Annotated in this window: 108 protein-coding genes, 1 tRNA gene and 4 pseudogenes (1 of these 113 only partly in view); 47 read left to right on the top strand and 66 right to left on the bottom strand. The window is 60.6% G+C overall.

Annotation, left to right across the window (positions count from 1 at the left end; genetic code table 11):
• Window positions 1-44 carry the final stretch of a molybdenum ABC transporter ATP-binding protein gene (gene modC, locus JNB71_RS17345; protein WP_220373067.1) on the top strand. Its footprint begins 1024 nt before the window's first position, so 44 of the gene's 1068 nt are visible here — the last part of the coding sequence; its start codon lies off the left edge, out of view; it ends in the stop codon at window positions 42-44.
• On the opposite strand, the gene JNB71_RS17340 is transcribed toward modC, so the two are convergent.
• The 8 genes from JNB71_RS17340 to JNB71_RS17305 form a co-directional block, all read right to left on the bottom strand.
• Window positions 19-423 (bottom strand): winged helix-turn-helix domain-containing protein, encoded by a 405-nt coding sequence (locus JNB71_RS17340; protein ID WP_220373066.1) that lies wholly within the window; start codon window positions 421-423, stop codon window positions 19-21. The two genes, modC and JNB71_RS17340, sit on opposite strands and share 26 nt — an antisense overlap.
• Before the next feature lie 89 nt (window positions 424-512).
• Window positions 513-1250 (bottom strand): SDR family oxidoreductase, encoded by a 738-nt coding sequence (locus tag JNB71_RS17335; protein WP_220373065.1) that lies wholly within the window; start codon window positions 1248-1250, stop codon window positions 513-515.
• Window positions 1251-1378: 128 nt separating this feature from the next.
• Window positions 1379-2446: an ABC transporter ATP-binding protein gene (locus JNB71_RS17330; protein ID WP_220373064.1), complete on the bottom strand. Its 1068-nt coding sequence runs from the start codon at window positions 2444-2446 to the stop codon at window positions 1379-1381.
• Window positions 2443-3270 carry a carbohydrate ABC transporter permease gene (locus tag JNB71_RS17325; RefSeq protein WP_220373063.1) on the bottom strand — a complete coding sequence of 276 codons (828 nt, stop codon included), beginning with the start codon at window positions 3268-3270 and terminating at the stop codon, window positions 2443-2445. Before JNB71_RS17325 ends, JNB71_RS17330 begins: the two co-directional genes overlap by 4 nt.
• The gene (locus JNB71_RS17320; RefSeq protein ID WP_220373368.1) at window positions 3267-4169 is read right to left on the bottom strand and encodes a carbohydrate ABC transporter permease; all 903 of its coding nucleotides are present in this window, start codon (window positions 4167-4169) and stop codon (window positions 3267-3269) included. Before JNB71_RS17320 ends, JNB71_RS17325 begins: the two co-directional genes overlap by 4 nt.
• Window positions 4170-4453: 284 nt before the next feature.
• Window positions 4454-5686, bottom strand: coding sequence for an ABC transporter substrate-binding protein (locus tag JNB71_RS17315; protein WP_220373062.1), 1233 nt, complete (start codon window positions 5684-5686; stop codon window positions 4454-4456).
• 97 nt (window positions 5687-5783) lie between these two features.
• Window positions 5784-6686: a sugar phosphate isomerase/epimerase family protein gene (locus JNB71_RS17310; RefSeq protein ID WP_220373061.1), complete on the bottom strand. Its 903-nt coding sequence runs from the start codon at window positions 6684-6686 to the stop codon at window positions 5784-5786.
• 13 nt (window positions 6687-6699) lie between these two features.
• A complete protein-coding gene (locus JNB71_RS17305) occupies window positions 6700-7692 on the bottom strand; it encodes a Gfo/Idh/MocA family protein (protein WP_220373060.1) in 993 nt (330 codons plus the stop codon).
• Between the two features lie 171 nt (window positions 7693-7863).
• Between JNB71_RS17305 and JNB71_RS17300 the strand changes: the two genes are divergently transcribed.
• A complete protein-coding gene (locus tag JNB71_RS17300) occupies window positions 7864-8901 on the top strand; it encodes a LacI family DNA-binding transcriptional regulator (protein WP_220373059.1) in 1038 nt (345 codons plus the stop codon).
• Between the two features lie 104 nt (window positions 8902-9005).
• Window positions 9006-10337, top strand: a complete 1332-nt coding sequence (locus JNB71_RS17295; protein WP_220373058.1) for an NAD(P)/FAD-dependent oxidoreductase — start codon at window positions 9006-9008, stop codon at window positions 10335-10337.
• A 157-nt stretch (window positions 10338-10494) separates the two neighbouring features.
• Here JNB71_RS17295 and purU read toward each other — a convergent pair whose 3' ends face one another.
• The 7 genes from purU to JNB71_RS17260 all read right to left on the bottom strand — a co-directional run bounded on the left by purU (window position 10495) and on the right by JNB71_RS17260 (window position 17704).
• Window positions 10495-11379, bottom strand: coding sequence for a formyltetrahydrofolate deformylase (purU, locus tag JNB71_RS17290; RefSeq protein WP_220373057.1), 885 nt, complete (start codon window positions 11377-11379; stop codon window positions 10495-10497).
• A gap of 160 nt (window positions 11380-11539) precedes the next feature.
• Entirely contained in the window at window positions 11540-12847 is a 1308-nt protein-coding gene (gene glnT, locus JNB71_RS17285; protein ID WP_220373056.1) for a type III glutamate--ammonia ligase, read from the bottom strand.
• A 92-nt stretch (window positions 12848-12939) separates the two neighbouring features.
• Window positions 12940-14268, bottom strand: coding sequence for an FMN-binding glutamate synthase family protein (locus JNB71_RS17280; RefSeq protein ID WP_220373055.1), 1329 nt, complete (start codon window positions 14266-14268; stop codon window positions 12940-12942).
• Window positions 14269-14283: 15 nt separating this feature from the next.
• Window positions 14284-14970 carry a GXGXG domain-containing protein gene (locus tag JNB71_RS17275; RefSeq protein ID WP_220373367.1) on the bottom strand — a complete coding sequence of 229 codons (687 nt, stop codon included), beginning with the start codon at window positions 14968-14970 and terminating at the stop codon, window positions 14284-14286.
• Between the two features lie 38 nt (window positions 14971-15008).
• Window positions 15009-15914, bottom strand: a complete 906-nt coding sequence (locus JNB71_RS17270; RefSeq protein WP_220373054.1) for a class II glutamine amidotransferase — start codon at window positions 15912-15914, stop codon at window positions 15009-15011.
• Between the two features lie 109 nt (window positions 15915-16023).
• Complete coding sequence (locus JNB71_RS17265) at window positions 16024-16722, bottom strand: helix-turn-helix domain-containing protein (RefSeq protein WP_223215905.1); 699 nt, start codon at window positions 16720-16722, stop codon at window positions 16024-16026.
• Between the two features lie 67 nt (window positions 16723-16789).
• Window positions 16790-17704, bottom strand: coding sequence for a GlxA family transcriptional regulator (locus tag JNB71_RS17260; protein WP_222857339.1), 915 nt, complete (start codon window positions 17702-17704; stop codon window positions 16790-16792).
• A gap of 155 nt (window positions 17705-17859) precedes the next feature.
• Here JNB71_RS17260 and JNB71_RS17255 point away from each other — a divergent pair, with 155 nt between their 5' ends.
• The 5 genes from JNB71_RS17255 to JNB71_RS17235 all read left to right on the top strand — a co-directional run bounded on the left by JNB71_RS17255 (window position 17860) and on the right by JNB71_RS17235 (window position 23206).
• Window positions 17860-19110 carry a sarcosine oxidase subunit beta family protein gene (locus tag JNB71_RS17255; protein WP_220373052.1) on the top strand — a complete coding sequence of 417 codons (1251 nt, stop codon included), beginning with the start codon at window positions 17860-17862 and terminating at the stop codon, window positions 19108-19110.
• A gap of 9 nt (window positions 19111-19119) precedes the next feature.
• Complete coding sequence (locus JNB71_RS17250) at window positions 19120-19392, top strand: sarcosine oxidase subunit delta (protein WP_220373051.1); 273 nt, start codon at window positions 19120-19122, stop codon at window positions 19390-19392.
• Window positions 19389-22346, top strand: a complete 2958-nt coding sequence (locus JNB71_RS17245; protein ID WP_220373050.1) for a sarcosine oxidase subunit alpha family protein — start codon at window positions 19389-19391, stop codon at window positions 22344-22346. Before JNB71_RS17250 ends, JNB71_RS17245 begins: the two co-directional genes overlap by 4 nt.
• Window positions 22339-22911: a sarcosine oxidase subunit gamma family protein gene (locus JNB71_RS17240; protein WP_220373049.1), complete on the top strand. Its 573-nt coding sequence runs from the start codon at window positions 22339-22341 to the stop codon at window positions 22909-22911. The genes JNB71_RS17245 and JNB71_RS17240 overlap by 8 nt, the downstream gene beginning before the upstream one ends.
• Before the next feature lie 154 nt (window positions 22912-23065).
• Window positions 23066-23206 (top strand): hypothetical protein, encoded by a 141-nt coding sequence (locus tag JNB71_RS17235; RefSeq protein ID WP_220373048.1) that lies wholly within the window; start codon window positions 23066-23068, stop codon window positions 23204-23206.
• 14 nt (window positions 23207-23220) lie between these two features.
• Here JNB71_RS17235 and hutC (JNB71_RS17230) read toward each other — a convergent pair whose 3' ends face one another.
• Together hutC (JNB71_RS17230) and JNB71_RS17225 are read right to left on the bottom strand one after the other, a co-directional pair.
• The gene (hutC, locus tag JNB71_RS17230) at window positions 23221-23928 is read right to left on the bottom strand and encodes a histidine utilization repressor (RefSeq protein ID WP_220373365.1); all 708 of its coding nucleotides are present in this window, start codon (window positions 23926-23928) and stop codon (window positions 23221-23223) included.
• Window positions 23929-24081: 153 nt separating this feature from the next.
• On the bottom strand, window positions 24082-25434 hold the full coding sequence (locus tag JNB71_RS17225) for a formimidoylglutamate deiminase (RefSeq protein WP_220373047.1): 1353 nt from the start codon (window positions 25432-25434) through the stop codon (window positions 24082-24084).
• Between the two features lie 193 nt (window positions 25435-25627).
• Between JNB71_RS17225 and hutI the strand changes: the two genes are divergently transcribed.
• The 4 genes from hutI (at window position 25628) to hutU (ending at window position 31031) form a co-directional block, all read left to right on the top strand.
• Window positions 25628-26785, top strand: coding sequence for an imidazolonepropionase (hutI, locus tag JNB71_RS17220; protein ID WP_431029164.1), 1158 nt, complete (start codon window positions 25628-25630; stop codon window positions 26783-26785).
• Between the two features lie 49 nt (window positions 26786-26834).
• Window positions 26835-28370 (top strand): histidine ammonia-lyase, encoded by a 1536-nt coding sequence (hutH, locus tag JNB71_RS17215; RefSeq protein WP_220373045.1) that lies wholly within the window; start codon window positions 26835-26837, stop codon window positions 28368-28370.
• A gap of 172 nt (window positions 28371-28542) precedes the next feature.
• Complete coding sequence (gene hutG / locus JNB71_RS17210; RefSeq protein WP_220373044.1) at window positions 28543-29361, top strand: N-formylglutamate deformylase; 819 nt, start codon at window positions 28543-28545, stop codon at window positions 29359-29361.
• Window positions 29358-31031 (top strand): urocanate hydratase, encoded by a 1674-nt coding sequence (hutU, locus tag JNB71_RS17205; RefSeq protein WP_220373043.1) that lies wholly within the window; start codon window positions 29358-29360, stop codon window positions 31029-31031. The genes hutG and hutU overlap by 4 nt, the downstream gene beginning before the upstream one ends.
• 381 nt (window positions 31032-31412) lie before the next feature.
• Here hutU and JNB71_RS17200 read toward each other — a convergent pair whose 3' ends face one another.
• The gene (locus JNB71_RS17200) at window positions 31413-31670 is read right to left on the bottom strand and encodes a type II toxin-antitoxin system Phd/YefM family antitoxin (RefSeq protein WP_220373042.1); all 258 of its coding nucleotides are present in this window, start codon (window positions 31668-31670) and stop codon (window positions 31413-31415) included.
• Between the two features lie 58 nt (window positions 31671-31728).
• Between JNB71_RS17200 and JNB71_RS17195 the strand changes: the two genes are divergently transcribed.
• Window positions 31729-32328 (top strand): HutD/Ves family protein, encoded by a 600-nt coding sequence (locus JNB71_RS17195; RefSeq protein WP_223215904.1) that lies wholly within the window; start codon window positions 31729-31731, stop codon window positions 32326-32328.
• 38 nt (window positions 32329-32366) lie between these two features.
• On the opposite strand, the gene solA is transcribed toward JNB71_RS17195, so the two are convergent.
• The 6 genes from solA to JNB71_RS17165 form a co-directional block, all read right to left on the bottom strand.
• A complete protein-coding gene (solA, locus tag JNB71_RS17190) occupies window positions 32367-33518 on the bottom strand; it encodes an N-methyl-L-tryptophan oxidase (RefSeq protein ID WP_220373041.1) in 1152 nt (383 codons plus the stop codon).
• Window positions 33519-33538: 20 nt separating this feature from the next.
• Entirely contained in the window at window positions 33539-35032 is a 1494-nt protein-coding gene (locus JNB71_RS17185; protein WP_220373040.1) for an HAL/PAL/TAL family ammonia-lyase, read from the bottom strand.
• A 2-nt stretch (window positions 35033-35034) separates the two neighbouring features.
• The gene (locus JNB71_RS17180; protein WP_220373363.1) at window positions 35035-35805 is read right to left on the bottom strand and encodes an ABC transporter ATP-binding protein; all 771 of its coding nucleotides are present in this window, start codon (window positions 35803-35805) and stop codon (window positions 35035-35037) included.
• Between the two features lie 32 nt (window positions 35806-35837).
• On the bottom strand, window positions 35838-36548 hold the full coding sequence (locus JNB71_RS17175; RefSeq protein ID WP_220373039.1) for an ABC transporter permease: 711 nt from the start codon (window positions 36546-36548) through the stop codon (window positions 35838-35840).
• Between the two features lie 18 nt (window positions 36549-36566).
• The gene (locus tag JNB71_RS17170; protein ID WP_220373038.1) at window positions 36567-37289 is read right to left on the bottom strand and encodes an ABC transporter permease; all 723 of its coding nucleotides are present in this window, start codon (window positions 37287-37289) and stop codon (window positions 36567-36569) included.
• Between the two features lie 157 nt (window positions 37290-37446).
• On the bottom strand, window positions 37447-38286 hold the full coding sequence (locus tag JNB71_RS17165) for a transporter substrate-binding domain-containing protein (RefSeq protein WP_220373037.1): 840 nt from the start codon (window positions 38284-38286) through the stop codon (window positions 37447-37449).
• Window positions 38287-38481: 195 nt separating this feature from the next.
• Between JNB71_RS17165 and hutC (JNB71_RS17160) the strand changes: the two genes are divergently transcribed.
• Window positions 38482-39249 carry a histidine utilization repressor gene (gene hutC / locus JNB71_RS17160; RefSeq protein WP_220373036.1) on the top strand — a complete coding sequence of 256 codons (768 nt, stop codon included), beginning with the start codon at window positions 38482-38484 and terminating at the stop codon, window positions 39247-39249.
• A 54-nt stretch (window positions 39250-39303) separates the two neighbouring features.
• On the opposite strand, the gene JNB71_RS17155 is transcribed toward hutC (JNB71_RS17160), so the two are convergent.
• Entirely contained in the window at window positions 39304-39903 is a 600-nt protein-coding gene (locus tag JNB71_RS17155) for a TetR/AcrR family transcriptional regulator (RefSeq protein WP_220373035.1), read from the bottom strand.
• 185 nt (window positions 39904-40088) lie between these two features.
• Between JNB71_RS17155 and JNB71_RS17150 the strand changes: the two genes are divergently transcribed.
• Both JNB71_RS17150 and JNB71_RS17145 read left to right on the top strand, forming a co-directional pair.
• Window positions 40089-41309, top strand: coding sequence for an efflux RND transporter periplasmic adaptor subunit (locus JNB71_RS17150; RefSeq protein WP_220373034.1), 1221 nt, complete (start codon window positions 40089-40091; stop codon window positions 41307-41309).
• 37 nt (window positions 41310-41346) lie between these two features.
• Window positions 41347-44577, top strand: a complete 3231-nt coding sequence (locus JNB71_RS17145) for an efflux RND transporter permease subunit (protein WP_220373033.1) — start codon at window positions 41347-41349, stop codon at window positions 44575-44577.
• A gap of 226 nt (window positions 44578-44803) precedes the next feature.
• Here the strand turns inward: JNB71_RS17145 and JNB71_RS17140 are convergent, their stop codons facing one another.
• From JNB71_RS17140 to JNB71_RS17120, 5 genes are all read right to left on the bottom strand, one after another.
• The gene (locus JNB71_RS17140) at window positions 44804-45280 is read right to left on the bottom strand and encodes a GNAT family N-acetyltransferase (RefSeq protein ID WP_220373032.1); all 477 of its coding nucleotides are present in this window, start codon (window positions 45278-45280) and stop codon (window positions 44804-44806) included.
• Window positions 45281-45513: 233 nt separating this feature from the next.
• Window positions 45514-46269, bottom strand: coding sequence for an ABC transporter ATP-binding protein (locus tag JNB71_RS17135; protein ID WP_220373031.1), 756 nt, complete (start codon window positions 46267-46269; stop codon window positions 45514-45516).
• Window positions 46263-47330 carry a FecCD family ABC transporter permease gene (locus JNB71_RS17130; RefSeq protein ID WP_220373030.1) on the bottom strand — a complete coding sequence of 356 codons (1068 nt, stop codon included), beginning with the start codon at window positions 47328-47330 and terminating at the stop codon, window positions 46263-46265. The genes JNB71_RS17135 and JNB71_RS17130 overlap by 7 nt, the downstream gene beginning before the upstream one ends.
• On the bottom strand, window positions 47330-48472 hold the full coding sequence (locus JNB71_RS17125; protein WP_220373029.1) for an ABC transporter substrate-binding protein: 1143 nt from the start codon (window positions 48470-48472) through the stop codon (window positions 47330-47332). Before JNB71_RS17125 ends, JNB71_RS17130 begins: the two co-directional genes overlap by 1 nt.
• Before the next feature lie 76 nt (window positions 48473-48548).
• Complete coding sequence (locus JNB71_RS17120) at window positions 48549-49685, bottom strand: ABC transporter substrate-binding protein (RefSeq protein ID WP_220373028.1); 1137 nt, start codon at window positions 49683-49685, stop codon at window positions 48549-48551.
• 123 nt (window positions 49686-49808) lie between these two features.
• On the opposite strand from JNB71_RS17120, the gene JNB71_RS17115 reads away from it, so the two are divergent.
• Window positions 49809-50615: a class I SAM-dependent methyltransferase gene (locus JNB71_RS17115; protein ID WP_220373027.1), complete on the top strand. Its 807-nt coding sequence runs from the start codon at window positions 49809-49811 to the stop codon at window positions 50613-50615.
• Between the two features lie 568 nt (window positions 50616-51183).
• Window positions 51184-51711, top strand: coding sequence for a tetratricopeptide repeat protein (locus JNB71_RS17110; protein WP_431029153.1), 528 nt, complete (start codon window positions 51184-51186; stop codon window positions 51709-51711).
• 142 nt (window positions 51712-51853) lie between these two features.
• On the opposite strand, the gene JNB71_RS17105 is transcribed toward JNB71_RS17110, so the two are convergent.
• The 14 genes from JNB71_RS17105 to JNB71_RS17040 all read right to left on the bottom strand — a co-directional run bounded on the left by JNB71_RS17105 (window position 51854) and on the right by JNB71_RS17040 (window position 64959).
• Window positions 51854-52420: a hypothetical protein gene (locus tag JNB71_RS17105; protein WP_220373026.1), complete on the bottom strand. Its 567-nt coding sequence runs from the start codon at window positions 52418-52420 to the stop codon at window positions 51854-51856.
• Between the two features lie 117 nt (window positions 52421-52537).
• Window positions 52538-53842, bottom strand: coding sequence for an AAA family ATPase (locus tag JNB71_RS17100; RefSeq protein WP_220373025.1), 1305 nt, complete (start codon window positions 53840-53842; stop codon window positions 52538-52540).
• Window positions 53843-53858: 16 nt separating this feature from the next.
• Entirely contained in the window at window positions 53859-54803 is a 945-nt protein-coding gene (locus tag JNB71_RS17095) for a type II secretion system F family protein (RefSeq protein ID WP_220373024.1), read from the bottom strand.
• A gap of 7 nt (window positions 54804-54810) precedes the next feature.
• On the bottom strand, window positions 54811-55764 hold the full coding sequence (locus JNB71_RS17090) for a type II secretion system F family protein (protein ID WP_220373361.1): 954 nt from the start codon (window positions 55762-55764) through the stop codon (window positions 54811-54813).
• A 2-nt stretch (window positions 55765-55766) separates the two neighbouring features.
• Window positions 55767-57206, bottom strand: coding sequence for a CpaF family protein (locus JNB71_RS17085; protein ID WP_220373023.1), 1440 nt, complete (start codon window positions 57204-57206; stop codon window positions 55767-55769).
• A gap of 21 nt (window positions 57207-57227) precedes the next feature.
• Window positions 57228-57827, bottom strand: a complete 600-nt coding sequence (locus tag JNB71_RS17080; protein WP_220373022.1) for a L,D-transpeptidase — start codon at window positions 57825-57827, stop codon at window positions 57228-57230.
• Window positions 57824-58966 carry a pilus assembly protein gene (locus JNB71_RS17075; RefSeq protein ID WP_220373021.1) on the bottom strand — a complete coding sequence of 381 codons (1143 nt, stop codon included), beginning with the start codon at window positions 58964-58966 and terminating at the stop codon, window positions 57824-57826. The genes JNB71_RS17080 and JNB71_RS17075 overlap by 4 nt, the downstream gene beginning before the upstream one ends.
• Window positions 58967-59008: 42 nt before the next feature.
• The gene (locus JNB71_RS17070; RefSeq protein WP_220373020.1) at window positions 59009-59623 is read right to left on the bottom strand and encodes a TadE/TadG family type IV pilus assembly protein; all 615 of its coding nucleotides are present in this window, start codon (window positions 59621-59623) and stop codon (window positions 59009-59011) included.
• Entirely contained in the window at window positions 59617-60099 is a 483-nt protein-coding gene (locus JNB71_RS17065; protein ID WP_220373019.1) for a TadE/TadG family type IV pilus assembly protein, read from the bottom strand. The genes JNB71_RS17070 and JNB71_RS17065 overlap by 7 nt, the downstream gene beginning before the upstream one ends.
• Window positions 60096-61700: a TadE/TadG family type IV pilus assembly protein gene (locus JNB71_RS17060; protein WP_220373018.1), complete on the bottom strand. Its 1605-nt coding sequence runs from the start codon at window positions 61698-61700 to the stop codon at window positions 60096-60098. Before JNB71_RS17060 ends, JNB71_RS17065 begins: the two co-directional genes overlap by 4 nt.
• A 117-nt stretch (window positions 61701-61817) precedes the next feature.
• On the bottom strand, window positions 61818-62135 hold the full coding sequence (locus JNB71_RS17055) for a pilus assembly protein (RefSeq protein ID WP_431029321.1): 318 nt from the start codon (window positions 62133-62135) through the stop codon (window positions 61818-61820).
• Window positions 62119-63609: a type II and III secretion system protein family protein gene (locus JNB71_RS17050; RefSeq protein WP_220373016.1), complete on the bottom strand. Its 1491-nt coding sequence runs from the start codon at window positions 63607-63609 to the stop codon at window positions 62119-62121. Before JNB71_RS17050 ends, JNB71_RS17055 begins: the two co-directional genes overlap by 17 nt.
• Window positions 63610-63668: 59 nt before the next feature.
• On the bottom strand, window positions 63669-64658 hold the full coding sequence (cpaB, locus tag JNB71_RS17045) for a Flp pilus assembly protein CpaB (RefSeq protein WP_220373015.1): 990 nt from the start codon (window positions 64656-64658) through the stop codon (window positions 63669-63671).
• Window positions 64659-64755: 97 nt separating this feature from the next.
• The gene (locus JNB71_RS17040; RefSeq protein WP_220373014.1) at window positions 64756-64959 is read right to left on the bottom strand and encodes a hypothetical protein; all 204 of its coding nucleotides are present in this window, start codon (window positions 64957-64959) and stop codon (window positions 64756-64758) included.
• A 324-nt stretch (window positions 64960-65283) separates the two neighbouring features.
• Between JNB71_RS17040 and JNB71_RS17035 the strand changes: the two genes are divergently transcribed.
• The 9 genes from JNB71_RS17035 (at window position 65284) to JNB71_RS16995 (ending at window position 76691) form a co-directional block, all read left to right on the top strand.
• Window positions 65284-65805, top strand: coding sequence for a prepilin peptidase (locus JNB71_RS17035; RefSeq protein ID WP_220373013.1), 522 nt, complete (start codon window positions 65284-65286; stop codon window positions 65803-65805).
• An 825-nt stretch (window positions 65806-66630) separates the two neighbouring features.
• Window positions 66631-68067, top strand: a complete 1437-nt coding sequence (locus tag JNB71_RS17030; RefSeq protein WP_220373012.1) for a glycoside hydrolase family 15 protein — start codon at window positions 66631-66633, stop codon at window positions 68065-68067.
• Between the two features lie 179 nt (window positions 68068-68246).
• Entirely contained in the window at window positions 68247-70118 is a 1872-nt protein-coding gene (locus JNB71_RS17025; RefSeq protein WP_220373011.1) for a GMC oxidoreductase, read from the top strand.
• Window positions 70119-70217: 99 nt separating this feature from the next.
• Window positions 70218-71336: a ferritin-like domain-containing protein gene (locus JNB71_RS17020; RefSeq protein WP_220373010.1), complete on the top strand. Its 1119-nt coding sequence runs from the start codon at window positions 70218-70220 to the stop codon at window positions 71334-71336.
• Window positions 71333-71815 carry a hypothetical protein gene (locus JNB71_RS17015; RefSeq protein WP_220373009.1) on the top strand — a complete coding sequence of 161 codons (483 nt, stop codon included), beginning with the start codon at window positions 71333-71335 and terminating at the stop codon, window positions 71813-71815. The genes JNB71_RS17020 and JNB71_RS17015 overlap by 4 nt, the downstream gene beginning before the upstream one ends.
• Before the next feature lie 38 nt (window positions 71816-71853).
• The gene (gene iolE, locus JNB71_RS17010) at window positions 71854-72792 is read left to right on the top strand and encodes a myo-inosose-2 dehydratase (RefSeq protein ID WP_220373008.1); all 939 of its coding nucleotides are present in this window, start codon (window positions 71854-71856) and stop codon (window positions 72790-72792) included.
• Window positions 72793-72963: 171 nt separating this feature from the next.
• Window positions 72964-73992 (top strand): sugar phosphate isomerase/epimerase family protein, encoded by a 1029-nt coding sequence (locus JNB71_RS17005; protein WP_220373007.1) that lies wholly within the window; start codon window positions 72964-72966, stop codon window positions 73990-73992.
• A gap of 183 nt (window positions 73993-74175) precedes the next feature.
• Window positions 74176-75000, top strand: a complete 825-nt coding sequence (locus JNB71_RS17000) for an MBL fold metallo-hydrolase (RefSeq protein ID WP_220373006.1) — start codon at window positions 74176-74178, stop codon at window positions 74998-75000.
• A 38-nt stretch (window positions 75001-75038) separates the two neighbouring features.
• Entirely contained in the window at window positions 75039-76691 is a 1653-nt protein-coding gene (locus JNB71_RS16995) for an alpha-keto acid decarboxylase family protein (protein ID WP_220373005.1), read from the top strand.
• 161 nt (window positions 76692-76852) lie between these two features.
• Here the strand turns inward: JNB71_RS16995 and JNB71_RS16990 are convergent, their stop codons facing one another.
• The 8 genes from JNB71_RS16990 to msuE form a co-directional block, all read right to left on the bottom strand.
• Complete coding sequence (locus JNB71_RS16990) at window positions 76853-78100, bottom strand: SfnB family sulfur acquisition oxidoreductase (RefSeq protein WP_220373004.1); 1248 nt, start codon at window positions 78098-78100, stop codon at window positions 76853-76855.
• Window positions 78101-78127: 27 nt separating this feature from the next.
• Window positions 78128-78910, bottom strand: a complete 783-nt coding sequence (locus JNB71_RS16985; RefSeq protein ID WP_220373003.1) for an ABC transporter ATP-binding protein — start codon at window positions 78908-78910, stop codon at window positions 78128-78130.
• A gap of 121 nt (window positions 78911-79031) precedes the next feature.
• Window positions 79032-80366 (bottom strand): ABC transporter substrate-binding protein, encoded by a 1335-nt coding sequence (locus JNB71_RS16980; RefSeq protein ID WP_220373002.1) that lies wholly within the window; start codon window positions 80364-80366, stop codon window positions 79032-79034.
• Window positions 80367-80466: 100 nt separating this feature from the next.
• Complete coding sequence (locus JNB71_RS16975) at window positions 80467-81507, bottom strand: branched-chain amino acid ABC transporter permease (protein WP_220373001.1); 1041 nt, start codon at window positions 81505-81507, stop codon at window positions 80467-80469.
• A gap of 3 nt (window positions 81508-81510) precedes the next feature.
• On the bottom strand, window positions 81511-82407 hold the full coding sequence (locus tag JNB71_RS16970) for a branched-chain amino acid ABC transporter permease (protein ID WP_220373000.1): 897 nt from the start codon (window positions 82405-82407) through the stop codon (window positions 81511-81513).
• Window positions 82407-83321: an ABC transporter ATP-binding protein gene (locus tag JNB71_RS16965; RefSeq protein WP_220372999.1), complete on the bottom strand. Its 915-nt coding sequence runs from the start codon at window positions 83319-83321 to the stop codon at window positions 82407-82409. Before JNB71_RS16965 ends, JNB71_RS16970 begins: the two co-directional genes overlap by 1 nt.
• A 137-nt stretch (window positions 83322-83458) precedes the next feature.
• Window positions 83459-84562, bottom strand: a complete 1104-nt coding sequence (gene sfnG / locus JNB71_RS16960; protein WP_220372998.1) for a dimethylsulfone monooxygenase SfnG — start codon at window positions 84560-84562, stop codon at window positions 83459-83461.
• 20 nt (window positions 84563-84582) lie between these two features.
• Window positions 84583-85179 carry an FMN reductase gene (gene msuE / locus JNB71_RS16955; protein ID WP_220372997.1) on the bottom strand — a complete coding sequence of 199 codons (597 nt, stop codon included), beginning with the start codon at window positions 85177-85179 and terminating at the stop codon, window positions 84583-84585.
• Window positions 85180-85858: 679 nt separating this feature from the next.
• On the opposite strand from msuE, the gene tauA reads away from it, so the two are divergent.
• From tauA to JNB71_RS16940, 3 genes are read left to right on the top strand one after another with little or no spacing between them, the layout of a single operon-like run.
• Window positions 85859-86869, top strand: a complete 1011-nt coding sequence (tauA, locus tag JNB71_RS16950) for a taurine ABC transporter substrate-binding protein (RefSeq protein ID WP_220372996.1) — start codon at window positions 85859-85861, stop codon at window positions 86867-86869.
• A gap of 60 nt (window positions 86870-86929) precedes the next feature.
• Entirely contained in the window at window positions 86930-87721 is a 792-nt protein-coding gene (locus tag JNB71_RS16945) for a taurine ABC transporter ATP-binding protein (RefSeq protein ID WP_220372995.1), read from the top strand.
• Complete coding sequence (locus JNB71_RS16940; RefSeq protein ID WP_220372994.1) at window positions 87718-88560, top strand: ABC transporter permease subunit; 843 nt, start codon at window positions 87718-87720, stop codon at window positions 88558-88560. Before JNB71_RS16945 ends, JNB71_RS16940 begins: the two co-directional genes overlap by 4 nt.
• A gap of 52 nt (window positions 88561-88612) precedes the next feature.
• Here JNB71_RS16940 and JNB71_RS16935 read toward each other — a convergent pair.
• A pseudogene (locus JNB71_RS16935) lies at window positions 88613-88897 on the bottom strand (alpha/beta hydrolase); the annotation flags it as partial.
• 230 nt (window positions 88898-89127) lie between these two features.
• On the opposite strand from JNB71_RS16935, the gene JNB71_RS16930 reads away from it, so the two are divergent.
• The 5 genes from JNB71_RS16930 (at window position 89128) to JNB71_RS16910 (ending at window position 92613) form a co-directional block, all read left to right on the top strand.
• On the top strand, window positions 89128-89976 hold the full coding sequence (locus JNB71_RS16930; RefSeq protein ID WP_220372993.1) for a MetQ/NlpA family lipoprotein: 849 nt from the start codon (window positions 89128-89130) through the stop codon (window positions 89974-89976).
• A gap of 102 nt (window positions 89977-90078) precedes the next feature.
• Window positions 90079-91161 (top strand): methionine ABC transporter ATP-binding protein, encoded by a 1083-nt coding sequence (locus JNB71_RS16925; RefSeq protein ID WP_220372992.1) that lies wholly within the window; start codon window positions 90079-90081, stop codon window positions 91159-91161.
• Complete coding sequence (locus JNB71_RS16920) at window positions 91142-91798, top strand: methionine ABC transporter permease (protein WP_220372991.1); 657 nt, start codon at window positions 91142-91144, stop codon at window positions 91796-91798. Before JNB71_RS16925 ends, JNB71_RS16920 begins: the two co-directional genes overlap by 20 nt.
• Window positions 91799-91885: 87 nt before the next feature.
• Entirely contained in the window at window positions 91886-92440 is a 555-nt protein-coding gene (locus JNB71_RS24845) for a LysR family transcriptional regulator (RefSeq protein ID WP_220372990.1), read from the top strand.
• Window positions 92398-92613 carry a hypothetical protein gene (locus tag JNB71_RS16910; RefSeq protein ID WP_220373390.1) on the top strand — a complete coding sequence of 72 codons (216 nt, stop codon included), beginning with the start codon at window positions 92398-92400 and terminating at the stop codon, window positions 92611-92613. The genes JNB71_RS24845 and JNB71_RS16910 overlap by 43 nt, the downstream gene beginning before the upstream one ends.
• A 111-nt stretch (window positions 92614-92724) precedes the next feature.
• On the opposite strand, the gene JNB71_RS16905 is transcribed toward JNB71_RS16910, so the two are convergent.
• On the bottom strand, window positions 92725-93201 hold the full coding sequence (locus JNB71_RS16905; RefSeq protein WP_220372989.1) for an Lrp/AsnC family transcriptional regulator: 477 nt from the start codon (window positions 93199-93201) through the stop codon (window positions 92725-92727).
• A 144-nt stretch (window positions 93202-93345) separates the two neighbouring features.
• Between JNB71_RS16905 and JNB71_RS16900 the strand changes: the two genes are divergently transcribed.
• Window positions 93346-94365: a 1-aminocyclopropane-1-carboxylate deaminase gene (locus tag JNB71_RS16900; protein WP_220372988.1), complete on the top strand. Its 1020-nt coding sequence runs from the start codon at window positions 93346-93348 to the stop codon at window positions 94363-94365.
• A 384-nt stretch (window positions 94366-94749) separates the two neighbouring features.
• Here JNB71_RS16900 and JNB71_RS16895 read toward each other — a convergent pair whose 3' ends face one another.
• Window positions 94750-95154: a M10 family metallopeptidase C-terminal domain-containing protein gene (locus tag JNB71_RS16895; protein WP_220372987.1), complete on the bottom strand. Its 405-nt coding sequence runs from the start codon at window positions 95152-95154 to the stop codon at window positions 94750-94752.
• 569 nt (window positions 95155-95723) lie between these two features.
• On the opposite strand from JNB71_RS16895, the gene JNB71_RS16890 reads away from it, so the two are divergent.
• Window positions 95724-95978: a DUF6894 family protein gene (locus JNB71_RS16890; protein ID WP_220372986.1), complete on the top strand. Its 255-nt coding sequence runs from the start codon at window positions 95724-95726 to the stop codon at window positions 95976-95978.
• Window positions 95979-96020: 42 nt separating this feature from the next.
• On the top strand, window positions 96021-96740 hold the full coding sequence (locus JNB71_RS16885) for a Crp/Fnr family transcriptional regulator (protein WP_220372985.1): 720 nt from the start codon (window positions 96021-96023) through the stop codon (window positions 96738-96740).
• 333 nt (window positions 96741-97073) lie between these two features.
• Here the strand turns inward: JNB71_RS16885 and JNB71_RS16880 are convergent, their stop codons facing one another.
• Window positions 97074-98165, bottom strand: coding sequence for an extracellular catalytic domain type 1 short-chain-length polyhydroxyalkanoate depolymerase (locus tag JNB71_RS16880; protein ID WP_220372984.1), 1092 nt, complete (start codon window positions 98163-98165; stop codon window positions 97074-97076).
• Window positions 98166-98251: 86 nt separating this feature from the next.
• On the opposite strand from JNB71_RS16880, the gene JNB71_RS16875 reads away from it, so the two are divergent.
• The 4 genes and pseudogenes from JNB71_RS16875 to JNB71_RS16860 all read left to right on the top strand — a co-directional run bounded on the left by JNB71_RS16875 (window position 98252) and on the right by JNB71_RS16860 (window position 100879).
• Window positions 98252-98479: a hypothetical protein gene (locus JNB71_RS16875; RefSeq protein WP_220372983.1), complete on the top strand. Its 228-nt coding sequence runs from the start codon at window positions 98252-98254 to the stop codon at window positions 98477-98479.
• Between the two features lie 779 nt (window positions 98480-99258).
• The gene (locus JNB71_RS16870) at window positions 99259-100014 is read left to right on the top strand and encodes an SDR family oxidoreductase (protein ID WP_220372982.1); all 756 of its coding nucleotides are present in this window, start codon (window positions 99259-99261) and stop codon (window positions 100012-100014) included.
• 135 nt (window positions 100015-100149) lie between these two features.
• Window positions 100150-100425 (top strand): annotated as a pseudogene (locus JNB71_RS24515) (carboxymuconolactone decarboxylase family protein); the annotation flags it as partial.
• Window positions 100426-100471: 46 nt separating this feature from the next.
• A complete protein-coding gene (locus JNB71_RS16860; RefSeq protein WP_220372980.1) occupies window positions 100472-100879 on the top strand; it encodes a cupin domain-containing protein in 408 nt (135 codons plus the stop codon).
• A gap of 90 nt (window positions 100880-100969) precedes the next feature.
• Here JNB71_RS16860 and JNB71_RS16855 read toward each other — a convergent pair.
• From JNB71_RS16855 to JNB71_RS16845, 3 genes and pseudogenes are all read right to left on the bottom strand, one after another.
• Window positions 100970-101222: pseudogene (locus JNB71_RS16855) on the bottom strand (transposase zinc-binding domain-containing protein); the annotation flags it as partial.
• A 124-nt stretch (window positions 101223-101346) separates the two neighbouring features.
• Window positions 101347-101628, bottom strand: coding sequence for an EamA family transporter (locus tag JNB71_RS16850; RefSeq protein WP_220372979.1), 282 nt, complete (start codon window positions 101626-101628; stop codon window positions 101347-101349).
• 85 nt (window positions 101629-101713) lie between these two features.
• Window positions 101714-103057: a PLP-dependent aminotransferase family protein gene (locus tag JNB71_RS16845; RefSeq protein ID WP_220372978.1), complete on the bottom strand. Its 1344-nt coding sequence runs from the start codon at window positions 103055-103057 to the stop codon at window positions 101714-101716.
• A gap of 181 nt (window positions 103058-103238) precedes the next feature.
• On the opposite strand from JNB71_RS16845, the gene JNB71_RS16840 reads away from it, so the two are divergent.
• Window positions 103239-103469, top strand: a complete 231-nt coding sequence (locus JNB71_RS16840) for a DUF1127 domain-containing protein (protein ID WP_220372977.1) — start codon at window positions 103239-103241, stop codon at window positions 103467-103469.
• 17 nt (window positions 103470-103486) lie between these two features.
• Window positions 103487-104248, top strand: coding sequence for a sulfite exporter TauE/SafE family protein (locus JNB71_RS16835; RefSeq protein WP_431029131.1), 762 nt, complete (start codon window positions 103487-103489; stop codon window positions 104246-104248).
• Between the two features lie 162 nt (window positions 104249-104410).
• Here the strand turns inward: JNB71_RS16835 and JNB71_RS16830 are convergent.
• A pseudogene (locus tag JNB71_RS16830) lies at window positions 104411-105351 on the bottom strand (GlxA family transcriptional regulator).
• 286 nt (window positions 105352-105637) lie between these two features.
• Between JNB71_RS16830 and JNB71_RS16825 the strand changes: the two are divergent.
• Entirely contained in the window at window positions 105638-106993 is a 1356-nt protein-coding gene (locus tag JNB71_RS16825) for an FAD-containing oxidoreductase (RefSeq protein WP_220372975.1), read from the top strand.
• 63 nt (window positions 106994-107056) lie between these two features.
• On the opposite strand, the gene JNB71_RS16820 is transcribed toward JNB71_RS16825, so the two are convergent.
• The 5 genes from JNB71_RS16820 to JNB71_RS16800 form a co-directional block, all read right to left on the bottom strand.
• Window positions 107057-107695 carry a VOC family protein gene (locus JNB71_RS16820; RefSeq protein WP_220372974.1) on the bottom strand — a complete coding sequence of 213 codons (639 nt, stop codon included), beginning with the start codon at window positions 107693-107695 and terminating at the stop codon, window positions 107057-107059.
• A gap of 51 nt (window positions 107696-107746) precedes the next feature.
• A complete protein-coding gene (locus JNB71_RS16815; RefSeq protein WP_223215900.1) occupies window positions 107747-109105 on the bottom strand; it encodes an epoxide hydrolase family protein in 1359 nt (452 codons plus the stop codon).
• 88 nt (window positions 109106-109193) lie between these two features.
• Entirely contained in the window at window positions 109194-109994 is an 801-nt protein-coding gene (locus tag JNB71_RS16810; RefSeq protein ID WP_220372973.1) for an SDR family NAD(P)-dependent oxidoreductase, read from the bottom strand.
• A gap of 654 nt (window positions 109995-110648) precedes the next feature.
• Complete coding sequence (locus JNB71_RS16805) at window positions 110649-111668, bottom strand: HlyD family secretion protein (protein ID WP_220372972.1); 1020 nt, start codon at window positions 111666-111668, stop codon at window positions 110649-110651.
• 2 nt (window positions 111669-111670) lie between these two features.
• Window positions 111671-113323, bottom strand: coding sequence for an MFS transporter (locus JNB71_RS16800; protein WP_223215899.1), 1653 nt, complete (start codon window positions 113321-113323; stop codon window positions 111671-111673).
• A gap of 127 nt (window positions 113324-113450) precedes the next feature.
• Between JNB71_RS16800 and JNB71_RS16795 the strand changes: the two genes are divergently transcribed.
• Window positions 113451-114104, top strand: a complete 654-nt coding sequence (locus JNB71_RS16795; RefSeq protein ID WP_220372971.1) for a TetR/AcrR family transcriptional regulator — start codon at window positions 113451-113453, stop codon at window positions 114102-114104.
• On the top strand, window positions 114104-114454 hold the full coding sequence (locus JNB71_RS16790) for an MADF domain-containing protein (protein WP_220372970.1): 351 nt from the start codon (window positions 114104-114106) through the stop codon (window positions 114452-114454). The genes JNB71_RS16795 and JNB71_RS16790 overlap by 1 nt, the downstream gene beginning before the upstream one ends.
• Before the next feature lie 29 nt (window positions 114455-114483).
• Here JNB71_RS16790 and JNB71_RS16785 read toward each other — a convergent pair.
• Window positions 114484-114560: transfer RNA gene (locus JNB71_RS16785), tRNA-Met, on the bottom strand.
• Window positions 114561-114600 lie beyond the last annotated feature (40 nt).

Genomic DNA, 114600 nt, shown 5'->3' with positions numbered 1-114600 from the left:
AACCGGTGCATGCCGTCATCAAGAGCGTTGCGCTGGATCTGTGAGTTCACCGGCCGGCATCGCATGAGGATTGCGGTTGCTCTCCAGCCAAGCCAGCTCTTCAAAAAGCGCCGCCGCGGCCTTTGCCTCCATTGCCCGGAACCGGCGGATCAGCTCTTCTCCGAAAGGCGTGACGAGCGCGCCACCGCCCTGCTTTCCGCCGCGCTGCGACAGGACCGCATCTTGGCTGAACATCCCATTGAGCGCGCTGACCAGCAGCCAAGCGCGCCGATAGGACATGTCCATGGCGCGGCCCGCCGCCGAGATCGAGCCGGTCTCTCGAATGTGTTCCAAGAGCGCAATCTTGCCCCGGCCCAGCCGCTCTGCGTGAGGAAAATCGATCCTCAGTACGGGGATGAGACTGGTGGGTTCCTTTTGTGTCATACGACTGCTGCGCGCCTTCTGTGGTCGGCAGAGACTATAGCGCGCGTCTGCCGATGTATAGCGCCGACAACATCGGCCTGCAGAGCAGACTACAGGCTCATGCCACCGTCGATGACGTGCACCTGCCCCGTCGTATAGTTGGAAACGTCGCTGGCGAGATAAACGGCAAGCGCCGCAATCTCCTCCGGCAGGCCGATGCGGCCCATCGGCTGGCGGGCAATGAAGGCGGCGCGGGCTTCCTCGTAGTTGCCTTGCGCCTTCATCCGCTCCTCGAGCGACGGCGACTGCACCGTGCCGGGCGCGATCGCGTTGCAGCGGATGCCCTGCTTGATGTAATCGAGCGCGACCGACTTGGTGAGGCCGATAACGGCCGCCTTGCTGGCTGAATAGACGAAGCGGTTGGGCACACCCATCGGGACGCCCGCAACCGACGACATGTTGATGATCGAGCCGCCGCCGTTGTCGATCATGCCCGGCAGGACGGCCCGGATCAGCCGGAACATCGACTTGACGTTGAGATCGAAGGCGAGATCATAGTCCCGCTCGCTGGCTTCGAGGATCGTTCCGGCATGCACCGTCCCGGCGCAGTTGAACAGCACATCGATCGTTCCGGCTTCCGCGGCAAAGGTTGAGATCGCGTCGGCGTTCATCACATCGAGTTTCGCGACGTTCATGCCCAGGGCGGAAAGTTCGGCGAGTTTTTCCTCATTGACGTCCGTGGCCGTGACGATCGCCCCTTCGCGCTGGAACGCCTCGGCGGCAGCGCGGCCAATGCCCTGTGCTGCTGCCGTGATCACGGCGCGTTTGCCGGCCAGAAGTCCACCCATCTCATTTCCTCCCTGTCGCGGCCATGGTCCGCATCCTTTTGCCGACAGGGAATATCGCCGGCTCCCCACTTGTCAAGGCCGGCGAACGTATTTTTATACAGAAAAAACCAAACGCGGTCGATCCGGCTTCAGACCCTCAATCCGGTTTCCGCATCGAAGATGTGCACGTCCGCCGGCCGGATGGACACATCGATGACGTCTCCGGCCCCGACGGGCCTGCGCGTCGTGTCGACAACCGTCACCTCCGTTGCCGTCGACGTGGTGATGTAGGTGGCGGAGCCGGTGGTCTCGACGATCCCGACCGGCAGACGGAAGACGCCTTGTCCCGGCTCGACGAAATGCAAGTGCTCGGGCCGCAGTCCCGCTGTCACCTTGCGGCCCGGCTGGAGCTGGCGATCCAGAGCGATGGTCTGCTTTTCGCCGATATCGACCGCCAGCGAGCGGCCATCCTCGCCGACCGTCGCGGGCACGAAGTTCATCGCCGGCGAGCCGATGAAGCCGGCGACGAATTTATTGGCCGGCCGGTCGTAGAGTTCCAGCGGCGCGCCCTGCTGCTCGATCACGCCGTCCTTCATCACCACCACATGGTCGGCCATCGTCATCGCCTCGATCTGGTCATGCGTGACATAGACCGACGTGGCATGTAGCCGGTCATGCAGGGTGCGGATTTCCTTGCGCATATGGACGCGCAGCGCCGCATCGAGATTGGACAGCGGCTCGTCGAACAGGAAGGCCTTGGGATGGCGGATGATGGCCCGGCTCATCGCGACGCGCTGGCGCTGGCCGCCGGAAAGCTCGCGCGGATAGCGACCGAGGAGATGCGAAAGCCCGGTCGTGGCCGCGACTTCCTCTGCCGCCTTTTTCGCCTCGGCCTTGGCGACACCGCGAATGCGCAGGCTGTAGGTCAGGTTCTGCTCGACCGTCATATGCGGGTAGAGCGCGTAGGACTGGAACACCATGGCGATGTCGCGCTTGCGCGGCGGCACCTTGTTCATAAGCTCGCCGGCGATCTTCAGGTCGCCCGTCGAAATGCTCTCAAGCCCGGCCAGCGAACGCAGCAACGTGGACTTGCCGCAGCCGGACGGACCGACGAGCGCGACGAAGGTGCCCTTCTCGATGCTGAGGTTGATGTTCTTCAGCGCGTGGTAGGCGCCGTAATATTTGTTGACGCCCGAGAGTTCGATCTGCTTGGTCATTTGATGGCTCCCGAGGTAAGGCCGGAGACGATGCGCCGCTGCAGCAGCACGAAGATGGCAAGAATGGGGGTCACGTAGATCGTGGCGTAGGCCATGATGTTGTTCCATTCATTGGTGTTCGGGCCCATGAAGGAATTGAGGCCGACGCTGGCCGGCTGAAGCTCGATGTCCTGGATGATCGACTTGGAATAGACGAACTCGCCGAAGGCCTGCATGAAGATCAGGATGGCGCTCACCAATATGCCGTTGCGGGCGAGCGGCAGGACGATATGGAAGAAAGCGCCGACACGCGAATTGCCGTCGACCAGCGCCGCCTCCTCCAGTTCCATCGGCACGGCCATGAAGGTGGCGCGCACCAGGACTACGAAGAACGGCATGCTTTTCGCGGCGATCGCGATGATCACGGCCAGACGCGGATAGTCCAGCATGCCGAGTTGCGAAAAGCCGACGAAGATCGGCGTGATCATCAGCGACGCCGGCAGGACCTGCAGCATCAGGATCAGGAACAGACCGACATCGACCCAGCCATTGCGGTAGCGCGCCAGCACATAGGCGCAGCCGACGCCGAGCACCGTGATCAGCACCACGGCTCCCGAAGCGATGACCAGCGAGTTCCAGAGATAGCGTCCCATGCCGCGGCTCTCCCAGACGAAAGCATAGGTGCTCCACTGTGGCACCGACGGCCAGAAGGTCGGCGGCGTGGCGAACATCTCCGATCCGCTCTTCAGGGCAGTTATGTACATCCAGTAGAGCGGAAACAGATAGATCGCCGCCATGACCAGGGCGATCAAAAGCATGAGGCGATTGCGGTTCGTCTCGGTCATCCGCGCACCTCGTGACGTGTCGAGCGGACATAGACGACCGAGGCGATCATGACGAAGATGATCATCAGGACGGAAATCGTCGCGCCCTTGGCAAAGTCGTACTGTCGGAAGGACTGCTCCCAGGCCCAGTATTGCGTAACGTTGGACGAATTGTTGGGCCCGCCGGAGGTGATCGCGGCAAACAGGTCGAACTGCTGCAGCGTGAAGATCAGGCCAAGCGCGATGATGGCGCCGATGGTGGAGCGCATCATCGGCAGGGTGATCGTCCAGAAACGCTGCCAGGCGTTCGCGCCATCGAGTTCGGCGGCCTCGTAGAGATCGGCAGGGATAGCTGAGAGACCGACCGAGAGGAGGATCATATTGAAGGCGGTGCCGAGCCAGATATTGGCGAGGATGACGGCATAGAGCGAATAGTTCGGATCCGAGCGCCAGAAGATATTACCGGAGATCACGCCACCTTCCCTCAGGACGAAGTTGAGGACACCGAAATCCCCCGACAGGATCCAGTTCCAGATGGCGCCGACGACGAGACCCGGCATCACCCAGGAGACAAGGAACAGGCCGCGCAGCCAGGAAGCGCCGGGAAAATTGACCCAGAAGAACAGCGCCAGCCCAAAGCCGATGAGGAACTGTCCGGCGATCGAGCCGGCGACGAAAATCGCCGTATTGGCAAGGATCGGCAGCGTCTCGGGCTGCGCGAAAAGGTCGCGATAGTTCTTCAGGCCGACAAAGGGGCGCATCAGCGTGCCGAGGCTGAACATGTCGACCTCCTGAAAGCTCATCAACACGTTGTAGAGCAGTGGCAGGCCCGCCATCAGGAACAGGAAACCGAGCGGGAAGGCGACCAGCACGATATCGAAACCGCGGCCGTCCCTTACACTGGAATAAAGCCTCTTGATCGGGCCTCGGACGTCCCGAACGGGGTTGCCGGGCGCTTGCGCGGCAGGCACCCCCTTCCGGGAGGAAATGCTGGACGGCGCGTCCGCCATCCGGTTCGACCTCTCCCCGGCGGGGAGAAGGCGGCCAGAGGTGCCGGATGAGGGAGAGTGCGGCATAGCTGTCCTCGCTTGTGCTCGGGGCAGTCGCGTCGACGGACGCTCACATCCCCCCGTCGTCTCGCTCTTCCCGGCTCTTCTCCCCGCCGGGGAGAAGAGCAGCAAGAGCCACTTCATCGCCCGTCAGATCAGCCCAGCACAGCCTTGATCTTTTCGGCGGCCTGATCAAGCGCGTCCTTCGGGCTCGCCTGACCGGTCAAGGCGGCCTGAATGGCATCCTGGATCGCCTTGGAGATCTTCGGCCATTCCGGATGCGGGCCGCGGGGCTTTGCATATTTCAACTGTTCGAGGAACACCTTGAGGGCCGCGTCCTTGAGCGGCTGGCCGGTCTCGGGGATCGAGATGTCGGAGCGGGCCGGAAGCTGGCCGTAGTTCTTGAACATCTTGTCGTCCTGCGAGGCGAAGAATTCGAGCGCCTTGAAGGCCTCTTCCGGGTGCTTGGAGGAAGCGAAAATCGCCCAGTTGAAGTCGCCCATGGCCGAGGAACGTTCGGCGCCTTCCTTCGGCACCGGAAGCAGCGTCACGCCCCAGTCGAACTTCGCCTCCTGAGTCATGCGGTCGAGTTCCCACGGGCCCGAGATCGCCATGGCGGCATTCCCGGAATTGAAGGTACCGGTCGAATCCCACTGGCCGCGCGTCAGCGTATCGGGCGAAGCGAGCTTTTCATCGATGATCTTCTTCCAGATTTCGAGCGCTTTTACTGCGCCCTCGGCATTGATGTTCTCATAGCTGCCGCCACCCATCTGCGCCCAAGGCAGGAACTGGAAGGTGCCCTCCTCGTTGGCCTTTGCCGAAAACGCAAGACCATAGACGTTGGCAGCAGGATCGGTTAGCTTGCGCGCCGCATCCACCAGTTCGTCCCAGGTCTGTGGCGGCTTGCTGGGATCAAGCCCCTTCGCTTTGAACATGTCCTTGTTGTAGTAGAGCGCGATGGTGTTTGTCGCCTTCGGCACACCGTAATACCTGCCGTCCCACTCCACCGATTTCAGCGGCCCGGGGAAATAGTTCTCCGGCTTGATGACGGTCGATTTGGAGATCATGTCGGTGAGATCGAGAAAGGCGCCGCGCGACGAAAACAGCGCGTGCTCCGGATTGTCGATGGCAATGATGTCCGGCGCCTGGCCCGTGGAATAAGCGCGCATGGCCTCGCTGACGACATCATCGAACTGGATCTGCCGGTACTCTATGTGGATGCCGTTGTTGAGCTTGTTGAACTCGGCCACCAGATTTGGGGCCGGCTGAATATTACGGTCGAGCGACCAGAGCGTCAGTTTCACGTCTTCCGCCCTGGCGGACAGGCCAAACAGCGAGACGCCTGCAAGCGCCAGCGCGCCAATGACTGCATATTTGCGGATACCCATCGTTTCCTCCTGTTGGTTATCCTTATCGGCCGTCATCCTCCATGCCGGCCTTCTTCAGTCCATTTCAGTCCGTTCAGACCCTGACCGGCCTGATCGATCAGGCGGCATCGACGACGAAGTCGCCGCCCCGGCAAGCCTTCAGATAGTTGAGGCCATGCACCTGACCGGTCATTTCCAACTGATCGCGATAGACCGGATCGTGCCAGCCCTCGATGTCGATGGAACCGGACCAGCCGGCAAGGCGCAATTCGGAAATCACATCCGTCCAATTGGTGTCGCCGAAGCCCGGCGTGCGCATGAAGACGAACTTCTCCTTGCCGAAAATGCCGTGCTCACGGATGACGTCCCAGCGGATCGTCGCGTCCTTGCCGTGCACGTGAAATATCTTTTTCGCCCATTTGCGGATCTGCGGGATGGGCTCGATCAGATAGACCATCTGGTGGCAGGGCTCCCATTCAAGCCCGATATTGTCGTCCGGCGTTTCGTTGAAGATCAGCTCCCACGCATCCGGATTGTGGGCAATGTTCCAGTCGCCCGTTGCCCAGTTGCCATCCATGGCGCAGTTTTCAAAGGCGATCCTGATGCCCTTGTCGGCGGCGCGAATGGCAAGTTCGCTCCACACCTGCTTGTAGCGCGGAAGGCTGTCAGTCAGCGGTTTGTTGCGAATTCTTCCCGTAAAGCCGGCGACGCAGGTGGCGCCAAAATGGTGGGCGTTGTCGATGCAGTCCTTCCAGCCCTGCAGCGTCTCGCGATCGATATCCGTCGTCTCCAGGGGATTGCCGAACATGCCGAGCGTCGAGATGGTGATGTCGCGATCACCGATCGCCTCGACGCAGCGCTTGCCGAGATCGGCGAGATTCTGGCCGTTGGTCGTCTGCCAGAAGAAAGGCTCGAAGCTTTCGAAGCCCATGTCGGCAATATCGGCGATGCGTGTCGGAGCCTTGCCGCCGGATGCGCTGATCATGGTGCCGATGCGAATGGCTTTTGCCGGATTGCTCATCAAGGGGTCCTGTTCATAAGGTCACGCGCTGCCGGGTGCGGGCGCTCTCGATCGCCGCAAACACCATGGCAAGGCTGTTGATATTGTCGTTGCTTGCCGTTTCCGGCGTGCGGCCGGTTTTAATGGCGGTGAGGAAGTCGGCGATGACGCTGGCATGGCCGTGGGTCTGGGCGACGTTTGCGGCCTCTGGCATAGGGATGCTGTCGACCGGCCGAAGAAACCCTTCCGTGCCCGATACCCTGTGTGCCTGAAAATCCTCGGCACCATCCCAGAGCAGCGTGCCCTGCGTGCCGATGATCCGCCACCGGCTTTCCCAGCTGGTATTGGCCCCTTCGGCACACCATGAGCCGCGATAGGTGAAGGTGACGTCGTCGGAAAACTCGAAAATCGCGTTGGCCGCTGCACCATGCGCATACCACGAGCCGCGCGGGTTGCTTTCGTGGCAATAGACCGCGACCGGCACCTTGCCGGCGACGAAGCGGGCGGCGTCGAAGGTGTGGATCGCCATGTCGAGCAAGAGGACATTGTCCATCTCTTCGCGGAAGCCGCCGAAATGCGCGCCGATGAAGAAATCGCAATGGATGGCAGTCAACTCGCCGAGCGCGCCGCTTTCGACCAGCCGGCGGATGCGACGGATGCCCGCGATGAAGCGCCGGTTCTGGACAATGGCATGGACTTTGCCGGCAGCAGCTGCCTGGGCGATCATTGCCCGCCCCTCCTCGATCGAGGAAGCCATCGGCTTCTCGCTCAGCACGTGGCATCCATGCGCCAGAGCGGTCGCAACGACGTCGTGACGGGCGGACGGAATGACCACATCGAAAACCACGTCTGCCGCGGTTTCGGCAAGCACCGCTGCGAGGTCGGAGCCAATGACCGCGTCCGTCAGACCGAACTCTCCGGCAAGCGACGTGGCTGCCGCCGGATTGACGTCGACGAGGCCAACGACCTCGACCTCCGCTCTGATGTCAGGGGTGTCCGCGACAGCTTTCAGCCAACCTCTAGCCATAGCTCCGCACCCGCACAAAACTGCACGCAAAATGGGATTCTCCTCCGCTAAGTCTACGGTTTTCGCTCCTTTTCGACGACCGTAAACGTTTACGGTACTATGAACGAATTTTGAAACGTGTCAATAGATGGAAATCGGGCACACCGGATTCTCAAGTTGAAAGCGGGTGGAATGACAGGCATACGCAGGCTCGCGCAGCATCTGGACATTTCGATCGGAACCGTTTCACGCGCGCTGAACGGGCGTCCGGATGTCAACGAGGAAACCCGTAAAAGAGTGCTCGAAGCCGCCGCCGAACTCGGCTATGTGCCCAACCAGTCGGGCCGCAGCCTGCGCCAGGGCACGACCAACATCATCGGCTTCATGATGCAGACCGGCGCCGAAATCACCGGCCAGGGCGACACCTTCTTCATGAGCGTCTTCGACGGCGTGCAGACGGTCTTTGCCCGTCACCATCTCGACCTCGTCGCCCTCCTCTGTTCATCGCAGGAGGACCCGGACGACTATCTCCGGCGCGTCGTCGCCCGGGGTTTCGCCGACGGGCTGATCCTTTCGGCAACCCAGCGGCAGGACCCGCGCCTGGAGTTCCTCGCCAAGCGCAAGATCCCCTTCGCCACGCTTGGACGCAGCCTCACCGACGTTGGTCAGCCATGGCTTGATCTTGATTTCGAAGGCATGGCCCAGACTGCGATCGACAGGCTGGTCGAAAGGGGCCATCGTCGGATCGCCGTCACCAGGCCGCATGACGACGTCAACCTCGGCTATATCTTCGTCGATCAGGCCGCCAGCGCGCTTGAAGCCCACGGCCTTTTTCTCGACCCCGACCTCATCTTCCGCTCGACACCCAACGAGGCAGGCGGCTACCAGATCGCGCGCGAGCTTTTGTCGAAGAAGGACCGGCCAACGGCAATACTGCTGGTCAACGAGAGCATCGCGATCGGATTTTACCGCGGATTGAGCGAAGCCGGCCTGAAGCCGGGGCGCGATATTGCGGTGATTGGCCGCCACAGCCCGCAGACGCATTTCCTGTCGCCCAGCCTTACCGGCTTCGAACTCTCGCGGCGCGATCTCGGCATCGCCCTGGCGGAAGCGCTGCTGGCAACCATGCCAGCCTTCAGCCATTTTTACCCGAATGCGGAACTGCGCAAGATCTGGCATGAAGAGCTGATTGAAGGCGAAAGCGATGCCTTCCTGTTGCCTCATGGTTGATCGGCACCCCGAGCCGCAGCAACGGCCATTCTTCGCGACTTGAACACCGGCAGCATCAGGTCCAGATCAGGAAGGCCCACCTCTGACACTGGAAAACAGCCCACATGCCAGGCCCCTTGCTCGACCCGATTGAAACCGATCACATCCTGCCGAAAAATGCCGGCGTCGTCGTCATCGGCGGCGGTATCATCGGCACGAGCACGGCGCTGTTCCTTGCCGAACGCGGCATCGACGTCGTGCTCTGCGAGAAGGGCGCGCTCGGCGGCGAGCAATCCAGTCGCAACTGGGGCTGGGTCCGGGTCATGGGCCGCGACCGGCGGGAAATTCCGCTGGCGATCGAATCCCTGAAAATCTGGGATGGATTGGACGCACGGGTCGGCGGCCACACCGGGTTTCGCCGTTCCGGCATTCTCTATATCTCGGAGACCGAGACCGATATCGCCAATCGCGACGCCTGGCTGAAACTCGCGCAGGCGCATGGGCTCGACACGCGCCAGATCGGCCCCGACGAGACAGCGGCCGTGATGCTCGGCTCCGGGCAGCGATACAAGGGCGCACTCTACACGCCAAGCGACGGCCGCGCCGAACCGCAGAAGGCCGTGCCGGCGATCGCGACGGGCGCGCGCCGGGACGGTGCCCGCATCCTGACGGGCTGCGCAGTGCGCGGCATCGAAACGAACGCTGGCCAGGTCAGCGCCGTCATTACCGAGAAGGGTCGCATCGAGACTTCCGCCGTCGTGCTTGCTGGCGGCGCCTGGTCGCGGCTGTTCTGCAAGGGGCTCGGCATCCGGCTGCCGCAACTGAAAGTGCGCAACTCGGTGCTGCGCACCGGCGCGGTGAACCGCGGGCCGGATGGCGCGGGCGCCACAGCCACCTATGCCTATCGCAAACGGCTGGACGGCGGCTACACGATCGCCAATGGCGGCATCAACATGCATGCGCTGGTGCCGGACAGTTTTGCTTTCTTCAGCGATTTCCAGCCGGCGAGGAAGGCCGAGGGCGACGCGGTGCAGCTCGGTCTCAGCCCTCGCAGCTGGCAGGAACTGTTCGAAATCGCCGCAGTCCCCCTCGACAGGCCCGGCGCATTCGAGCGGCATCGGATACTCGATCCGAAGCCGGATGGCAGAGCCGCCTTGAACGCGCTGCGGGCGGCCACGGAAGCCCTGCCGGTGCTGCGCGATGCGAAAGTCGAGCAGGTCTGGGCCGGCCTGATCGACGTGACGCCGGATGCGGTGCCGGTCATCTCCACGATCGACAGTCTTCCCGGATTGGTCATTGCGACGGGATTTTCAGGCCATGGCTTCGGCATCGGCCCCGGCGCGGGGCATCTCGCTGCCGATCTGGTCACGGGCAACACGCCGATCGTCGACCCCGCACCCTTTCGCTTCACCCGCTTTTCCGACGGCACCCCGATCGAAATTGCGCCGCCGGTCTGATCGCCGGCCCCAAGATGCGGTCAGGACTTGAGGACTCGGCGGTAGCGTGAGCTGTCGCCGGTGGCGGCTGACCGCTGCGCGACAAACCACAAAATCCCCAGTGGCGTACGCCACCGGGGATTCGAAATTCCAGCTATGTCAGCGGGAGAGAGTTGGATCAGCCCATGCGCTCCGAAGCGAAGGAGCCCGGGCTTGCGGGGAAGACGACGGTGCGGTTGCCGTTGATGAAGGTGCGATGATGAATGTGCGCGTGCACGGCGCGCGCCAGCACCTGGCTTTCGACGTCGCGACCGATCGAGACGTAGTCTTCGGCCGACTGCGCATGGGTGATGCGGGCGATGTCCTGCTCGATGATCGGACCTTCGTCGAGATCCGCGGTAACATAGTGCGCCGTCGCGCCGATCAGCTTCACGCCGCGCTCATAGGCCTGCTTGTAGGGGTTAGCGCCCTTGAATGACGGCAGGAAGGAGTGGTGGATGTTGATGATCTGGCCGGACATCTTCTGGCAGATGGCATCGGACAGGATCTGCATGTAGCGGGCCAGCACGATCAGCTCCGTGCCGGTCTGCTCGACCACGTCCATCATGCGGGCCTCCGCCTGGGCCTTGTTGGCCTTGGTGACGGGAATGTGATGGAATGGGATGTCGTGGTTGACGACAACCTTCTGGTAGTCGAAGTGGTTGGAAATGACGCCGACGATGTCGATCGGCAGCGCGCCGATTTTCCACCGATAGAGCAGGTCGTTGAGGCAGTGGCCGAAGCGCGACACCATCAACAGCACTTTCATGCGCTGCTCCGAATCACGGATGTCGGCCGTCATGCCGAAGCGGGTTTTCACCGCCTCGAAGCCGGCCGTCAATTTGTCGAGCGAGGCACCCTCCTGGCTGATGAAGGTCAGGCGCATGAAGAACAGGCCGGTCTCCAGATCGTCGAACTGCGAGCTGTCGGTGATGTAGCAGCCCTCCTCCGCAAGGTAACCGGTGATCGCCGCAACGATGCCGCGGGTGGATTTGCAGGAAACAGTCAGCACATAGCTTTTCATCGGTATCGATCTCTTGGCTCGAGGTATTGGCTGGCCCTCCCGGCCAACGTTGTGGAGCGGAAGCTAGCGCGGCGTCGGCATGCCCGTCCATCCGTTTAGCGACATCGGATAGCAGGAACAGGCCATGCCGTCTCTTCTGATCTTCGCAGAAGCCTGACAGTCAGATATCAAGCGTCGTCTGCCGCTCCCATTCGCTGAAATGGGAGGTGTAGGTATTCCATTCCTGATGCTTGAGTTTCAGGTAGGCGCTGGAGAAGCTCTTTCCGAGCGCCACTTTCAGCTCCTCGTCCTTGTCGTATTCGCGCAGAGCATCGAGCAGGTTGAGCGGCAGCCTTGGCGCGTCGGTGACGGTGTGGCCTTCCCGGTACATGTCGATGTCGTAGTGACGGCCAGGATCGGCATTGTGCCGGATGCCGTTGAGACCGGCTGCGATGATGATCGCCTGCAGCAGATAGGGATTGACCGCGCCATCCGGCAGACGCAGTTCGAACCGGCCCGGGCCGGGAACGCGAACCATGTGGGTGCGGTTGTTGCCGGTCCAGGTCACCGTATTCGGCGCCCAGGTCGCGCCGGAAATCGTGCGTGGCGCGTTGATGCGCTTGTAGGAATTGACCGTCGGATTGGTGATGGCCGCCAGCGCCGAGGCGTGCTTCATGATGCCGCCCAGGAAGGTCTTGCCCCTGGCTGAAAGGCCGAACGGCATCTCCTTGTCCGCAAACGCATTGGTCTTGCCCTCCAGATCCCAGACCGAGATATGGGCGTGGCAGCCGTTGCCGGTGAGGCCCTTGAAGGGCTTGGGCATGAAGGTTGCCCGAAGTCCGTGCTTCTCGGCGACCGACTTCACCATGAATTTGAAGAAGGAGTGCTTGTCGGCCGTCTGCAGCGCATCGTCGTATTCCCAGTTCATCTCGAACTGGCCATTCGCATCCTCGTGGTCGTTCTGGTAGGGCTTCCAGCCGAGTTCAAGCATGTAGTCGCAGATTTCGGCGATGACGTCGTAACGGCGCATGACGGCCTGCTGGTCGTAGCAAGGTTTCTCGGCGGTATCGAACTCGTCGGAAATCTTCGACCCGTCGGGAGAGATCAGGAAGAATTCCGGTTCGACGCCGGTCTTGACGCGAAGGCCTTCCGCGGCGGCTTCGGCGACCAGCCTTTTGAGGACGACGCGCGGCGCCTGCTCCACCGGCTGGTCGTCCATGACGCAGTCGGCGGCGACCCAGGCGACGTCTTTCTTCCAGGGGAGCTGGATGACGGAGGAAGCGTCCGGCAGCGCAAAGAGATCCGGGTGTGCGGGGGTGAGGTCGAGCCAGGTGGCGAAGCCGGCAAAGCCAGCACCGTCCTTCTGCATGTCGGCGATCGCTTCCGCCGGAACGAGCTTGGCCCGCTGGCCGCCGAACAGGTCGGTGTAGCTGATCATGAAATATTTGATGCCACGGTCCTTGGCAAAGCTTGCAAGATCGAGTGTCACTGTGTTCCCCTTTGGATTATTCAGACACTTTTTCATGGAGTAAGCCGCCGCCTGGCTTGGGAGATCGGACGACGGCCGTATGTCGTTAAGGGTCAGAAGCCTCCCTTGCCCGGAATCCAGCTGGTACCGGCAAGCGGCACCTGGGCCATGGCGGAGGCTTCGATCGTCAATGCGACGAGGTCTTCCGGTTCCAGATTGTGAAGATGGTTCTTGCCGCAAGCACGCGCAATCGTCTGCGCTTCCAGCGTCATCACCTTCAGATAGTTGGCAAGACGCCGGCCCGCCGCGACCGGGTCGAGGCGCATCATCAGTTCCGGGTCCTGCGTCGTGATGCCGGCCGGGTCCTTGCCCTCATGCCAGTCGTCATAGGCGCCGGCCGTCGTACCGAGCTTCTGATATTCTTCCTCCCAATGCGGATCGTTGTCGCCGATGGCGACGAGCGCCGCCGTGCCGATGGCAACCGCATCGGCGCCGAGCGCCAGGGCCTTGGCCACATCGGCGCCCGAACGCACCCCGCCCGAGATGATCAGCTGCACCTTGCGGTGCATGCCGAGATCCTGCAGCGCCTGGACTGCGGGGCGGATGCAGGCGAGCGTCGGCATGCCGACATTCTCGATGAAGACGTCCTGCGTCGCCGCCGTGCCGCCCTGCATGCCGTCGAGCACCACCACATCGGCGCCGGCCTTTACGGCGAGCGCGGTGTCGTAATAGGGCCGCGCGCCGCCGACCTTCACATAGATCGGCTTTTCCCAGTCGGTGATTTCGCGCAGTTCGAGGATCTTGATTTCCAGATCGTCCGGGCCCGTCCAGTCGGGATGGCGGCAGGCGGAGCGCTGGTCGATGCCCTTCGGCAGGTTGCGCATGTTGGCGACGCGGTCGGAAATCTTCTGGCCGAGCAGCATGCCGCCGCCGCCGGGCTTGGCGCCCTGGCCGACCACGACTTCGATGGCATCGGCGCGGCGCAGGTCCTTCGGATTCATGCCATAGCGCGATGGCAGGTACTGGTAGACGAGGGTTTGCGAATGGCCGCGCTCCTCGTCCGTCATGCCGCCGTCGCCGGTGGTGGTCGACGTTCCGGCGATGGTCGCGCCGCGCCCGAGCGCCTCTTTGGCGTTGCCGGAAAGGGCGCCGAAGCTCATGCCGGCGATGGTGATCGGCGTCTTCAGCGTGATCGGCTTCCTGGCGAAGCGCGACCCGAGCACGACGGTCGTGTCGCATTTCTCCCGATAGCCCTCGAGCGGATAGCGCGAGATCGAGGCCCCGAGGAACAGCAGGTCGTCGAAATGCGGCACCTTGCGCTTGGTGCCGGCGCCGCGGATATCGTAGATGCCGGTTGCCGCCGCCCGGCGGATCTCAGCCAGCGTATAATCGTCGAAGGTCGCTGACTTGCGCGGCGGGGTATACGGGTTGTGATAGCTCATCTCTCTGTCCCTGCCTTAGTACGCTTCGGCGTTATCGATGTTGAAATTGTAGAGTTTGCGGGCCGAACCGTAGCGCTTGAATTCCGTCGGGCTCACATCGGTGACACCAGCCCTTGCGAGCAGTTCTGCAAGCTTCGCCAGATGTTCGGATCGCATTTCCTTCTCGATGCAGTCGGCGCCGAGGCTCTTGACCGCGCCGCGAACGAAAAGCTTGGCCTCGTAGAGCGAATCCCCGAGCGCATCCCCGGCATCGCCGAGCACGACCAGATGGCCCGACTGGCCCATGAACGCCGACATATGGCCGATGCTGCCGTGGACGACGATGTCGATACCCTTCATCGAGATGCCGCAGCGCGAGGCGGCATTGCCCTTGATGACGAGCAGGCCGCCGCGGCCGGTGGCGCCCGCATACTGGCTGGCATCGCCCTCGATGACGACGGTTCCCGACATCATGTTCTCGGCGACGCCGGGGCCGGCGGATCCGTGAACGGTCACCGTACCGCCGTCATTCATGCCGGCGCAGTAATAGCCGACGCTGCCGCGCACTTCGACTGTGACGGGCTGGTCGATGCCGACAGCCACCGCATGGCTGCCACGCGGGTTGACGACTTCGAAATTCGTGTCGTTCGTGCCGGGAGCGATCGCGTGCAGCGCGCTGTTCAACTCGCGCAGCGGCGTGGTGGCAAGATCGAACACTCGCATCGCTTCCAGACTTTCTCGTTTTACGCTGATATCCACGATTAAGCTGCCTTTTCATGATCCCAGAAATAGACTGTGGCTGGCTCCGGTTCCCAGACACGCGCGTCTTCGATGCCCGGCAGGTTGACGAGCGCGCGGTATTCGGAACCGAAGGCGATGTACTGATCCGTCTCGGCCATGACGGCGGGCTTGCAGGCAATCGGATCACGCACGACGCCGAAGCCGGACTTCGTGCCAACGACGAAAGTGAAGAAACCATCGAGGTCATCAAGCGCGCTGGTCAATGCCTGACCCAGATCCTTGCCCTTGGCCATCTCGTTGGTGAGATAGGCAGCCGCGACTTCGGAATCGTTCTGCGTCTCGAACCTCATGCCTTCGCGAACCAGTTCGCGGCGCAGGTTGTTGTGGTTGGAGAGCGATCCGTTGTGCACCAGGCACTGGTCCGCGCCGGTCGAGAACGGATGCGCGCCGAGCGTGGTGACGGCCGATTCCGTTGCCATGCGGGTATGGCCGATGCCATGCGTGCCGCCCATCTCGCGAATGCCAAAACGGGCAACCACATCCTTCGGCAAGCCGACTTCCTTGTAGATCTCGATGCTGTCGCCCGAGCCCATGACCCGCACGTCCGGCCGCTGCTCGGCAAGCAGATCACGCACGGCTGCAGCCTGCATGGCATCCGTCTCGATCACTGCATGCGTGCTTTTCAGATCCACGGTGACACCGGCGTCAAGGTGCTTCAGCAGAGCTTCAAGCCCGGCGAAATCGACGGCGGGCCTGGAGGATTGAACGGTGATTTTCGCGCGGCCACCGGACGGCGCGCCATAGATTGCGATGCCGGCGCTGTCAGGGCCGCGATCGGTCATGACGATCAGCATATCGGCCAGCATGGCGCCCAGTCTGGGCTCCAGTGTCTTGTCCTTCAAAAACAATCCGACAATTCCGCACATGGAGACGATCCCTCATTTCGTTGCTGAAGAAGGGATAGCAGTTGCCGTTTCAAATTTCAACTGAAAGGAAAGTTTTTTTCTTTTAAGGCAAGATTTTTGCGCCACGACGTCAGGAAATCGCGCCCCGCGTCTGTGGATAGGAGATGATTGAAAGATAGCGGATCGGCAGCTTCACCAATTGCTCGGGACCGTGGCGCGCATCGGCGTCGAAAAACAGGCTGTCACCGGGCTGCATGGTGAAAAGCCGGTCGCCGTGGCGGTACACAACCTCGCCTTCGAGCATGTATAGAAACTCCATGCCTTCGTGCTGAAAGGCCGGGAACGTATCGGAATCGGCTGTCAGGGTAATGAGATAGGGCTCGACGATGACACCGGAGGTATTGTTGTCGATATGGCCGAGCAGTTTGTATTGATGCCCGGCGCGGGTGCCGCGTCGCTCCAGTTCAACACCTTCGCCCGCCTTGACGAAAACGGCGTTGCGCACCTCCTCGTAACGCCGGAAGAATGCTGTCACAGGAACGCCAAGGGCCCGTGAAAGCGATTGCAGCGTCGTCAGCGACGGCGAAATGTTGCCGTTCTCGATCTTCGACAACATGCCCAGCGAAATGCCCGTGGCCGTAGCAAGGTCGGTTACGGTAATACCGAGCTTCTTGCGAAAGGCACGAACTTCATGGCCGATGGCGATTTCGAGGTTGTTTTCCTTCGGCTCGCGCAGCGCGTGCGGATCCTGCGAGAAGGCCGCCTTCAGCGCCGGGCGCTCGTCATCCGTCGTGCGGCCAATATCGATCTCGGCAGTCTTCTTCGCCATGTTTCTCCCCCATGCCTTCGGACAAGATACTATCCTGAGAGTGAAAATTTCTCAACCCGGAAGAAATTTATTCCGCAGGCGGGGTGGTGATCACCTGCCGCCCTTGGCGCGGCGCCTCTCCGAAAGCCTCGCGGTAGCTGCGCGAAAAATGGCCGGCGCTGGAAAAGCCGGTGGCGAAAGCGATTTCGGAGATCGAAAGCGGGCTTTGCAAAAGCAGTCGCCGCGCATGATTGAGCCTGAGCTTGCGATATTCCACCAGGAACGACGATTGCATGAGGCTTGAGAACAAACGATCCAGATGACGCGGCGACACACCGGCCAGGGCGGCCATGGCCTGCCGGTCGAGCGGCGCCTCGATCGTCGCCTCCATCTTTTCAAGGACCGTCAACAGGCCCGGGTGATTAACCTTGTAACGCTCGGCCAGCGAGGCCCGTTGCGGCGCGCCGGAAGCTTCCACCTGGGTATGCAGGTACCAGTCGCTCACCCGGCGGGCGAAATCGGCTCCCATGCGCTCGGAGATCAAAGCGTGCATCATGTCGAGCGGCGCAACCCCGCCGCCGCAGGTGATGCGGTTGCCGTCGAGGACATAACGGGCCTGGCGCGGCACGAGATCCGGAAAAGCCTCCATCAGAGCCGGCGCATGCTCCCAGTGGATGGTAAAGTCACGATCCCTCAGCAGGCCGGCGGCGGCCATCAGATAAGGCCCGCCGGAAATGCCGCCGATACGAACGCCTTCGCGCACCAATCGGCGCAGGCAGGCGAGAACGGCAGGCACATTCCAGTCTACCGGCGAACCGCCGGCGCAGACAAAGACCGTGTGAAGGCGGCTACCGCGTCTGGGAAGCGGTTGCGAGGGAACAGGAATTCCCGAGGACGATAGCGCCATGTCGCCATTCGGCGCGTGGGACGACAGGCGGTAGATTTCTTTGCCAGCCAGAAGATTGGCGGCGCGCAGCGGCTCAATCGCCGACGCATAGGACATCAGCGCAAACCCGGGAATGAGAATGAAACCGATGTTCTGCACGTTTTTGAGATCTTCTGCTGCCGTGACCTATTTATGACGTAATAGGTCTCTTTTCTGCAAGTGAGGAAAATCAATCCTGTCATGATCGCTCCAGTTCCCAAGGTGAATCGATCATGCGCTACTCTGCCTTTTCCGTTTTTCTAAACGGCCTGCGCGGCAATAAAGGCTGGCAGCCGGCCTGGCGTAGCCCGGTTCCGAAGAATCATTATGATGTGATCATCGTCGGCGGTGGCGGTCACGGCCTTTCGACCGCCTACTATCTCGCCAAGGAATTCGCCATCACCAATGTCGCGGTGCTGGAAAAGGGCTATATCGGCTCGGGCAACGTCGGGCGAAACACGACGATCATCCGCTCCAACTACCTCTTGCAGGGCAACAACCCGTTCTACGAGCTGTCGATGAAGCTCTGGGAGGGGTTGGAGCAGGACTTCAACTTCAACGCCATGGTCTCGCAGCGCGGCGTGCTCAACCTCTATCACTCCGACGCCCAGCGCGATGCCTATACGCGTCGCGGCAATGCGATGCGCCTGCACGGCGTCGATGCCGAGCTGCTCGATCGCAACACCGTGCGCCAGATGCTGCCCTTCCTCGATTTCGACAATGCCCGCTTCCCGATCCAGGGTGCCCTGATGCAGAAGCGCGGCGGCACCGTGCGGCATGACGCGGTTGCCTGGGGCTATGCCCGCGGCGCCGACAGTCGCGGCGTCGATATCATCCAGAATTGCGAGGTCACCAGCATTCGTCGCGAAAACGGTCGCGTCACCGGCGTCGAGACCAGCCAGGGCTTCATCGGCTGTGGCAAGCTGGCGCTGGCGGCGGCAGGAAATTCGACCGTCGTTGCCGATATGGTGGACATGAAGCTGCCGATCGAGAGCCATGTGCTGCAGGCCTTCGTCTCGGAAGGGTTGAAGCCGTTCATCGACAACGTCGTCACCTTCGGCGCCGGACACTTTTATGTCTCGCAATCGGACAAGGGCGGCCTCGTCTTCGGCGGCGATATCGACGGCTACAATTCCTATGCCCAGCGCGGCAATCTGGCGACGGTGGAACATGTCGCCGAGGCGGGTGTCGCGATGATCCCGGCGCTGTCGCGTGTTCGCGTGCTCCGCTCCTGGGGCGGCGTGATGGACATGAGCATGGACGGCTCGCCGATCATCGACCGCACCCATATCGACAATCTCTATCTGAATGCCGGCTGGTGTTATGGCGGCTTCAAGGCCACGCCCGCTTCCGGCTTCTGCTACGCCCATCTGATCGCCAGGAACGAACCGCATGAAACGGCTGCGGCCTTCCGACTCGACCGCTTTTCACGCGGCCGGATGATCGATGAAAAGGGCGTCGGCTCGCAACCCAATCTGCATTGAGGACTTTAAATGGCCAGCCTGATCGCCTGCCCCCATTGCGGGCCGCGCCCAAAGGAAGAATTCACCGTGAAAGGTGACGCCGCAATCGCCCGCCCCGCCGCGGATGCCGGCGAGGACGCCTGGTACGCTTACGTCTATCTGCGCGACAACCCGCGCGGTCGCCACAAGGAATATTGGCACCACACGTCCGGCTGCCGCCGCTGGCTCGTCGTTGAGCGCGATACCCTGACTCATGTTGTCTATTCCGTATCGGACGCGAGCACTCAGGGAGGGACCGCATGAGTTCCTTCCGTCTTTCCAAGGGCGGCCGGATCGACCGCGCCAGGCCGCTCGACTTCACCTTCGACCGCAAGCCGATGCAGGGTTTTGTCGGCGACACGCTGGCATCGGCGCTTCTCGCAAACGGCCGCCAGCTCGTCGGCCGCAGCTTCAAATACCATCGCCCGCGCGGTATCCTGACGGCGGGCGCGGCGGAGCCCAATGCCCTCGTGACGATCGGCGAAGGCGGACGCACCGAGGCCAATACCCGCGCGACGCTGGTCGAGCTCTACAGCGGCCTCAAAGCAAAAAGCCAGAACCGCTGGCCGTCCGTCCATTTCGACCTTGGCGCCGTCAACAGCCTGCTCTCCCCCTTCCTCGGCGCCGGCTTCTACTACAAGACCTTCATGTGGCCGGCGGCCTTCTGGGAGAAGGTCTACGAGCCGATCATCCGCAAGGCAGCCGGTCTCGGTCGCGCCACCTACGAGCCCGATCCGGACAGCTACGAGAAATGCTGGGCGCATTGCGAACTGCTGGTGATCGGCGCGGGCCCGGCGGGCCTTGCAGCCGCGCTGACCGCCGGCCGTGCCGGGGCGCGCGTCATTCTCGCCGATGAAGGTTTCGAGCCCGGCGGCTCGCTTCTTACGGAGACCGCGGCAATCGGCGAAAAAGCCGCGGCCGACCTCCTTGGTGAAACGCTCGCCGAACTGGCCAGCCTTCCCAATGTCCGCATCTTCTCCCGTACCACCGTCTTCGGCTGGTATGACGGCAATGTCTTCGGCGCCGTCGAGAGCGTGCAGAAGAATACCGCCACCATCGACCCGAACCGGCCGGTCGAGCGCCTGTGGCGCCTCGCCGCCAGACACGCGATCCTCGCGTCTGGCGCGGAAGAACGGCCGCTGGTCTTCGGCGGCAATGATCTTCCAGGCGTGATGATGGCGGGCGCCATGCGCTCCTATCTTAACCGGCAGGCGATCGCACCCGGCAAAAGCACCGTCATTTTCACCAATGATGAATCCGGCTACCGGACGGCGACCGACCTCGAGGCTGCGGGGCTTGAAGTGGCAGCCATCGCCGACAGCCGCGCCGGCGCGCCCTCGTCATGGGCCGGCCGTGCCCCCGTCTTCCCGGGCGCTCTGATTCAGGACGCCAAGGGCGGCAAGGCACTGACTGGCGTGACAATGATCAAGGGCGGCACGCCCGAAGCGATCGAGGCGGACGCGCTTGCCATGTCCGGGGGCTGGAGCCCGATCATCCACCTCGCCTGCCATCGCGGCGCAAGGCCGGTCTGGTCGGACGCCAAGGCAGCTTTTCTAGCGCCGGAAACGCAGGACGGCCTGACCATCGCCGGTTCGGCCGCAGGCGTGGGCGCCCTCGAAGCCTGCCTCGCCGACGGCGCCGAAAAAGCCGGAAGCGTTCTGCGCAACCTCGGCTTTTCCAATGCATCCCCCGCCTTCGCTCCTGCGCCCGACACAGCGACCGTCACCAAGCCGCTCTGGTATGTGCGCGGCGCAAAGGCCAAGGCCTTTGTCGATCATCAGAACGACGTGCACCTGAAGGACCTCGGGCTTGCCGTCAGCGAAGGTTACGGCCATGTCGAGCTTACCAAGCGCTACACCACCAACGGCATGGCAACCGACCAGGGCAAGCTGTCCAACATCAACGCCATCGGCATTCTCGCCGAGGCCCGCAAGGTTTCGCCAGCCGATGTCGGCACGACGACCTTTCGCCCCTTCTACACGCCGCTCTCCTTCGGCGCACTGGCGGGTTCCTCCAAGGGCAAGCATTTCCAGCCGGTGCGCAAATCGCCGCTGCACGACTGGGCCAGGAAGAACGGGGCCGTCTTCGTCGAAACCGGTCTCTGGTACCGCTCCTCCTGGTTCCCCAAGCCGGGCGAAACGACCTGGCGCGAAAGCGTCGATCGTGAAGTGCTGAACGTGCGCAAGAACGCCGGCATCTGCGATGTCTCGACGCTCGGCAAGATCGAGATCTTCGGCAAGGACGCCGCGGAGTTCCTCAACCGCGTCTATTGCAACGCCTTCCTGAAACTGCCGGTCGGCAAGGCACGCTACGGCCTGATGCTGCGTGAAGACGGCATGATCTATGACGACGGCACGACGAGCCGGCTCAGCGATAACCACTTCTTCATGACGACGACCACGGCCTATGCCGCCGGCGTGATGAATCACCTGGAATTTTGCGCTCAGGCGCTCTGGCCCGAACTCGACGTGCAGTTCGCTTCCTCGACGGACCAGTGGGCGCAGATTGCCGTCGCCGGGCCGAAGTCGCGGACCATTCTGCAGACGCTGGTCGATGAGGATATTTCCGACGCGGCCTTCCCTTTCCTTGGCGCCAGGCAAGTCTCGCTGTTCGGCGGCAAGCTGACCGGTCGGTTGTTCCGCATCTCCTTCTCCGGCGAACTCGCCTACGAACTGGCAGTTCCCGCCGGCTACGGCGAAGCCGTCGCGGATGCGATCATGCAAGCAGGCGGCCCGCATGGCATCTGCCCCTATGGTGTCGAGGCCCTTGGCGTGATGCGCATCGAGAAAGGCCACGTTACCCATTCCGAGATCAACGGCACCGTAACCCCGGCCGACCTCGGCTTTGCAAAGATGGTCTCGATGGCCAAGCCGGATTTCATCGGCAGGGCGATGCTGTCGCGCGACGGAATGGTGGCGCAGGACCGGCTCTCGCTCGTCGGCGTCAAGCCGCTCGACCCGGTGACGACGTTCAGGACCGGCTCGCACATCCTTTCCGAGGCCGCGGCGCCGTCGCTGGAAAACGATCAGGGCTATGTGACCTCCAGTTGCTACTCGCCGAACCTCGGATCCACCATCGGCCTGGCGCTCGTCAAGCATGGACCGAAGCGCCACGGCGAGCAGGTGACGGTCTGGAACGACCTGAAGAACGAATACACTAAGGCCGTGCTCTGCAGCCCGGTCTTCTTCGATCCGGAAAACGAAAAGCTCCATGGTTGATTTCGCCCTCCTCCACCGCTCTGCCCTTGCGGGCGCAAAGACTGGCTCGTTCGGCGCCGTTTCAACGGGCTCAAGGATCGCGCTTACGGCCCTCCCCGAGGGTCACGTGCTGCACGTACTCGCAGCGCATGGAAGTGGCGCTCTCCAGAGCCTGGTCGCACAGATCGGCGACGGCGGTCCTTATGCGGTCCGCGCCTATGGGCCCGGGCAATGGTTCGTCGTCGGCGACGCGGCTCTTTCCGCCGCAGATCTCTCCGGCAAGGCCGCGCTCCTCGCAAGCAGGGCATCGATTGCAGATCAAAGCCACGGTCGCGTCCGGATCGCCATCAGCGGTGCATCCGTCGAGGCCGTTCTCGCCAAGGGCACGGCTGTCGATCTCGATCAGGCGAGCTTTACCATCGGTCACTCGGCCATGACCCTGATTGGCCACATCTCGGCGCTGATCACGCGAACGGGCACAGATAGCTTCGAAGTCATGGTCTTGCGCGGCTTCGCCGAAAGCCTGTGGGACGACCTCATCCAAATGAGCCTCGAATTTGGCGTGGACGCATCAACAGCGGATTGATTGGCTGTTTCGTCCCGCCAAATTCCCTTCAAATTTTCCGATTGTCTCGAACCACGGCATCGTTCATGGTCGGCTATCCGCCGCGTTCGGTGCCACTGACTGCATTGCATCCAAGCGCGTGGACGATTCATTTTTCGCACGAGGAAGACACGCCATGGCCAAGGGACAGGTAAAGAGCAACAAGGAAGTCAGGAAACCGAAGAAGGACAAGGTTGCGGCCAAGGCAGCAACACCCTTCAGTGCGACACTCACGAAGGAAGTTCCGAAACTGTCCGGCGCAAAGCCGAAGAAATAATCGGCGACTTGCCGTCACTTCGGCTGCGACGGCGTGAAATTGGCGACCAGCGCATGTCGCTCGCCCGGATAGATCAGGCGCACATGGGTGATGTAGGAGCCATTGCTCCAGGTGCGCCGTTCGACCGTCAGGCACGGGGTCCCGACGGCCAAGCCAAGGGCAGCGGCGACCGGTTCATTGGCCGCCACGGCCCTGATCGTGTGTTCGGCAGCACTCCAGGGGACCCGGTTCAACAGCCAGGGGCCCGGCGCCATTTCCTCAAAATCCTCTTCCCCCGCATCCGGCACCGCTGCCAGATTGATCAGGCGCTGCTCAACGCAAAACGGCCTGCTTCCGGCAAAATGCGTGCAGGTTATATCGAGGACAGGTGCTGCGGCTTCGAGGCCGAGCCTTGCCCTGTCGTCCGCATTGCTCCGGCGCCGTGCCTTTGCGATCAGCTTATAGTCATAGGCGAGACCCAATGACTGGACTTCGAGCTTGATATCACGGATTTCAAGCACCGCCGACTGGGCGCGCGGCTGCGTCACGTAGCTGCCGGATTTCCGCCGCCGCTCGATCAACCCCGTTTTCGCCAGTTGCGTCAGCGCCTTGTTCACGGTCATCCGCGAACATTTGTACTGCTCGGCAAGATCGACCTCGAAGGGAATGCGAAAGCCCGGCTGCCATTCGCCGGAAAGGATCCGGTCTTCGATATCGCCGAGGATGCGCTGATGCAGCGACATCTCGCCCGCCCCTTCGGCAAGCGGCGTCACAGCCTCCAGATCTGCCTCGCCCTGCGATTTCACCGTCTTACTCGCTTTTGTGTATGCATTCGGTCCTAGCAGAAATTTTCCGGTGCCGCCCATACTGAAACGCGTTGCACCAAGTGAAATCCATCATGCCAAAAGCTCAGTCATCACCTTGCGGAACCGGGAGGATATCTCGTCGCGTCGCTTATGGCGTCCGCCTTCGACCTTCTTGCGGCCCGCGACCCAGACGCAGTCCGGCCTGGTGCCATTGGCAAAGATCCAGGAATCGAGAACCGCGTCATCGGCGAGGCCGCCATCCGGCACCGCCAGGCTGACGAAATCCGCCGGATTACCGACGGCAATTCCCGTCTTCGATGCCGCCTTTGAACCCAAGGCGATGCTGCCGCCGTCAAGCGCACCGTCGAACAACGCGCGGCCGGTGGATTGGCCGGGGGCGGCAAGGACGTTACGCGAGCGGTGCGCCATGCGCTGCGAATATTCGAGCTGCCGAAGCTCGTCGGGAAGCCCGATCAGCACGTTGGAATCCGAACCGACGCCGAATTTCCCGCCCGTTTCGCCAAAGACGACCGCATTGAACGTGCCGTCGCCAAGATTGGCCTCCGTCACCGGACAAAGCCCGGCGACCGCCTTGCTTTCAGCCATGCGTCGGGTCTCGTCGCCCGTCATGTGCGTCGCATGGATGAGGCACCAGCGGCCATCGAGACCGGCATTGTCGAGCAGCCATTCGACCGGCCGCGCGCCGGACCAGCTCAGGCAATCCTCCACTTCCTTGACCTGCTCGGCGACGTGGATATGGATCGGCCCATCCTTTGCCATCGCGACGACGGCCGCCAATTCTTCCGGGGTCACCGCCCGCAGGCTGTGCGGCGCGACGCCGACGCGTCCATCCGGCAAACCTTTGACCGCGGAACGGCAGCCGTCGAGCAACCGCTCGAAGCTCTCGAGCGAATTGATGAAGCGCCGCTGACCCTCGTTCGGTGCGGCACCGCCGAAGGTCGAGTGCGCATAGAATACCGGAAGCAGCGTCAGGCCGATGCCTGTCTGCGAAGCGGCGGCGGCAATCCGCTGCGCCATTTCGGAGATGTCGCCATAGGGGCTGCCATCGATACCGTGGTGGAGATAGTGGAATTCGCCGACGCGGGAAAAGCCGGCCTCCAGCATTTCCACATAGAGCTGGCCGGCAACGGCCTCGACATGGTCCGGCGTCATCGACAATGCGAAACGGTACATCACATTACGCCAGCTCCAGAAACTGTCCGCACCGGGCCCACGCGTTTCCGCAAGCCCCGCCATGCCGCGCTGGAATGCGTGGCTGTGCAGGTTCGGCATGCCGGACAGGAGGATGTCGTGGCGCTCATCTTCCGTCTGAGCAGACGCCCCGGTTTCGACCGAACCAATCCGCCCGCCATCGAACGATATCCGCACATCCTTCTGCCATCCTGCCGGCAACAAGGCCGATTTCACATGAATGCTGTCCAAGGCCGAACCCTCTCCCGTTTTCGATAAAATCAAAAAACCACTTGCGCTCATTTTCTTTATGTCTATACATAATAGCACGAAAAGGAAAGGCTGGAAAACGATGTCTTCCATAAAATCGACACCGGACGGGTCCCGACCTGTCGCTTGCGATCGCCTCTGGCGGAACGCGCGGCTCGCGACACTGAATCCTGCCATGCCGGGCCTCGGCCTTGTCGAGGATGGCGTCATCGCCGTCGAGGACGGACGCATCCTTTATGCCGGCAGTGAGGCAGGCCTGCCCTTCCCCATCGAAAACGCCGGCGAAGTCATTGACTGCGGTGGCCGCTGGATCACCCCCGGCCTGATCGATTGCCACACCCATCTCGTCCATGCCGGAGATCGCGCCAACGAATTCGAGATGCGCCTTGCCGGCGCAACCTATGAAGAGGTGGCGCGTGCCGGAGGCGGCATCGTCTCGTCGGTTCGTGCGCTGCGCGAAGCCAGCGAAGACGAACTCGTCCGCCAAACGCTCCCGCGCCTCGATGCGCTGATCGCCGAGGGCGTGACGACTGTCGAAGTCAAGTCCGGCTACGGCCTCGACCTCGAAAACGAAGCAAAGGCCCTGCGCGCCGCGCGCCGGCTCGGCGACGAGCGCGATATTGCCGTCCGTACCACCTTCCTCGGCGCCCATGCGCTTCCGCCGGAATTCAAGGACGACAAGGCGGGTTACATCGCCAAGGTCGCCGACGAAATGCTGCCCGCCATCGCCGCGGAGGGCCTCGCCGATGCGGTCGACGGATTTTGCGAAGGGATCGCCTTTTCGACCGACGAGATGCGGCGGGTATTCGATGCGGCCAAGGCGCACGGCCTGCCGGTCAAGCTGCATGCCGACCAGCTTTCCAACCTGCATGGCGCTGCCCTTGCCGCCGAATACGGTGCGCTGTCGGCCGATCACCTCGAATATACCGACGAGGCCGGCGCTGCGGCCATGGCAAAGAGCGGCACCGTCGCGGTCATCCTGCCCGGCGCCTTCTATTTTATCCGCGAAACCAGGAAGCCGCCGATCGACGTATTCCGCAAGGCCGGTGTTTCGATGGCGATCGCCACCGACAGCAATCCCGGCACCTCGCCGCTGACCTCGTTGCTTCTGACCATGAACATGGCAGCGACCCTGTTCGGCATGACGGTGACGGAATGCATCGCCGGCGTGACGCGGGAGGCCGCACGCGCACTCGGGCTCGTCGATGAGGTGGGAACGCTAGAGCCCGGGAAATGGGCCGATCTCGCCATCTGGAATATCGAGCGACCGGCCGAACTCGTCTACCGCATGGGCTTCAACCCGCTGCATGCGCGCGTCCGCAACGGACATTGAAATCTTAAGACGCGTGAGCCTGGCTCCGCGCATTGGTGAGGACTGACTTATGACCCTTATTCTTCAGCCGGGCTCCGTCCCGCTTTCGACGCTCGAAACCATCTACTGGACCGGCAAGCCCGCCCGGCTTGATTCGTCCTTCGACCAGGGCATCGAGAAGGCCGCCGCCCGCATCGCCGAGATCGCCGCAGGCAACGCGCCGGTCTACGGCATCAACACCGGCTTCGGCAAACTGGCGAGCATCAGGATCGATGCCGCCGATGTAGCCACCCTGCAGCGCAACCTGATCCTCTCCCACTGCTGCGGCGTCGGCCAGCCGCTTGCCGAGAACATCGTGCGCCTGATCATGGCGCTGAAGCTCGTCTCGCTCGGACGCGGCGCATCGGGCGTCCGGCTCGAACTCGTCCGCCTGATCGAGGCGATGATGCAAAAGGGCGTCATCCCGGTCATTCCGGAAAAAGGCTCCGTGGGCGCCTCGGGCGACCTTGCGCCGCTCGCCCATATGGCAGCAGTAATGATGGGCGAAGGCGAAGCGTTCTTCGGCGGCGAACGGCTCGACGGCCGCACAGCTTTGGAGCGCGCCGGCCTGACGCCGGTCGTGCTGGCCGCCAAGGAAGGTCTGGCGCTGATCAACGGCACGCAAGTCTCGACAGCGCTCGCCCTTGCCGGCCTGTTCCGCGCCCACCGGGCGGCCCAGTCCGCGCTGATCACCGGCGCGCTTTCGACCGATGCCGCAATGGGCTCCTCAGCGCCGTTCCATCCCGACATCCACACGCTGCGCGGCCACAAGGGCCAGATCGACGCGGCGGCTGCCCTGCGCGGCCTGCTCAAGGGCTCGGTGATCCGCGAGAGCCATATCGAGGGTGACGAGCGCGTGCAGGATCCCTACTGCATCCGCTGCCAGCCGCAGGTCGACGGCGCCTGCCTCGATCTCATGCGCTCGGTTGCCCGCACGCTGGAGATCGAAGCCAATGCCGTCACCGACAATCCGCTGGTGCTGACCGACAATTCCGTCGTCTCCGGCGGCAACTTCCACGCCGAGCCCGTCGCCTTCGCCGCCGACCAGATTGCGCTCGCCATCTGCGAAATCGGCGCTATCTCGCAGCGCCGGATCGCGCTTCTGGTGGATCCCGCACTGTCCTACGGCCTGCCGGCGTTTCTCGCCAAGAAACCGGGCCTCAACTCCGGCCTGATGATCGCCGAAGTGACCTCGGCTGCGCTGATGTCGGAAAACAAGCAGATGTCGCATCCGGCCTCGGTCGATTCCACCCCGACCTCGGCCAACCAGGAAGATCATGTCTCGATGGCTTGCCACGGCGCCCGCCGCTTGCTGCAGATGACTGAAAACTTGTTTTCAATCATCGGCATCGAGGCCCTGACAGCCGCGCAAGGCATCGATTTCCGCGCGCCGCTCGTCACCAGCCCGGAGCTCACCAAGGCCATCGCCACGATCCGCTCCGCTGTCCCGACGCTGGAGATCGACCGTTACATGGCTGATGACCTCAAGGCGGCGAGCGACCTCGTCGGCTCCGGCGCGCTGAACGCCGCGGTTTCCGCAGGCATACTGCCGGTTCTGGAGATTTGAAGATGACGTTAAAGAACCCCTCCCCACCCCCTCCCCACAAGGGGGAGGGGCTTAACCCCGCAGCACCGGCGCATAGGATCAACGGCTCTTCATTCGCGCAGCCTATGGAGCGCGGAAAGGCTCGGCAGTCTAGCCCCTCCCCCTTGTGGGGAGGGGTTGGGGAGGGGAAGCCATGAGTGTCTTCGAAATCCGTCAGGGCACATCGCCCGTCATTCTCGGCTTCCCGCACACCGGCACCGACGTTCCGCCGGCGATCTGGGCGCGGCTGAACGATAATGGCCGCATCCTCGCCGACACCGACTGGCATATTCACAATCTCTATGCGGGATTGCTGCCGAATGTGACGACGGTACGCGCCACGTTCCATCGTTACGTCATCGACGCCAATCGCGATCCGGAAGGCATCAGCCTCTATCCCGGGCAGAACACGACAGGCCTCGTGCCTAACACGGATTTCGACGGAGTTTCGATCTGGAGGGACGGCGAAGAGCCGACCGAAGTCGACATTGCCGCGCGGCTTGCCGACTTTCACGCACCCTATCACGCCGCACTTGCGGCCGAGATCGAACGGGTCAAGGCAATCCATGGCATCGCCGTGCTCTATGACTGCCATTCGATCCGCTCGGATATTCCGTTCCTGTTCGAAGGCACGCTTCCCGATTTCAACATCGGCACCGATAGCGGCAAGACCTGCGATCCGGCCATCCAGAACGCAGCTGTCGATGTCGTACTGAACGCAGAGGGCTATACCAGCATCCTCAACGGCCGATTCAAGGGTGGCTGGACGACGCGCCATTATGGCCGGCCGGAAACCGGCGTCCACGCGATCCAGATGGAACTGGCGCAATCCACGCACCTGACCACGGAAACGCCGCCCTTCGCCTATGACGAAGCCAAGGCGACCAAGCTTCGCATTCACCTCAAAGACATTCTCACGCGCATCGAAACGACGGCGCTGACACTGGCACACAGCAAAAGGGGAACCAAATGACCAATCCTCGTCACAACATCCGCGACGTCCGCGCAGCCCGCGGCACCGAACTGACCGCGAAATCCTGGATGACCGAAGCGCCGCTTCGCATGCTGATGAACAATCTCGATCCGGAAGTGGCCGAGAACCCGCACGAACTGGTCGTCTACGGCGGCATCGGCCGCGCCGCCCGCACCTGGGCCGATTTCGACAAGATCGTCGAAACCTTGCGCGACCTCAATGAAGACGAAACTCTGATGGTGCAATCCGGCAAGCCTGTCGGCGTCTTCCGCACTCACAAGGATGCGCCGCGCGTGCTGATCGCCAATTCCAACCTCGTGCCTCATTGGGCGACCTGGGATCATTTCAACGAGTTGGACAGGAAGGGTCTCGCCATGTACGGCCAGATGACCGCCGGTTCGTGGATCTACATCGGTTCGCAGGGCATCGTGCAGGGCACCTACGAGACCTTCGTCGAAGCCGGCCGCCAGCATTACGACGGCGACCTCAAGAGCAAGTGGGTCCTGACCGGCGGCCTCGGCGGCATGGGCGGTGCCCAGCCGCTAGCCGCCGTCATGGCGGGCGCCTCGTGCCTTGCGGTCGAATGCAACCCGGACTCGATCGATTTCCGCCTGCGCACCCGTTATGTCGACGCCAAGGCGGAAACGCTTGACGAAGCCATGGAGATGATCAAGCGCTGGACCGCTGCCGGTGAAGCGAAGTCCGTTGGCCTGCTCGGCAACTGCGCCGAAATCCTGCCGGAAATGGTTCGTCGCGGCATCCGCCCCGACATGGTCACCGACCAGACCTCGGCGCACGACCCGATCAACGGTTACCTGCCGAAGGGCTGGACCATGGCTGAGTGGAAGGCAAAGCGCCAAAGCGACCCGAAAGCCGTCGAAAAGGCTGCCCGCGCCTCGATGCGCGAACATGTCGAGGCGATGATCGCCTTCCAGGACATGGGCATCCCGACTTTCGACTATGGCAACAACATCCGCCAGGTTGCCAAGGAAGAGGGCCTGGAAAACGCCTTCGCCTTCCCGGGTTTCGTGCCTGCCTATATCCGCCCGCTGTTCTGCCGCGGCATCGGTCCGTTCCGCTGGGCTGCCCTGTCGGGTGATCCGGAGGACATCCGCAAGACCGACGCCAAGGTCAAGGAGCTCATCCCCGACAACAAGCACCTGCACAACTGGCTCGACATGGCCGCCGAGCGCATTGCCTTTCAGGGCCTGCCGGCGCGCATCTGCTGGGTCGGCCTCGGCGACCGTCATCGCCTCGGCCTCGCCTTCAACGAGATGGTCAAGAACGGTGAACTGAGCGCTCCGGTCGTCATCGGCCGTGACCATCTGGATTCAGGTTCAGTCGCCTCGCCGAACCGCGAAACCGAAGCGATGAAGGATGGCTCCGACGCCGTGTCCGACTGGCCGCTCTTGAACGCGCTCCTCAACACCGCGTCCGGCGCCACCTGGGTATCGCTGCATCACGGCGGCGGTGTCGGCATGGGCTTCTCGCAGCACTCGGGCGTCGTCATCTGCTGCGACGGCTCGGACGATGCCGCACGGCGCATCGAACGCGTTCTCTGGAACGACCCGGCAACGGGCGTCATGCGCCACGCCGACGCCGGCTACGAGATCGCCCTCGACTGCGCCAAGGACAAAGGCCTGCGGCTGCCGGGAATTCTCGGGAACTGACCGCTATCCCAATGGGTATTTCGGAAGTCCGGGATACTGAAGGACTGCCTGATTAACAGTGATAAGCGGGACCCCCTCGATAATGGCCTGAGAAATCAGGATCCGATCGAAGGGGTCCTTGTGAATGAGGGGCAGACCCGCAATCGCAATGGCATGTTCGCTGCTTATCGGAAGTTCGACATATCCGTTTTCCAGGAGACGGTAGCGCAGCACGAAAGGGTCGGCGTGAAAGCCGCCGCGGCCAGTCCCGTGCTTCACATATGCTGGCCGGGCTGAAGAGGAGCTCGTTGCCGGTCTCCTCGATAAGAGGTCTGATGGTCTTCGGCAAAAGCGCACTATCGCCGGCCGCCCAGATCAGAATGTGCGTGTCGAGGAGAAATCTCATTTGGGAAACAGGCTACCGCCATAAAACATTTCCTCGATCTCATCCGCCATCATCGTATCGAAATCTTCTGGGACAACAATTTCGCCCTTCATGAAACCGATACGGCGTTTTTTCGGCGTTTCCGTTTCATCGAGCGGCACGAGCTTCCCGATCGGTTTGCCGGCCTTGGCAATGATGAAGGACTCGCCCTTGGCCACCTTTTCCATCAGGCGCGAGAGATGTGTCTTCGCTTCGTGTATATTAACGGTTTCCATCATCGCCCTCCTGCGGACTTAGTCCATTAAACTTAGTCCACTCCATCCGAGGTTTACAATGTCCATCGCGCAACAACCCAAATACAACCGCCCGCTGGTACTAAAGGCGGACACCTACCGCCGCATGCCGTGGAAGAACGGCGGAGGCGAAACGATCGAGGTCGCCGTATTCCCGCCGGAGGCCGATCTCGCCACGTTCGGCTGGCGCGTCAGCATGGCGACTGTCGGCAGCGACGGGCCCTTCTCGGTGTTTCCCGGCATAGACCGGACCCTGTCGATCCTCCAGGGAGAAGGCATGGAACTGGACATAGCAGGCCGAGCGCCGGTCGTGCTGACGCAGGCATCCAAGCCGTTTGCCTTTCCGGCCGATGCTGCGACCTCGGCACGGCTGCTATCGGGCGCAATCGTCGATCTGAACGTCATGACCCGGCGCGGGCAGTGGGTGCATCAGGTTGAAAAGCGGATTGTCGAGGGGCAGCATCATATGGATGCGGAGGGCGGCGTCACCATGCTTCTGTCGCTCGGCAATGTACGGATCGATTCCGCAGATTACGCAGTTGAGCTTGCCCGGCTGGACTGTGCCATCCTGCAAGGCGTCGTGCTGATTACCTCCGACATGCCGACGGAGGCCTATCTGATCCACATTTCTCCCGTCTGAGGCTCTGCACACTCGCCCCGGAGAGCCCCGCAGACTGCCTACGCCGGACTTGAAAACCGGTCCATCGCCTCGAAGGAGAAGGCGTCGATCGGCAGGTCCGTGCCGCCATCCAGCGCCAGGTCGGCGAGGATCTCTCCGACGACGCTGGTGAACTTGAAGCCGTGGCCCGAACAGGGGGACGCGACGACGATGCGTTTGTCGTCCGGTAGGAGATCGAGCAGGAAATCTTCGCTTGGCAGCATCGTGTAGCGGCAAGTGGTCGAGCGGACGCGCAGGCCGGCCGCGGCCGGTAGCCGGTGACGGATGAAACTGTCGAGCAGGTTAGTATCGCGCTCGTTGACGGCCGGGTTGGGCTGGTTCGGATCGATCGGCTCGCGAAAATGCGCGTGACGGCCAACCTTGACACCATCGACGCCGATCGCCGGGAAACCGAAGAAGGAACCGTTTTCGCCTTCATCCCGAATGAACACCGGCATGCGCTGCGGCGTTGTGACGAACCCATCGACCGGCTGATACCACGAGACGACCTGCTTGATCGGCACCGCATGATCGCGCAGCGCCGGCACAAGTTCGCCGATCCAAGACCCGGTGGCGACGATGACCTTGGCCGCCGTGTAGCGGCCCGTGCCGGAAACGATGGAAACGCCGGTCTCGCTCGGCTCGACGGCGGTCACCCGTTCCCCGAAATGCAGCGCGGCGCCATCGGCGGCAGCGAGCTTCAGATAGCCCATGACGGCGGCTTCGGGCCGGAGATATCCACCCTGCGGATCGAGCAGCGCCACCTCGTCCTCGTCCAGCGAGAATACCGGGAAACGCCGGCGCATTTCGTCGGGGCCGAGGGTTTCGAGCGGCAGATTATGGAGAGTGCAGGATTTCCTTGTGCCGCTGACGATCTTGCTGTCGGGCTTGCCGATCTGCAGCACGCCGGTGATCGTCAGGATATCCTCGCGCAGCCGCGCCTCGAGCGCCCGCCAGTTGGCATAGGCGCGCAGCAGCAGTGGCACATAGGACGGATCCTCGAAATAGCCGAGCCGGATCAGGCGGCTGTCGCCATGGGACGAGCTCAAGGCATGCGCGGGATAATAGGCGTCGATGCCGATCACCTTCACGCCGCGGGCGGCCAGATGCGCAACAGCCGCACTGCCCATGGCGCCAAGGCCGACAACGGCAACGTCGAAATGGGCGGGCATGGCAGTTCCTTTCAGGAGATTCAGTTGCCGGGAGGAGTCGCCCGGCGCAGGAGGTCGCGCGCCTTTTCCAGATCCCGGCCAAGTGGCCGATCGTCGGCATAGGTTGGCAGAACAGCGCGGATATGACGATAGAGCGCGTCTGTTCCCTTGGCTCGAGGCGCGACCGCAGCCTTGAAGTCCTGGGCCTGCGCGGCGGCGGCAAATTCGATGCCGAGAATCTGTTCGGCATTGTCAATGACTGCCAGCAGCTTGTTGGCCGCAGCCGTCGGATGCGCGAGAAAATCCTCCTGCAGCGCCGAGGTGACGCCCCCGTCGAGGCTCGCGGGCGCACCGAGCCGCCGGTTTTCCGCAGCAAGTGCCGCGGCCGTATATTGCGCGATCATGAAGCCGGACCCGGCGCCCGGATCGGTCGCCAGGAAGGCCGGCAGGCCGCTTACCAGCGGGTTGACCAGCCGGTCGATCCGCCGCTCGCTCATCGCCGAGATCTGGGCGACGGCGACCGCCAGGCTATCGAGCGCCTGACCGAGGCCGGGTGCGACGGCATGTGCTTCGGAAGAAACAAGGGGAGCTTCCGGCGTGCCGGATACGGCGGGATTATCGGTTACGGACGCAAGTTCCTGATCGACTATCGAACCGACAAAATCGAATACATCCCAGCCGGCGCCGTGCGCATGCGGAACGGAGCGAAGGCTCAAGGCATCCTGTGTGCGCGCGCCCTTGGCAGCTTCGATCAGGCCGCTGCCAGCCAGGCGTTCGCGCAGCACCCTGCCGACCTTCGCGATGCCCTTCGACTTGCGAAGCGCCAGCACCGGCGCGTCGAAGGCCGCCGCCTGACATCCGAGCGCCTCGACGGTCAGTGCCGCGATGGCATCGGCCCATTCAAGGAAGCGCTCGGCGCGCGCCAGAGCCAACGAGCCGAGGCCCGTCGAACAGGCAGTGCCATTGACGAGGCTCAGACCTTCCTTCGCCTGCAGCACCAGCGGCGCGATCCCGAGGGTTTTCAGGGCCTCGGCGCCACTGGTGGGTCTCCCCTTCAACCGTGCCCCGCCCTCGCCGATCAGTACCAGCGCGATGTGAGCGTTGTGGGAGAGATAGCCGGCGGAACCTTTCGCGGGCACATCGGGAATGCAGTCTTCACGCAGGAAAGCCTGCAACGTCTCGACGATCACCGGGCGCACGCCGGAATGGCCATGCGAGAAATTGGCTATCTGAGCCGCGATGATGGCACGCACCGCGTGAGCATCCAGCAGCGGGCCGATACCGCAAGCGTGGCTGAGGATGATGTTGCGCGACAGGCGGCTCTGGGACGGACGATCGACGACGGTATCGGCCAGCGCGCCGACGCCGGTATTGACGCCATAGGCGCGCGCACCGCTTTCGACGATTGCCGCAACGATGCGGCCGGCGGTATCGACCCGCTGGCGCGCACTATCGGACAGGGAAAGGGCCGCACCATCGGCAACCGCCGCCACGGCGCGCCAGTCGAGCGCCGTTTCGAGCACGATATCCTGCACGATCACCCTCCAAAATTGCCGATGAACTGGCGGAAGCTAGGGGAACCGCCTGAGCCGAACAACTGGTCCGGCGCGCCATCGCTGTCGATCTCGCCGGATTTCATGAAGATCACCCGGTTGGAGACGTTGCGGGCAAAGCTCATTTCATGGGTGACGACCAGCATGGTCATCCCCTCTTCGGCAAGCGAGCGCATGACGCGCAGCACCTCGCCTACCAGTTCCGGATCGAGCGCCGAGGTCGGCTCGTCGAACAGCATGACCTTGGGCTTCATTGCGAGCGAGCGGGCGATCGCGGCGCGTTGCTGCTGGCCGCCCGACAGATGTGCGGGATAGGCATTGCGCTTCTCGGCAATGCCGACCTTTTCCAGAAGCACTTCGGCCTCCGCGATGCATTCGGCGCGCGGCCGCTTCAAGACGTGCACCGGCCCCTCGATGACGTTTTCGAGGATCGTCATGTGGGACCAGAGATTGAACGACTGGAACACCATGCCGAGCTCGGAGCGGATGCGGTCCACCTGGCGCCGGTTCGCCGGAACGTTCTTGCCACCGCGCTGCTCCATCTGGATCAGTTCGCCATCGACGGAAATCTCGCCGTGATCGGCAATTTCCAGAAGATTGATACAGCGCAGGAAGGTGGACTTGCCCGAGCCGCTGGCGCCGAGAAGCGAAATGACGTCGCCGTCGCGGGCATCGAGCGAGATGCCGCGCAACACCTCATGCGTGCCGAAGCTCTTGCGGATATTGCGGACGGAAAGCCGGGTCGTGCCTGCCATGGTCGTTCCAGTCTGGTTGAGGGTCGTCGGGGTCATCGCTGCGGCACCGGAAACAGGGGCGCCGCGCGGCGGTGCGGGGTCAGCTTGTATTCGAGCAGCGCCATGGCCTGCAGGATCAGGAAGTTCAGGATGAGATAGATGGCGGCGGCGCAGAGAAAGACTTCCATCGTGCGATAGGTCTGCGAAATCAGCCGCTGGGCAACGCCGGTTACTTCCCAGACCGTTACGAGGCTGGCAAGCGCCGTCGACTTCACCATCATCACCACCTCGGTCGAATAGGCCGGCAGCGCATGGCGAAAGGCGATCGGCGCCAGGATCCGGCGCGTCAGCAGGAAGCCGGACATGCCGACCGAGCGGGCCGCCTCGATCTCCTTGGCCGGAATGGCGCGCAGGCCGAAGCGAAAGATTTCAGCCGTATAGCCCGCCGTGCACAGCGCCAGCGACAAGACGGCGCAGACGAAGGGTTCGCGCAGCGCCGGCCAGAGGAAGCTGTAGCGGATGAAGCCGAACTGCCCGAGGCCGTAGAAGATCAGGAACATCTGGATCAGCAGCGGCGAACCGCGGAAGACGAAGATATAGCCCTTGGCGAAATTGCGGGCGATGGTATTGCCGCTCACCCGCATCCAGACGATGACGAGCGCCAGCAAGCCGCCGAAGAAAACCGAGAGGGAAAACAGCGCCAGCGTCATCGGCAGAGCCGCCAGCAGCGTTTTCATCGTCTCGAACATGAAGGTAATATCCATCGCGCGGCTCCTTGAAGATCAGGCCTGGCCGAGGCTGGTCGGCATGCTGCGATTGGCGCGCTTTTCGGCGCTGGTGAAAAAGCGATCCGAGAAGCTGGTGAGGATCAGATAGAGGCAGCCGCCGACGATGAAGAACAGGAAGTGCTGCCGCGTCGAACCGGCGGCGACCTGGCTGGTCCGCATCAGGTCGGCAAGCCCGGTTACGGACACGAGCGCCGAGTCCTTGAGACTGAGCTGCCAGACATTGCCGATGCCCGGAATGGCAAAGCGGAAAACCTGCGGGCCGATAATGCGGCGGAAGCGCAGGCTGCGGTTCATGCCGATCGCCTGCGCCGCCTCGAGTTCGCCCTTCGGGATGGCGAGATAGGCACCGCGAAAAACCTCGGCCTGGTAGGCACCGGAGATGATGCCGACCGCAAGCGCACCGGCCGCGAAGGACGGAAGGCCGAGAAAGCCCTCGTAGCCCATGGCCGTACCGATCGCGGTGACCGCGCTCGATCCGCCGAAATAGACGAGATAGATGATCAGCAGCTCAGGAACGCCACGAAAGACGGTGGTGTAGGTGCCGCCAAGCGTTCGCAGTATCCTGCTGCCCGACAGCTTCGCCCAGGCGACCAGCGAGCCGAGGATAGCGCCGATCAACAGCGCAACGGCGGTAACGCAAAGCGTCATCAACGATGCCAGGAGAAGCAGTCCGCCCCAGCCGGTGGGGCCAAATCCGATCAATTGAAATAGTGCCATGCCGCAGGCGTCCCGTCGTTTCCGGCGCCCTCGTTTCAGGCAAGGCCGGCTTCCCGATCGTCAGATGGATGTGGAAGGCCGCACCTGAGGGTGGGCGGCCTGCCGCAGCAAAGTGTGCCCGCCGGGGGCGAATGGCAAGCGGCGGACAGAGTTTAGATCAGGGGGTAACGTCGGTTTTGAACCACTTCATCGACAAGGTCTTGATCGTGCCGTCGGCCAGTGCCGCTTCGATAGCCTTGTTGAACATGTCGCGCAGATCCGTATCGGCCTGGCGAATGCCGAGGCCCTCACCGCTGCCGAAGATCGTGCCGCCGATTTCAGGGCCGGTGAAGGCGAGCGTGCCATTGGCCTTTTCGAAAGCCGAAATCAGGTATACGGCATCGTCGAAGACGAGATCGATACGGCCGGTTTCAAGATCGAGGTCGCGCTCGGCGCCAGTCTTGTATTCACGCACGGTGGCGATATCGCCGAAGTTGTCATAGATGAACTTGGAGTAGACGGTGGCGGCCTGGATGCCGATCGTCTTGCCGGCAAAGGCTGCCTTCATCGCATCGATTTCCTTGACGCCGGTTGCGCCCGGATCAAGCTTGACGACCGTGCCGGAGCCGGCGGCGTTTGCCAGCGGACCATCCTTGAGCGTCGCGAAAGCGGCGTGGGTATGAGCATAGGGAATGGTGAAGTCGATGATCTTCTTGCGCTCTTCGGTGATCGACAGCGCATCCATGATCACGTCGAACTTGCCGGCATTGAGCGCCGGGATCATGCCGTCCCAATCAGACGCGACGAGATTGCACTCGACCTTCATGTGGTCGCAGAGATATTTGGCAAGCTCCGGCTCGAACCCACCGAGCGTACCGTCGGGATTGGTCAGGTTCCACGGCGCATAAGCGCCTTCGAGCGTGATGGTGACTGTCTTCCAGTCCTTGGCCTGAGCCATCGGCGCAGCAAGGGTTGCGAATGCGACGGCACCGGCCATCAGAAATTTGGAAAGATTCATGTTCAGGTTCCTCTGAGGTTTAGCTTCACAACGTCCGCCGATCTCCGCCGGCTTTACAATCTATTAAGGGATGAGCCGGCTTCAAAAATGCCCTGAACATCCATGTTGTATATGGTACCATATGCGAATTTTTGTGGTATGCAAGAGGGAGGCCCGCATTTGATGCAAAATTAATTTCGCCCAAGGAATGAGCATATGAAACGCAGCATCGACCAGAACGCTCAACTGAAGTGGGACAACAGCGACAATGACGGCGCGCCGCTTTACGCCGGCGTCAAGCAGATGATCCTCGACCGCATCCAGAGCGGTGAATGGCCACCCAAGCACCGAGTCCCTTCGGAGAATGAACTGGTCGCCGAACTGGGCGTCAGCAAGATGACCGCCAACCGGGCGCTGCGCGAACTGGCAAGCGAGGGCGAACTGGTGCGTATCCAGGGCGTCGGCTCCTTTGTTGCCGAGCGCAAGGGCTATTCAGAACTCTTCGAAGTCCGCAACATCGCCGAGGAGATCGACGAGCGAGGCCATGTGCACCAGGCCTCCGTGATCGTTTTGGCGCAGGAGACGGCAGCACCCGATGTCGCCGATGCGCTCGGCCTGCCGATCGGCGCACCGGTGTTTCACTCATTGATCGTGCACAGCGAAAACGGCGTTCCGGTGCAGATTGAGGACCGTTTCGTCAATCCGGAGGCAGCCCCCGGGTACCTCAACCAGGACTTCACCAAACAGACGCCGAATGCCTACCTGACTGCCGAGGCGCCGTTGAGCGGCTCAGAACACATCGTCGAAGCGGCCATGCCGCAGCCGTGGGAATGCAAGCTCCTCGTAATCCTGCGCACCGAGCCCTGCCTGCTCATCCGCAGGCGCACATGGTCGTCCAAGCGCGTCGTCTCCTTTGCCCGGCTCGTCTATCCCGGCCACCGCTACCGGCTGGAATCACGCAGCGGAAAAATGGCGGAGGACTGATATCGCCAACGACACCTGCAAGGTCGTATATGGAACCCGCCCCCCCCCCGATAACTAGCTGCCTTCAGCAGCCGGTTCCGGCCAGAATTGCAGTGCCATGTCGATGACGCGATAAAGTGCCGCCCGATCCGCACCGGACGCCGCCTGAATGGCCGTCCCTTGCGAAATCGTCATGATATAGCGGGCAAGATCAAAGGGTTCATGGCCGGGCGGCAGATCGCCCTCCTGCGCCGCGCGCTCGAACCGCTTGCCTAATTCGTGTTCGCCGCGGTGGCGGTTTTCAATCAGGCATTTCTGGATGTCGGCGGCAGCCTCGCTGCACGCGAGCGCACTGTTGATGCCCATGCATCCGCTCGGGTCCTTGTCAGCCGTCTGCGCGTCGGCAAAGCCGCGCAGAATCTTCTCGGCGGCAACACGGGCTTTAGGTTCTTTGAGAGCTTCATGAAAGAAGCTCATCTTGGTGCGCTCGTAGCGCTCAAGCGCCTTCAGGAAGAGAGCCTCCTTGTTGCCAAAGACGCCATAGAGGCTGGGCTTGGTGATGCCCATTCCCTCGGTCAGATCGGTCAGAGAGGTGCCTTCGTAGCCCTTTCGCCAGAATAGTTCCATGGCCGTTTCAAGGGCTTCGTCGACATCAAACTCTCTTGGCCGTCCCATGGGCCGGACCTCCCGAATTTTTTTATACCGATCGGTATAATTCCATTGACAGTGATCGGTTCAGGAACTTATTTTTATACCGATCGGTATTGAACGTCAATGCAGCCCTCGCGCCCAAATCTCTCGCCTCCCACGAAAGATGACCGGCACGTCCCTCCCCGAGGCCAGAAATTCAGGATAAAGTCATGTCTTTCGGAACTTTCAGAAACAAGCTTCTCGCCACCGGGCTCATTCTTGCCGTGGCAACCATTGGACCGACGATCGTCTTCGAAATCCAGGGCAGCCCGTCCGGCACCGGCAATGCAGCCGATGCCACGGCCGCAGCACCCGTTGCCGTTCCCGTCTCGGTCGCCGTCGTTGAGGCAAAGCCCGTGACGCAGTGGAGTGAATTCTCCGGCCGTCTCGAGGCGATCGATCATGTCGAGTTGCGCTCACGCGTCGCGGGCGCGATCCAGTCCGTTCATTTCCAGGAAGGCGCGATCGTCGAGAAGGGCGACCTGCTCGTCACCATCGACCCCGCTCCCTATCAGGCAGAAGTGGCCCGCGCCAAGGCAAGCGTGACCGCAGCCGAGGCCCGGGCAGCCCTCGCCCGCACCGAACTGAAGCGCGGCAAGCAACTGCTCGCCTCCAATGCCGTATCGCAAAGCGACTACGATCAGCGCCTGAACGGCGCGGCAAGTGCCGAGGCTGATCTGGAAGCCGCGCGCGCCGTGCTGCAGTCAGCCGAGCTCAATCTGAGCTACACGGAAATCCGCGCTCCGATCACCGGCCGCGTAGGCAAGATCGAGATCACTGCCGGCAACCTCATCGCCGCCGGTCCATCCTCGCCGATTCTTACCCGGCTGGTATCGCTAAGCCCGATCTATGCAAGCTTCGAGGCGGATGAACAGATCGTCTCCGGCATCCTGGCAGAACTGCCGGAGGGCGTGAATGCCCGCAACTTCCTCGATCGCGTTCCGGTGCGCATGGATGTCGCCGGTCACGCGGACATCAAGGGCAAGCTCCAGCTCGTCGACAACAGCGTCGATCCGCAAAGCGGCACCATCCGGGTGCGCGCAGTGTTCGACAATGCCAATGGCGCCCTGATGCCGGGTCAATTCGCCCGGCTGAGCATGGGCCAGGCGAAGACGGAAGACGCCGTGCTGGTTCATGAACGGGCGATCGGTACCGACCAGAACAAGAAATACGTGATCGTCGTCAAGCCCGACAACACCACCGAATACCGCGAAGTCACCCTGGGCGCGAAATCCGACGGCTTGCGGGTGGTGACATCCGGTCTGAGGGCACAGGAACGCATCGTCGTCAACGGTCTGCAGCGCATCCGCCCCGGCTCGCTCGTCGCACCAGAAATGGTCTCGATGAACGCCGGCACGAACCCGGCGCTGCAAGCCTCCATCGCGCAATAAGCCGTCATCGGCACTTAAGAACAAGGGCGATCGCGCCATGAATATTTCCAGATTCTTTATCGATCGCCCGGTTTTCGCGGGCGTTCTGTCTTTCCTCATCTTCCTCGGCGGCCTGATCGCCATGACGATCCTGCCGATCTCGGAATATCCGGATGTCGTGCCCCCGTCCGTTGTGGTGCGCGCCAACTATCCGGGCGCCAATCCCAAGGTGATCGCCGAAACGGTGGCGACGCCGCTGGAGGAATCGATCAACGGCGTCCAGGACATGCTCTATATGAGCAGCCAGGCGACCACCGACGGCCTGATGACGCTCACCGTCACCTTCAAGCTCGGCACCGATCCGGATCAGGCGCAGCAGCTCGTTCAAAACCGCGTCAGCCAGGCCGAGCCGCGCCTGCCGGAAGAGGTTCGCCGCCTTGGCGTCACCACCGTCAAGAGCTCTCCCGACCTGATGATGGTCGTTCACCTGACCTCGCCCGAGGGTCGCTATGACATGACCTATCTGCGCAATTACGCGCTGATCAACGTCAAGGACAGGCTCGCCCGCATCGACGGTGTCGGACAGGTGCAGCTGTTCGGCTCGGGCGACTATTCGATGCGCATCTGGCTCGACCCGCAGAAGATGGCGGAGCTGGGCTTGTCCGCATCGGACGTCGTCAACGAAATCCGCGCCCAGAACATCCAGGCGGCTGCCGGCGTCATCGGCTCTTCGCCCAATCTCGAGGGTGTCGACCTGCAGCTTTCCGTGAACGCGCAAGGGCGCCTGCAGAGCGAGGAAGAGTTCGGCGAGATCATCATCAAGACGAGCCCGACCGGCGCGATCACGCGACTGCGCGATGTCGCCCGCATCGAGCTCGGCTCGGCTGAATACTCGCTGCGCTCGCTGCTCAACAACAAGCAGGCCGTTGCCGTTCCCGTCTTCCAGGCCCCCGGATCGAACGCGATCGAGATCGCCGACCAGGTCCGCACGGTCATGAAGGAAATCAAGGCGACAATGCCGCAGGATGTCGACTACGAGATCGTCTACGACACGACGCAGTTCGTGCGCGCCTCGATAGAGGCCGTCATCCACACGCTGCTCGAAGCCATCGCCCTCGTCGTCATCGTCGTCATCATCTTCCTGCAGACCTGGCGCGCCTCGATCATCCCGCTGATCGCGGTTCCCGTATCGATCGTCGGCACCTTCGCGATCATGCAGCTCTTCGGCTTCTCGATCAACGCGCTCAGCCTGTTCGGGCTGGTGCTCGCCATCGGCATCGTCGTCGACGACGCGATCGTCGTTGTTGAAAACGTCGAGCGCAACATCGAAAACGGCCTTGCGCCACGCGAGGCAACCTACCGGGCAATGGCCGAGGTCTCCGGTCCGATCATCGCGATCGCACTGGTTCTGGTCGCCGTCTTCGTGCCGCTCGCCTTCATCTCCGGGCTCACCGGCCAGTTCTACAAGCAGTTCGCCCTGACGATAGCCATTTCGACCGTCATCTCGGCCTTCAACTCGCTCACCTTGTCACCGGCCCTCGCCGCCCTGCTCTTGAGGGGTCACGATGCGCCGAAGGACCGGTTGACCCGGATCATGGATTTCCTGTTCGGCTGGTTCTTCCGTGGCTTCAATGCGGTCTTCACGCGGGGAGCGAATGGCTATAGCGCCGGCGTCAAGGGCGTAATCTCGCGCAAGACGCTGATGATGGGGGTCTATCTGCTGCTCATCGGCGCCACAGCCTTCTTCTTCAAGGCGGTGCCGGGCGGCTTCGTGCCGCCGCAGGACAAGCAGTATCTCGTCGGCTTCACGCAGTTGCCGGACGGCGCTTCGCTTGACCGGACGGAAGCGGTTATCCGCCGCATCAGCGACATCGCGCTCAAGGTGCCGGGTGTCGAAGACGCGATCGCCTTCCCTGGCCTGTCGATCAACGGCTTCACCAACTCCTCCAATGCCGGCATCGTCTTCCTGTCCCTGAAGCCCTTCGAAGAGCGCACGACACCGGATCTTTCGGCTGGCGCAATTGCCGGGCGATTGAACCAGGAGCTCTCGGCAATCCAGGACTCCTTCAGCGCCATCTTCCCGCCGCCGCCCGTGCAGGGTCTCGGCGCAATCGGCGGCTTCAAGCTGCAATTGGAAGACAAGGCTGGTCTCGGTTACGAGGCTCTTGATGCAGCCGTAAAGGGCTTCATGGCCAAGGCCCATGCCGCGCCCGAACTGGTCGGCCTGTTCTCGAGCTATCAGGTGAACGTTCCACAGCTCTATGCTGACGTCGATCGTGCCAAGGCACGGCAGCTGAACGTGCCGCTGACGGAAATCTTCAACACGCTGCAGATCTATCTCGGCTCGGTCTATGTCAACGACTTCAACAAGTTCGGCCGGACCTATTCCGTCCGCGTCCAGGCCGATGCTGCCTACCGCGCGCAGGCCGAAGACATCGGCAAGCTGCAGGTTCGCTCGAATTCCGGCGAGATGATCCCGCTGTCGGCCGTGCTGAATGTCAGCTCCACTGCCGGGCCGGAGCGGGCCATGCGCTACAACGGTTTCCTATCGGCCGATGTCAACGGCAACACGGCACCGGGCTATTCATCCGGCCAGGCGCGCGCCGCCGTCGAACGTATAGCGGCGGAAACCCTGCCGGCAGGCGTCAGCTTCGAATGGACGGAACTGACCTATCAGGAGATCATTGCCGGCAATACCGGCGTGCTGATCTTCCCGTTGTCGATCCTGCTCGTCTTCCTGGTGCTGGCTGCGCAATACGAAAGCCTGTCGCTGCCGCTGTCGATCATCATGATCATTCCGATGGCGCTGCTGGCCGCCCTCGCCGGTGTCTGGCTGACGGCGGGCGACAACAACGTCTTCACCCAGATCGGCCTGATCGTGCTGGTCGGGCTATCGGCGAAGAATGCCATTCTGATCGTCGAATTCGCGCGTGAACTGGAGTTCGAGGGAGCCAGGCCCTTCGATGCGGTGATCAAGGCGAGCCGTCTTCGCCTGCGCCCGATCCTGATGACGTCGATGGCCTTCATCATGGGCGTTGTACCGCTGGTGACCTCGACCGGCGCGGGCGCTGAAATGCGCCACGCCATGGGCGTCGCGGTGTTCTCCGGCATGATCGGGGTGACGCTGTTCGGCCTGTTCCTGACACCGGTCTTCTACGTTGTGGTCCGCGCGCTTACCGGCAACAGGCCGCTGAAGATAACCGGCGCGCACGTAGCGCCCGCCGAAACCGCCACCGTGACACCGCTGCACACGCAACCGGTCCTGCCTGGGTTGGAAGCCGCGGAATAAGCCGCGACAACGACACCACCATCCTGAACGACGGCGCCGTCACTTGTACGGCGCCTTTTTTTTGCAAGCGAGCGCAAGAACGCACAGCGTAGAATTTGAGCGGCTGGCCGGTGGTGAGGCAGAGCATATAGACCGGACTCTCCCCTGCCCCTCCGGCGCCCAGACCGTCTCCAAACTGGCAATTGGCCTTGGTCCAATCGCCACCATCTCTGCTCCGGAGAAAAGGTCAGTCGGCGCTTTTGAGCAGCCCGGCATAGACGCCGGGGGCCGAATCGGGGATCGGGGTAGCACCCACAGTGCGCTCGTAGAACGCCGATGGGCCGACATCGCCGATGATGGCGTAGCCGTAGCCCATGGTCTTCAAATCCAGCAGACAGGCAAGCAGCAGTGCATGGCCGATGCCCCCGCCGCGCGCCGCCTCATCGACTCCGGTTGGCCCGAAGAAACCCCGGGCGATCGATTCATGGCATGCAAAGCCGATGAGTTTTCCCGCCCGCGTTGCGAGAAAGCAGGTCGGCGGCTGCCGGGCGAAAGCGACCGTAGTCTCGCTCGCCCAGCCGGAGCCAAACTTTTCCCGCACCCAGCCCGTCACCAGTTCAAGCTCCGGTGCAAGCGCCCGTCGGATCGTAACACCCGCTTTTTCCATCCGCGCGTCGAGACCGGGAACGGGTTTAACCAGTGAGAGATTGACCAGATAATCCATGTCGAACCGTGCGGCTGGCAGTCAGGTGACCGTGCCTGGCTGTTCGATGGCGCCAAGCCATCCGTTGCTTTCGATGATCAAAGGCTGCATCAAGTCAAATACTTGAGGCATAATGGCGCGCTCGTCAACTCGGCTTTGCAACAAGCGTTGACTTGCGCATTGCCCGGAAACAATCGGCGTGGAAAGGGCCCGCCGGACACTGTATTTGGGCGCCGATCGCCTTCAGGTTGCGATCAAACAATGGAGCTGTCGACGATCACCAGTGGTTTCCCCTGCGAACAGGCTTCGAGCCGCGCCTCGACCCGGTAGATGTCGCGCAGCATCGCCTGCGTTATGACATCGGCCGTCGGGCCGCTGGCGGCCATTTTGCCGTCGGCGATGACAATGGTGTTGTCGCAATAACGAAGCGCGTGATTGAGATCGTGCAGCGCAATCAGCACCGCCATGCCCGATCGGACTGCCAATGCCTTCATGAAGCCCAGCACCTCGATCTGGCGGAACAGGTCGAGAGCCGAGGTCGGCTCGTCCATCAGGAGAATCTCAGGCTTGCGAACGAGCGCCTGGGCAATCGACACGAGTTGGCGCTGGCCGCCGGAGAGCTCGCCGAGACCGCGAAAGGCGAGATCGTCGATCCTCAGCGCCCGCAGGACCTGATCGATATCCGTGAGGTCACGGTCGTGAACTTTCCAGCCGGAACCCTGCTTGGCTGCCAGCAGCACCGATTCATAGACCGTCAGGACCGCATTGGCGCCGGTATCCTGCGGCATGTAGCAGATCGTTTCCGGGCCCTTATCGGTATCGCTGAGATAGACGGTGCCGGGGCCGGAGGTGAGACCGGCAATGCGCTTGAAAAGCGTCGATTTGCCCGCCGCATTGGGACCAATCACGGCGGTGATGGCACCCCCGACCAACACGTCGGTATCGACGCCGGAAAGGGCGACGTGCTTGCCGTATTTGGCGCCAAGCCCCTTGAGTGCCAGACTTACCATGACCGCCTCCGATTGCTGAAGATGAGCACGAAAAAGAAGGGAACACCCACGAGCGCGGTGATGACGCCGATCGGCAGGATGGCGCCCGGAATGATCGTCTTCGAGACGACCGAGGTCGCGGATAGCAGCAGCGCACCGCAGACGAGCGACGCCGGAAGGAAGAAGCGCTGATCCTCTCCGACCAGCATGCGCGCAATGTGCGGTCCAACCAGACCGACAAAGCCAATGGTGCCGACGAAGGAAACCGGGATGGCGGCGAGAAGGCTGACCAGCATCATGGTTTCGAGGCGAAGGCCACGCACGTTGATGCCGAAGCTCGCCGCCTTATCGTCCCCGAGCCTGAGCGCCGTCAGCGCCCACGCGCGGCGGGCAAACAGCGGAACGGCAAAGACGAGTATGGCACCGGTCACCCCAACCTTGACCCAGGTCGCCTTGGTGAGACTGCCCATGGTCCAGAAGACGACGGCGGCCAGGGCCTGCTCCGAGGCGAGATATTCAAGCAGCGACAGCAGCGCGTTGAAGGTGAAGACCAGTGCTATGCCGAGAAGAACGATGGTCTCGACAGTCACGCCGCGCATGGTCGAGGCAAAATGGATGAACAGGGCGGCAATCATCGCCATCAGGAAGGCGTTGATCGGCACCATATAGTGGACGGCAACGGGGAAGATTGCCACTCCCCCGACGAGCCCCAGTGCCGCACCGAAACTGGCCGCCGCGGAGATGCCGAGCGTGAAAGGGCTGGCCAGGGGATTGGCCAGGATCGTCTGCATCTGCGCGCCCGCAACGGAAAGCGACGCGCCGACCGTGACCGCCATCAGCGCGATCGGCATGCGAATATCCCAGATGACGACGCGCAGCTGGTCATCGACCGAGGCGGCGTTGAACAAAGCTTTCAGGACATCGGACAGCGCATAATTTGCCGGTCCGAGCGCCATGTCGACCGCAATGCTGAGGAACAGCGCCCCGACAAGACACAGGATCAGGACAATACGGCGGTAGGCAAGGGCTCGGTAGCGTCCGCCGCCGGCGGCTTCAACGGGTTGCACCAGGGCGAGCGTCATCACATGTCTCCCGCTTCGAGTGAGATGAAATACCCCGTGCGATAGGCCACCGGCAGGAACTTCCTATGGAAATCCCGGAAGGTTTCCTCCGCGTCGAGGTCGGCGAAAAGCTGCGGATGGAACCACTTGGCGAATTGCTGGATGGCGACGAAATCATAAGGGTTGCCGTAGAACTGGTGCCAGATGGCATGGACCTGGTTCTGCTTGACAGCCTTCAAGCCCGGAAAGGCGGGCCGTCGCATCAGATCGGCAAGCCTCTGCCGCGCCGCCTTCGGATCGGCTCCCGGCCCGACATTGACGAACTGGTTGACATCGGATTCAGCTGCCCAGTTGGCGCCGGTGACGATGACATGGTCTGGATCGGCCACCACGAGTTGCTCAGGGTTGAGATCGCCGAATGTGCCCGTGATCGCGTCGGAACCGATATTGTGGCCGCCTCCAAGCTCCACCATCCGGCCGAAATTCACCGGACCGAACGTCCGGCAGCAGGCGACATCACCGGAAATACCCGGCGAGCGCTCGATGAACACCTTCGGGAAAGCGGGCTTTGCCGCGGCCAGCCGGTCCGTCACCCGGGCAATCTGTGCCCGGCGATAGTCGGCCAACTTCTTGGCCTGATCCTCGGCAGCGAAAATTTTGCCAAGCAGGGCTATGCTGTCTTCGGTGTTCTTTTCCGGATCGACTCGGAAATCGAGATAGACGACGGCAATACCGGCGGCTTCCGCCTTCTCGACGAGCGAAGCCTCCTCGGCCGCCTTCACCGACTCCAGATTGAGTGTCAGCACATCCGGCTTGAGCGCGATCGCGGCTTCCAGATCGAAGGTGCCGTTGCCGACATAGCCGAAGCGCGGCAGTTTCTCGATGTCGGGAAACCGGTCGCGATAGCTCACATAGGTGTCCGCGTCCTTCTTCACCAGGTCGTCACGCCAGCCGACGATGGTTTCGAAGGTCTTGTCGCCTTTCACCGCCGCAACCACATGAACCTGCCGAGCCTCGCCGAGGAGAACACGCTTTGCCGGCAGCTCCAACTCCACCCTGCGGCCGGTTACGTCTGTAATCTCGGTTTTCTCGGCCAGTGCCGGTTCCGTAGCAACCCCGACGAGGCCGGTGAGCGCCAGCAGCGCGATCGTCAGCATCTTCATTATGTCAATCCTTCGACAGCGGTTCGACCAGATGCATCGGGGCGGAAAGCCCGCCCCGGCCGGTCCGTCCTTCGCGTCAGCCCGCGACCGCGAGCGAGGCGAAATAGCCGCGCTTGTAGTCGACAGGCAGGAAACGTTCGTGCAGTTCCTTGAAGGTGGCGTCGGGATCGAGATCCTTGAACAATTCCGGATGCAGCCACTTGGCGATCTGCTGCACGGCGACGAACTGATAGGGGTTATTGTAGAACTGGTGCCAGATGGCGTGGACGTTGTTGTCCTTGACCGCCTTGACGCCGGTGAACGCGGGGCGCTGCATCAGGTTGGCGAGCTTGCGGACTGATTCCTTCGGATCAGCACCCGGGCCGACTCCGACCCAGTTGCCGCCTGGAACATAGAGTTCCCAGTTGGCACCGGTCACGATGATCTGGTCCGGATTGGAGGCGATGATCTGCTCGGGATTGACCGTGCCGAACGTGCCCGGAATGATGTCCTTGGCCATATTTGCGCCGCCGGCCAGCTCGACCATCTTGCCGAAGTTCTCATTGCCGAACGACATGCAGCAATCGTCGGAATAGCCGCCCGCACGCTCCATGAACACCAGCGGCTTCTTGGCATCAGCCTTGGCCAGGACGTCGGTAACACGGGCAATCTGCTCAGCCCGAAACTGAATGAATTCCTCGGCCCTTTCCTGTTTGCCCAACAGCGTGCCGATGACCCGCATGCTGGCCTCGGTGTTTTCCATCGGCTTTTCGCGGAAGTCGACATAGACAAGAGGAATGCCGACCTTGCCGAGCTTTTCGATATAGCCGGCCTCTTCGGTCGCCGTCTTGGCATCGATGTTCATGATGATGACATCGGGCTTAAGCGCAACGGCCTGTTCGATATCGAAGGTACCGTCCTTCATGCCGCCGAAGGTCGGCAGCTTGTCCATTTCCGGAAACTTGGCGAGATATTCATTGTAGCCGTCGAGATCGGCCTTCTTGAAATCGTCGCGCCAGCCGACGACGCGGCTGAACGGCGCATCCGTGTCGAGTGCCGCCACGAAATAGATCTGGCGGCCTTCGCCGAGAATGACATGCTCGACCGGCACGCTGACTTCTACATCGCGACCCGTGACATCCTTTATGGTCACTTTCTCACCGGCAAAAGCCAGGCCGGAAAAAAGCGCGCAGAAACCCACGGCGGCCAAGGCCACCCTGCCGAACATCGTCATTGTCTTCACTCCATCGGGAAACTGCGGCGCTTTTAGTTTTCATGATATTGACAGTCAAGTTTTATCTTTTAGAAGAATTCCAGAAAGCTAGGAACCTGCACGGCGCAATCCGGGACGATGACGATGAGCAATACCGAAAGACTGGCGAACTACGACTTACGCGCGGAGATCAAGGCATACTGGTCCGAACGGGCCGCAACCTTCGACCAGTCGCCCGGTCACGAGATCTTTTCGGAGGAAGAACGCGCCGCCTGGCACCAGTTGTTTCTACGGCACCTCGGCCCCGGCAACGGTCGCGCCGCACTCGATCTTGCCAGCGGCACCGGGGTCATTTCGCACCTGATGGATGACCTGGGCTTTCGGGTGACGGGCATGGATTGGGCGGAGCCGATGATGGAGCGCGCTCAATCCAAGGCAAAAATCCGCAAGCGCAGCATCAGCTTTCGCCTGGGCGACGCCGAGAACACGATGGAGCCGGACAACGCCTATGACGTGATCGTCAACCGGCATCTCGTCTGGACGCTGGTCGATCCGAAAGCAGCTTTCGCCGAATGGCTGCGGGTTTTGAGACCGGGCGGAACGCTGCTGATCATCGACGGCGACTTCGTCAGTTCGACACCGCTCGAGCGGCTGCTCTCCAGGCTCGCCGTTTTCGGCACGCGCCTTCGCATCCTGAAGAGCGATGCAGTACAGGCGTCGGCGGCAATGATGGATACGCATCGCAGCATTCTTTCGCGCGTCTATTTCTCGCAAGGGGCACGCGCGGAGGCGGTCGCCGATCTCCTTCGCCAAAGCGGCTTCGACACTGTGACGATCGATACCGACCTCGCCAGAGTTCATCGCGCTCAGGCAAAACACTGGAATCTCTTCAAGGGCCTGGCCCGCGGCATCCAGCACCGCTACGCAATCAGCGCCACCAAGGCTGGTTGAATTGACGCCTTCGGGCGGCATGAAAGCCGAAGGCCACCAGTTCACTGGCGAGCATGCTTGCGCGACAGCGGCTGCAGAATGCGATGATTGCGATCGCCGGACGCCCGGAGATGGCGGAGCCAACAGGCCCAAGCGTTGATGGATAAATTGCAACCTAAAGCGACCCTGAGCAAAAAGTTCGCTGCCAGGGCACAAACGGCAGCGGCCGGGTTGGACGAACGAGGAAACCTGGTTTGCCTCGTGTTGCCTCCGCTCACCCTGGCAGACAGCCGTTCATCTCAACAAACCCAGACGGCGCGTAGCTTTGATCTACAGAACCCACACCCTCGTAAATGAGGATTAGCTGCTCACAAGCCAACCAAACTCTCGCGCAAATAGCCGTATCATCGGAGAAAATTTTCGCCTTGCCATTGCGCTGTGTTGCAAGAGCGACACTATACAAACGGCCGATGTGTCTCTTTAATGCGACTCAACGATGCTGATTGTTTCTTTGTTAGCATTTTTTGATCAGGATTTCCGTGAGCGCATACTTATGCAACGCTAGGATATCTGAAAGTTGGGGGTATGAATGGTGACGTTTCAGATGATGCAGCGGGTCAGATGCCTAGCGCTATTGCTTGCCGGTGTTGCAACCCTGGCCGGATGCCAGTCTTCGAGCCTCGAAGACATGTCTGCTTTTGGCGACAGCGCCCAGACCGTCGCTGATGATTCGGCCGTCGCCTTCTACAAGGACGACGAATTGATCACCACGGGCAAGCTTCAGTTCCGGGAAAAGAACTACGGAAAGTCATACGCGATCTACAAACGCGCAGTTGCAGTCTTTCCGCAAGATCCAGCGGCATGGCTCGGCTTTGCGGCATCGTCGGATATGATCGGACGGTTCGATACTTCCGACCGCGCCTATGCGCAGCTCGCGAAGATGATCGGCAACACGCCGGTTTACTATAACAATATCGGCTATTCCCATCTCTTGCGCGGTGACCTTCCCAAGGCCCGACGCTATTTCCTCAAGGCCTACGAACTCGATCCCGCCAACGAGACGACGGCGCGAAACCTCGAATTGATGAAGAACAGCGTGAACGTCGCGCAGCGATAGAACCGCTTGGCGCAAGCAGCGCCGCCAAAAACGAACAATGCGCCGCTGAAAGGCGCATTGCGAGTTCTGCTGTCCTTGAGACCAATCGACGGCAGCGGTTGTCACCAGCCGCCTACGAAACAGCGCAAGCGCTACCCCGCAACTATTGTACTTTCCGGAGAATCAATTTGCCTTCCGGCGAGACGGATCGTTCATAGCGCGGCAGGTCGGAGACCGACACGCCCTGTGCATCGATCGAGGCCAGGCTGTCATTCGGAACCTCGCGATACGCCGAGGCCGCGCCAAAGGAAGGCGCGATGCGCTGCGTTACATCCTTGCCGGGCGCGCTCAGGATCTGAGCGCCGCCGGAAGAAGCGAACAGGCTGGACCCCATCTGGTTATCCAGATCGGCAACTTGCTTCCGCAGGTTATCCACGTGTTGCCGGATGATCGCCACGTCCTCGCCCCTTGCGAGAGTATGCGCCTGTTTGTCGATCTGCGCCTTCAGCCCGTCGATCGATAGCTTCAGCGCCGCCAGCGTCTCGCTGCTGTCACGCACATCGGCGGCATTTTTTGCAGTGTAAAGCAGGATCCCCGCGTTCAACGGGAGAAGCAACAAGGCCATGGCGATGAACGGCACCCCTTTCGAACGGGGCGGTTGTTTGGCCGTTTGTTCATTGCGCGGCCTTGGGCCGTCAGGTTCGACATCAACATTTACAATATTGGTCATCGGCGTTTCTCCCCGCGAGCCGGGCCGCGGCCCCTCTCGTAAATGCCACTCCAGTATTTCCCGGAAACCTTAACATGGGCCTATGCGGTTAGCATGATCATGCCCGCAAGCGCACTCCTAATCCACCGTAAACACCCCGTCCCACGCCCGTTCCAACATCTCCAGCGACGCAATCTTGGGCAAGACATTGAATTCGCAATAAGAGCCGATGAAATCAAGCAGGTATTTGGGATGATAGCAGGACGCGAGCAAGTTGCAATTGTACTTGCGATCATAGAACAATCCCAAATCATGGAGATCGATTTCCACGGAAACGTTGTCCGCGTACGACTGGAAGATCTGGATGTATTCGTCCCGCGATGGGTTAGCCACATATATTTTGTACTTCAGACGCCGCAGGCCTGCCTCGTCGGATAGATCTTTTGGAGCGATATTGGTCGAGAAGACGACGAGTTCGTCGAATGGCACCTTGAACTTCCTGCCGGTATGCAGCGACAGGAAGTCGTATCCGCGCTCGAGGGGCACGATCCAGCGGTTGATGAGTGCCTGGGGCGCGACTTGCTGGCGGCCGAAATCGTCGATGATGAAAACGCCGCCCGACGCCTTGAGATGCATGGGTGCTTCGTAGACAGTTGAGCCTTCGCTGAACGTCAGGTCCAACAGATCGAGCGTCAACTCCCCACCGGTCTTGATGACCGGGCGACGGCATTCGATCCATCGCTGATCCGCCTTCGGGTAGGGCTTGCCTGTCTCGCGGGTCACGGCTTGATGCACGGCTTCGTCGTAAAAGGTGATCACGTGCCCGCCGACCTCAATGGCGTATGGCACCCAGATCGTCTGCAAAAACAGACGCGACGTTCGCTCAGCGATGCTTGTCTTGCCGTTGCCGGGCGGGCCGTAGAGCAGAATGGAGAGCCCCGAATTCATGGCCGGCCCAAGCTTTCCGACCAGAGAAGGCGACAACACCAGCCCTTCGAGGCTTTCGATCAAACGGGCACGCGTTATCCGCTCGTGATGGATCGACTGTAGTCCGATCTGTCGCGAGAATGCCTCCAGCGGCACAGGAGCCGGCCCGACATATTGTGACAGCCGTGCCGCTTCGCGTGCGTATTCCATGCCTTTGGTCGAAAGCGCGTAGCGAATATCGGACTTGACGTCCTCTCCCGCAAGCCCGCGCGCCTCGAGGAAGGCGAGCTTCACCAGTTCCTTGATCAGCAGATTGATCAGAACCTTCGGCAGTTTCATCCGGTCAGCCAGATGCGTGGGGGTGACGGTATCCTGTTCGGCCGCGCATTTTGCGGCGAGGCGCAGCATGAAGGACAGTTCAAGCCCGGTCTCTTCGGGATTTGCCGGCGCCAGCGGCATGCGCGGGTCGATCGCCAGGGCAATATCTCCACGATCCTGTTCCATTAGATACTGCATGTGAGCCTCGCTGTTTTCAGGAACCGGGCGTCATTCCGATGAGAAGGGTAACGACGCGGATAACAATGGGTACGAGCACGATGATCAGGCTGACTGGAAACAGGAAGGCACCGAGCGGCAACAGCATCTTGATCGGCAGGGCGTTGGCCTTCTCCTCTGCGCGGACAATGCGAAGGTCGCGCATTTCCTTGCTGTAGACCCGCAGTGTCTGCGTAACGCTCGTGCCCAGTTCCTCAGACTGCCGGAACAGGACGGAAAGTGCCCGGGCCTCGTCTATCCGCAATCGAGCGGCAAGATTGGCCAGGGCTTCCCGCAGCCGACGTCCACCACGCACTTCCAGCATCATGATCGAAAGATGCAAACCGAAATCCTGCCGTTTGCTGACGAATTCCCGTGCGACGCGATTTGCCGCCGCCTCGAGGCTCATTCCGGCATCCAGACAGACGATCAGCATGTCCATGAAATCCGGAAAGAGCCGCCGGTACTGGCGTTCCTTGGCCTGGCCGCGCCGGTCGATGTAGATATTCACTAGAATGAAGGTGATGGCCGCGGCAAACATCGCGATGACGAGCGTCGCGAGCCGTGACATCTCGGGAAAGAAATGGTCGATGGTCCAGACGGCGGCGACGAGCATCGCTACGCATACGAGCGCCCGGACTGTCTGGAACGTTGCGACGGCGCCGGCGCTGAAATAGCCCGCCCGAATCAGGCGGTTCTGAGTGGAGTTGGCGTTGGTGTCGCGCCGGGTGATCTCGAAATACCGGCGGACCAGGCGATTTTCCGCCTCGCCCAGATCCGCAATTGCCCCGTCGCCCAGGTAGGAGTCTTGACCCGCCGCCTCGGCGGTTTCCGAAACACGGACACCCACCTCGCGCCGCCGGAAAACAAATTCTGAAGCGGCAGTGGAAAAGATCAGCACCGCAAAGAATAAGACGATGTATATTCCATACTCTGCGAACATTGCAGCCTCAGTACTCGAAGTTAACCAGCTTGTAGAGAATAACATTCCCGATCGCCATGATGACCAGCAACACGGTAACGACGGTAGGTCCGTAGCCGCTGTCCCAGACGGGATCGAAGTAGGTCGGCGACAGCGTCCTGATCATTGCGTACAGAAGGAAGGGATAGACGGACATGAATATCGCGGTGATCCGCCCCTCCGAGGAGATCGCCCTGACCTTCGCCTTCAACATGAACCGGTCACGCAGCGTCTTTGAGAGATTCTGCAGGATTTCGACGAGATTGCCGCCCGTTCCGGCCTGAACGCTCAGGGATATAGCCAACAGGTTCAGGTCTTCGACCCCCACGCGATCCGCAAGATTGACGAGCGCATCTTCCAGCACCACGCCATAGGTGAGCTCGTCCGACAGCAGGCCGAATTCCGAACCGATGGGGTCAGGCATTTCCCGCGCAACGAGAGCGATCGCCGCGGGCAGCGGATGCCCGGCAGCGAGGCTGCGGACGGCAACGTCGAGCGCCTCAGGCAGCTTCTGCGTAAATTTACGCATTCGCATCGCCCGCACCCGCCAGATGACAACGACAGGGACGAGCGGGCAGACGACCAGGAAAATCAGGCTCCTGATCAGAGTGCTCGGCACCACAAACTGGAGAGCCAGCCAGATCAGCAGTGCGCCGGCGACGGCGTAGAGCGCAAACCGCGGCGCATCGAACTTGATTCCGGACTGCGCATAGAACCGCCGGATCCGCTGCATGAGGGGTATCGATCGCCAGTCCTGGTCCGCACCGCGCTCTTTCAGCATGTCGCGGTAGGTCTTGCGGTGATCGACGCTTCCATCAAGCAGGCTCAAGCGATGGTTCACCGCCTTGTGGCGAGCGGCCGTCGTGAAATAGCCGCGCAGCAGCACTTCAGCGGAAATCAGCGCAGCGATGAACACGGTGCCGTAGACGAGGAGCAAGGTCATGCTCATGATTTAACTCCCGTCTGCAAGGGCGCTCCGGGTTCAAAGATCGCCGCAGGGACGATGATGCCGAGTTCGGCGAATTCCTCGACGAAGCGGGGGCGAAGACCAGTGGCACGGAATTCCCCGCGAATGCGGCCATCGTCATCCGTGCCGGTCTTCTTGAATTTCATGATCTCCTGCATCTGAACGACTTCGCCCTCCATGCCGGTGATTTCGGAGACGGAGACGACCTTGCGAGTGCCGTCGCTGAGGCGCTGGACCTGAACGATGAGCGTGATCGCAGACGCGATCTGTGAACGGACGCTGATCTGAGACATCGGCATGCCGGCCATGCCGACCATCTGCTCGAGGCGACCGACGGCGTCCCGCGGCGTATTGGCATGAATTGTCGTCATCGATCCTTCGTGACCCGTGTTCATCGCCTGCAGCATGTCGAACGCCTCCTCGCCACGGACTTCGCCGACGATGATGCGATCGGGACGCATGCGCAGCGCATTCTTGAGGAGTTCGCGCTGGCGAATCTCGTTGCGACCATCAAGCGTCGGCGGTCGGGTTTCCAATCGGCCGACATGCGGTTGCTGCAGCTGGAGTTCGGCCGCGTCCTCGATCGTGATCAGGCGCTCCTTCATGGAGATCTGAGACGACAAGGCGTTGAGCAAGGTCGTCTTGCCCGAGCCGGTACCACCCGAAATAATCATCGAGACCTTGCCCTTGACGGCGGCGCTGAGCAGGATGCGCATTGCGTTTGGCATCGCCCCGTATTCGACCAGGCGTTCCAGCGTCAGCGGCGAACGGGTGAATTTGCGGATTGAAACGAGCGGGCCATCGACCGAGATCGGCCGGATGGCGACGTTGACACGTGACCCGTCCTTGAGGCGGGCGTCGACCAACGGGGTCGATTCGTCGACGCGTCGCCCGACGGCGGAGACGATCTTGTTGACCACCCGCAGCAGGTGATCCTCGTCCTTGAAGCGCACCGCCGTGCACTCGAGCTTGCCCCGCCGTTCCACATAGACGCTGTTGTGACCGTTGATCAGAATATCGGCGATCGAATCGTCGGCCAGCAGAGGCTCAATTGGCCCGAGCCCCAGCATCTCGTCGGTGATGTCCTGGATCAGGTCATTGATTTCCTTGGCATTGAGCGGAAAGTTGTTCTGTCGGATATAGTCCTTGACCAGCGGCCGGATCTCGGCCGCAATCTCTTCATTGTCGAGCATGTCAAGAATGCCGAGATTGATGCGATCGAGCAGATAGCGATGCAGGTTGACCCGTTCGGCCACCATGTCCCGGCCAAGCGATGTTTCCTGTTCGGTCGCCACAGGCCCGCCGCTTGCCTGCGGCGCGATCTGGGCTCCTTCGACGGCGAGGTCGGCAATCTCCGAATGTTGCTCGTCTTCCGGCTGCCGCTGCTTGTAAAAACGTCCGATGAACCCGCTTGTCATCAGTTCCCCCCCCTTGGTCAACTATTTCACAATCACCGTGGCTCCGACCTTCACCCGGTTGTAGAGATCGATCACGTCGGCATTGCTCATGCGGAAGCATCCGGAGGATGCGAATCCGCCGACCGTCGACTGATCGTTGGTCCCGTGAATGCGATAGAGCGTGTCGGCATTTCCCCGGTAGAGATAGATCCCACGAGCGCCGAGCGGATTGAACGGGCCGGCGGGCACGAGCTCGGGAAGATCCGGTGAGCGCACCTTCATCTCGGCCGGCGGCCGCCAATCCGGCCACTCGGCCTTATGACCGACCCTGACAACGCCGCTCCACCGGAAGCCGTCGCGGCCGACGCCGATTTTGTAGCGGATTGCACGGTTGCCGGAGACGATGAGATCGAGCGTCCGGTTCTTGCTGACGATGATGATGGTGCCGGATGGATAATTTTGCTCCGCAGTCACGATCACGCCGGTGGTTGGCCCGAGGTTTCGCGGCACCAGCCCACTCGCCAGGGGCTGCGTCGAAGGGATCGCAAACCAGCAAGACGCGGCGACCACGACACCGCGAATCACTCGTTGCCAGTCGACCCTTTTGCCGCTCAGCGCCTCTGGTCGGCTGCGCCACTTCATCTGACGAGCGCTCCCAGTTTGCTGACAGAGCCGCAGAAACGCGAACGCGCATTGACCTCGAACGGCAATACGCCGCGGTTCACCGCCTCGTTCAGCGTATCCCAATCATCGGCGATGATTTGCGCGCGGACATCCTTGAAGATCTTGTCGATCTGCTGGCGGCGCACACCGAGGCTGAAGAGCTTTGTCCGGTATTTGTTGATGACGACAAAAATCTGGTCCGAATTGCCGCGCAGCCGCACCAGGTTGAGGAACAGTTCCTTGGCCTCGTGCAGGGCGGGGATGGTCATTTCGGTGACGATGCAGATGCTGTTGGCGGACCCCAGCACATCGTCCTTCCACGGCGTGTTGTAGTAGGGAATATCGAGCACCGTGTGATCGCTCTCGAAGGCTGCGACATCGAGCATCCTCAGCACGAGTTCCGCCCCCTTGGGCGTCAGAAGCACCGACGGTTGCTTGAACGACAGCAAAGAAAAGCCGCCCGCGTGGCGCTTGCGCACGAGGTCGATGAATTCGAGATCGACCCGCGACGGATTTGCCATGATGGGCTTCAGATCATAGTCGTTGACAAGGTTGAGGTAGTAGCCGAGCGACCCGGACGAGAAATCCATGTCGAACAGATCGACGCGCGGCGAGGAATTTTTTGTCGGCTGGGCCAAGACGTGGGCGAGCGAGGAGGCAATCACGCTGGCGCCTGCCCCGCCAACTGCCGAGACGATGGCATGGACCCGGCTTTCATTGGCGCCTGCGGTCGGCGCGTGGGTCGAGATCATGTCGATCAGCGCGCGCCGTTCGAGCGGTTTCTTCAGCCAGTCGTTGCCGTTCAGGCGAAACAGCAGCCGCAATTTATCATCCGGCAGATCTTCCGAGACGACCACCAACGGCGTACTGCGATGCTTGCTGCGGAAGGCAAACAACTCCGGATGGGTCAACATCTCCCCGTCGTCGACATCCAGCACGATCAGGTTGAACTGCGCCACGTCGATCCGTGCTGCGTCCTTGACCGCCATTACAGCCATATGGCGCACATCATAGCGCGAAAGGGAACCGAACGTGTCGAGCATGAAGCTCGCAGCCGCCGCATCGTCAGAGAGAACAAGAATCTTAGTGGTCGCTGCAAAATTCATATGAGCTGTCATCTCGCTTTACCACGCAATATCAAGGGTTTAGCATTATAGCTTTCAGCAGGTGGAACATGTCTTTAAGTCTTCGGTCGTAATGGTTACCGGATGGGCGGGAATGACGACGTCATCGAGCCCCAGCAACACGCCGAGAACCGGCAAATCAAAAGTAATATCACTAACTTCCAGCCGCATGGTCAGCACCGGCCCGTCCGGCCGGCCCCAATAGCCAAGCCCCGACCGCTGATAGGTCACCACCAGGTTCTCCGGCTGGATGCGCCAGTTTAAATCGCAAATGCCCGGCCGCGGATCCCCCGCCGCGCAGGTCCCGTCGCTTCCCTGCACAATCCGGCTCAATTCAGCGCTGCAGTTCTCAAGCCCAGGTCCGCACCGCGAGTATATCGTCGAATCGTTCGGCGTTGCATCGCCATTATTCAGCGGATCGTCAGCGTCGGCCGGGAAGACATCATCGAAATCACTTGTCAGCGGATCGGATACGGCCGCAAGACGCGCACCATATTGCAGCGCCTTCACCGTCTGGTTCCACTGCGACATGGCGTAACCGAATTCGACGAAGGCGGCGAAGACCAGGAGCACGATCGGGATCGTGATCAGTCCCTCGGTCAGGGACACGCCGCGATCGTCCCGCCAGAAGGAAAATCGAAGATCTACCATCCCATATACCTCTCTTCGTGAGAGGAATTGATGGTGATCGCATCTATGCCGAGCCAGGCGAACAGAGGCGAGGTTTCATATAGATGTGCCGTCTGAACGGTGACCGTCCCGTCGGCATCGACCGGAATAACGGTGATATCGGCGAGATCGGGCCCCCAGCCTCGGACCCTCAGACTGGCCCCCTCGGCGGGAGCCTGGGTTCCGTAGAAAGCGATCAGTTTCGCAGTCGCCGTCGAGCAGTTGGCCGAGTAGGTCGGCGAGGTTGGTCGGCAGCGCGACAGATACCGCCCGGCATCCCGCAGACCCGCGTCGATCTGCATCCGCTCCCAGAAGATATTGCCGAATTCGAGGATGCCTGCCGCGAAGAGCGTAACGAAGGGCACGGCCAGCAGTGCCTCGGCAAGCACCGCGCCCTCGTCTTGCCGCCAAAGGCGGGGACAGACGCGACGGAAAATGGAATATCGCAAGCCCATCATCTGACCAGCTCCGCCTCTTCCCGCAGGAATTCGTCAAGCGTGCCGCGGCCGCCCTTGCCCGTGATGTCGATTATTTCAAGCGAAAGATAGCGCTCGCTGCCGGCCTTGACCGCCGGTTTGGTCATGAACATGCGCGAGAAGGCAACCGCCTCCGTCTGCTTGTGGCCGTTGAGATGACCAACCGATGCCTCGTAGCCGCAATTGACGATGGCGGCGAATATCTCGCGGCGATCGCCGTATTCTTCCGCCGTGTAATTCGAAAGGTCAGGGCCCGAATAGCACTGGCCGCCGCCTGTCGTGGGCGTGCCGATCTCGCCGTTCGGCGAGGCATGGCTGAGCAGCGCCGCGGTGTTGAGCTCGTAGCGATAGACATCGTAGGCGGAGGGCCGGCTCGGTGTTCCGCCTGCCTGCGGCGGATAGCTGGAGTGGTTGCTGAGGACCGCGCTCACAGACGGCGCCGTCCCGCCCTGTGCGACGCTCCAGTAGCTTTCGTAGTTCCAATTGTTGCTGCTGCTGATCTTGCCGCCGCCGAGAGGGCTCATGGCTGCGCCGTAACCCAATGGTACCGCCTTGGTGACATCTCCAACAGCGTCGCCGAGCATCACGGGGTCGTAGCCCTTGCAGGCGTCACCGCCCGTTTTCGTCTGTGCGGAGCGGACGTTCTGGGCCGGGCGATAGCGTCCGTCATTGCGCGAGCCCTTGAACGAACCCTCATAAATGCCGAAGCGCGTATTGACGCCGGCCTCCACCGGCCCGGCGACGGCACCCGTCTGGGTATCCAGGCTATTCTGCGTATAGCAGGCTCCCGGATTGCCGGTCGCAAGGGCTTCGGCCAGCACGTTCGCGCCGTTGCCAAGAGGGGTTCTCAGGAATCCGAAATTGCCAGGGCCGGGATTGGCGGAAGACGTGGTGTGCATTTCGATCTGCCGGCCGTAGAGATTGCCCGCCGCAAAGTTGGTATGGAGATCCGCCGCCGCCTGCTCGCTGGCGGCCTGGCTCGTATTACCGGCAGGCTCAAAGGGATTACAGATGAAGATCGGCGTGATATCGCAGGCACTTGCGTGATAGACGGCAACCGCATCCGCGGTAACATTGATCGTATCCCGATTGAAGCCGACCGGTATGGGGAAGATCGTCTGCATGGCCTGGGGCTTTGCGGTGACCCAGGCGTAGGCTGCCTCGCTTGGATCCGTGGTCACCATGGAACCCGGGATGGGATCGTCATCGTCATCGGGAATGGCCTTGAGGAACGTGACGGTGACAGTACTCGCGGCATCGTCACCGGCGTCATAGGACACCGTGAGGCTGGAGCCGAGCGACATGCCCGCGCCGCCGCCTCCAAAGGCAGCGGTATTGGCAAGCTTCTCGATCGCGGCCTCGGCCCGCGTGATCGCATCATCGCGCCCGTCGAGTTCACGGGCGCCGGTCAGCGCCATCGCATCGACGGCGTTCTGAAGATCGGTGTGAAGATTGCCGGTGCGACCGACATCGATCACCAGCAGCGAAAAGCCCAGCAGCAACGGCATGGATATCAGCGTCAATGCGATGACGTAGCCACGATTGTCATTCCAGAATCGTCTGATAGCCGTACTCAATAACATTGGCCTATCCCCCGATCGCGGCGCCTCTTCCGCCGTGACGTGTTGCGTTTACTGCATTCCTTTCCGCCGCTGCTTCTTCATTCCGCCTGTCAATTCCCGCTCGTCGCCGGCTCCGCGTTACTGCCCGTACAGCGGCGATCCGTTCGTTCCCGTTGTTGCCGCCGGCAGGATCACCGCCGCTTGCGGCGTCGCGGCCGGCTGGCTGGTGCCGTTGTAGTTGCGCATCACCTTCTGGATGGTCTTGCCGTCGGTGGTGATGCGGGTGTTCTCGGCCACCTGCGGGAAAGGATCCTGTATGTGGATGCCCTTGTTGGCCTCCACTGCATTGCCCAATCCGAACGTGATCGTATCACGGTGGTTCAGGTAATCGGCGCAGCCCGAGACAAGGCTTGCCGCAGCCAGCACCAGGAGGACTCGCTTATTTCTTGGCAACAGCAAGGGTGCCTCCCACGTCGAGATCGAGACGGTGACCATAGGGTCCTTTCACGCCTTCGCCATTGCGGAAGCGCCGCAGCATATCCTTGTCGACTTCCAGCATGCCAAGCGCGAAGAGTTCGACATCGTTCGACGAACGCGTCTGGTCGAGCGGGCTGTAGAGATCCTCGCCAGGCGCCGACGGCCGCACGATATGCGGCGTGACGACGATGACCAGATCGGACTCGTTTTTCGCAAAGCTGGTCGAGCGGAACAGCGCGCCGATGACGGGAAGCTTTCCCAGCCCCGGCAATTGCTGGATGTCCTTGGAATTGACCGACTGTAGCAGGCCCGCCATGGCGAAGCTCTGGCCGTCGCGCAGCGCAACCGTGGTTTTCGCCGCACGCGAAATGAAGCCGGGGTTGCCGTTGACGCTGACCGAAGTATCAAGTTCGGAGACTTCCGGTTCGATCTTCAGGTTGATCAGCCCGCCGTCGAGTACCACCGGCGTGAAGGTGAGCCGGACGCCGTATGGCCGATAGTCGGTCTCGGTTGCGACCGTTGCGCCGTTGGCCACCGTCGTCTGGATCGGCACTTCGCCACCGGCGTGGAAGCTCGCGGTCTCGCCGCTCATGGCGATCAGGTTCGGCTGCGCCAGCCGGCGCACCAGCCCCTTCTGCTCGAGCGCATTGATGACGATGTCGATCTGGCCGCCGGAAATTTCCAGCACCTTGGCAATCAGCTGGCCGAAAGGCTGCAAGCCCGTCGCGACGCCCGACGCGTCTTCCAGGGTGCGGACGAGCTGGTCGTCGTCATTGACCCCGATACCCTGGCTCGTCGTTGCCTTGCCGATACCGTTTCTGCCCTGTCCGGACCAGCCGATGCCGAGGTCGCGGCCGGTCGATCTCTGGGCCTCGATCACCCGCACCTCGAGCATCACCTGCTGCGAATCAGCGACGCGAAGCTGGTTGAGGACCGGCAATTCGGAATAGGACTGCGCGATTTCCATGACGCGCTGCAGCTCGACCGCGTCGCGCACCATGCCTGTCAGGCGAATGCGGTCATTGGAATTGAAGACCCTGACCTGCGAAGACGGTGCGGTGGAGCGAATGGCGGAAGCGACCTCGGTGAAGTCGCTGGCCACGCGGATATCGATGACGCCGAGAAGCGACTTGTCGTCGCCATAGACCGAGATGTTCGTGGCGCCGTTCTTCTTGCCGCGAATGAACAGCGACTTGTCAGAAAGCGGCACCACATCGATCAATTCGGCGCTGCCGATCACCAGATCGCCAAAGGGTTTGCCTGTGGTGATCGTCATCGTGTCGTTCGGAGGTATCGTCACCTGCTGCACGGAGCCGGCAAGGCTGATGAATTTCTCCTGGGCATCGGCCCGGCCGACGAGGCCGAGTCCCCAGCCGGCACACACCAGAATTGCTGCGGTCGTCGCCGCGAGCGTCCCCGCTCGCGCCTTCCCCTTGATGCTTCCCCTCGTCATTCCGCTTAAGCCCCTCTCTCGCTTGGCTGCTGCGCATGCGGGCATGCCGCATTTCAAAGTCACTGGATCAGGCCGACTCGGTGCTCCTCGCGCTTCGTCGTGTTCCAGACGCCTACCGTCGCCCACTTTGGCTCAATCGGCAAGACCGGTTCGACTTTGCGTTCAACAATCTTTACTTGTTTTTCACGCTCGGGCATCTTTATCTTGCCAAGGTCGTCCCCAACCTTGCGCACAAGCCGCTCCAGGATGTCGAATCGCCCGTCGTCCGTCTTCTTGGCAATATCGTTGCTCAGTTCGGTCGCCATCGGCCCGCCGCCGAGGTCCGCAACGGTAATCGGCCGCGTCTCTTCCGCCGACGCAGACGCGACATTGCGCAGGGCGAGCGACAGCGTGCCGATATTGGCACCCAGCGTCAGGCGCTGCGCCTCTTGCGTCGTGACTTCGAAGGTCACCGTCTTGACGACGGAGGGCTCGTCCTTGCGCTCATCGGCAGTCTGGTCCACCGCCAGCACCTTCACGCCCTGCAGAAGCACATCGACATAGGTCTGCTCGTTGCCGCTCTGCCGGTTCTGGACGACACGGGTCAGAAGCACATCGACACGGTCCGAGGGACGCACGAAGCCCGCAACGCCGAGCACGTCATTGACGCGGATCGACACGGCCTTCATGCCCTGGTCGAGCGCCGCCGACAATGTCGCCCGCTCGCCGGCGCCGGTGATCTTCGAGGCGAGCACCGGCTCGCCGGGATCGATCGCCGCCATGGCGTAGCGTGGCTTGTCGGGTTCACCGACCACCGCCTCGATGCTGTCGAACGAGCCGTCCGGCCGCTCCCCGGCGGGCCAGGGAATGGCCCTCAGGCTTTCGGGCCGCACCACGTCGCCGAAGCGCATCTCCTTGGCCGCGACAACGAGAATTTTCTCCGCAGGTTGGTTGGCATTAGCCGCCGCAAGCCGCGCCTGCTGGTCGGAAAGATAGCTGCGCATCGCAAAAACCGCAGTGCCAGCAAGAATAATAGAAACGACTAGACTAAGGATCGTTGAGAAACGCATGGCCGGTACTCGCAACACTGGACACAATACGTCCGTTTCTTAAATATAATTTAGAGGAGAGGGGTTAATAAACCCCTCTCCTCGCTAATTTCTTTCCTTACGGCGCTGCGACAGCTGCGTCGTCCAAGGTCAGGAAAAATCCCCCCCAACCATTCCATGCCGTTGCAAGATTGCCACCGGCCGTCGTAACAGCAGCAATAACGCCACCGACGAGCAGGCCGAGAAGAACAAGATATTCTGACAGTGCAACGCCATCTTCTTCCCGCGCGAAAGCGCGTACTGCAGACAAAAGTGCTTTCATCGAGAATTACCTCCAAAGTATTTTGGCGCGCCTGTAATGTGCCCCTGGCCCGCCACGTCGTCGAGACCGCCCCTCCGACTGTTATTATTAATATTCCCTTAATTATTATTTCGTCAACTGCTAAACCATGGTCATTTTTGGCATCTGTATTTCATGGTTAAAATCCGTTAGGATAGGAGCGGCGTCAATCGCTAGATCATATGCTGTACAAACGGGAGGTATGGTAGTATTGATTGACCGTCATCTACCCCCAATGACGTAGTCGCCGTCTGCCATATTTTTGATTTTGTAAAAAATACAGGATTTTAAGCGATCGAGGGGAACATGACGCAAATAATCCACATTATTACTGCGCTCTCAGTATTACTTTTCCTCCATGCTGCCTGGAGCGATTTCCGCAGCTGGAAGATACCGAATGGCGCCATCCTCGCCCTCCTCGCGCTCTATTGCCTGCGGGCCCTTGCGGAATTGCTGACGGCCGGTGATCCCGGCGCTGCGCTCTTCTCCTCCGCCGGTTTCGGCGGCGATGCCGCGGCCGGCCTCCTGCTGTTCGTCCTTGGCGTGGTTCTCTGGAGCCTGGGCCTTTTCGGCGCCGGCGATGCCAAGCTTTTTCTGCCGATCGGCCTCTTCATCGGCTGGCACGGCATGCTGCCCTTCGCCGTCTTTCTGCTGATCGGCGGCATCCTTGCCTTGCTGGCTCTACGATTGCCGATGCCGTTGCAGCTGGCGCATCTGAGCCTCTTCATGCGCATCGAGGAAATCCGCGCCACGCGCAAAGTCCCCTACGGCGTCGTCATGGTCATCGCTGCACTCTCGGTACTGGCGGTTCGCTACGGCAAGGCCTGAGAGACGGCGAGTGCAAGCAGTTTGAAGGCGTTGGAGGATACCGCGCCGAGCGGGTACCACGGCTATCCCCGGATTTGAGAGTGTGACCTGCGGTTGACGCTTGTTATTTTTCTTTAGGTTGCAATTTGCCATTGCAGAACAGACGAAATCGAGATAAACATATGTTCGTATAAATCGTCTTCAATATAATAATAACGTCTCGCACGTAAATTACTATTAGCTAAAATTCGTGAGTGAAGACTTCGCATTCAAGCACATGTGGCACATCATCCTGATTTAATGATCGAGCATTAACTGTAATATACAGGGCGATTCTTATCGTATAAGCCACCGAGACTATACCATTAAAATTATACTGAATTTTCCGACCTTCTGCCGCGAAAATAACGTCGCGGCATGTGCACGCGGTGGTCTTGCTTAGACAATTACGTCCTGGCGGTGACGTTGTGCGCAGCATTGCAGTGATAACCGCTCCGATTGCGCAGGAGATATCGGGGTCTGGTTCCAGGATGCCACGGAAATAACGAAAGGCGGGGTCATCCCGCACCGTCACCCGATCTGTGCCGAACTTCACCATTGCCCGAGGGTTTTGTGGGGGGTCGTCAGCCGTAGGGAGGCTGCCCGCTGTCTCCTCGATGAACCCCGGTATCGTCTCGACGGAAATGGTCGCGACCGATGTCGCCGGTTTCATCTACCGGATAGCCATCTGACGCAACGCTATAGATACGCTCCTGGAAAGCATCACAAGGCGCATCGCCGCCCATTCGGCAGCACTGTTTTTCCATCTGGTCGCCGGCAAGGCCCAGCCGATTTTGGAGTGAGCCAATGACAGTCGCGTTTCTAAGCCAGCCGATGAACGTTGCCGACCCGGCCCATAGAGGCCCGGCTATCGGCGCCTTTACGCCTGCAGTCAAACCGGCGCCTGCGTTTGCGCAGACCGACCTGGTTGCATTGTCGCGCTATTTTTCGCTTCTGATGATGCGCAACATCACAAGCGATGGCTATGTCATCGAGGACCCGGCATCGCCCGGCGTCTTTTCGGTCCCCGGCTGCGTTATCGCCGCCCCCTCCTATCCAGTGAACACGCCAGGTATCGATCAGGACTATGTTTTCAACTGGGTCCGGGATGGAGCTATCACGGCCATCGAAATCGCGCTGGCCGACTTGCCGCCCGTTCCGGGCGGGGGCGTGCCGAGCCTCATCGACTATGTGAACTTCGCTGCGCTCTGCCAGGCAAATGCGAGAAATTCCGCGACCGTCACACTTGGCCATGCCTGCTTCACCGTCAGCGGCGAGGTTCGTCCGTGGTCTGAACAGAATGACGGGCCGGCCATTCAGTCGCTTGCGATCCTGACCTTGTTCGATAAACTGGACGGCGCCACGCAGACTATCGCCAGGCAATTGGTCGAGACCAACTTCTCCTATCTTCTCGAGGTTTACCAGGACAGGACCACGAATCTCTGGGAGGAATATGAGGGCTATTCCTTTTTCGCAAGGGCCGTACAGCTGCGCTTTTTCCGGGAAATTTCCCGAAACGTGATCGGTATTGCGGTGCCGGCCGGGGTGGCCGATGCCATCTCCTGGCTGGAACGCGAGCTCGCCACCCACTGGAATGGCCAGCTCTATGTGAGCGTTCTGGATGCCGCAGTGCAAGCCGGCTACGACGCGAACATCGATATCGTTTCTTCGGTCTGCTATGGCGGGATCGAGCCGACCGATACCAAGCTTCTGGCGACGGCGGCCATCCTGCGGCGCCAGTGGGCCGATCCTTCGTCCTCGAGCTACTTCCCGATCAATGGCGCCGACGCGTCCAAAGGGCTCGGCCCCCTCTTGGGGCGCTATCCAGGCGACCATTACGATGGCGATGTTGCGGCTCCGGTGCTCGGCGGGCATCCCTGGGCTCTGTGCACCGCCAACTTCGCAGAGTTTCAATATCGGCTCGCCAATGCCATCGAGGCCAGCGGCGCCATCCCTCTCGATCAGTTCTCCGAACCCTTCTTCGCGGAACTGGGGCTTGGCGCATCCAGCAGCGCCGCCGACGCGACAGCTGCCTTGCGGGCTTCGTCTGACAGCATGCTGCGCGCCATCGTCTATCACAGCGATCACTACGAACTGAGTGAACAGTTCGATGGAACCACGGGCTATGAGAAGAGCGTCAGGAACCTGACCTGGAGCTACGCCGCCTTTCTCTCGGCAGTCAGAGCGCGTTCTCATGCCGTCCCGGCCGCCAGTTCCAAGCCCGGGAACTCCCGCGGCCCGTGACGATCTCGGGCTTCTCGCGTGAAATCACGGTTGAGCCAGAGCAATGACAGGCAATGCGAAACGGCTTTCCACCATGAACAGCATAAAAACAAGGCGATAGATCGTGGAGGAGACACGGAAATGCTCTGGAGCGGCAGCAAAGGCCTGATGCGGCTTTCCCGGAATGATGGAGGATCCACGTGCTTTTTCCCCTCGAATCGACGCTGAAAGCCGACGCCAAGACCGTCGCAGGCTCTGGCGAATACGACGTCGTGATCGTCGGCAGCGGCATTTCCGGAGCAATCATTGCCAAGCAGGCTGCGGAAGCCGGCAAGCGTGTCCTTATGCTTGAGGCCGGAACCGGTGCCAATATCACTCTGGCCGGCTATGACGATCTGCTGACGACCTTCTATTCGGCAGTCTCCAAGGATAACCAGTCGCCATTTCCGGTGAACGCGAACGCGGCCATGCCCCGCAGCCCGAAGCTTCGCAAGCTGCAGGCGGGGGAAACCGACAGCTCGACCTATATTGTTCAATCCGGCCCTTATGTCAGCGACACGACCTATACCCGCATTTTCGGCGGAACGACGATGCACTGGGAAGCGAAAACGCCCCGCATGCTCCGCTCGGATTTTAAAACGCGCAGCATTTTCGGCCAAGGGCTGGACTGGCCGCTGAGCTTTGAGGAAATCGAGGATGATTACCGCCTGGCCGAGCGGGAAATCGGCGTATCGGCGAATGTCGAAGACCAGCAATATCTGGGGCAGACCTTCCCCGGCGACTATGTGTTTCCGATGCGTGGCCTGCCGCTGTCCTATCTGGACCAGCAGGTCAACAAGGGCATCGAAGGCACCAGTGTCGAACTTTGCGGCAAGACCTATCCCCTGAAGGTCAGACCCTATCCGCAGGGGCGCAACAGCATACCGAACCCGGCCTATGATGGCGGGAAGGGTTACCGTCCAATCGGCGCGGTCGATACGCATCAGGTCGAAGAGGGCGGTCGCTGCCAGGGCAATACCAACTGCGTGCCGCTCTGTCCCGTGCAGGCCCGCTACCATTCCGGCAAAACGCTGGCGAAGGCGTTCGCGAAAAACGCGAAAGCAGGCGAGCGGCTTGTCGAATTGCTCGCGCAGGCGGTCGCATCGAAGGTCGACATCGATCCGGATAACGGCAAAGTCCGCTCTCTGGAGGTGAAGGTTTACAAGGACCCGGCCTCCGCTGCTCACGAGACCATCACCGTGAAGGGCAAGGTCTTCGTGTTTGCGGCTGGCGCCATCGAAACGGCGCGTCTCATGCTGGCCTCCGGCCTGCGCAGTACCAGCGGCCTTGTCGGCCGCAATCTGATGGACCACGCCTATCTGCTGAACTGGGCGCTGATGCCGCAAATCTGCGGCACGATGCGCGGAACCAGTTCGACGGGCGGTATCGTCGATCTGCGGGATGGCCCTTTCCGGGAAAGGCAGGCCGCCTTCGCCATCGATATCCACAATGATGGCTGGGGCTGGGCCACGGGCGCGCCAACCTCCGACCTTCTTGAACTGGTGGATGATCGAAACCTGCACGGGGCGGATCTTCGGCGCGGCATGGTCGACCGGGTTTCGCGGCAGTTGCTGCTGGCATTCATGCTTGAGGTCATGCCCGACGAAAGCAATCGCATCACGGTGGATCCGCAATATACCGATGCGCTCGGCAATATGCGGCCGATCCTGTCCTTCACGGTTCCGGAATATACCATGAAGGGTGCCGCCTATGGCCGCCGGTTTGCGCGCACCGTCTTTGCGCGTCTGGGCGCGCAGGATCATACCCATTACGACCCCAGCGATTTCGGCTATGTGGCCTATGAGGGGCAAGGCTATGCCATTCGCGGCGGCAATCATCTGGCCGGCACTCATATCATGGGAACGACCAGGACCAATTCCGTGGTGGACAAGAACCAGCGCAGCTGGGACCACGAAAACCTATACCTCGTAGGCGGCGGCAGCATGCCGACGATCGGCACGGCCAATGTCACCTTGACGCTGGCCGCAATGTGTTTCCGAAGCAGCCGCGACATTCTGAAATATCTGCATTGAACCAAGACCGACACCAGGTGCGTGGAACGAACCGATGGATCGACGCAAGCCACGCGAAGCCGGCCTGTGCACGCAACCTATGTTCCATGGAGCCTGAGCATGTCTTCTTACAGCATTAGGACGCTCGATGAGCTGAAAGAGTTTCTCCACCGGGCGATGCAGCTCGAACATGCGACGATTCCGCCGTATTTGACGGCGCTCTATTCGATCAAGCCCGGCGTCAACCAGGACGCAACCCAGGTTTTGCGCGTGATTGTCGTGGAAGAGATGCTGCATCTGACCATCGCGGCCAATATTCTTAATGCCATCGGCGGCACGCCGGATCTTGCCAGGCCGGACTTCGCAGCCAGCTATCCCGCCTCCCTGCCGGACGGTGAGACCGATTTCGAGGTCGGCATCCAGGCTTTCAGCCGCGAGGCGCTGGCAACCTTTCTGAAGATCGAGCGGCCGGCCCAACGTCCCAAACAACTCGCTGGCAAGGGCCTGATACAGCGCAAGACCTCTGCGAACACCACCGCGCTTGGCAGCCACCCAAGGTACGAAGACCTCCATTTCTACAGTATCGGCGAGTTCTACTCGGCCATCGCGGAAGGCATCGAATACCTGGAAGCCGAAGCGCATCGGCAGGGAACAACCATTTTTACCGGCGACGGGTCGCGCCAGATCACCCCCGAATTCTATTATTCCGGCGGCGGCACCCTGTTTCCCGTGACCGATCGGAAAAGCGCCCTGGAAGCCATCGCGCTCATCATCGAACAAGGCGAAGGCGACGGCGGCGGCATCTACGACAATGACGAGCACGAACTGGCGCATTACTATCGTTTTGAGGAACTGGTCAAAGGCCGCTATTACCAGAAGGGCGACCAGCCCGGCCATCCCACAGGTCCGCAGGTGCAGGTCGACTGGGAAGGCGCCTATCCCATCAAAGCGAACCTGAAAGTGGCGGAAATACCCGAAGGCTCGGAACTGCGTGAGGCGGCGGCCGCCTTCAACGCGCGTTACGGCGAATTTCTGCAGCTTTTGACGCGTGCCTATAACGGCCAGCCGAGCCTGCTGCTGGAAGCAGTTCCGACCATGTTCGAATTCCGCAACACGATCCTCGAACTCATCCGCAATCCCCTGCCGAACCATCCTGGTATGAACGGCAGCCCCACCTATGAGATCCCCGGCAGTACCAAACAGGCAGCCCCCACGCGGCAGTCGGAGGTGATCGCATGAGCAACCGTTTCGAGGCATTTCTGGGCCTTTCCGTCGAATTGACAGCCTTCTCCCGCTTCGACCTTCTGGGAACGGGCTTGGCGGAACGCTATCTCGCCACGCTCGACAAGGTGGTCGGCGTCGAGATCACCGACACGCTGCTGGCGGCCTTCGTCGCCCTGCCGCCTGCGGAAGGCGAGGCCCGTATCAAGGCGGTGCGCACGACTATCCTGGGCAACGAATTGCTGGGAGACGTGGCCCGCGCGCTGATCAAGCTCTGGTATTCCGGCACTTGGTTCGAGCTGCCCTTAGCCTGGATGGAACGCTTCGGCTCGAGGCCCGCGGATACCACCTTTGTCGTTTCTCCCGATGCTTATGTCGAGGGTTTGCTCTGGAAGGCGATCGGAGCCCACCCCGCAGGCGCTAAGGCGCCGGGTTTCGGCTCGTGGGCGTTTCCGCCGAAAATTCCGGCTCTTCCGGAGCTCGATTCCAAAGCCTGATGCCACTTCCGTTTGTTTCAAAGAACTGGAGCATAGCCATGACGACACAGCTGCATCGACTGACGCCCGCCAAGGTCTGGCTGGGGGTCATCCCCACGCTCTGGTGGAATGATGATTTCATCAACATCGATATCGGCATCCCCTACGAGCAGGCCCTGAGTGAAATGGCGCTCGCCGGCTATGTCGGCTGTGGCGTCGGCCATAAATACCCGACGGATCCGAAAATATTGCGATCCGCCCTCGAACTCCGGGGATTGCGGATTTCCGAGCCTTGGGTGAGCACTTACTTCACCATCAAGGCGATGAAGCGTCATACATTGGACAATGTCGATGCTCAGCTCGACTTCCTCGAAGCCATGGAAGGTGGCAGCGACGACCCGCGCAGGGCCGATCTGGTCGTCTCCGAGTTCGGTCGGGCGGTCAATCCGCTTCCGGTCGCCCTGTTCCCGAATTGCCCCAACTTCTCCGAGGACGAGTGGAAATATCTGATCGAAGGCTTGCATGAGGCGGGAGAGAAGGCCAGGGCCCGTAAAAGGCGGCTCTGCTATCACCCGCATCTGGGAACTGGGGTGATGAAGACGGAAGCGATCCACCGGCTGATGGACGAGACGGATCCTCGCCAGGTCAACATGCTTCTCGATACAGCACACCAGGCGGCTGCCGGTGTCGATCCGCTGGCGCTGGCGAGAAAGTACGCCCACCGCATCAAGCATGTTCACCTGAAAGACATTCGCGCCAAGGTGGTTGCGGATATTCACGACAAGGGCTTGTCCTTCCAGCAAGGTATCGAGGCGGGGATCTTTACCGTCCCGGGTGATGGCTCCATCCGGTCTTTTCCGGAAATCCTCGATGCCTTGGCCGCGGCGGATTTCGCCGGTTGGATCTGCGTCGAAGCTGAGCAGGACCCTGCCCAGGCCAATCCGCTGCAATATGCGAAAATGGGCCGCGAATATCTGCGCGAGCTTCTCGGATGGTAGCCCGGGCGCGGCGTTTATTTCAGCCCGATGGCGGTCGAGACGCGGGAGGTCTCGCTCGATGTCCGCCAAGAATCATCCTGATCTCAGGGCAATCCGGAAAGATGCCGAAAGGACGAACAGAGTCGATATCACAATACAATATCTTTTTATTCCAAATGGATATCTGGAGCGATGAAGATGGAAGACGCATTCAAGCGAGATATATATTTCAGCTTCTTTATGTTTACAGCGGATTTGCGGCCGAATGACTCCGGCTACACCCAGATTCTCATTCGGCATCTGAAGGCCCTTGCGGACATCGGCTATGCTGGCTTCGATGTGCATATTGCCCCAGGGCCTCCCAATGTCGGCCATCAGGCCGAGGTCGAGAGCTATGTCCGCCTCAAGAAGGCGTTCGATCAGGCCGGCTTCCGGGATGTGAAGTTCACAACCAATGTGGGGACCACGCGAACCTTCGATCCGACCTCGCCCTACGAGGAACAGCGCAGGCAGGCTCTGTCCTACCTCAAATCGCGGGTCGATATCACCTCGGTACTGGGTGGGGAGGATACGATCATGTCGGGGCCGTTCCTCTATCCCTATGGTATCTTTCCGTTGACCGATGACGGTGAACAGATCTGGAGCGACGCGCTTCAGGATTGGATAAAGCCACGATTCGCAGCGGCGCGCTCCATCTTCCAGGAGCTGGCGCAATACAGTTCCGAGAAGAAAGTGAAGCTCGCCATCGAGCCCGTCAAGAACTGGGAAACGCCGGCGCCGACCATGGTCTCGCAAGCGCTGGATTTCCTCGAAGACGCAGACATTCCCGTCTGTGGCGTTACGATCGATACGGCCCAGGTGGTGATGGAAAGCCAAGGCCCGGCAGTCTTCAAGAAAAATGTCGCCCGTGCCGCACGGCAGAGCCGGCTGAATTACGTTCATATCTCCGCACCGGACCGGGGTGCTGTCGAAGACAGCTGGATTCCCTGGGAGATTATGCTGGGCGAAATCGAGCCGGTCTATTTCGGCCCCTATCTCGTCGAAGTCTTCAACGCGATTCCCCCCTTCGAGAGCTCGATGAGAATGACGCGCAGACGCTTCTGGCGGCCCGGCGAGGATGAGCCCGCGGCGGGCGTCGACAGTGCCTACGACGTTGCGCGTGCCGCCCTGAGGACGTTGACCGAGAAGATTGCGTCCCACGGTCGCCGACCTCGTTCGTGACGGCGCTCAGCCGCGCATGTCGGAACAACCCGAGGGCGCCGGAGAGCCCTCATCTGCGAGGTGGCAATCCCCGAAAGGGCACCTCCATCCAGCACCGGGCCCGCATGGAGGCAATCCTGCCTGGCCGCCCTGCCCGATTGAACGTCAGACTTCAGGAAAAGACCTTGAACCAGGGAGATACCTATGGTGGCGCAATTGCCGGATCCCATTAAAATCGTCAGGCGAGCAGGCGATGTCCGTATCCATACTTTCATTTCGTCGTTCACCGACGACAATATCGCCAATGCAACACACATAATCGAAAGCAGGAACAAGCTCGTTCTTGTCGATGGCCAATTCCTCGTTCCCTACGCGCTGCAGTTCAGGGAATATGCCGCCGGCATCGGCAAGCAGATCGAACGGATTTACCTGTCTCACAGGCATCCCGACCATTGGTTCGGCTTGGGAGCGGCATTTAGCGACATTCCGATTTTTGCATTGCCGGAAACCATCGCGTTCCTGAAGCAGCATGGGGAAGATTCCCTGAAAGACCATTGGAAAATGGGAAACCTCGCGCCGAAGAACCTGATAATTCCCGAACAAACCGTCCGCGCCGGCGAAGAAATCATCGACGGTGTCAAATACGTATTTGATGAAGTGGTCGATACGGAGATCGATTTTCTTCTGACTATAGGTCTTCCGGAAGTCGGCGTTTTTATTGCGCAAGACCTGATATATAGCGGAACGCATCTTTATCTCACAAAATATATGGAGCATTGGATTGGTATTTTGCAGCATATTCTGCTGTCTGACTACGAAGTTTTCCTTCCAGGCCACGGATTTCCGGCCGACAAAAATGAAGTTGCTAGGAATATTGAGTATTTGTCCGTTGCCATGGAGGCCGTTGGCAAGGGCCTTGTAAACGATGCTTTCAAGCAATTCATGCTCGAAAGATTTCCAGAACGAAAATGCCCTGCAATATTTGATATATACATGCCGCGACTGTTCGATAACGCGAGCGAATTCTAATATATTTTCATTGCCGTCAACGGGGGAACCTTTGAACCATGGGCGAGAAATACACGGTTGGACAATATCTGGTCGACAGACTTTATGAGTTGGGTCTGCGGCACCTGTTTTCCATAGCTGGCGATTATTCGATCGAATGGGTGAACAGCTATGTCGAGAAAAGCGGTATTCAGGTCATAGAAGAGGTCAATGAACTGAATGCCGGCTATGCGGCTGACGGCTATGGGCGACTGAAAGGAATTGCTGCACTGTGCGTTACCTATTCCGCAGGTGCGCTTTGCACAACAAATGCGATCGCCGGATCGTACGTCGAGAAAGTGCCGGTTGTTCTGATCAACGGGGCGCCAAGCATCAAGAAAACGCTGACATTCGAACAGACCGGCTACAGTTCGCATCACTTCATCAGTGGACGGGAAACGGATCGGCAGGTGTTCGAGTACATAACGGCCGCTGCAGTCCGCATCGATAGCCCTCATCTTGCGCCAATGCTCATAGACTATGCGCTGACGCAATGCATCTCGGAAAGACGTCCGGTCTATATCGAGTTGCTGGAGGATATGGTCGACCTGGAATGCACGCGTCCGTCGAATGCATTGCGAGCGGCGGCCGTCATATCCGACGAAGTCAGTCTAAATCAGTCGCTAGCGCAAATCAGCGAAAGACTGCAAAATGCCACCAAACCCCTGATCTGGATCGGTGTCGAGATCGACCGGTTCGGCCTTCACCAGCAGGCGGAGCGACTCATCCAGCAACTCAAGATCCCCTACGTCACCGAGTTTTTGAGCAAGGCCATCCTGTCGGAAGACGATGCCCAATTCGCAGGGGTGTTTGATGGCAAATCATCGTCACCCTATGTCCAGTCCCTGGTGAAAGACGCCGACTTCGTCTTGGCGCTGGGCGTCTGGTTGACGGACATCAATGATCTCGGCTGGCCGATCGATCTCGATAAAACCGCGTTCGCCTCCTGGGATACGTTGAAATATGGCACGAGCTTCAACGCACAGGTTTCGCTGGTGGATCTCGTCAACGGCTTGATTGATAGAAGGCTGACATGCAAAGCCCAAAGTCTTCCGGCGAAAACAGCCGAGCAAGCGCCTGTGATGCCGGCAGACGAACTGACGTATCAGGGTTTCTACGATTTCATTCAGCATCAGATCGACGGAAATACTATCGTTGGTGCAGACGCGAGTCTGAACTATTTCGGCAGCATGCTTCTTGACGTGAGCGCTCGCCGCGGTTTCATCGTTCAATCATCCTATTCGGCGATCGGTTATATTGGGCCGGCCGCGACAGGGATTTCTCTGGCCAAGCAAGATAAGCAGAGGCTGATTGTCTTTTCGGGCGATGGCGGGTTTCAGATGACCGCTCAATGCCTGGCGACACAAACCCGTTTCAATCTCAACCCGATCATCTTTGTGATGGACAACGGGATCTATGGCGTGGAGCAATGGCTTGCCGATGCATCGGTTTTCCATGGTAACAAGCCGTTCTACAAGTCATGCATCCTGCATCGATGGAATTACAGCAAGTTGGCCGAGGTCTTCGGCTGCCGAGGCTGGAAGGTGCACACCTATGGCGAACTGGCGGAAGCCATCAATGGCGCCAAGGAAAACCTGAACAGTCCGTCCATCATCCAGGTTCTCGTGCCCCAGCGGTCGATCCCCGAAAATGCGAACTGGAAAGACAGCTAGAACCATTTCCGATCTCGAAGAGCGGAGGCACAGGCCGCCAGGTGGGCCCGAAACAGGTATTTTGGGGATCGTTGGTTGCGGGTGGGCCGGCTCTACCGGGAAGGTCGCGTTACGATGCGATAGGTAAGGGCCGGCGCAACGGCCGCCGGCCCGTTTGCTCCTCAGCTCCAGGCGTGCAGCGGCGGATTCTCGCCGTTCAGGAAATATTTGCCGAGGATGGCATATTTCCAGCGAACGGGATCATGCAGCGTATGGGTGCGGGCATTGCGCCAATGGCGGTCGAGGCCGTGTTCGGCGAGCGTCGAGCGCGTGCCGGCCAGTTCGAACAGCTTGTTGGTGGCAAGAATGGCGATTTCCGTCGACAGGATCTTCGCTTCTGCGGTGACGATCTGGGCTTCGGCAACGGTGTCAGCGTTCGGGTCGAGCACCGCCCGGTCGATGGCGTAGCCCGCCTTTTCCAGCAGGGCCTGCGCTGCATGCAGCCGCAAGGTCAGGTCGCCGATCGCCTGGATCGTATAGGGATCGTCCCAGGCGTTGTCGACACCGGAATCGACCCATGCGCGGCTCTTGGTGCGCACGAAGCTGACGGTCTCGTCGATCGCGGCCTGGGCGATGCCGGTATCGACGGCGACCTGGATGATCTGGAAGATCGCCCCATCGGCCGTCGGAACCTCATAGCCCTTGTAGCCGGGCACCAGATGCGTTTTCGGCACCTTGACTTTGTTGAGCAGCACTGTCCCCGAAAGGGTCGTGCGCTGGCCGAAGGACGACCAGTCGTCGATCACCGTAAGTCCTTCGGCGCCCCGATCGGCGATCGCATACCAGGCCCGGCCCTCGTCGTCGAGGGCGACGATCGGCACAAGATGCGCGAGCAGCGCGCCGGACGAATAGAACTTCTGGCCGTTGACGATGACATGATCGCCAGCATCGGCGAATCTCGTTTCGAAATCCACCGCCCGCTTGGAGCCGAATTCCGAGAAGGCGTTGCCGAAGCGTGTGCCCTTGAGCACTTCGGCGAACAGCAGCTTCTGCTGCTCTTCGTCCGAAACGGTGCGGATCGCGGCCACCACTCCCAGATGGTTCTGCGCGACCTGCCCGATGGAGCTATCGGCAGCCGAGATGATCTCTATCACCTTGGCTAGCGTCGCATAGGACACTTCCGGACCGCCGAATTTCTTCGGGACATTGATCGACCACAGCCCGCTTTGCGAAAAGGCGTCCAGTTCCTTGGCCGGCCAGATCCGGTCGCGGTCCCTCAGGGCCGACTCCTTGACGAACTCGGCGGCAAGCGCCTTCGCGACGGCGATTGCTTCGGCATCGGTCTTGATGACGTGGGCGGGTTCAGCCGGACGAGGGACCGGCGGCACCGCCTTTGCGGCATTCTCGGTATTGACGTTGGACAGTGTCATCGACGTTTCTCCTCTTGGATTTCAGGGTTAGCTGGCAAGCGCCGGGATCGCCGGATCGACGGCCTTCTTGCCGAGGTAGAAGGACTTGATGTCGTCGCGCTCGCGAAGGTCGCGGGCATCGCCCGAAAGCACGGCCACGCCGTTTTCAAGGATGGTGGCGCGATCAGCATATTTCAGGGCGACGGCGGAGTTCTGCTCCGCGACCAGGATCGACAGTCCCTCGTCACGGTTGAGACGCCGCAGGGTGCGGAAGATGTCCTGGACTATTATCGGTGCCAGCCCCATGGAGGGCTCGTCGAGCACGAGCAGGCGCGGCCGCGACATCAGCGCCCGGGCAATCGCCGTCATCTGCTGTTCGCCGCCCGATGTCAGGCCGGAAAGCGCCTGCCGCTTCTCCTTCAGCCTGGGGAAATGCGTGTAGACCTTCTCGATATCCCGGGCGATTTCCGCACGGCTGCTGCTGGCGCCGAGACCGCCGGAAACGAGGTTCTCCTCAATCGTCAGGCTGCGGAAGCAATGCCGGCCTTCGAGAACCTGAACGAGCCCGGCGCGCACCAGGTTGGCCGGGCTCGTCCTCGTGACATCGAGGCCCTCGAACCGGATGCTGCCGGAAACGATCTGCCCGCGTTCGGCAGGCAGGAGATTGGATACCGCCTTCAGCGCCGTCGTCTTGCCGGCACCGTTGGCACCCAGCAGCGCCAGGATTTCGCCCCGCTTCAAGGTGAAGCTGACGCCGTCGAGCGCTGTGATGGCGTGATTATACGTCGCCTTCACACCGGCAACACTCAGAAGGACATTCTCTTGAGCCACGATCGTGTTCCTATCCGCTTGCAAAAGGGCGATTGAAAAGAGAGGCGCGGGGCTGGTTGTGAGGGAAGACAGCCACCCCCGCGGATCCTCGAGGCCGCGCGAAATGCGCAGCCTTGAGGGATCAGTTGGTCGCCGTTTCTGCGTCTTCAGCGCTGCGCAGCTTGATGCCCTTTTCGGCGGCATAGGCTTCCGACGACTTTTCGATGATCGGCCGCAGCAGCGCCCAGTCGGGTGCGATCCAGTCGGAAACCACGTTCCACTTGGCGCCGTCCCACTGTTGGAAGGTCACGTAGCCGTTGCCCTCGTGATTGTCCCAGGTGACGTTAATCGAGTGGAACAGGCCCTTGGCGCCGAGTGCCTCGACACGGGCAGGATCAAGCTGAAGATGTTCGAAGCCCCAGCGCACTTCGTCGCCCGTGAGAGTCCGCTTGCCGAACTTCTCCTGCGCGATGCGAATAGCCTCGACATTCAGGATGCCGTTGACGATGCCGAGATTGTGGTAGACCGAGCCGATGCGCTTCTTGTCTTCCAGGTTGCCCTTGCCGGCGTCGTAGATCGTCTTGACGATCTCCTGCACCACAGGATATTCAGCCCCCGACGCTTGGGTTGTGATCGCGGTATAGCCCTTGGCGGCCTCGCCGGCCGGAATGGCGTCCTCTTCGGAATTCGACCAGACATTGCCGATGATGTGATCGACCGGGAACCCGGTCTTGGCGGCGGTCTTCAGCGCCACCGGATTCATGACGCCCCAGCCGCGCAGAACGACGTAATCGGGCTTGGCGCGGCGGATTGCCAGCCATTGCGACTGCTGCTCGTTGCCCGGATGCGGCACTTCGATCTGCTGCAGTTCAAAGCCATATTTCTGCGCCAGCAATTCGTAGATCGGGATCGTCTCCTTGCCATAGGGCGAGCCGTGATACAGCACGGCGATCTTCTTGCCCTTCAGGCTTTCCAGACCGCCTTCCCTGGAGGCGATGTAGTTCACGATGCCAGACGTCTCGCTGTAGGGGTTGAGCAGCAGCGGGAAGACATAAGGGAAGACGCGACCATCGGTGGAATCCGTGCGGCCATGGTTGATGGTGATCAACGGCACCTTGTCGGCCGTGATGCGGTCGATCATCGCATAGGCGATGCCCACCGAAAGCGGGTTCCAGGCCGCCACGTTCGGATTGCTCTTCAGCCGTTCGTAGGCCTCGACGCCGCGCTCGACTTCGTACTGGGTCTCGGCTTCCGACCAGGTCAGCTTGACGCCGTTGACGCCGCCATCACGGGTGTTGACGAGGTTGAGATAATCGATAAAGCCGCCGAAGAAGCCGGTACCGCCGGCCGCATAAGGTCCGACCCGGTAGCTCTGGAGGGGAAAGTATTGCTCGTCGGCATGGGCCGTCGGCAAGGCCACCGTGAGGGCGAGGCCTGCGGCCAGCACGGCCGCTTTGAAGTTGCTGAGGATCGTCATTTCTGGACACACTCCGGGTATCGACCGGGCAAGGCACCGGTTCTGGGGTTGATCTGATGAAGGTTGACTGCGGATACGGAGCATATTCGCTCCGGACTGGTCAGGTCCGCCTGACAGCGGAACCTATGCGTCTTCGGATCCGGTCCCAGAGGGCGACGAGCCCGTCCGGTTCGAGGATCAGAAACAGGATGATGAGCGTGCCGAGCACGATGCGCTGGCTCATGTCGAGCACGCCCGAATCGAACACGTCGCCGAGCAAAAACGAGCCCGCCCGCGACAGGAAAAGCGGAAAGACGACGATCAGCGCGGCACCGAAGAAGGCACCTCGGATCGAGGCGAGCCCGCCGATGATGACGATGAACAGAGTCTGGAACGATCGGTCGAGATTGAAACCAGCCGGTTCCACCGTGCGCAGGTAGGCGAAAGCCCATAGCACACCGGCGACGCCGATGATGAAGGACGAAATCGCAAAGGCGAGCAGCTTGGTCTTCAGCACGGGAACGCCGATGATCTGGGCCGCCGTTTCATTGTCGCGCACGGCGATAAAATTGCGGCCGGTCTGCGAATTGACGAGGCGATGGGCCAGAAACGTCAGCACCACGACGACGCTCAAGGCGAAATAGTAGCGCCCGACGGGACCTTCGAAGACAAAGCCCGCAACCGAGAGCGCCGGGGCATCGATGACACCGGAGGCCGAGTCATTGGAGAACCAGCCAAACTTGGTCAACGCCCATTGCACGAAAAACTGCGCCGCAAGGGTCGATACCGCGAGGTAGAAACCCTTTAGACGGAGGCTTGGGAGGCCAAACACCAGACCGATGGCAGCAGCGGCAAACCCGGCCAGCACGATGCTGGCGATCAGCGGCAATCCATCGATCCTGAGATTGAAATTGAAGGCAGCGAACGCACCGACCGCCATGAAAGCGGCGCTGCCTAGCGACACCTGGCCCGCATAGCCCGTCAGGATGTTGAGCCCGAGGCCGGCAAGACTGAGCGCCAGGAAGGGCAGAAGGATGGCTTCGAACAGGTAGCTCGATCCCAGAAGTGGAACAGCGACATAGGCGATCGCAAGCAATGCCGATGGCACGGCCCACGTTGCGGGGAAATGGTAATGCGGGAGATCGGAGTCGATCACGGACATGTCTCAGACCCTTTCAACAAGCTTCTGGCCGAAAAGCCCGGAAGGGCGAACAAGCAGGAAGGCGAGCGCGATCACATAGGCAAACCAGCCCTCGATACCGCCGCCGAAATATTCGCCGATATAGACTTCGGCCAGCTTCTCGGATGCGCCGATCAACAGCCCGCCGACGATGGCGCCGAGGATCGAATCGAACCCGCCGAGGACGAGCACCGGCAGGGCCTTCAGCACGATCAGCGATAGCGAAAACTGCACGCCGACGCGTGCGCCCCAGAGAAGGCCTGCGACAAGGGCGACCAGCCCTGCCGCCGCCCAGACTGTCGCCCAGATCCAAGGCAGCCGAAGCCCGACGGCGAGGGCTGCAAACTGATCGTCCGCCACGGCGCGAAAACCGAGCCCGATGCGGGTATAACGAAAGAAAACGGACAACAGCGCGACCAGCCCCCCCGCGACAACCGCCGCGAAGATATCGAACTGGCTGATGAAGACGCCGCCGACATCGAAGGGCAGATCCTCGATGCCGAGATCAAGCCCATGCACTTGCGTGCCCCAGATCAACTGCGCCGCTCCCTCGATGATGTAAGATAGGCCCAGCGTCGCCATGAACAGCGTGATCGGCGGCTTGTTGGTCAACGGCCGCAGCACGGTGCGCTCGACGGCGGCGCCGATCAGGACCATGATGGCGAACGTGATGAGAAAGGCGAACGGGAAGGAAACGCCGCGTTCGGTCAGGCTGACGAATGTCAGCGCCGCAAACAGCAGCATGGCTCCTTGCGCGAAATTGAGCACGCCCGAGGTCTTGTAGATCAGCACGAAGCCAATCGCGACCATCGAATACATGACGCCCGACAGGAGACCGCCGACGAGGACCTCGGTAAAGAACAGCCAGTCGAAATCGGCCATCAGATTCCCTCCCCGTCTTCATTTTCTGGCGCGACCCCAAGATAGGCGTCAATGACGCGCTGATCGCGCTGGACCTCGTCCGGCGGGCCATCGGCGATCTTGCGACCGTAGTCGAGTACGGCGACGCGGTCGGACAGCCCCATGACGACGCCGATGTCGTGTTCAATTAAAACCACGGTGGTGCCGAATTGATCACGGGCGGCGCGCACGAAGCCGGCCATTTCGTTCTTCTCCGTCACCGTCATGCCGGCCATTGGCTCGTCGAGCAGCAGGATGGCCGGCTCGGCAACAAGTGCACGGGCAAGTTCGACCCGCTTCTGCAGGCCATAGGGAAGCGTTCCGGCCAGGCGGTCCCGAACTTGGGTCAAATGGAGGAATTCGAGAATGCGCGCGGCCCGGTCGCGGGCATCGGCGTCTTCGCGGCGCGACAGGCCGACGCCCGCGATCTGGCCCAAAAAGGAGGAGCGGACCGCGTGAGCGCGGCCGGAGACGACATTGTCGAGAACACTCAGGCCTTTGAACAGGGCCAGATTCTGGAAGGTGCGGGCAATACCCAGGCGGGCGAGTTCCTGGGTCGGCACCTGGCCATAGCGCTTCCCTTCAATCCGGACATGGCCGCGATCGGGCCTGTAGATTCCGCTGACGACATTGATCAGCGAGCTCTTGCCTGCACCATTCGGCCCGATGATCGCCCTGATTTCTCCCCTGCGCAGGGAAAGGTCAATATCGCTCAGCGCCACGACGCCGCCGAAGGAGAGACTGATGCCCGATAGTTCGAGCGCGCCGTCACGCCATCCATCTTCAGGCGCCTCGTCGCCGGGGGCACGCGCCTCGCGAGCCGCGAGATGCTCCTGAACATCCGGCGGAATGGGCGCCGAACCCAGGCCTCCAAAAGCGTATGTCATTGCGTGCATGCCCGTCTCTCCAGATTCATTTCGCGCCGTGTCCCCGCGCAGATGCCGCAAGGCACGGTTTCCCCTTCGCGGGCCGTCAAAGGCCGCGTCGCAATCGCAATGGCGGCCCTGATCGGGCCACCGTTGCCGATGACGGATTATTCGGCAGCGACAGCAGTCGCGATCTCGGCCTCTTCAAGCTCGCGGATCAGCGGGATGACGTGCTTGCCGAAATAGTCGACTTCTTCCTGGAAATGCAGGAAGCCGAGCAGAATGAGATCGGCGCCGGCGCGCTTGAGGTTGACGACCCGTTCGGCCACCTGGCGTGGCGTGCCGATCAGGTTGGAACGGAACCCGTCATTGTACTGGACCAGGTCGTCGAACGAGGATTTTGCCCAGTTGCCCTCGCCCTCAGGCGATGACTTGCCAGCGTTCTTGACCTCGTGACCGAAGGCATTGACCGCTTCCGGATTGGCCTTCTCGATGATTTCGGCAAGTACAGCCTTTGCCTCTTCCTCGGTCTCTCGGACGATTGCAAAGGCATTGACGCCGACACGAACCTTGTGGCCGTTGGCCTTCGCCTTTGCCTGGATGTCCTCGACCTGCTTGCGGATTTCCTCCGGCGTGTTGCCGTTGGTGAAATACCAGTCTGAAACGCGCGAAGCCATGTCGCGAGCCGCGCGCGAGGAGCCGCCCTGGAATATTTCCGGCTGCGGATCGATCGGTTTCGGCTTCAGGGAATAATTGGTGAAACGATAGAAGTCGCCGTTGAACGAAAAGTTATCTTCGGTCCAGATGCCGCGAAGTGCCCGGATGAACTCCTCCGAGCGGCGATAGCGTTCATCATGGTCAAGCCAGTGCTCGCCGATCGCATGGAACTCGCCGCGGAACCAGCCGCTGACGACATTGACGGCGACGCGACCATTGGTCAGATGATTGATCGTGGCGATCTGTTTGGCGGCCAGCGCCGGATTCCAGGGACCCGGCAGGATGGCGGCAATGACCTTGAGCGACGTCGTCGATTCCAGCAGCGCATGACTGAACGAAACCGACTCATGCTGGTACTCGGCCCCGTAGCCCGCCGTGAAGCGTATCTGGCTCAGCGCATAGTCGAAGCCGCTGGCTTCGGCGATCTGCGCCAGCTTGCGGTTGTACTCGATGGTCCAGTTGGTCCGCTGCTCGATATTGGAAATGACAAGTCCGCCCGAGACATTGGGCACCCAATAGGCAAATTTGACCGGCTCTCTGTTCGCGTAAGACATGATATTCTCCCTCTTCAATTTTAGGCGGAAGCCGCGACAAGCGCCGGGCGATGACCGGCAACACTGGCGGACTGGGTTTGATCGTTAGCGGAAACAGCCTGCGCGAGTTCCGACACGGCGCGTTGAATGCGCGCGTCAACCGCAGGATTGCTGATCTCGTATCCGCTGAAATCGGCTTCAGTGGCATAGATGGCGGTGGGCAGCGTGAACGCGTTGAAGAAGCCGAACAACGGCCGCAACTGATGCTCAGTCATCAGCCCGTGCAGAGGTGTTCCACCTGTCGCTGCGAGAATGATGCGCTTGCCGGTGAGCGCCCGGTAATCGACAAGATCGAATAGATGTTTCAACGCGCCGGTATAGGATGCGCGGTAGACCGGAGAACCGACGACGAGCACGTCAGCCGTCTCGACAGCATCAATGATCGCGCGCCCTTCCTCATCGAGCTGGTCGGCACGCAGGGCCTTGAAAAGAACCGGCGCAGCGTTCACCAGCTCTATTATCCGACCGCGCCCTCCCAGCCGGTCCACAGCCAGCGAAACAATGGACTCGACAAGCGAGGCCGTGCGCGAAGGTCTTTTGACATTCCCCGAGAGACCGAGGATGGTTGGACCAGTCATTTGAGTTTCCCGTAATTAAACACTATCTCTATAAATTGTATATATAATAGGGCTTGGACAGGAATGAATTTTCAAAAGAGGCGACAGAATTGAAAAACGCCGCTCTCTTTTCCGCATGGAAGCGAGCGGGTCAACTCACGCGGGCTGCTGTGAAGTCATGGTGAGGCCTGCGCTAGCCACGTCCTTCGCTTGCGCTCGGTGCAATCCCGTTGCGACGAATTGCGTGCCCATTAACGTGGGGCAGTCCCAGTCGTGCGGCCGAACGTGTCCAGCGCGGCGGAAACCGGTTCGATCCGCTACATAACGCGGATGCCCGCCAAAAAGCGGTCGTTTGACCGAACGTTCCGGCATGTGGCTGTCGTTTCCTTCAGCTTGACCGGATGGTTCAATGGTAGGTTCGGCAGGCCCAGTAACCGAAGCTGCAGGCTTCTTCCAGGTGCGGATAGCCGGACATGCTGAACGTATAGATGCCGATCTGGCGCTATTGAGGGCGAGACGCGCATCACCGGAAGCGTCTCGCTAAACCTAAAAAAATGGAACAGCATTGCAAGACAAACCAATTATCAGGAATTATTTATCTCCATAAAAACTATCGGATATATGATCCTAACGTCGTCACGGTTCCGAGAAAGCCCCGGGTTCGGTCGGAAACCACAAAGTCAAACGGCGGGAGATTAATATGTCCGTAACACGACGCTTGTTCGTAACGACGGCGGCCGCAGCCGCTGTTCTCATCAGCACCAGTTTCAGCGCAGCCTATGCGGCTGACGTGACGCTTAATGTCGGATACCAGCCGATCGTCGAGCCATCGCGGGTTCCGCAAGCCGACGGCACCTACGAGAAGGTGACCGGAGCCGCCATCAACTGGCAGAAGTTCGACGGCGGTGCCGACGTGATCGCGGCGGTGGCTTCCGGCTCGATCGATATCGGTTATGTCGGCTCGTCGCCGCTTGCTGCCGCCGCAAGCCGGGGGCTTGAGATCCAGACTATCTTCGTCGTCGGACTGATCAGCGAAGCAGAAGCGCTGGCCGTCAAGGGCATCAGCAAGCCGGAGGAACTCGCCGGCAAGAAGATCGCCACACCGTTTGTGTCCACCGCCCACTATAGCTTGTTGACGGCGCTGAAGCACTGGAATGTCGATCCGAAATCTGTCGAGATCCTCAACCTGCGCCCGCCGGAAATCGCCGCAGCCTGGTCGCGCGGCGATATCGACGGTGCTTACGTCTGGGATCCGGTTCTTGCCGAGCTGAAGAAATCCGGGACAGTGCTCGCAACGTCAGCGGACGTCGCGAAGTGGGGTGGTCCGACCTTCGACGCCTGGATCGTCAGCAAGAAGTTCGCCGACGCTCACCCTGACATCGTCACGGCTTTCGTGAAAGTGACCGGCGACGCCTACGCCTCCTACCGCACCAATCCGGACGACTGGAACGCCAACTCGGCTGCCGCCGAGAAGATTGCCAAGCTGACGGGCGCCAAGCAGGACGAAGTTCCGGCCTTGCTCAAGGGCTATTATTTCCCCTCCCTGGAAGAACAGGCCGGCGCCGACCTGCTCGGTGGCGGCACGGTCAAGGCCGTCGCCGAAACGTCGGCCTTCCTGTTCGAGCAGGGCAAGATCCCTTCGGTCCTGCCGGACTACTCGCCCTATGTCTCGACCCGCTGGGTCACAGAAGCAGCCAAACTTTCCTTCTGACAAAACTAAACAACCGGCCAGGCACCCTTGGGGACGCCTGGCCCTTCGAAAGCCTTTGCTGTGAGCATTCTTTCCTTCGAAAATGTATCCTTGGACTACGGCGCAGCCGCAAAAACCGGGAAGCTGGTTCTCGGCGCGATCAATCTATCCCTTCGCGCTGACGAGTTCGTCGCCGTCATCGGCCGATCGGGTTCGGGCAAGACCAGCCTTCTCAATCTGGCTGCGGGTTTCATTGCGCCCAGCAACGGCCGCATCGCCATCGACGGCGTGACCATCGACAGGCCGGGTGCGGACCGCGCCGTCGTTTTCCAGGACGATGCGCTATATCCCTGGCTGAACGCCCGCGACAACATTGCCTTTCCGCTGGCACTCCGATCCGTTCCGCGAGCCGATCGTTTCGAGGCGGCGGAAAAGTTGCTGAACCATGTCGGGCTTCCCGGCGCCGGCGACAAGAAGATATGGGAACTCTCTGGCGGCATGCGCCAGCGTGTCGGCATCGCTCGCGCACTCGCATCGAGCCCCCGGTTTCTCCTCCTTGACGAGCCGCTTGGCGCGCTTGATGCCCTGACGCGCGGAAAGATGCAGGAACTGCTCCTCACCATCTGGTCGCAAAGTGGTGCCGGCGTTCTTCTGATCACGCACAGCATCGAGGAAGCCCTGCTCCTTGCGACCCGTGTCGTCGTCCTGTCACCCGATCCGGGGCGCATCGCAGCCGATATACCCGTGAGCTTCGGCCGGGAAGTGCTGGCAGGACAGCCCGTGCGCACCATCAAGAAACAGAATGCGTTTCATTCGCTTCAGGAAACCCTGACCGACCTCATTCACGACGAACAGGCAGAGCGTGCCGCATGACAGTGTCCACGGAAACCTACATTGCCGCCGGCAGCCTCTCTGGCAGCAACGATCAAAGCCGCAGACAGCGCCGTACCTTTCCGACGATCATGATTTCGCTGATGACCGTCGCGGCACTGATCGCTGGCTGGACAGCGCTGTCGCTCTATCAGATCATCTCGCCAATCTTCCTCCCCTCGCCGCTCTCGGTCGGACGATCATTCGTCAATCTGGTGACGGTCGGCTTTGTTGATTCAACCCTTGCACAGCACACCGGAGCCAGCCTTCTCCGTATTTTTGCGGCCCTCTTCGCTTCCGTTTTTATTGGCATTCCGGTCGGCCTCGCGATCGCCTCGAGCCGCGTCGGCAAGGGCATCTTCGACCCTATCGTGGAATTTCTGAGACCCTTGCCGCCGCTTGCCTATCTGCCGCTGATCATCATCTGGGTCGGCATTGGCGAGACGTCGAAAATCGTTGTCATCTCGCTGGCTATGCTGCCTGCGATCATTCTTTCGACCGTCGCGGGCGTGAAGTCCGTTTCCAGCGACAGGATCAATGCAGCCCGCTCCTTCGGCGCGACCACCGCCCAGGTCCTGCGTCACGTCACACTCCCGAGCGCCCTTCCCTCGATCCTGACCGGCGTAAGGATCGCGCTTGGTGCAGGATGGTCGACGCTCGTTGCCGCGGAGCTTGTCGCAGCCACGCGGGGCCTCGGATTCATGATACAGGCAGCCGCGCAATTTCTGGTCACCGACGTGGTCATCAGCGGCATCCTCGCCATTGCTGCAATCGCTTTCTTGCTGGAAACAATCGCGCGGCTGATCGAACGGCGGCTGGTACCTTGGGGCAGCCGGCTTTAGGAGAGCAATCGCCGGTCTTCGACCAGTCCCCGAAACGGGCGACGCGATCCGATCATCGACATGACTCCGGCCAGCCTGTCGGATTGATTTCGATGGAGCAGGCAGACGAGCCTGTAACCAAGCTCACAGGCCCAAATCCGCTTGCGACGTTGATCTGTCCGGCATGGCCGAGATCAATCAGGTCACTGCCCCAGACGGTCGCATAATGCCTGCATTGCTCGCACGGCATCTGGGGATCGTTGAGGCTCGAGACAACAAGGCTCGGAAACGCCAATCGCTTTTGAAGCATCGCCCCGAAGTGAATAGCGTCTGGATGGATTTCGTCCGTCTTGTCGAGATGACAGGGCGCATCTGCTCTCTTCGACGGGTTCTGATGAACTTAGTCTATAATTTAAGTAGAAATCTTGTCTGCCGTTCTCGCACTGGTGAGATTGTTTTTCCTGCATCGGTCTGCACAACAAATAATCATGCTTCGCTCATCAAACGGGCATTTGCGATCCTGACGCCCGAAACACTCCTCCCGTGTTTCTCGATTTCATCCTCCCGGGATTTAGACAGGAAACTCTCATGAGCAACATCTTCGCCCCCTTTATCAAGGCGATCACGCGGCCCCGCCGCGCCGCCCTTGCGGCACTGCTGGCCACCACATTCGCAGTCGCGGTGACATCACTTCCCGACACGTCGGTGGCGCAGGAGGCCAAGTCCATCAAGGTTGGCATCATCAGCGGTGAGGACGAAGACGTATGGCGCGTCGTGACGGCCGAGGGCGCCAAGCAGAATCTTACCATCGAAACCGTCGTCTTCAACGACTACACGCAACCCAATGAAGCGCTCGAACGCGGCGAAATCGACGCCAATGCTTTCCAGCATCTCCCCTATCTTGAAAACCAGATCAAGGCGCACGGCTACAAGATCGTCCCTGTCGGTTACACCGGCGTCTGGCCGATCGGGCTCTATTCGAAGAAATTCACCGAAGTCTCTGCGCTGCCGGAGGGTGCAGTCGTCGGTGTCCCGAACGACCCGTCAAACGAGGGCCGCGCGCTGCGTGTGCTGCAGAATGAAGGCATCATCAAGCTGAAGGAGGGCACCGGCATTCTTGCAACGATTGCCGATATTGTCGAAAATCCCAGGAAGATCGAGATCAAGGAACTTGATGCGGGCGTCGTCGGGCGCGCCATCGAGGATCTGGATGCGGCCGTCGTCAATACCGACTGGGCGCTGAAGAGCGGGCTGACACCGGAACACCGGATCGCGCAGGAACCGGTGGACGACAACCCCTATCGCAACTTCATCGCTGTCAGGGCTGGTCAGGAAAACGAGCCCTGGGTCAAGACGCTTGTGTCCGCGTACCAGAACGACACCGTGAAAGCGGAGTTCGACCGGGTCTACAAGGGCACCGGCATCAGCGCTTACTGATACTGAGCATAGACTGGGTCATGTCGAGGCGGCCGTCGGATTTTGTCCGGGCCGCCTTTGGCTTTGGACATTGATTTCCGCTGAAGCGCAGAAGGACGTTGCATGAATTCACACCCAACCGTGGCCGCGACAGCCGTGCCGCAAGATGCCGAAGACAAGCCGGATGTCGTCCGACTGACAGATGTCCGGCGCCATTTCGGTAAGACCGCAGCACTCGACGGGGTTTCGCTCTCCGTTCGCAAGGGCGAGATCCTCGGCCTTATCGGGCGCAGCGGCGCGGGCAAATCCACGCTTATCCGTTGCCTCAACGGTCTGGAGCGGCCCGATTCGGGTCGTGTCCTGATCGAGGGCCGGGACATCGCAGGCGTGTCGGAGAAGCAGTTGCAGCCATTGCGGCGCAAGATCGGCATGATCTTCCAGCACTTCAATCTCCTGTCGGCCAAGACCGTCGAAGAAAATGTCGCGCTGCCGCTGAAGATCGAAGGCCTGCCGAAGGCCGCCCGGTTCAAGCGTGCGGCGGAATTGCTGGATCTCGTCGGGCTGTCGGAGAAGGCAAAAGCCTACCCCTCGGCACTCTCGGGTGGGCAGAAGCAGCGGGTCGGCATCGCCCGTGCGCTGGCCGCACGTCCCGCGCTTCTCCTGTCGGATGAAGCCACATCGGCGCTCGATCCGGAGACGACCCACGCAATCCTGGCGCTTCTCAAAGACATCAACAAGAAGCTCGACCTCACCATTCTGCTGATCACCCATGAGATGGAAGTGGTGCGCAACATCGCCGACCGGGTCGTGGTCATCGATGGTGGGCGCATTGTCGAGGAAGGCGCCGTCTGGTCGGTCTTTGCCAACCCGCAAAGCGTCACGACGCGCAGCCTTCTAAGCACCATCCGACCGCAACTGCCCGACCATATCGCAAAAAAACTCCGGCAAAGCCCCGATGGAGAAGCCATACTCAGCGTCGACCTCGCCGGACCCCATGCCAGTTCGCCGCTCCTTGCCGATCTCTCGGCAGAGCTGCCAAACGCGTTCCGGCTGATCCATGGCGGCATCGATCATATTCAGGAGCAGCCGGTTGCGCGCTTCTTCATCGGCGTTCCCGATCCTTCCAGGCTGACGCCCGTCCTGCAGTTTCTGAAGGGTCGTTCGGCCCGTGTGGAGGTCCTTGGTTATGACGCCCGTCCTGTTTGATCTGCTTCTCCGCTCAGTCTGGGAAACGCTGCTGATGACCTTTGCCGCGGGCCTGATCTCGCTCATTGCTGGCCTGCCGCTCGGGCTTGCACTGGTCGCTACCGATCGCGGCGGCATTGCCGAAAACCTCTCGGTTAACCGCCTGGCCGGCGCCATCGTCAACGGGTTTCGCTCGGTGCCCTTCATCATCCTCCTGGTGGCCCTCATTCCCGTCACGCGCCTGATCGTCGGAACGGCGCTCGGGACCGCGGCGGCCATCGTACCGCTGGCGATCGCCGCCACGCCCTATTACGCCCGGATCGCAGAAGTCTCGCTCAGGGAGGTTGACCGGGGTCTGATTGAAGCGGTTCGCGCGATGGGCGGAAATCGATGGACCATCATCCGCGAAGTGCTGGTGCCGGAAGCCCTGCCGGGCATCGTCGCCGGCTTTACCGTGACGCTCGTCACCCTGATCGGTGCATCGGCGATGGCAGGCGCCATCGGCGCCGGTGGCCTCGGGGACCTCGCGATCCGCTATGGCTACCAGCGCTTCGAGACGAGCGTGATGGTTGCGGTCGTCGTCGTCCTGATCGCCATCGTCTGCGGCATCCAATGGCTGGGCGACCGCCTTGTCGAGCGTATCGATCACCGGGCTTGAGCAAAGGGCCGCGGCCTACCTGAACCGGTGGCAGCGGCTTGGAACGGCGCCTGCGCGACCGAAGGCCTGCCTCGTCTGGCGCCCTCGATGATATGCTCGACCAACTCGGGAGCGCCGGGCCGGGATTACCATCTGGAATCGCTAGTGTGGATAGCGCGACTTGGCACATTCGCGGCAGCTGCAGAGCGATTGAATACCACCCAGCCTGCTATATCTGCGCGCATTAGTGAGCTCGAAAAGAGATTGTCGGCAACACTGTTCCGGAGGAATGGCCGTACGATGGCCTTAACGCCTGCGGGGCGAGAGCTTGTCCGTGAGTACACCCCAATATGGGACCAACTGCAGGCTGCACTTCTCCGAAGTGCCGGCTTCGACCAAATTCGGGGGATAGTTCGCATCGGATCCGGCGAAATCGCGGCGGCGACGTGCTTGCCACAGTTCGTCGCTAATATGAAGCGTCGATGGGACGATCTTACGTTCGAGATCGATATTCAGTTAACCGCCCAACTTATTCAAAGCCTTGTTGCCGGAAAGATCGATATCGCATTCGCTGCCAGCCTGGTGGGGCCCGCCTTGTCGTTTTTGCCAGAGAAAGTGCCGTGCTTCTCGAGGCGGAGCAGACGGTCTATTGCCTCGACCTAGCACTTGAGCAGATTGCTAAGGAACTGCGTCATCGCGCCGATGTTTCGCACGAAATCGCGTCCTATTTTAAGGAGGGGATCAAACGGCAATGGCTCCAAACCGTCGTCGGGATCTTGCCGGACGGTCTGGCAGAGCGCTATCAAGAGAGTGGCTCGCTGACCGGACATCACTAGGTCTCGCAAGAGCCGTGGGATTGTTCCCTGCCCTCATCAGGGAGCGGCAACCCATGCGTCCGGCCGTCGTTATTTCGGGTTCAAGAACACGAAGGGCTGCGCCCTCTTGGATCAGAACGGCAGCCGCGCGTTCTCCTTAACCTCTTTCATCACGAAGAAGGTTCTTGTTTGGCGTACGCCAGGCAGAGCAATGAGTTTTTGGCCGTGCAGTTTGTTGAAATCCGCCATATCGCGCACGCGGATTTTCAGCAGGTAATCGAAGTCACCCGCCACGAGATTGCAGTCGAGCACTTCCTTCATTTCCATCACGGCGCCCTCGAAGGCGGCAAAACTCTCCGGTGTCGAGCGGTCAAGCACCACGCCGACCATCACCAGTGCCCCGAGCCCAACGGCCGCCGGCACCACTTCCGCACGGACGCCGCTGATATAACCCTCTTCAAACAGCCTTTGCGTCCGCCGGTGACAGGTCGCTGCGCTGACGTTTACCCGCTCAGCTAGATCGGCATTGGAGAGCCGACCCTCGGATTGCAGGGCGCGCAGAATCTTCAGATCGACACGGTCGAAACCTTCATTGGAAGATTCTCTCATTTTAGGCTCATTTTGTTGAAGAAATGAATTATATATCTCGAAGAATATTGCAAATATGTAATTCCCGCAACGAAATTAGGGAGCACATTTCACGCGATTTCCGTTAGCCTGTGGCCAGAAAAATCGGCACGGAGGCCAGGCTCGATGTCACTGCTCGAAAAGTTTGAACGTTATCCCCTCACCTTCGGCCCGACGCCGATCGAGCACCTGCCGCGGCTGACCGCGGCGCTGGGTGGCAAGGTCGAGATCTACGCCAAGCGCGATGACTGCAATTCCGGCCTCGCCATGGGTGGCAACAAGCTGCGCAAGCTCGAATATATCGTGCCGGACGCGATGGCCTCTGGCGCCGATACGCTGGTGTCGATCGGCGGCGTGCAGTCGAACCATACCCGCATGGTCGCCGCGACCGCTGCGAAGATCGGCATGAAATGCGTCGTTATCCAGGAGAAATGGGTGCCGCATTATGACGCCGTCTATGACCGTGTCGGCAATATCCTGATGACGCGGCTGATGGGCGCCGACAGCCGTCTGGTCGACGACGGCTTCGACATCGGCATTCGCAAAAGCTGGGAGGATGCAATCCAATCGGTGAAGGATGCCGGCGGCAAGCCCTACCCGATCCCAGCTGGCGCTTCGGTGCACAAATATGGCGCGCTTGGTTATGTCGGATTTGCCGAGGAGGTTGCGGCACAGGAGAAAGAACTCGGCTTCACCTTCGATTATATCGTGGTCTGCGTCGTCACCGGTTCGACCCAGGGCGGCATGATCGTCGGCTTTGCCGCGCAGGACCGGGCCGAGCGCGTAATTGGCATCGATGCCTCCGGGACGCTCGACCAGACGCGCGCGCAGGTGCGGAAGATCGTCGACTCCACGGCAGAACTGGTGGGCCTCGGCCGGTCGGTCCGCGAGAGCGAGATCGTCATCAATCCCGACTATGCCTATCCAGCCTATGGCGTCCCCTCCGAGGAGACCAATGAGGCGATCCGGCTCGCGGCCCGCACCGAGGCGATGATCACCGACCCTGTCTACGAGGGCAAATCCCTGCAGGGGATGATCGACCTCGCCCGCCGGGGCTTCTTCCCCGCAGGTTCAAAGGTGCTCTTCGCCCATCTCGGCGGCGCGCCGGCGCTCAATGGCTACAGCTATTACTACAAGGACGGTTGAGCCTCGGTCGTCCGTAGCCACCTTGTCATTCTCTAGCGGAAAATGATGATGGCGGCCGTGTTTTGAAGGTCGAGGCCGGCTGAGGCGGTAGGCGCTGCAAAGAGCCGCTAAATTCTATAAATAGTCGGTCGCCATTCCCGGGGACCGGAGCCAGCGCAAACCCCGGTTCCCAAAGAGGTAATATGCGATCGTCAGAGCACAGAGAGTGAACACCCGCTCCGACGCAGGGCGTCACGGAGAAGCATCAGCATCAACGTCGGCAAAGTTCGCAAGAATCCCAACTGTGCCGCGATCCGAGAGAGTCAGGCAAAGCCAGGAGACGCCCGCGAAACCGATGTGACCGGCACTGTTGATAGCGTTTTGCCACTCAAATATTGCGAGCTGTTACAACACGAAGTATCCCTTCGAGAGGGCGATCGCACCATCCAAGTGGATCGCAAAGTCAGCTTTTCCATCTCCGTTTACATCGCCGTAGACATAGGTGTCGGAAGTCTTCTTGTCATATCGCAGTTCGCCGGCCTTCTTGTGAAACGCATCAGTGCCGATAAACCTGAACGCCAGAAGCCGTCGTAATTCCGTCGATGACGGACTGCTCAATCGGTCGCCACTGACAAAGTCGTAGATCGTATCGCGGCCCGTTATCGAAACTGTCGATTCTGTCGTCGCTTTGAACAGGAAGGTGTCGGAACCCGCACCACCCATTAAGTCGTCCGCGCCGAAGCCGCCCTGAAGCCTGTCATTGCCGGCGCCTGCAGACAGGATATCATTGCCGGAACTGCCGGTCAGCATGTTAGCGCGGTCTTGCCGTACAGCTTGTCGGCGTGACTCGAACCCGTCAGATGTTCGATCGAGACGTAGCTATCCTTTGGCGTCGCCGGTATGGGCTAAAGCGTCAGCAAGGCTCGCTGTTAGACCTGACCCGACGTCGCCACGACATAGGAGGCGGCATCCGTCCCTTTACCGCCATCGAGTTTGTCGGCACCTGCGCCGCCAACCAACTTATCGATCTCTTTCAGAATGGCGAGACGGACGAGCGGGACTTTGCAACGCCCCATTGCCGTACCCAGCTTAACGCTCCGCAATTGTAACCACCCGACTGCGCGCCGTTACGCTCGCTAAATGCGGCCGTGGCGCCAACAATGGCTGCTGAACACTATCGCGGCGTGGGGATATTGTCACCGCATCCTTGGGCTCACAGTCGAGGCGCTATCCGGCGCACATTATTTTCTGCTCCTGGGACGTCGAACCGACGCCGCTTGGGAACAATAACCTGTTTGGCAAAGTTGTCTGAACTAACCGGCAGATTCCTTCATAGGGTATGCGGCTGGCTAATAAGGTCAAGCAGTAAGGACCCATCCATGCCCCAGTTCTTTTTCCGCAGCACCGACCAAGATGGCTTCAGTGCGGAAGACCGCGGGTTCGAGTTCCTCGACTCCGAAGCCGCGATCGAAGAGGCAAAGGTTGCTCTGGCCGAAATGGCGGCGGATGGTCTGCCGCAAGAACCGGTCTCGATGATTTCCATTCAAGTCTTGGATTCGAACCATGTGCTTGTTTGCGAGATGCGATTGGTGATGGAAGTCATTACGATTTCCGCCGAACCCGCAAGAGTTTAAGACGTGATCACGTCCGCTAGGCAGGACTGGTCGGGAGGCAACTTGATTGAACCTCTTATATTGAACCTGAGTGCTCGCGACATCATCACTCCTCGCGAAGATGCGCTTTTAAGCTCTAGTATTAAACGCGAGCGATGGTTTGTTGCGGGTGAGGACTTGGTTGTACAGGGTACTCGTCCATCATACAGCACATTGCTGGTGGACGGTTTTGCCGCTCGGTACAAGGTATTGGAGAATGGCCATCGGCAGATCACTGCCATCCACATTGCCGGCGACTTTGTGGATTTGCACGCATTCCAGCTGAAAACAATGGATCACGGAATTTTAGCGCTGTCACCGTGCCACGTTGCGTTCGCGGACCATTCAAATTTGAAAATCTTGACCGAAACGGAGCCACACCTCACCCGGATGCTATGGCTGTCAACGGTCATCGACGGAGCGATTCACCGCGAGTGGATCGTAGCGATGGGCAGAAAGAGCGCCAAATCGCAATTGGCGCACATCTTCTGTGAGCTGTTTATACGCCTGCAGGTCGTCCAAAGGGTCAGCGACCAATGTTTTATTTTTCCGCTCTCTCAAGCCGTGTTGGCGGACGTGCTCGGTCTGTCTCTGGTGCACTTGAACAAGACGCTACAAAAGCTGCGCCAGGAGGATGTGCTGACCTGGAGCAACCGCGTCATTACCATAATCGACTGGAAGAAACTTCAAGACGTTGCAGAGTTCGATCAGGCTTACCTTAACCTGACAAGGGAACCGCGATGAGTGGCAGAACAAATGAGGCTCAGATCGAGTCGCCTCCGAGAGTTCCGCCGTCTCAGATCATGGATGGCACGGATCGCTAGAGTAGGAGAACCCCGTGCCGCGCATGCTCTCAGACGGCCCACTCCGCTGAAGCCGCCGCGCGCGCATCTCTGCAATATCGGTCGCGCCGTCAATCCAAAGCTGCACCCGCATCATGAAATCTGCGTCGGCGTCGATCGGGCGGTCGCGGCGGGGATAGGCTGCAAATGTAACCTGCCGCAGGGCGATATCGCTCCGCGCTCGAGGGCAGCTTTGACTGCAGCTTGACTAAAGACCGCCCGCTTCTGCCAGCGCTCACTTCATGAGGCCTGCCGCCCGAAGGGCTTTCTCGATCGTCGGCTGGATTCCCGTCCCTTGTTCTGAAGAATACGGGGATTGAAAGGTGTTCGCTGACGGCTCGCGCAACGTTCCGGGATCAAGGTTCACCCGTTTTTCGAATGATGCGATCAAGCCCCACGAGCGGGCGATGTGCTGGGTCGAGGAGATGCCGACATCCAGCATATACGGGCCAGCTTTGCCATAGCCCGATGTGGCATCGATCGGCGTTCCATGGCCCATCCCTCCGAGTTGGTAGAGCACGAGGGCTTCGCGGCCGTCCGCACCTCTCCAGACGATCCTTTGATGGTGGTCGATCCGTTGGGTTACGGGCGGGAACTCCACTTCATGCACGCCGCGCCACTGTTCGATGACCGCGAAAGCGTTCGCGGGAACCACCGTATGGTCTTTGGTGCCTTGCCAGACCGATATCGCCGGCCAAGGTCCATCATGCTTGGAAGCAGACAGAAGAAGCGTCTGGAGACCACCCGCTCCGGGTAGCCCCTGGCCCCGCATGCGGTCAAACGCTTCTGGAACCGTCGTCGCAATACCGTACGGAAGGCCTGCAATAATCGCGCCACCTGCGAAAAGCTCCGGATGCGTTGCGAGCATGACGTTCGCCATCGCTCCGCCTGCGGACAGCCCGGTGATGAAGATGCGGCTCCGATCGATGTCGTATGTCGAGGTTACAGTTTCGATCATCTGACGGATGGAAAACGCCTCTCCCTGGTTACGCCGGATGTCACCGGGCAGGAACCAGTTGAAACAAGTGTTGGCGTTGTTGCTGGGCGTCTGCTGGGGAAATAACACCACGAATCCATAGTCGTCCGCAAGGCGAGACCATCCGGAGCCATGGTCATACCCACTGGCCGTCTGGGTACATCCGTGAAGGACGACCACCAGTGGCGCGCGAGGCATGAGGCCATTGGGGATGTGGATTTTCGCCTTGAGGGCACCAGGATTGGAACCGAACGGGCCGAGATCGGTCAGCCTGTCTTCGAACATCGGGGCGGAGCTGTGCGCCGAGCGCAATTTGCGTAGTCTTTTAATAGTGTCGGAAATGGATTGCATCTGGTGCTCCTAGCGGCCTTAGGCGAGAACCGCCCGGTCCTCAACGCACCATACGCCAGAAGGTTGCTGCAACGCACAAATAATTAATGGCACTGCTTATGTTCTTATCCGTGACCTGGCGGCGCAACGATGCTCGTCCGTTTGCCTTCGATGAGTCGGCGTATGGAAAATCCCTGATGTTGCTGGTTCTGGTGCCGAGGATCGCTCACGATCCCGCAAAGGAGAAATCCATGAAGAATTTGCTCGTCGCAACCGCGATCATCGCCAATGTCGGCATCATCCACCTTCGCACAGACGACCAAACCAGCCGCTAACCCGGATGGCGACACTCCGGCGGTCACAACACCTTCGGACCAGAACGCTACGGCTCCGGTAGAAGGCGCGGCGCGTCGCCGCTGCTTGATGACCAGACCACGCCGTTCGAGTTCAACGGACGAATCATCAAGCGCGAGCGCCCGTCAGAAGTCATTGCCAAGAAGATCTACGACCTGGTTCTACTTTCAAAAATCGTGATGCTTTCGACCTTTCCGGCACATATCTCGCCTTGCCGGACGAACTGGCCGTCGCTGCAACATTGCCGTTTCTCACGCAGGAAGTTCATGCTCGAGTCAGACTTCGCATCGAGACCCGCAGGAACGCCTATGACGAAGAGTTGCGCGAGGAATTAAACCCTACCGACTTCCGGGCTGAGTTATATCGGGAATTCATGCGATCTCGCCTTGGAAGCGCTCGATTTCATGGAACGCAGGCCACATCCAACTCCCCTTGTTTTACTGAGAACGGTGGTTATCGGGTACACACAAATGGCCAGGCCGCCATCAGAGTTGTCGCCGCCCTTCAGGCGGTGACACACCCAAAGTCGGGTGGTACTCTGCTTGGGCAATGACGGGGTGAGTAACGATGAGACTCGCCGGCGACAGAGCCGACGAGATGCATCTCGTTGAAGCCCGTGCATCCTGTGTATCGCTTCTAATTGAGGATAGGTTGCCTGAACTTGGCGACTAGAGCGCTACATCTCCCGCACGATAGAATGTTTTTGTCTCCCCAGTCATTCTCCGAAACTGCGTCTTTTGGCCAACGAGGGAGATCTGTCATGAAAATAGTTATTATCGGCGGAACCGGGCTGATCGGATCCAAGACCGCCATACGTCTGCGCAATAAGGGCCACGACGTTCTCGCCGCGTCGCCAAACACCGGCGTCAACGCCATTACGGGTGAAGGTCTGGCGGACGCGCTTGTCGGTGCCGAGGTCGTCATTGATCTTGCGAATGCGCCGTCGTGGGAAGACAAGGCCGTCCTCGAATTCTTTGAAACATCCGGTCGCAACCTGCTTGCCGCCGAAGCCAAGGCCGGCGTCAAGCATCACATCGCCCTCTCGATCGTTGGGACAGAGCGTTTGCCCGAAAGCGGGTATATGAGGGCCAAACTTGCCCAGGAGAGGCTCATCAAGGAATCGCTGATCCCCTATACGATCGTTCATTCCACCCAGTTCATGGAATTCCTGAAAGGCATCGCCGACGGAGGAACCGTCGGTACCGTCGCGCGTCTTTCGCCCGCCGCTTTTCAGCCTATCGCCTCGGACGACGTTGCCGATGCGATGGCGGACGTCGCCGTCGCGAAGCCGCTCAACGGCACGATAGAGATTGCGGGTCCCGAGCGCGCTCCCATGAGCGAGATCATTGCCCGATACCTGAAAGCGGCCAACGATCCGCGGACGGTCGAGGCAGATGTTCATGCGCGCTATTTCGGATCTGAACTCAATGATCAGTCGCTCGTGCCAGTAGGTGGTGCCCGGCTCGGCAAGATCAACTTCGAGGATTGGTTCCGTCAGTCCCAACAGTCGAAGTAAGCCAACATTGAACGCCCTGGGCGCAGTTTTCAGCACATATGAAAGGAACACAAAAATGACCCCGCGCTTCATGCCCTTCAAGGTCGCGCCCGATCGAACTGGAGCCCCACCCTGCTGCCGACGGGCTCGAGCATAGAGGCCCGGAAGCAAGGCGAGACCGAGATGCGGTTGTTGATGTTGGATGCGTGGCGAGAGTCTTCCGTCTACACGGATCGTGAACGCGCCGCCCTCGCCTGGACCGAGGCGTTGACTTTGGTTGCCGACACCGGCGCACCAAATGAAGATTATGAGCAGGCCAAGAAGCAATTCAGCGAGACCGAAGTTGTCAATCTGGCCTTCTCGATCGGTGCAATCAACATTTGGAACCGGCTGCAAATTGCCTCTCGCGCCGCCCACCCGGTCGCGGCTCGACGGTTCCATGACGGATCACTCTTCTACAACCCCAAGGACTACGACAATGAAACCAGCTTTGTTAACGCTGTTTGTATTGGCATCAGCTTGCCTGCTTGGCACCTTGCCGGTGATTGCCGCTGAAGATGGTGCAAAGGTCACGCCCCTCATGCAAAAGGACCTCCCGAATTATCCAGGAAAAGAGGGCCTGATGATATCGGTCGTGTATGAGGGGGGAGGCTCGTCACCAATCCACAAGCACGACGCAAATGCATTCGTCTACGTCCTCGAGGGTTCCATCGTGATGCAGGTCAAGGGTGAAAAAGAGGTCACCTTAAAGCCGGGAGAGACCTTCTACGAAAGTCCTTCAGACATTCACCTGATCAGCCGCAATGCGAGCAAGACTGAACCTGCGAAATTCATCGTCGTGCTGCTCAAGAAGAAGGATGCTCCGGTTGTCATGCCCGTGGAGTGACAATGCAGAAGATCAATGGTGGCAATTCCTTCGGTCCGGTCATCGCCGTGCGCAGGTCGTTCAGTTCTCGGTATCGCAAGCGACGATCAACTTGCGATCGACCGCGATGGTCAGCATCGTCTCCGACGCCGCCTTGAACAGCAGGTCGTAGACGAGCGCCTTGTTCTGTCGGCGACCTCGGCCGGCAGGTGAATACGACGTGGAAGTAGCCGAGCGGAAGCAGATCGGCCTCGCGTTCGGCAAGCCATGTCCGTGCCGCCGCGCCCCGGCACTTTGGGCAATGCCGATTGCGGCAGGAGTTGTAGGCGATCCGTCGCTGGCCGCAGTCCTCGCAGGCCTCGACGCCAGTCTCTGCGAAACCCTTTCGTCCATCGACAGGGAGATCACAGCCATGAAATGGCACCTGTGGCACGGACGTGTTGAGCGCCTTCCGTGATCTCGATGGGCTATTGGCACGGCTCAAGCCGTCACAGCAAGAAGGCGTTTTCTCGCTCGCCGGCGAACGCCCATCCAACCACGAGAGCGACGACCGGCGGAATATAGTAAACCGAGGCGGCCCTTAACGCCCCCAGGATTTGGATGAGCTGATAGTAGATAACGAAGGCGACTCCGGTTCCGGCTAGGCCAAGTCCAAGAACCAGCGCCCAAAGTGCCTCGGGTTGCCTTGCCAACTCAACCAGGTGTGCCGGAGCTGCGAACGGGGCGAGCAGCACAGCTGCAATAAGCATCTGGTGGGTGGCAAGTTTCACCGGACCCAGGCCCAAAGACACCATGAACCGCCGCGCATTGACAGGGCCAGCGCATACTCACCGAACCAGATGCGGTGGCGTCGCTTCATTCGGTCGAATCGAAATCGTCCTCCTTGGCATTCAGCAGCGCGGCCAGTGTGCGCAGGCCAATATCGAGCTGATCCATTGTCGGCGCCGCTAGCGCCAGCCTAACGGCGTTCGGGGCATGGCCGGGCGTGACGGCGAAGGTTGTCGATGGCGTCAACGCAATGTCGCGCTTGGCCGCGGCAGCGACGAAGGTTTGCGAGCGCCAGTGCGCCGGCAGCTTCAACCACAGATGGTAGGATTTTTCGTTCGTCTGGATTTCGAAAGCCGAAAGACGATTGGCCGCCAGTTTCTGACGCGCGCGCGCATCGAGGCGCTTCAGCCTCGAAAGCTCGGCAACGATGCCGTCGCCCATCATCCGTTGAGCGGCCGCAAACGCAAAACCGGAGGCGGTCCATCCGCCAGAACGTACCGAAGCCATCACGCTTTCACGCAGCCGCTGCGGCGGCACAATGAAGCCCAGCGTCAGGCCGGGAGCGACGCTCTTGGAGAGACTGTCGATGACAATGCAGGATTCCGGCGCGAGCGCGGCAAGCGGCGGCTCGTTGTCGAGGAAGCCGTAGACAATGTCCTCGATGATCGGAAGGTTGAACTTTTCGACAACGCGCAAGAGATCGGTCTTGCGCGCCGGGGTCATCGTCATCCCCAAAGGATTGTGGATCGTCGGCTGAATGTAGATGGCCGAGAGATGTGCCTCACGGTGCGCCTCTTCTACCGAGTCAGGTCGCACCCCAGCCTCGTCCATCGCCAGCGGCACTAGCGAAATACCCAACCGGGCGGCGATCCCTTTGATGAAGGGGTAGGTCAAGGCCTCAACGCCGCAACGGCCGCCCGTGGGAACGACTGCGGCGAGCGCGGCGGCAATGCTTTGCCGTCCGTTGCCGGTGAAGACAAGCTGTTCTGGGGAGGGAGACCATGCGTCCTGCGACAGGTACGCGGCCGCGACACTTCTGACCGCCGGCGTCCCGACGCTGGTCGCCTGTCTCAGGGCGGCATCGAGCGCCCCAGGTTTTTCCAGGCCCCCCAGGCTTTTTGCGATGAGCGTCGTTTGGTCGGGAAGCATCGGGTAATTGAACTCAAGATCGATCCGGATGCCGCGCGGTTCACCTGGCGCTGCTACGCCGCGCCTGGCGTCGCCCGAAATAAAGGTGCCCCTGCCGACTTCGCCAACCACAAGGGCGCGGCGCAAGAGCTCCGCATATACGCGGCTCGCCGTCGAGACCGCGATCTTACGCTCGTAGGCAAAACTGCGCTGCGGAGGCAGGCGGTCACCGGGCTTGAGAGTGCCATCGGCTATTTCCGCAGCGATGATGTCGGCAAGCTTCAGATATTCGGACTTCGACATAAATTGCACCGAGATCAATGTTTCATTTGCACCGAGATACTATCGGAGCATACTGGCCACGTCAAACCGGATTGTACCGGGAATTGTCGAGGTCTGCGATCAATGAGCACGCGGCCGCGCTTAAAAAAGCGCTCGCGCCGGCGGCGCCGCATTGCTGCGGAGCAACCATTGGAGACCAGAAATGTCTGCAACCCTTTCGACCATCGTCCGCGCAGCGGGGACAACCAGCCCCGACACAAGTCTTCCAATCACTGCCCATTGGAAGATCGCGCGCTATTTCGTCCGTCGCGCCGCCATTGCGCGCCTTCGCGAACTCGACGACGACGCCCTGAAGGACATTGGCCTCGGGCGTTCCGAGATCGAAGCGGCAGCTTACGGCTTGATGACCGCTTCCAACCGGGCGAGGATTTGATAATGACCTCTGCGGCTGTGCCGGAACTGACGGCTGTCACGATCCTGGTCGCATTTACCGGCGTATTCCTGATCTGTTTCATGAAAGGCGCGTTCGGCGGCGGATTCGCCATCGTCGGCATTCCGCTGTTGTCGATGGTGATGGATCCGGTCACCGCCGGCGGCCTGCTCGCGCCATTGTTTGTCGCGATGGATCTGTACGCGCTGCGCTACTGGAAGCCCTCGACTTGGTCGAAACAGGACCTGGTGCTGCTGTTGCCGGGGCTCGTTACCGGCATCGGGTTCGGCTATCTGCTGTTCCGCTTCCTCGACCACCGCGCCATCGCGATCGTGATGGCAGCGGTTACCTTGATCTTTGTCGGCCTATGGTTTGTGGGCGGCGGGAAGGTGACGATCCGTCCGCGCTCGTCGCCGAAGGCGATCTCTGCCGGTCTCGCATCGGGTATCACCACCATGGTGGCTCATTCGGGCGGACCGCCGCTTGCGATGTATCTGCTGCCGCTCGGCCTCAGCAAGGAAGTCTATGCGGGAACGACGAGCATGTTCTTCACTGTCGGCAACGCAACCAAGGCGGTGCCGTGGTTGCTGTTGGTGAAACCGGCGGGCAACGACTGGATACTGATGGCGGCTTGCCTGCTCGCCATTCCTACCGGAGTATGGCTTGGTTGGCGGCTTCACGGAAAGCTGGACCAACGTCAGCTTTATCGGGCCTGCTACGGATTGCTGGTCGTGACAGCGATGAAATTATTGTGGGACGGTGTTTCCGGTTATCTCGGGTGAATTTGGATTGTGAATGTCCGCTTCTCTTCCTAATCGGGCATTTGGGCCAAGCTCTTTCTGGGAAGGCCCATGTAGAAATCTGGCAGGAAGCTACAATGAGATACAATTTTCCTCCTGTGGTGCCAGCCGTACCGCGTGGCCAGATGCTCAGGCTCTCCTCATTCACGATGCTATTGCACTTTCGCGCGCGTTACGCCGGATCGTCTGGGGTGGCTGTCCGAGCGTCCGCAGAAAAGCCCGGCGCATGCGATCACTATCGGCAAACCCGGTTTCCTCCGCGATCACGTCCATGGAGTGGCGACCTTGTTCCATCAACAGCCGCGCCGCCTCCACGCGCAGGTTCTCCACGGCCTTGGCGGGCGATTGACCCGTCTCTGACCGGAAGGCCCGGCTGAACTGACGCGCGCTCAAGCCCGCCGCATCCGCCAGTTCCTCCACCGACAGAACGCTGCGCAGGTTGGCCTTGGCGTAGTTGACCGATTTCTGGATCCGGTCCGACTTCGGGTCCAGTTCGAGCAATGCCGAGAACTGCGATTGGCCACCAGCGCGCCGGTGGTAGACCACGAGCTTGCGTGCGACCGAGCGAGCGACCTCCTGGCCCTGGACCTTCTCGACCATGGCGAGAGCCAGGTCGATGCTTGCCGTCATCCCCGCTGACGTCCACACGGTGCCATCAACGATAAATATGCGGTCCTCCTCGACCCTGACGGCCGGGAAGCGCTCCCGGAGTTGACGTGCAAAAAACCAGTGCGTCGTCGCCCGGCGACCATCCAGCAAGCCGGATTCCGCTAGGATGAAGGCGCCGGTACAGGGCGCCGCCGCGAGGTTTGCACAGAGCGCTGTGCGAACGCGATCAATCCTGGCGTCATCGGCGCGATCGTCGTTCCGGCCCCGAAGATGACCGTGTCATAGGCGGTGTCGTCAAAGGCCTTCGTGACAACGCCGAAACCGGCAGATGATTTGATTTCACCGCCGGTTTCGGAAAGCAGCGTTATCTCGTAAACCGGCTCTCCAAGTTGAATGTTGGCGATCTCGAAGGCAGTTACCGCTGCAAAACCCAAGAGCTGAAATCCCGGAAAGACGACGAAGCCGATCTTGTGCATGGCACACCACATCCCTTGTCCGAAATCGCTGCCCATTTGAGATGTCCGTCATAGTATAAGAGCGTATGTTGCGGAAGCCGAACTCATTTCGTTGAATTTGGAGCCTCGATACTAGGGTGAAACTTGAACGTCTAAAATGTCATATATCCGGCTATTTCAGCCAGATCGGAGTTGAGCCATGGCATGGGCGCCGGCGGTGCGCTCCGGCGGGCAATGTGTTACGCTTGGTGGCCTGGCGAAAACGACGCTTCCGCAATAGCCATCACTTCGAGATAGGAGCGGCCTGATGCGAAGGTTTGATGCTATTTTGATCGGTGCTGGCCAAGCTGGACCCTCCCTTGCGGTGCGGATGGCCGAACGAGGCATGAAGGTTGTCCTTGTCGAACGAAAGTTCCTTGGCGGAACCTGCGTCAATTCCGGTTGCATGCCCACGAAGACGCTGGTGGCCAGCGCCCGGGCCGCATACGTAAGCCGACGCGGGGCGGACCTGGGCGTGAAGATTTCAGGTGAAATCGCTATCGACATGCAAGTCGTTCGACGCCGGGCACACCAGATCACCATGGAAGCCCGAAACGGACTGGCAGAGTGGCTCGGCAACATGGATGGCGTGACCACCATCTATGGCCACGCTCGGTTCGAGACGACCGACAGGGTTTGCGTCAACGGCGAGACCCTCACCGCCCCGCGGATATTCATCAACGTCGGCGCCCGTCCGGTTATCCCCGATCTGCCTGGGCTCGAAGACATCGATCACCTTACCAGCACGTCAATCCTTACCCTCGACGTCCTGCCCCGCCACCTGGCGATCATCGGCGGAAGCTACATCGGCCTGGAGTTCGCGCAGATGTATCGGCGGTTCGGCTCGGAAATCACCGTGGTCGAGCGCGGAGCCCGCGTCGCTTCGCGGGAGGACGAGGACGTTTCCGACGCCATCCAGGAAATTCTTGCGGCAGAGGGCATCGATGTCCGCACGAACGCCAATCGAATTTCGTTTTCTCGAGGTGAGGACGGGATCCGGATGTCCCTGGACGGCGCCGACTTCGATGTCAGTCACGTTCTTGTGGCGACCGGACGCAGGCCGAACACGGATGATTTGGGCCTCGACATCGCCGGTGTTGCGGTCGATCCCCGCGGCTATATCGTGGTCGACGACAAACTCGCGACCAACGTCGCAGGCATTTGGGCGCTCGGCGACTGCAACGGGCGGGGAGCCTTTACCCACACCTCCTACAATGATTTCGAGATCGTCGCCGCCAACCTTCTCGACGACGAAGACCGCAAGGTATCGAGCCGGATCCCAGGCTACGCCCTCTACATCGATCCGCCGCTTGGGCGCGCGGGAATGACCGAGAGGGAGGCGGCATCATCAGGCCGCAAGGTCCTTGTCTCCAGGCGGCCGATGGCGCGGGTAGGACGAGCGAAGGAACGTGACGAAACAAGAGGCTTCATGAAGGTAGTAGCCGACGCCGATACCAAGGAAATCCTCGGGGCCGCGATTCTCGGCATAGAAGGCGATGAAGCGATCCACGGTGTCATCGACGCCATGAGCGCCGGAACGCGTTACACCGACCTTCAATGGTCAGTGCCTATCCATCCAACGGTTTCGGAACTGATCCCGACACTTCTAAGGGGCATGGGTTGAGTGGGACGGGCTGGCAATCCGCTCTTCAGTGGATTGCCAGCCCGAAGACCTCATCGCAGAGGCCTATGATGGCAGCGGCTTGCCGGCCTGCTCCCGCACGATGTAGTCGGCGTACCAGTCCGGCCAGTTCTCATCATGCTTGCCGTCGGTTCGCTTCTCGTGTTCGCCGTGGGCCGCCGCCGCGCGCCGGAGCGCCACTGCGAGCTCGATCGACGAGGTGAACGTCGTAACGTCCGTATCCATGCGTCCAGGCAATCGTTCGGTTACTTCCTGGAGCAGCCAGCCGTTGCCGTCCGGATCGCTGAACGAGGCGTAGGAGCGATAGCTCCGCCGCTCCGGATCGCGACCGCTGAGCGGCGGCTGTCCCGGACCGGCACGGTGGAAAATCTCGCTGACGTCGGCGCCGTGATCGATGAGTTCGGCGCGCGCGGCCTCGATATCCGACACGACGAGATAGAGCCCGCTTGCCGAGCCGGGCGCCGCCGACGTCAGCCCCGTACCGAAGTGGATCGAACTCGGTGAGCCTGGCGGCGTGAACTGCACGACCCGGAATGTATCACCGACGGCAAAGTCGGCGTCGAGCCTCCAACCCAGGCTGTCATAAAAGCGCTTTGCACGGTCGACGTCCGAGACGGGGATAACGACGACCTCAAGCTTCAGGTCGACCGTTTGGATGTTGGGGGTTTTGATTGCACTGGTCATGGCTTTCTCCTTGTGGAAGGGAAGGCGGCGCGTTTCCGCGCCCCTTCTTTCTCAATTCGATGAACGCAGCGACCTGAACGAAGCTCGCAACTCTTTAGTGAAGACTTCCGGCTGTTCCCAGGCGGCAAAGTGCCCGCCCTTGGGCAGTCGATTGTAGTGGATTAGCTTCGGAAAGGCTTTCTCGGTCCAACTGCGGGGCGCGGTGTAGATCTCGTCAGGAAAGGCGCTCACCGCGACCGGGATGGTCACGCCCTTGGGCGCGAAGAAGGCGAGCTTGCTTTCCCAGAAGAGCCGACCCGAAGACAGTCCCGTGTTCGTCAGCCAGTAGAGCGTGATGTTGTCGAGGATGTCGTCGCGCGTCAGCCCTTCCGAAGCCCCGTCAAAGACACGGCCGATCAGCTTCTGGCTCTCCGGATCATGGTCAATCATCCACGCGGCGAGCGCGATCGGCGAATCGTCCAGGCCGTAGAGTGTCTGTGGCCGGGCCCCCATTTCCAACGCGTAGCCGACACGATGCTTGTAGAAGAAATCGAGCTGCTTCCACGCATACTCCTCGTCGCCCGTCAGGCCCGTCGGCTGCGGACCGCCGGCCAGCGCCGCTGAAATGTTGTCGGGAAGCGTGCCGGGCATGTTGGTATGGATGCCAAGCAGCCCCGCAGGCTTCTGTAGCGCCTCGTTGACAGCGTCACCCCAGTCGCCGCCCTGCGCGACATATTTCTTATAGCCCAGGCGGTCCATCAGAACGGCCCAGGCCCGCGCGACACGCTGCGGGTCCCAGCCGAGTTCTGTGGGCTTGCCGGAAAAGCCGTAACCGGGGATTGACGGAATGACGACATCGAAGGCGTCGGATGCACTTCCGCCGTGCGCTGTGGGATTGGTCAATGGATCAATGATCTTCATCTGCTCGATGATCGAGCCTGGCCAGCCATGGGTAATAATCACCGGCAGCGCGTTCGGGTGCTTCGACTTAACGTGGATGAAGTGGATGTCAACGCCGTCGATATTCGTCACGAACTGAGGCAGGGCGTCCAACCTCGTCTCGATTTTTCGCCAGTCGTACTGGTTCGCCCAATAGTCGGCGAGCTTCTGCATCGTCGCCAGCCGAACGCCCTGCGTGTCGTCTCGGACAAGCTCCTGGCTCGGCCATCGCGTCGCCTTGACCCGCCGCTGGAGATCGGCAATGGCCTCATCGGTTGCACGGAACTGGAATGGCCGGATGGTTTCGTCGACAGCCGGCTGGGCTTCTGACGCACCGTTTACGGAAGCCTGCGCAACCTCGACGCCGCTCCGCGCAGGAGAGCTCGTTTCGGCATGAGCCACGACCGCGGGAAGAAAAATTGCGATCGCTCCAGCCAATGCGGTGGCGGCAAGTCGATTGCGCTTGCCAATTATCGAATACGGTCTCGACATGTCATTCTCCTTGTTTTGCCGATCGACGGAACCGCGCCGACATAGGCGTACATTTCAAGAGGTGAAGTCTCTGACGGCGGGGACCCCATTATCCCCCAACTCGATATCGCGCAGCCGGCGTGCTGAGCGAAAGGCTCGGCATGAGCTTCTGCCGCGCCGCTTCGTATGCCTCCCAGTCGCGTGCGTCCGGAAGCGCCGGAATGGTAATCAACTCGCCGAGGTCGAAGCCGGCAAGCGAGGCATCCACCATGTCCTCGGCGGACATGACGATCTCGCTCGGCACATACTCCAGCGGCGTCCCGGCAATGCCCCAGAAATCGGTCGCCGTGGCGCCCGGAAGAACGGCCTGGACGCGGATATTCTTGTCAGCCAGCTCCTGCTCGAGCGACAGGGTGAGCGCCAGCACGAAGGCCTTGCTTCCGCCGTACACGCCGTTCAGCCGTTCCGGCGCGATAGCAACGATCGAGGCGATGTTGATGATCGCGCCGGTGCCCCGTTTCACGAAGCCGGGCACTGCAGCATAGGTCAGCCGCATTAGCGCAGTGACGTTCAGCGTGATCATCTCTTCCATCTTGTCGATGTCCGACGAAAGCAGCGGGGCGGTTGCGCCGACACCGGCGTTGTTGACCAGCGTGGTAATGCTGGCGTCGGCACGCAGTACCTTCTCGATGCGGCCGAGATCATCCTTGTTGCCAAGGTCCGCCGCGATCACTTCGACAGCGCGCCCTGTTTCGTCGGTGAGGCGTTCGGCCAGCGCATCGAGGCGCTCCTTATTGCGGGCCACGAGGATCAGATCATAGCCCCGGCGCGCCAGCCGATCCGCATAAATCGCGCCGATACCAGAGGAAGCGCCAGTGATGAGTGCGGTACCATTCGAGTTCTCGGTCATAACAATCTCCATCAGGTTGAACTTCCCAGCCCTGATGTTAGGACAAAGCCTGGCTGTCTCAAATGTCACATATCCGTCAATTTAGGACATTCGCCGCGTGGCCACGACCTCTTAAGACAAGTACGAATTTGGCTTGAGGCTAGGCACCCTTCCCGGGAGTACGGAAAGTTCAAAAGAACAGGTGCTGAAAAATGGACCCAGGCGATACTTTCACCGCAAGAGATTGAGCCGCGATCTTACTCGCCCACGCATCCACGACATATGCACCGGAGTTCGCAGTGTTACCGCGCAGGCTCAGCGAAATAACTGAGGGGAGCCATCCCGGTGATCGCCTTGAAAATATGTGGCGAAGTTCGTGCGCGATTATCGCCGCGACTGCCACGCATTAGACGGCAAGCACGACGGATCTCCGCTGACGACAGTCTGGCAGCAGACGGGCGAGTTTTGCCTCTTTCTATCTGGTCGTCGCTCGACGGCATCAGTCCGATTCCGTGCCCAGGATCTACGACTTACCTGCGCGATTGGATGATAAAGCTATGCGCTTCCCCTGCATGATGCCGAGCCGGATTTTGAAGCCATCAGCATGCAGCAGGCGGCGAATCTGCCGATAGTCCGATGGAAGCTGCTCAACCCACATCGACCGATCGACTTTACCTACTCAATTGCGACCCGTGCCGACATTCCTGGAAGCGGGCGGTCAAGCCCCACCTGATTCTCATCCAGAGTGATACGAACGGGAACACGTTGGACGATCCGCGTAAAATTGCCTGTCGCATTGTCAGGCGGCAGGAGAGCAAACTGAGCCCCGCTTGCCGGCGAGAAACTTTCAATGTGCCCTTTGTAGGTCACGTCCGGCACGCCATCGATCTCAATCATCGCCGAGTCGCCAGCTTGCATTCCGGCGAGTTGGGTTTCCTTGAAGTTCGCAATGACCCATCTGGTGTTTTCAACGAAGGCGATCAAAGGGGCCCCGGGCTTCACAAACTGCCCGACCCGCGCTTGCCGCTCTCCGACGTGTCCGTCGGCGGGCGCACGAACGGTGGTGCTTTCCAAGTCTATTTCAGCAAGGCGCAGGGCGGCAGCCGCCCCTTCTATATCCCCGAGAAGTTGAGGCCTCTGGCTTTCCAGTACGTCCGTCTGGACATGCGCGGCCACCAAGTTCGCTTTTGCCTGCGACACTCTTGCGATTGCGCCAAGGTTTGCCGATTGCGTCAGATCAACATTTGCCTGGGTTGCGGTACCACTCTTCAACAGACCGACGCTTCTTGCGAAATCCTTCCTGGCGCGATCAGCATCGGCCTGCGCACCGTCAAGCGCTGCCTGCGCCTGCTCGATGGCTGTTTGCTGCAGCTTCAACCGGCTGTCGAGATTGATAATGGCGGCGCGTTTGCTGGCGAGCGCAGCCTGTGCCTGCTCAACCCGCGCCCTGTAGTCGTTGTCTTCGATGCGAAACAGGATCTGGCCGGCCGTGACCTTCTGGTTGTCCTTGATCGGAACATCCACGACAAAGCCGGTGATCTTGGGGCTAATCGGCGTGACATCGCCGCGAACATAGGCATTGTCGGTGGACGTTGCCTGCCAGTTTCCCAGCCAGTTGCCTGGCGCTACGGACAAGGTTGTCGCGCCATAGACACTGCCCGCGACCAGAAGACTGCCGAGCGATGCTGTGAACAATTTCATTTTGCCTCTCCTTTTGTACGGTGGGCCGGGCTTTTGCCGATCGCAAGCACGCCCGCGGCGCTGATGGTCAAGATGACGGCAACGGCCAGAAAACCGTCGTTGAAGGCCAGAACCCAAGCCTCCTTGCGAGCAATTGCTCCGACGAAGGATACGGCGCGCGCCGTCACGGCGGCATCGTCCACCAGACGGCTGCCGAGGCTTGTGGCGATCACGGTTATCCGATCAGAGACGACCGGGTCATACAGCGACAGGTTTTCCGTCAGAATGTTCGAATGGAACTTCTCCCGCTCGGTCACCAGATGGGAAACCAGGGCCGACCCAAGTGTCGTACCGCCCAGCGTCGTCATGTTGAAAGCCAGGGAAGCAGTCGGCAGATCCGGCGGCGTCAGCGAGCCCGCACCGATCAATAGATCGGGCACGAGAAAGAAAAGTTGCCCAACGGCAAAGACAAAAACCATCGTCTGGAACTGATCGCCTGAACTCAAGCCAGTTCCGGCAATGCCAAGCGCGGTCCCAATGCCGCACAGCAACAAGCCCAATCCCATGATCAGCCTGCTATCGAACCGCTGCAACAGACCCCATACAAGGGGAAGCGCTGCAAGTTGCGCAATCGCGGCCCAGCCGAGCAAGCCGGCGACCTCCAATGGCCGATACCCCTGAACCGTTCCCAGAAACAGGGGAACCAAGTAGCTGGTGACGACGAACCCGGCGCGGAACACCAGATTAAGGGCGATCGGAATGCCGAAGGAGCGTTTGAGCAGCAGCCGGGGGGCTATGATCGGCAGGGGCGAGAAACGGCAGAGGAAGATGAAGCCCGCCCATGCCGAAACGCAGGCAACAGTGCACCAGACAATCATGTCGTTGTCGAACCAGAAGCGCCGGGTCCCTTGGCTGAGAACGATGACCAAGAAGCCCAACGCTGCGGAGAGCATGAGAATTGCCGTCCAGTCCGTCTTGAGGCCGGACCAGGACACGGGTTGCCTGGGCAGAAAGGAAACGGCCGCGATGGCAAGCACGGCACCGATCAATACCTGAGTGAAGAAGAAACTCCGCCATCCGAAACTATCTTCGATGTATCCCGACATCGTCGGCCCGAGTGTCGCCGGAAATAGCAGGACAAATCCGAGCAGCGTCAGGCCCATCGGCAGGCGACGTCCGCCCATCACCATGAACACGGAAATGAAGGCGACCGGCCCGAAGCCGCCAGCCGCCAGTCCTTGAATGAAACGAAACGCAATGATCGCATTCAACTGAGCGATCAGCATGCATGCGAAGGCAGCCAGGGAGAAGACCACCGCGTTCGCGGTCAGATACCGCTTCAGGCCAAACGTCTTGATCAACGGTCCCGACGCGACAATCCCAGCAAAACTTGCCATGGTGTACACGGTCGAGATCCAGGACGCCTCATCGGGCGTGGCACCGATGCCACCTTGCAGGTCGGCAATATTTGTCGTGACGAACTGGGCGGACACGTTGATGAGGAAAGACCCTGCCAATCCTGTCGTCAGCAGCAATTTTTGACTGCTCGTCAAAGGCGTGATCGCGGGCAGCGTCACCTTTTGCGGCAAAGGCATCTGGCTGACAGTGCCTTCTTCAGGAGCCAGTCTGGGCGCTGGAAGCGAAACGACGTTATGTTGAAGTGCCGCCATGGTTGACCTCGGCGCCGGCTTGCAAGGCCGGTCATGCCATCAATTCGAGTGGTTGATAAATAGGAAAGCGATTGCTTTCTAAAATAACCCATTTAAACTGAACGTCAACATAATTTGGAAAATTTCGATGGTCGAAAATAAAAAACCCGAAAAACGCTCGCGCGGCAGGCCGCCGGTTCGATGCGACGACGAGACACGGTCACTCATCATCGAAGCTGCAAATCCGCACTTCCAGGAAAATGGTTTTGCATCGGCTAATATCAATCTGATCGCCCAGGCCGCCGGCGTATCCACCAAAACGCTCTACAGGCTCTTCCCCACGAAGGCCGATTTGTTCTCAAGCGTGGTTTCTGATCGGATCGGCCAGTTTTTTCTGACTCTGGATGAAACAGCACTTGCAAAGATGGAACTGAGAGATGGTCTCGTCCGCCTGCTGACGGCCTATGGGGATTTGGCCCTCGCCGGATACACGATTGCCATCTTCAAACTGGTGATCGCGGAAGCTGACCGCTTTCCGGAAATTGCCAATACGTTTCATACGCAGGCCATTGCCCAGACCAGCGCGGCATTGGAACGCTGGCTTGTCCTGCAAGCGGGCCTGAAGCGCCTGAAGATCGAGGACGCCGCCCTGGCGTCAGGTATGCTTCGAGGCATGATGATCATGGAGCCGCAACGCGCGGTTCTTCTTCGTCAACGACAACCACCCACACCGCAAGAGATCGCCACAAGGGCGGAGATCTGTGCCGATCTGTTTTTGAACGGTTGCCGACACACAGCGTGATGTCGCTATCCCCGATCATGCCTGCCGTGACCCCGCCCCTCAATGCGGGCATGCTCAAAACTGCGGTCGCTGCGGTCAGGACAATGCTGTCAACGGGGGAGAAAGGTGTCGAGGAGAGCTGGATATCGGTTGCTCGCCAGCTGGTTCAGAAGGTAGTGATCGCGCCATCGGCCGACGGCAAGTCGGCGGAGCTGACCATCCATGGCCGCCTCGCCGCCATTCTGGCCGCCCAGGAAGCATGGCGCGAGGTTTCACGGGAACTGCGAAGTGAGCAATCGGCGGAGTTTGTCCGCAAACGTTCCGATGGGGAATTTCCTGCGCCGCTGCGGAGCCTTGCTGGCCGAGCGTGAGCAGGAATGCAAGCGGTTGCAAGTATCGTTGGTTGCGGGGGCAGGATTTGAACCTGCGGCCTTCAGGTTATGAGCCTGACGAGCTACCGGGCTGCTCCACCCCGCGTCAAGCGCATTCGGATTTGCCGAATGTCGCGATCGTGTAA

This window comes from Rhizobium herbae (genome assembly GCF_019511375.1).
In the GTDB taxonomy this organism is placed as follows: Bacteria; Pseudomonadota; Alphaproteobacteria; order Rhizobiales; family Rhizobiaceae; genus Pararhizobium; species Pararhizobium herbae_A.
Note: the sequence above shows the minus strand (reverse complement) of the source record. Positions and strands in the feature narration are given on the sequence as shown.

Bases quoted from the DNA above. Each gene is read 5' to 3' on its own strand.
- JNB71_RS17275 (WP_220373367.1), bottom strand. From the start codon at position 14,970: ATGCGAGTGTTCGATCTTGCCACCACGCCGCTGCGCGAGTTGAACAGC.
- JNB71_RS17325 (WP_220373063.1), bottom strand. From the start codon at position 3,270: ATGACCGAGACGAACCGCAATCGCCTCATGCTTTTGATCGCCCTGGTC.
- JNB71_RS17100 (WP_220373025.1), bottom strand. From the start codon at position 53,842: ATGCAGTATCTAATGGAACAGGATCGTGGAGATATTGCCCTGGCGATC.
- JNB71_RS16940 (WP_220372994.1), top strand. From the start codon at position 87,718: ATGACAGTGTCCACGGAAACCTACATTGCCGCCGGCAGCCTCTCTGGC.
- JNB71_RS17000 (WP_220373006.1), top strand. From the start codon at position 74,176: ATGGTGGCGCAATTGCCGGATCCCATTAAAATCGTCAGGCGAGCAGGC.
- purU (WP_220373057.1), bottom strand. From the start codon at position 11,379: ATGAAAAGCTATGTGCTGACTGTTTCCTGCAAATCCACCCGCGGCATC.
- JNB71_RS17265 (WP_223215905.1), bottom strand. From the start codon at position 16,722: ATGGCGAAGAAGACTGCCGAGATCGATATTGGCCGCACGACGGATGAC.
- JNB71_RS16870 (WP_220372982.1), top strand. From the start codon at position 99,259: ATGAAAATAGTTATTATCGGCGGAACCGGGCTGATCGGATCCAAGACC.
- JNB71_RS17235 (WP_220373048.1), top strand. From the start codon at position 23,066: ATGGCCAAGGGACAGGTAAAGAGCAACAAGGAAGTCAGGAAACCGAAG.
- JNB71_RS17310 (WP_220373061.1), bottom strand. From the start codon at position 6,686: ATGAGCAATCCGGCAAAAGCCATTCGCATCGGCACCATGATCAGCGCA.
- JNB71_RS16990 (WP_220373004.1), bottom strand. From the start codon at position 78,100: ATGACACTGTCCAACGTCAATACCGAGAATGCCGCAAAGGCGGTGCCG.
- JNB71_RS17050 (WP_220373016.1), bottom strand. From the start codon at position 63,609: ATGACGAGGGGAAGCATCAAGGGGAAGGCGCGAGCGGGGACGCTCGCG.
- JNB71_RS16900 (WP_220372988.1), top strand. From the start codon at position 93,346: ATGTCACTGCTCGAAAAGTTTGAACGTTATCCCCTCACCTTCGGCCCG.
- JNB71_RS17250 (WP_220373051.1), top strand. From the start codon at position 19,120: ATGGCCAGCCTGATCGCCTGCCCCCATTGCGGGCCGCGCCCAAAGGAA.
- JNB71_RS17175 (WP_220373039.1), bottom strand. From the start codon at position 36,548: ATGGATATTACCTTCATGTTCGAGACGATGAAAACGCTGCTGGCGGCT.
- cpaB (WP_220373015.1), bottom strand. From the start codon at position 64,658: ATGCGTTTCTCAACGATCCTTAGTCTAGTCGTTTCTATTATTCTTGCT.
- JNB71_RS17125 (WP_220373029.1), bottom strand. From the start codon at position 48,472: ATGAAGATGCTGACGATCGCGCTGCTGGCGCTCACCGGCCTCGTCGGG.
- JNB71_RS17075 (WP_220373021.1), bottom strand. From the start codon at position 58,966: ATGACAGCTCATATGAATTTTGCAGCGACCACTAAGATTCTTGTTCTC.
- JNB71_RS17335 (WP_220373065.1), bottom strand. From the start codon at position 1,250: ATGGGTGGACTTCTGGCCGGCAAACGCGCCGTGATCACGGCAGCAGCA.
- JNB71_RS17295 (WP_220373058.1), top strand. From the start codon at position 9,006: ATGCCAGGCCCCTTGCTCGACCCGATTGAAACCGATCACATCCTGCCG.
- JNB71_RS17260 (WP_222857339.1), bottom strand. From the start codon at position 17,704: ATGTCCTATGCGTCGGCGATTGAGCCGCTGCGCGCCGCCAATCTTCTG.
- JNB71_RS16905 (WP_220372989.1), bottom strand. From the start codon at position 93,201: ATGAGAGAATCTTCCAATGAAGGTTTCGACCGTGTCGATCTGAAGATT.
- JNB71_RS17150 (WP_220373034.1), top strand. From the start codon at position 40,089: ATGTCTTTCGGAACTTTCAGAAACAAGCTTCTCGCCACCGGGCTCATT.
- sfnG (WP_220372998.1), bottom strand. From the start codon at position 84,562: ATGTCTTACGCGAACAGAGAGCCGGTCAAATTTGCCTATTGGGTGCCC.
- tauA (WP_220372996.1), top strand. From the start codon at position 85,859: ATGTCCGTAACACGACGCTTGTTCGTAACGACGGCGGCCGCAGCCGCT.
- JNB71_RS16995 (WP_220373005.1), top strand. From the start codon at position 75,039: ATGGGCGAGAAATACACGGTTGGACAATATCTGGTCGACAGACTTTAT.
- JNB71_RS17155 (WP_220373035.1), bottom strand. From the start codon at position 39,903: ATGGGACGGCCAAGAGAGTTTGATGTCGACGAAGCCCTTGAAACGGCC.
- JNB71_RS16975 (WP_220373001.1), bottom strand. From the start codon at position 81,507: ATGTCCGTGATCGACTCCGATCTCCCGCATTACCATTTCCCCGCAACG.
- JNB71_RS16980 (WP_220373002.1), bottom strand. From the start codon at position 80,366: ATGACGATCCTCAGCAACTTCAAAGCGGCCGTGCTGGCCGCAGGCCTC.
- JNB71_RS17145 (WP_220373033.1), top strand. From the start codon at position 41,347: ATGAATATTTCCAGATTCTTTATCGATCGCCCGGTTTTCGCGGGCGTT.
- JNB71_RS17180 (WP_220373363.1), bottom strand. From the start codon at position 35,805: ATGGCAGGCACGACCCGGCTTTCCGTCCGCAATATCCGCAAGAGCTTC.
- JNB71_RS16895 (WP_220372987.1), bottom strand. From the start codon at position 95,154: ATGCTGACCGGCAGTTCCGGCAATGATATCCTGTCTGCAGGCGCCGGC.
- JNB71_RS17195 (WP_223215904.1), top strand. From the start codon at position 31,729: ATGTCCATCGCGCAACAACCCAAATACAACCGCCCGCTGGTACTAAAG.
- JNB71_RS17340 (WP_220373066.1), bottom strand. From the start codon at position 423: ATGACACAAAAGGAACCCACCAGTCTCATCCCCGTACTGAGGATCGAT.
- JNB71_RS16970 (WP_220373000.1), bottom strand. From the start codon at position 82,407: ATGGCCGATTTCGACTGGCTGTTCTTTACCGAGGTCCTCGTCGGCGGT.
- JNB71_RS17005 (WP_220373007.1), top strand. From the start codon at position 72,964: ATGAAGATGGAAGACGCATTCAAGCGAGATATATATTTCAGCTTCTTT.
- JNB71_RS17315 (WP_220373062.1), bottom strand. From the start codon at position 5,686: ATGGGTATCCGCAAATATGCAGTCATTGGCGCGCTGGCGCTTGCAGGC.
- JNB71_RS17070 (WP_220373020.1), bottom strand. From the start codon at position 59,623: ATGGTAGATCTTCGATTTTCCTTCTGGCGGGACGATCGCGGCGTGTCC.
- iolE (WP_220373008.1), top strand. From the start codon at position 71,854: ATGACGACACAGCTGCATCGACTGACGCCCGCCAAGGTCTGGCTGGGG.
- JNB71_RS17085 (WP_220373023.1), bottom strand. From the start codon at position 57,206: ATGACAAGCGGGTTCATCGGACGTTTTTACAAGCAGCGGCAGCCGGAA.
- JNB71_RS17095 (WP_220373024.1), bottom strand. From the start codon at position 54,803: ATGTTCGCAGAGTATGGAATATACATCGTCTTATTCTTTGCGGTGCTG.
- JNB71_RS17200 (WP_220373042.1), bottom strand. From the start codon at position 31,670: ATGGAAACCGTTAATATACACGAAGCGAAGACACATCTCTCGCGCCTG.
- msuE (WP_220372997.1), bottom strand. From the start codon at position 85,179: ATGACTGGTCCAACCATCCTCGGTCTCTCGGGGAATGTCAAAAGACCT.
- hutI (WP_431029164.1), top strand. From the start codon at position 25,628: ATGCCGGGCCTCGGCCTTGTCGAGGATGGCGTCATCGCCGTCGAGGAC.
- hutC (WP_220373365.1), bottom strand. From the start codon at position 23,928: ATGTCGCTGCATCAGCGCATCCTCGGCGATATCGAAGACCGGATCCTT.
- hutC (WP_220373036.1), top strand. From the start codon at position 38,482: ATGAAACGCAGCATCGACCAGAACGCTCAACTGAAGTGGGACAACAGC.
- JNB71_RS17115 (WP_220373027.1), top strand. From the start codon at position 49,809: ATGAGCAATACCGAAAGACTGGCGAACTACGACTTACGCGCGGAGATC.
- solA (WP_220373041.1), bottom strand. From the start codon at position 33,518: ATGCCCGCCCATTTCGACGTTGCCGTTGTCGGCCTTGGCGCCATGGGC.
- JNB71_RS16890 (WP_220372986.1), top strand. From the start codon at position 95,724: ATGCCCCAGTTCTTTTTCCGCAGCACCGACCAAGATGGCTTCAGTGCG.
- JNB71_RS17090 (WP_220373361.1), bottom strand. From the start codon at position 55,764: ATGACCTTGCTCCTCGTCTACGGCACCGTGTTCATCGCTGCGCTGATT.
- JNB71_RS16840 (WP_220372977.1), top strand. From the start codon at position 103,239: ATGTCTGCAACCCTTTCGACCATCGTCCGCGCAGCGGGGACAACCAGC.
- JNB71_RS17255 (WP_220373052.1), top strand. From the start codon at position 17,860: ATGCGCTACTCTGCCTTTTCCGTTTTTCTAAACGGCCTGCGCGGCAAT.
- JNB71_RS16790 (WP_220372970.1), top strand. From the start codon at position 114,104: ATGTCGCTATCCCCGATCATGCCTGCCGTGACCCCGCCCCTCAATGCG.
- hutH (WP_220373045.1), top strand. From the start codon at position 26,835: ATGACCCTTATTCTTCAGCCGGGCTCCGTCCCGCTTTCGACGCTCGAA.
- JNB71_RS17240 (WP_220373049.1), top strand. From the start codon at position 22,339: ATGGTTGATTTCGCCCTCCTCCACCGCTCTGCCCTTGCGGGCGCAAAG.
- JNB71_RS16965 (WP_220372999.1), bottom strand. From the start codon at position 83,321: ATGCACGCAATGACATACGCTTTTGGAGGCCTGGGTTCGGCGCCCATT.
- JNB71_RS17065 (WP_220373019.1), bottom strand. From the start codon at position 60,099: ATGATGGGCTTGCGATATTCCATTTTCCGTCGCGTCTGTCCCCGCCTT.
- JNB71_RS16825 (WP_220372975.1), top strand. From the start codon at position 105,638: ATGCGAAGGTTTGATGCTATTTTGATCGGTGCTGGCCAAGCTGGACCC.
- JNB71_RS16860 (WP_220372980.1), top strand. From the start codon at position 100,472: ATGAAACCAGCTTTGTTAACGCTGTTTGTATTGGCATCAGCTTGCCTG.
- JNB71_RS17170 (WP_220373038.1), bottom strand. From the start codon at position 37,289: ATGGCACTATTTCAATTGATCGGATTTGGCCCCACCGGCTGGGGCGGA.
- JNB71_RS16880 (WP_220372984.1), bottom strand. From the start codon at position 98,165: ATGCAATCCATTTCCGACACTATTAAAAGACTACGCAAATTGCGCTCG.
- JNB71_RS17020 (WP_220373010.1), top strand. From the start codon at position 70,218: ATGTCTTCTTACAGCATTAGGACGCTCGATGAGCTGAAAGAGTTTCTC.
- JNB71_RS17015 (WP_220373009.1), top strand. From the start codon at position 71,333: ATGAGCAACCGTTTCGAGGCATTTCTGGGCCTTTCCGTCGAATTGACA.
- JNB71_RS17120 (WP_220373028.1), bottom strand. From the start codon at position 49,685: ATGACGATGTTCGGCAGGGTGGCCTTGGCCGCCGTGGGTTTCTGCGCG.
- JNB71_RS16930 (WP_220372993.1), top strand. From the start codon at position 89,128: ATGAGCAACATCTTCGCCCCCTTTATCAAGGCGATCACGCGGCCCCGC.
- JNB71_RS17030 (WP_220373012.1), top strand. From the start codon at position 66,631: ATGACAGTCGCGTTTCTAAGCCAGCCGATGAACGTTGCCGACCCGGCC.
- JNB71_RS17105 (WP_220373026.1), bottom strand. From the start codon at position 52,420: ATGACCAATATTGTAAATGTTGATGTCGAACCTGACGGCCCAAGGCCG.
- JNB71_RS17165 (WP_220373037.1), bottom strand. From the start codon at position 38,286: ATGAATCTTTCCAAATTTCTGATGGCCGGTGCCGTCGCATTCGCAACC.
- JNB71_RS17280 (WP_220373055.1), bottom strand. From the start codon at position 14,268: ATGAGCTATCACAACCCGTATACCCCGCCGCGCAAGTCAGCGACCTTC.
- JNB71_RS17040 (WP_220373014.1), bottom strand. From the start codon at position 64,959: ATGAAAGCACTTTTGTCTGCAGTACGCGCTTTCGCGCGGGAAGAAGAT.
- JNB71_RS17080 (WP_220373022.1), bottom strand. From the start codon at position 57,827: ATGAAGTGGCGCAGCCGACCAGAGGCGCTGAGCGGCAAAAGGGTCGAC.
- JNB71_RS17110 (WP_431029153.1), top strand. From the start codon at position 51,184: ATGGTGACGTTTCAGATGATGCAGCGGGTCAGATGCCTAGCGCTATTG.
- JNB71_RS17060 (WP_220373018.1), bottom strand. From the start codon at position 61,700: ATGTTATTGAGTACGGCTATCAGACGATTCTGGAATGACAATCGTGGC.
- JNB71_RS16795 (WP_220372971.1), top strand. From the start codon at position 113,451: ATGGTCGAAAATAAAAAACCCGAAAAACGCTCGCGCGGCAGGCCGCCG.
- JNB71_RS17270 (WP_220373054.1), bottom strand. From the start codon at position 15,914: ATGTGCGGAATTGTCGGATTGTTTTTGAAGGACAAGACACTGGAGCCC.
- JNB71_RS16815 (WP_223215900.1), bottom strand. From the start codon at position 109,105: ATGTCGAGACCGTATTCGATAATTGGCAAGCGCAATCGACTTGCCGCC.
- hutG (WP_220373044.1), top strand. From the start codon at position 28,543: ATGAGTGTCTTCGAAATCCGTCAGGGCACATCGCCCGTCATTCTCGGC.
- JNB71_RS16920 (WP_220372991.1), top strand. From the start codon at position 91,142: ATGACGCCCGTCCTGTTTGATCTGCTTCTCCGCTCAGTCTGGGAAACG.
- JNB71_RS17305 (WP_220373060.1), bottom strand. From the start codon at position 7,692: ATGGCTAGAGGTTGGCTGAAAGCTGTCGCGGACACCCCTGACATCAGA.
- JNB71_RS17140 (WP_220373032.1), bottom strand. From the start codon at position 45,280: ATGGATTATCTGGTCAATCTCTCACTGGTTAAACCCGTTCCCGGTCTC.
- JNB71_RS16875 (WP_220372983.1), top strand. From the start codon at position 98,252: ATGGCACTGCTTATGTTCTTATCCGTGACCTGGCGGCGCAACGATGCT.
- JNB71_RS17245 (WP_220373050.1), top strand. From the start codon at position 19,389: ATGAGTTCCTTCCGTCTTTCCAAGGGCGGCCGGATCGACCGCGCCAGG.
- JNB71_RS17330 (WP_220373064.1), bottom strand. From the start codon at position 2,446: ATGACCAAGCAGATCGAACTCTCGGGCGTCAACAAATATTACGGCGCC.
- JNB71_RS17300 (WP_220373059.1), top strand. From the start codon at position 7,864: ATGACAGGCATACGCAGGCTCGCGCAGCATCTGGACATTTCGATCGGA.
- JNB71_RS17135 (WP_220373031.1), bottom strand. From the start codon at position 46,269: ATGGTAAGTCTGGCACTCAAGGGGCTTGGCGCCAAATACGGCAAGCAC.
- hutU (WP_220373043.1), top strand. From the start codon at position 29,358: ATGACCAATCCTCGTCACAACATCCGCGACGTCCGCGCAGCCCGCGGC.
- JNB71_RS16845 (WP_220372978.1), bottom strand. From the start codon at position 103,057: ATGTCGAAGTCCGAATATCTGAAGCTTGCCGACATCATCGCTGCGGAA.
- JNB71_RS24845 (WP_220372990.1), top strand. From the start codon at position 91,886: ATGATATGCTCGACCAACTCGGGAGCGCCGGGCCGGGATTACCATCTG.
- JNB71_RS17130 (WP_220373030.1), bottom strand. From the start codon at position 47,330: ATGACGCTCGCCCTGGTGCAACCCGTTGAAGCCGCCGGCGGCGGACGC.
- JNB71_RS17035 (WP_220373013.1), top strand. From the start codon at position 65,284: ATGACGCAAATAATCCACATTATTACTGCGCTCTCAGTATTACTTTTC.
- JNB71_RS16810 (WP_220372973.1), bottom strand. From the start codon at position 109,994: ATGACCGAGAACTCGAATGGTACCGCACTCATCACTGGCGCTTCCTCT.
- JNB71_RS16925 (WP_220372992.1), top strand. From the start codon at position 90,079: ATGAATTCACACCCAACCGTGGCCGCGACAGCCGTGCCGCAAGATGCC.
- JNB71_RS16820 (WP_220372974.1), bottom strand. From the start codon at position 107,695: ATGACCAGTGCAATCAAAACCCCCAACATCCAAACGGTCGACCTGAAG.
- JNB71_RS16800 (WP_223215899.1), bottom strand. From the start codon at position 113,323: ATGGCGGCACTTCAACATAACGTCGTTTCGCTTCCAGCGCCCAGACTG.